Raw genomic sequence first — 81,046 nt, 5'->3', positions numbered from 1 at the left:
TCGTCGAGGCTGTTGACGACAAAATTAAGCAGGTGTTCCTCTTCTATCTCGTTGTCTGCTTCGGAAGGTTGCACATCCTCCCAAAGCAGACACTTCCTCTAACCCGATGTGATCGACTGAGACTAATTCGGATACTGCTTCACTGATTGACGCGTAATCAGACGTGACAAAATAGATACTATCTTTGTATTCATACGACCAAATGTCGATCTCGACACCTATTGTCCGCCCGTCTTGCGAGCCAGTCACACCAGTCGACTCAGTCACATCAAGTCTCTTACGCAGTGCCCGCAACTCTTCTCTCGCTGACTCTATACTTCCGCTGTCAATTTTAGACTCTATATTCTTCAGTTCCCCTACTATGTCCTGTCTATTCTCATTCATTCCTATTTGCCAGGTCGGATGCACATTTATTTAAATTTGTTATAATAGCCAATATGTTTACGACTTGGTATCAAAGGCTAAGATGAAATAAATGAACGAACGTCAGTGCCCTGACTGTGATGTCGAGATGAAGATGACAAGCGTAAGTGCAGAGGGTGTTGGGGATCTCTATGTCGAAACCGACAGAGATGGTGGTGTACTTGACCGCCTTGGTATCGATCATCAAACCCCCATTCATGCGTTCCTCTGCCCGGAGTGTGGATTAACCCAGTTCTATGCTGATCTCTCTGAATAGGCTCATCGAAATCGCTGATGGCCTGATATAAAAACTTTCTCCGCGTTTTGCATACTATTTAGAAATTGTATTAAAGTTTCAAGATTACTAAAGAACAGTACGCGCGCCTACCCAACAGCCTGTTCGTCCCCGCTGTGTTTGCCGACTATGCACGCCTATTGGCCAGTCGTTTCATTCACTCACACGAGCAACAAACCGTTTTCGCAACGACAGATACCGGTACATCTAATCGTTTTTGAGTGCTACCATCCCTGAAACCAACGCCCTTGGATAAGAACTGATGAGTGAAACTGTATTAACGACATATGAGGCGTAATCGCCCACCTGGCTCGTTAGGAGCTGTCTATGATATGCTGTATGAGAACATCAAGCCCGGGGACAGCATCGAGGTTGATGCCGCCGTGACCAAAGTGCGTGAGACAGAGCGCTCAGTCGGTACCGCAGAGCACGTAGTTGAACGACTGGTCGACCGTGGCTACCTGTACAAGGTTGACGGACAGCTGTATATTACCGAATACCGGGATGGCTCCCAAGACCCGGAAAGCGAGCAGTAACCTTACGAATCGAGGTCAGTCGTATCGAAGTCGCCGATGTCGCCGCCCGACTGTGACGTGTTGTCCTCATCTGTTGAGGCCTCTGTGGTACTACCGGATGCGTCCTCTGCTGTAGATGGTGTCGCGTCACCAGTTTGGTCCTGCGAGCTTGGGGCAGTTTCGGCGTTGTCGGTGAGTTCCTCAAGCGCTTGGATAACGGTTTGTCGGTACTGGTCAGGATCGGTGTCATACTCTTCGCGAGCCATGGCAGCGTACTCGTTGCTATCGTCGTCGAAGCGTTCGAGCCGCTCAAGAGTTCGCTTCGCTGTTTCTGTCACCCACCGATTGCGGGTGTCTGCATCAACAACGGTCAGGTGCTCTGGTCGGAGCGAGACGTTGGTGTCGCCGTCGTCGGTTTCATAGGTTCGGGGCTTGCCAACAAGCGCGACGAAGACGGGCGGGTCAACCTCTCGTAGCATGGCGGCTGCTTCGGGTTGGTACTGCCCAGCATACGTAAAGAACGTTCCTGTGGGCCCGACAATTCGGCCTTGCCAGTACTCATCATCGCTGCCGACATCGTCGGTTTCGGTCAGGGTACCGACGACGAACACGCGGTTTGCTTTTGCGCCTGTCGGCAGCAGGGCATAGACGGGTGCGCGGTCATCGTCTGACTCCCGGAAGGTATAGCCTGCATCGTTGAATTCCCCAGCGAAGGCTCGCTGTGCGAGTTCGCGCATCGGGGCTTGTCCTTGGCTCATTTAGATCGACCTCGCAGTGATGAGGAGTTGTTCTGGATCATGCATCTCGGCGAGTTGCTCAAACTCATTGACGAGCAAATACCGGCCTAGTTCAGGGCCTTGGACACGATAGTAGCGCCCAAGCGTCGCCTCACGTATCTCGTCGGCGACAACGCTTGTATCTAAAGCGTCCATGGCCATCTCTTGTGCTTGAGACAGCGTAATATCGGCGACTTGTTCGGTCGCTTCTTTGTCGAAGATGACCTCCTGGACTGTATCGCCGTTGTCAATCACGCCTTTGATGCGGAGGTCGAACTCGCCTTCACCCTCGCCGTGTTCACTGCATCGCCCGTTTTGGAGGACACGTGTGCAGTCGTCTTCGGGACAGCGTTTGATCAGCCCACTGCCTGACTGGATATCGACGAGCGCCCCTTCAGCGTCGGTGGTGTCGTCGCCGACTTCGATATCCCGGTCGAGTGCTTCGATGGTGGTGGTGCGATTGAGTTTGACCGAGTACTGCCCCTGATACTCATCAGTGACGACGTTTCCAAGGCGGTAGACCTGACCTTCGGTGAGTGTTTCGAGATCTGACTTGGCCCACTTGGTGAACTTGATCGTCCCAGTTTCATCACCGAGGAGGCCGACTTGTGCTATCGAATCACTGCGAGGCTCCCAGAGATCAGCGACTTTCGCGGTAATGTCGACCCACTGTTCGGCTTCAGTAATTTCCTCGAGATCGACCTGTTGGTTGCCGTCCTCGCTGCTGACTTCGTCGCGGTCAACATCGCTGTCAGAAAGATAGGTACTCACGACACTGCGTCGAGCTTCGTCGAGTGGGACTCTGTAGTCATCGACAAGTGTGGTGAGCCGTTCCTCGATGTCGTCGAGGGAGGCATCGACTGACTCGGGTAACTGGTCGTGTATGTCTTGAGCTTCTTGCTGTATATCAGAGTTGCTCATAGTGTTCTCCGTCTCGTTTGCGATGGGAGACAACCGGCGGTACGCTTGGCGTTGTCTAAAACCCATGCAAATCGTGGCGAAAGTGAAGCTGTGTCGCTCCGCCCGAAGCGCTTCAATCACTGGACGACGGTGGGCTGGCTCACAGTGTGGACAGTCTGGTCTCCGATCCGTTTGAAAAATTTTTGTGTTCCTCTGGCGGGTGAGAGGATGACTGACTTGACACTCGGTACGTTTGGAGACGGAGACAGCGCGGACAACGACCTCGATCCCGATGCTGCAAGCATCGCCCGATGTGCGACGACGTGTCGCGCTCCTGACCGCGACGATACCAGTTGGGCAGCCCCGGACGAGGACTGGGGGCTGACAACGCAGCGGCCGGCGTCGTCAATCAACACGTCGGCTGGTCGAGCAACCAAACAGCAAACCCGGTGGGTCGTCGGCGGGGACATCGGAGACTACGTTGAACAGTACGCAACTGGTCTCCTGCAAATCCCAAACACGTACGGTGAGTTCAGTTCAGTCGACACTCGAGTCACATTCGTCGACGGACTCGCTGACAGCTATGGGTACGGGATTGACGCACAGGCTCTTGAAAAGGCATTGCGAGTCCTCACTGGCGGTGGCCGATACACTGCGTCGAGATACACGGCGATTCCGTGTGGGAAACAGCCGTGGATTCTGACGGGACCAGAAGGGACGCTCCTGTGCAGTTGTATGCCCGTTGAGCGGCCGGAGAATCCATACACGAGGAAGCTTCGGACGCCAGAGACGACCCTGCAGATCGAGGAGCAGAACCAAACGGTCCGCACGGGGGCTGCTGAGTTTGCCCACCTGCTATCCGACGCTCTCGGTGTCGATATCGAGAGCGTAGAGTACGCAACAGTACGCGGGAGAACCCAGCATTCATTCATCGGCGAGGAGGACAAGTTCAAAATCGCGGCGAGAGACTTAGCACAACTGCATGGGTTGACAAGCGATCCATCCGTCATCCAGGGGACAGTCAGTCGTGGAGTCCAACCCCCAAACGGTGGCGATCCAATCTCGGTTGAGTGGGACGGGCCGGACCATCCGGTCGGATATCTCGACGAGGGAGACGTGATCGCCGGCTACGAGTTTACGTGGGAACAACCCGAGGAGTCGCTGGAAGACGTTGCAGTCGTTCGCGAGTATCGGATCACACGGAACTACTCGCGATGGACGGTCGACTACAATACTCATCGCCTCGCGTCGGTCATCCCCTGACCGGCCGTTGTGAATACGGCGAACATATTCATGACGGCAGCAGTCCGTAGAAGTCGGACAAGCAGGATTCGGTATAAGACATTAGCTTCGCAAGGCTGATATTGAATCCATATCCGGCATACGTATGACGGATGAAGACACGCTCCGTATATACCTCCGTTCAATCCGCACAGCACTCGTCGCTATGGCGGTATCAATCCTCACAGCCGGACTCATCATCGCTGACGAAGATGGATTAGGATTTCCTCTATTCATTATCACACTACTCATCTGCGCCTATGCGTTTGTGTCCCCGTTCCTTCGCGGTCAATAAGCACGCTTCCAGAGCAGTTGTTTCACCCCCTCTGATGGATACAGAATCGTATTCACACCAAACGTGCCATCGACGCCGCCAACGGCTCATTTTGTGTACCCTCCGGCAAGTGGAGGGAAATCGAAATGTCACAGTCCACAGCGGCCAGTAGCACCGAAGCAGAAACCACCGACGCCGAAACGAGCGTGTCAGAGACGCCAGCGGACGGTGAAGCAGAACTCGACACTGCGGACCTCCTGTCGCTCGATGCCCCGCAGCATCTCCGGATCAGCGGCGAGGTCCAGTTGTTTGAGCGGATCTTTGCGGCGGCTGGCACGGTCACAGACAAGACACGGATAGGAATTACAGAGTCGGGAATCGCCATCCGGGCGGCTGACCTGCAGGGACACGCGATGGTCGACTTGCGTGTTTCTGGGAGTTCGTTCACCTCTTTCGATGCAGGGAGGGGGACACTAGGAGTGGACGTCCGTCGGGTCCGGGATGCACTCTCGGTCGGCGATGCAGGCGACCTTGCACAGTTCGCACTCGATGCAGCGAATAGCACACTGGAAATCAACATCGACGGGATAACGCGCACTATCGACCTTGATGCGGTTGAATCGCTCCGCTACCCTGTCGAGATGCCGGATATCGACATCCCGGCGACTGTCCACCTGAATCCAGATGACATCTCGCTCGGTCTCGACGCAGCCGATATGCTTGCCGACCGGTTTGACCTCTCTGTTGACTCAGAAACCAGAGAAGTGCGGTTTGCCGCAGACGGCGACACTGACAGCATGACCTACCGATGGGACGACACCGATCTCATCGCCTTCGAGCCTGCGGATGTCGCAGTGAAACTTGACTCGTCGCTGGTCAAATCGGCAAATGCTGGCCTGCCAGACGGCACGAATCGGGTTCTACATATCGGAAACGGGGTGCCGCTCGTGCTGAAATCGGAGTTCCCCGACGCCGATGGAGCGATGCAGTTCGTGATAGCACCGAAGCTCCCGAACTGACTCAGATCCCCGTGGTTTTGTGGAAACGGTGGTGTGTCTTAACCAACGATGACCGTCATACGTTTGGACTGTTGGTTAGCTCATGACCGGAGCAGCAACCTCCTCTCTCTATCACTACAGCGACATTCCAGTTGCTGACAACGGTGGCGATAGTCTGAAGTTCATGGACTACGAACTAACTAGTATGCCCTCTGATCACAATCACGTTCGTCCGGATGGCGGGATTGACGCGTTGGATCCGCCACCGATGGATGTGATGGACGAAGAGACGCTCAAACCAGAGACACTAGCCCAGAACGCTGCTCGGCTCGAAACCATTGTCCAACTACTCAACCACCCGGCATTGGCTCGCGTCTACGTCTACGTGTGTTACTGGGGACCGGTTGCTCCACCGGAGATCATGGACGCACTCGATCTCTCGAAATCAACCACCTATGAGTACGTCGATCAGTTGGTTGATCTCGACTTGGTTGACCGCGATGATTCGACGCGCCCTCAGCAACTGACTGCTGATCCAGTCATCATCGTTGAGCAGTACGTCCCGATTGTTATCACACCGACCGTTCTCCACGCTCTCGCGCTTCAGGAAGTCGACGAAGACGTTGAGTATTTCATGGATCGCTACGGTATCGGAAAGCTCATTGCCGCATTACGGGGTGCTGGACTCCACTTCGCGGGCAAGACAACCCAACGGATGGTTGCCACTGATATCGATGTTCGCGAGACAGAAGCGATGATGATCATCTACGCGCTCAAACCGGCACTGGCTGTCGGTCAGGAGCATGACCCGTTCTTCGAGTATCTCTTCCCAGACGTACATGACACAATGGACCTCCCTGACCTTGACGAAATATCTGGTGCCCCGGCCCGCACGTCGGACCCCGATAGGTGAGTTTCTCGGATGGGAACCGACATACCATTCGCTGCTGACCAGGACGTCCTCGTCGACGCAAACATATTCTATGCGATTGGCCGTCCCTCGAACCCTCAGTATCGACGATTTCGGAGTGCAATTCAGAATGCCGGCGTTATATGTAAACTCCCACAGCGCGTGATCGGTGAACTCGGTGGACCAAAGACGGACCGCGTCCAAACAGCGCTCAATGAAGGCTGGGCAACGATCATAGAGGCACCATCACCGACGGATGGAGTCGCTGTCGCTGCGAGTGATATCGCCAGACGAACCATTGCCAACGAAACCGAGCAAGTCGAACACGAGGTGGAAAAAACCGATACGATTCTTGCCGGGTTAGCCATCCAGTACGTCAGAGACCGGGAAACGAGGGGTGTTGTTGTACTCTCCGACGATAAGCCGGCCAAGAAGGGGATCGAGAAGGCAGTCCGAGCGCAGGGGTATACGGACTCAATCGCTGTCTACGGATTGGCGGACATCATCGGCGACGATCCCGGCGATTCCATGCGCCTGATCTAGTGGTTTTGCGGAAACGGTGGTGTGTCCTAACCAACATCCCCGGTGCTTCCTCATCGTTGGTTAGCGCTGATTTTGTGTCTCCCCGGTCGAGTGAGGGGATTTCCTCTATGGACCCGACCGAAACAGTTCCAGACTACGAGCGCAGTCTCTGAGAGACGTTCAAGCTGCTCTGTTGAATAGCTGTGACTCAACATCTATTCAACAGGTAGGCCGATTTGATAGTGTTCGTCGCTTCAACCACCAGTACCACCACCGGGAGACGGGGGGTATGAGAGTGTAACTACTGACGGCTTGGAACCCATTTAGGTCTAAGTCAACTGACCTCCACGGGGGGTGAAAGAGTGTAACTACTGACGGCTTGGAACCCATTTAGGTCTAAGTCAACTGACCTCCACGGGGGGTGAAAGAGTGTAAAATCGGCAAATTCAGCAATCAGAGAGTACCTTACACTCAAGATTTGAACCTAGAGTTCTCCTGGACTTGCTGGGAGTGATTTTATATTAATATAAACTTTTCGCTAGATGATAGTATAGTTATATATAGAAGGAATACCTAAAGAGTGGGTAATCGATACAAGAACCTCTCTAACACTTAATCGGGTGTATTGACTAAACCACTAGATTTCTTTATTCTTTGGCGTTTTATATCCGAAAGATCATCTCGACTGTTACAGTCCTCTCCTCCACACATTCCTGTGGCTGTTTACACTCTCATACCCCCCGTCCCCGTGGATGTACACTCTCGGCCACCCCATGTCACTCTCATCACTCTACCGGGGGGTTTTATGAAATATGGGCTTTATACCTCAAACAAGATGACACAGGGATTCGGGGATAGGGACACGATATACGAAGATATTGACGTCCTTGAGGCTGATGTCGGGAAATACAAACCGACCGATCTCCCCGAACGGGAGGAAGAACTTGACAAGATCCACATGGCGCTCCGGCCTGTAACTCTGGATGGCTCTCCCCGCGATATTCTCGTTTATGGTCCGACTGGCCAGGGAAAAACTGCGGGTGTCAAACTAAAATCTGAGCAACTTCAAGAGTGGGCTAATCAAGAAGGGGTGCAACTGGAAGTCATCCATCTCCCCTGCAAGGGAGCTGACCGTTCATACCACGTCCTAACCAGACTTGTCAAAGAACTTCGCGAAGTACGCAAGGGTCAGGGGGTTGACGAACCCAGTGGATACCAACGGAAACGGCTGTTTGAAATGGTTCTTGACGAACTTGAGACTATTGGCGGGACTGTCATCATCATTCTTGATGAGATTGATGCCATTGGGGAAGATGACTACATTCTCTACGAACTCTCTCGAGCTAACCCCGATGACGTCAAAATCGGAATCATCGGTATTACAAACGACCTACAGTTCCGAAATAATCTCGACGCTGATGTCCGTTCATCGCTTGGACAGCGTGAAATCACGTTCAACCCCTACAACGCTGATCATCTTCAAAATATTCTTGCTCGTCGTACTGCTCAGGCGCTCCGGGACACACACTTTGAAGACGGACATGAGGATTTTGCCCATCTGAAAAGCGATGTACTTGAGGAAGGTACGATACCTCTGACTGCATCACTCGCCGCACAGGAAACAGGCGACGCTAGACAGGCCATTGAATTGCTGTCCTACGCCTGTGATCTCGCTGATGACGAAGGTGTCGGAATGGTTGGCGAACGCCATGTTCGTGCCGCGAAAGAGGAGATCGAGAGAGAAGCTCTCATCGATACGATTGGTGCTGAAACTACGCAGCGGAAAATCGCACTCCTCACCGTTGTTTCTGCTGAACTGAATGATGCGACGGGTGAAACCACGGCACTCCATCAACTGTACTCCAATCTCTGTGAGTACATTGATGCCAATGAACTCAAACAGCATACATTTAGAGAAAAGCTGAATGACCTCGTCCATTCAAATGTCTTGTCGAAAGACCGTCATGGTCGCGGACGGGGACAAGGAATGTCGAATATGTACACACTCGCTGGAGATGTTAACCCCGATTCGGTCTTAGATGCCTTGGAAGATGATTCGCGTGTTGGGCATATTGTGGAAGTCATTGGCTCCTGATTTCAGGACCCCAAACCAGTTTGATTAATTCCCCTTGGTTTGCTTCTGACACAGACTTTGTGCGCTCCTTCGTGGTGCGGAGCAATCATGGACGATACACGACCAGACTATGGACGGTTTGAGCGCCGTCAACTCGCACAAGACCGAGACAATCAACGAGTACAGACAGTCGACGTCGACGAGTCCAAAGCACGGCGGATTGTGCAGGACCTCAGGGCCGCTGGGACGGTCAAAGCAGTGCCCGAGGACCAATGCCTCTTACACCGGCCTTCCAGTGAAAGATTCGATTCTGATACCGCTCTGGTCCATTTCCACCGGGGCTGGGAAGCGGCCACCGACGAAGCATAGCCAACAGTGGATTAGTCGTCAGGACTAGCGGGGCCGATGTACTTCGACTTGATTTTGTCTCCATTACGCCACTGCCAGTATCGGTAACGATTGTCGTTGATTTCCTTGACTGTGACTGACGCCCCAGACGGGACCCCATCGGGTCTATCATCAGATTCCTCACCCGACGACTCGTCTTCGGCTTCGAGTCGCGATTCCCGCTCGCGATACTCGGCCAGTGACTCGGCGTACTTCGCGAGGTCTCGAAGCTGGTCCGCTGACAGAGATGTACATTCACTACCGATGCCCGACGGGAGCGTTGTCGGTGGCGTGGGTTCCGCAGGCATCACGTTAACCAACACTCGGAGCCAGAATCTTCACCCTGTTGGTTAACAGCAATTTTCTGACCCCCAGTGGAGGTGCGGGGGCGTGCCCGAGAGCGCGTCCCGAAGATAGACCGATGTCAACGATACAGTCAGAGACTCCAGAGCAGTCCAGCCAACAGACCACTTGCACCTTCGACGATTCGGACTCCCGGGACGAGGAGATGCGCGACCAACTCGATGCGTGGGTCGAAGACCTCGCCGACCTCACCGACGAAGCGCAGGGCAGCGAGCAGTTCCAGCAGTGGCTCGATGTGCAGAGCAAGTTCCACGATTACTCGGCCCGGAACACGCTGTTGATCAAGCTCCAGTGTCCCGAAGCAACCCGAGTTGCGGGGTACAATACGTGGCAAGACGAGTTCGACCGGTACGTCCAGCAAGGCGAGGACGCGATCTGGATCTGGGCTCCCATTATCACGAAGAAGTGCCCCGAATGCGACAATTCGCCGTCGTATCACGAGAACACGGACTGTGAGTACGATGAAACGGACCCCGAACAATGGCGTCGAGGGCTAGTCGGGTTCCGGCCAACATCGGTGTTCGATATCTCTCAGACCGAGGGCGAACCGCTTCCCGAACTGGAGACAGAAGCTCACGGCGACCCGGATGGACTTGTCGAGAACCTCTTGGACGCGACCGACGAGATCGGCGTCGACGCAAGAATCGTCACTCCGGAAGAGTGGGAGCATGGGTCTGCACGGGGTGTCTGCCAGCGTCGGAGCGTGATGACCACGAATCCGATGATCGAAGCGGTTGACCGGGAGAATCGGGCCGCCCTCGCGAGTACACTGATTCACGAGTTCGCCCATGCAGACCTTCACTTCAATGTCGAGGATGAGGCGGAGCGGTCGAAGCGTGAGGTCGAGGCTGAGGCAGTCGCCTACGTGGTCAGTCGTCACTTCGGGCTGGACCCCGACAACTCGGCGTTCTACTTGGCGGCGTGGGACGGCGACGCACCGGAGACGCTGCGGGACCGGCTGGACCGAATCTCGAAGACGGCTGCGAGGCTGATCGACGCCGTCGAAGGTGCCAGCTGAGACGGAGCGGTGTCTTTCCAGACGTGCTTGAGAGCCGTATTTTGTGACTCCCCTGATGGGCGAGGGAGTCGAATATGCGTTCCACAGCAGCGTCAGGTGGCAGTCCTGTCGGACAGTTTCTGAGTGTCTTAGCAGAGTTGCGTGACCAGATTGGAGGGCCGTACTACCTCGGGGATGTCAACGGTCAGTTGGACTGGCCCGACCGAGGAGTGTACTTTTTCTTCTCGCCAGCAAGCGACCTCAGACAGATGCCCTCCACAAAGTGGCGACTCTCACGGATCGGCACCGTCGGCGTCAGTACCGATTCGTCGAACACGCTCTGGAACCGACTCAGGCAACATCGTGGGAGCGTTCGCGGGAAGTACGCCAGCGGTGGCAACCATCGTGGTTCGATTTTTCGCTTGCACGTTGGACGGGCACTGATTGAGAAGCACGGCTGGCACGACGAGTATCCCCACTGGGGCGAACCGAATCCCGACGCTGAGACGACCGCTGTTCGCGAGCAGGAACATGAACTCGAACAGCGTGTGTCAGAGTACATCCGGGATCTGCCGTTTCTGTGGGTTGACGTTCCGGGCAAGCCCGGACCCGAGTGCGACAGAGCCGAGATTGAGTCAAACGCTATCGCGATGGTGTCGAGGTATCGTCGATCTGCAGGACCGTCAGACCTCGATTGGCTTGGATACCACTCGCCGAAATCTGAGGTGTATCAGTCTGGGTTGTGGAACGTGCGACACGTTTCTGACTCGTTCGACCCTTCGGTCGTGGACCAGTTATCAGAGTATATTTCGTCAACGGAAGCGCTGGACCACCAGTCGCGGATCTGAGGGTGATGGAGGCTATTATTGATTTGATTTGTTGCGACACAGAGATGTGGATGATCAATGACGCTCCAAATAATCAAAACAGGTGCGAGCTAATCTGAAATCAGTCTTTTTTAGTGAACGCGTGGCTATCGTCTTTGTATGGGTTTTGGAAGCTACGATGAATCTGAGCAGCAGGACCAGAACGTTGAGACTGATGAAGATGATGGAGTCGCAGTTCACGAAAACGACCATGATGGCGAAGTTTCGTTTGAGACTGAGGCATCAACTGACGAACTAGTTAACAAGCTAGACGAAATCAAAGACACCAACTGAACTCAGCAATCGGTTCCACTAACAGACCTGTTGCAAGAATAGTAACATTGAACCTGTTGGGGAATAGAACTCTCATGACAGAGTAGTTTCCAGTGGTCGTCGCGTTGCTGCTACCGATTTGGAGCCCGATGATGCCAGACTGGCTGAGGGCGCTGGTCCCGCGATATCCTCTCCGAATCGCGGTACCTCATGCTATCTCAGCATGTGCAGGACCGAGCGCTCTCTCGAAGCCTCGGCCTGCTCTCTTGCCTCCAAAGAACAGATTGCTATCTTTGAAAATCCTGCGCCTGCTCAGAGATTATTCAATAGTTGTTTCAAAAGCGGTTCGAACCGATTCAAGAGTTTGCTCCGTGTCATAGTCCCCATCTGTGAGCGAGACAAGTCCACCGTGGTCTTGGCTGTTGGGAAGCCACACCTGAATAAACCCTTCAGACCCAGTCACCACTGTTGATTTTGAAATAGGTTTCTGCCAGAGCTCAGCCGCTTCCCCGGTGTACAATGGGTGAATCCCGTCGGGAAGTGGTTTTGTGGTCTGTTGGTGGAAGTTCGGGTCAGATGCAAGATTCTCCGCAACATCACCCTCAATAACGTGGTGCTCCGCAGTGGTTATAAGTTCGTCATAGAAGCGTTCGATAACGTTCCTAGCAAACGTTTCGAGATCCTTGGCTGGAATGACTCGGTCAACATCGGAAAAAATCTCTTCGTTGCGGTCAAGCGGGGTCGCGTTGATCCCGATATCTATTTCAGCAGTACTAGGGCGGTGATAGAACACAACGTTTGCACTTGGTTTACTACCGGGAAGGTACGGGTCCGGAATTTCGAGGAATGCAGCTTGTGAGAGCGACTCGATAATGTTGAATTCCTTTGCAAAATAGGCCTTGAGAAGGCGCATCTCGTCCTTGTTCGGTGACCAGGAGACTAATCGCCGAAGTGTGTCTTGATCGGGGTCTCTGTCGTAGTAAAAGATCTCGTGTCGTGTATAGTCATCCAATGCAACCCATGCCAGATAATCAATTGGTCCTTCATCAACGAAGATCACTTCTTCAACCGAACGACGAATCGCATCCGGATATTGTTCGATAGTTATCTCAGCTAGCCTATCGATATCTGTTCCTGGATCTATTTCATACTCGTCTGGAATATTATTTAGCATACAGTTGGCTGGGCGGCTGTCCTCAATAAAAATCAATTGATACGCGGAAATATTCGTGAATGAGATTTAATCAACCAGCTGAATCGTGTTCCCGTTTCTGGTCACGTGGAGGTCCCGACCGAGTTTATAGCCCTTGGTGGCAGCGGTATCGACGTACCCGGAGAACCCGTTGAGATCTTGGTGAGCTGGAATAACGTGTTGCGGTTCGAGTGCGTCAAGCATCTGGTAGTGACCTTCTTTCCGAAGGTGGCCCGAGACGTGCACGTCGTCGTAGATACGTGCCCCCTGCATGCCCAGTAATGTCTCAGATTGGTATCGCTGCCCGACGTTTGTCGGCTCTGGGATCACTCGTGCAGAGAAGATGACCTTGTCACCCATCTCCAGATCATACGGTGTCTCGCCACGCCCCATCCGAGTGAGCATTGCCCGAGGTTCTCCTTGATGGCCTGTGACGACTGGCAGGTAGTCTTCTTTGCCCTCGTTCATGATACGCTTGAATGCCCGGTCTACAGACTTGCGATGGCCATACATTTCCAGATCGTCCGGGAAATCGACGGCTCCGAGCCGGTTGGCAGTCCCTGAATACTGCTCCATGGAACGCCCCAGTAACACCGGTTGCCGCCCGATTTGCTCGGCAAATTCCACGATTGACGAGACGCGAGCGATGTGGCTGGAAAACGTGGTAGCGACGATACCACCATCGAAATCCTCCAGGCTTACCATGACATCTTCCAATTGGCTGCGCGCAACGGCTTCACTTGGCGTCCGTCCTTTCTTGTTTGCGTTTGTGCAGTCTTCGATATAACAAAGGACACCGTTGTCTTCGCGGCCGATCTCTCGGAACCGTTTCATATCGATGGGGTCACCGATGACGGGCGTGTGGTCCATTCGCTTGTCGAGCCCATAGACGATTGCGCCTTCCGGGGTATGGAGCACGGGATTGATCGCGTCGATAATCGAATGGGCGACGTTGACGAATTCGAGTTCGCACCGCTCGCCGATTGACATCGTACCGCCGGCATTCATTTTCACGATGTCATTATCGACATGGAACTTGCCCTCGTCATGGATCTCTTCCTCGACAAGCGCCGCAGTGAACGGTGTCGCCACGATTGGGGCGTCGTATCGGTGTGCGAGTTTTGATATCGCACCGATGTGGTCGAGGTGTCCGTGTGTTGGGACAATCGCTTTGACATCTCCCTCGAACTCGGAAAGGACCCTGTCATCTGGAATGGCATCCATATCGATAAGGTCCAGCGAATGCATGCTCTCGGTCTGGATGTTGTCGTGAATCAGTACTTTGGAGAGGTTCAGGCCCATGTCGAAGATGACGACATCACTACCTGCTCGCACGGCTGTCATCTGTCGGCCGACCTCTTCATAGCCGCCAATAGTTGCAATTTCAATTTCCATCGCTAGGTCCGATCAGAGCGGTCCCAGAACTCTCGCTGAGTGCGCCGATATAATGGAGGGCAGCCCGGAGTCACAGTACCCAAGCCATCGTGACTTGTTGTAAACAAACTACGCCGCTTCACCGGTCTACCCGGGGACAGCACATCTTTCGGTTATCCAACTAATTGTGACGAGGACATAAGTAGTCACTGGAAGCCCCATGTCGGTCACTCACTCCAGAATGTAGCCCACAAACCTACAGCAGGCCTATCCACGATATCTGTGATGACAACGCCGTAATTTCAGCAAGGCAATCGACTCGATTCGAATCCGTCGAAATCGTGATAACACAATATGCAAAACTCCTTTATTTCAGACACGCTAATTGATTCGTACGAAGGAGTTCGTCCGCCCGCTCTTCGTCCACCCATCGGGTCGCAGTCATTCAATGTACTCTCCGATGGCACTGCTCTGAGATGTGCCGTGCCCGCTTGCCATTCATGCCGACCCTGGGTCACCCCGACGTATCTGGGCGGACCCACCGACCGACCTATGACTGACACAACTAATACTAGCAACGATGTCGATTTGCTTCCGGATACCCTGAGCGGTTCAATTGTGCTCGTCGCTTACGCTGGCGATCCCTCTCAATCCGCTCTCAGCCTCCGTATTCTTGGTACTCGTGGAGAGGGAACCGATGCAGCCTTTGTGGTCACGACGACTGCAGGCGTCGATCAAACGATGGCGACATATGAGAACATCGGGACACAAGCAACACGTCCATCGCTTAGAATCATAGATACTGTATCTGAGCAGCAGTCTATTTCGGCGTTGTACGACGAGACACCCGTGATTTTCTCACCATCACCGGGTGATCTCGAACGGCTGGTCATAGCACTCTCAGAGTTATCCGAAAACATGGACACTGACGAAGGAGAGCGCCACCTCGTCGTTCGATCACTCTCGCCAATACTTGCAGCCGCCCCAATTGACCACGTTAAGACTGTCCTCGAGAGAATTACCGGACTGCAATCAGCGTCCGGCCTTTGTCTGCTTGGGTTCGATTACACCGCACACGATGAAAATACGATGGAAGCGGTAACCGACCACGTTGATGGGATCCTCTGGATTAATCAGACATCACCAGAGGAAATCGATTTCGAATATCAAAATATACAGAATCGGTATAATCGAACTTCGGTACAGAACCAAAAACACAAATAATCCATTTTTATTGAGTTTAATGCGTTTTTCCGAGTAATCTCTCTATTACCATCCGTTTTGAAGTTGTAATATTGGATATGAGTACAGATATACAAACAGCCATCCAGCTATACAGCGTTCGGTCCTCGCCTACTTCTCTTCCAGAAATCATTCGGCGTGTGGCCGATGCTGGGTACGATGGTGTGGAGTTTGCGAACCGGTTTCAAGAAGAGCCTCCGGAATCGGTTGCTGCTGTACTTGAGGAAACTGAGATTGAACCAGTTGCAGTTCATGCCGATTTATCCACCATTGAGACGGCTCTCGATGGTGATGCAGACCTCCTTGAACGGTGTCAGATAATCGGTTGCGATACGCTTATTGTGCCACATCTTCCGATAGACGAATTCCGGACTCGGCAAGCAGTACGCTCGCTATCATACCGTCTCCAGGACGTTGCTACAGAGTTAGCTGACTATGAGATGCGCCTCGGATTGCATAACGATCGCAGACTTCTTGCCCCATTACTTCCAGACGGCGTACGCACTCTCGTTGAAGAAACACCAGTCCCTCCGAGAGTTGGTGATACAATCCAGACGATAGCACGCCGATCGGGGCCGAGGGATCCAGAACAGATACCCAGTGAGACCCCGCTCTGGAACCTTATCGCAAGAACTCGACCAAGCGAGCTCTGCTTCGAAGTGGAAGTTGCTGAAATACAGGCCGCTGGGTATGATCCGGCTGCCGCACTTGAACTGTTTGATGGGCGTGCCGAGATGATCCACCTTCGAGATGTTGCACCTGCTGGTTTCCTCAAAGGGTACGAAAACGTCCCACATGGTGATGGAAGCGTTGATATGGACCGTATTATTGGGGCAGCCACCCGTGCTGATGTTGGGTGGGTGATTTACGAGAACGAACTCGATAGCGATCCGAATCAGAAAATCAAGGATGGAGCCAGTCTGCTGGATCAGCTAACCAGTGAGTCCAAAACAGCAGTGTAAACCATACTCTCTTGCTGACAGAGAGTTCAAGATTCTGCTCAGAAAGATTGTCACACTTAATGGCGTTGTAGCCATTCGGGAAGTGATGACTGGCGATGAGAATGTCCATATTGAGGTCGTTGGCATCGACGGGAACGATCTCAGCCGTATTGGTCGCGATCTCAATGAGATCGGTCTCAAGGTTGTCGATGAGGACATCATCCGCAATGAATACACGCGACCGTTCCACCAGTTCAGCACCGACGCGGTTGTCGATGATAGTTAACAATATATTTCCGATAAGACACTATATATGGAATAATATTTCTGAATCGGAAATGAAACCTATAACCTTATCCGTTATCGGCATATAAGAATGAGCGATGACTGAGCGATCCGGGCGACATCTTGTTAGCCCGATACCGCTCTCTCCCATAATGACAATTCGAACTCACTTAGAAGACACAATCGACCGCTCGTCCGCAGACACGTCGTTGCTCGTCGTCAGCGATAGCTACGTCGGATCGCTGCTCGCGTCAAATATTGATGCCGAAGGAACCCACCTTGTCACTGATACCGACCGGGTCGCCGCACAGACCCGGGATAGCGTTCGGACGACAGTCGGCGACGTGACCGCGGCCGAGACGCTTGATGCTGTCACCGACGCAACCGTCGCGGTGGTTGCGCTCCAGCGTGACCAGCAGACACTATTAGTGGCACAACTCCTTCGCACACAGTTCGAAGTCGACGCAATTGTCATCCTGCTCAACGATCCAGAGCGACGCGAGGCCTTCGACCACGTAGCGACCAGTGTCGTCTGCGTGTCGACTTGCCTCTCGACGGAATTGAATAACACCTTCGAACAGATACTTCCGGAACTACCGGCTCACTCATGACAAAAGACCTTGAACGAGACCTCGGACTTTCCTCCGTTTTGGCGATTAGTATCGGTGCAATGATTGGTAGCGGTATCTTCATTCTTCCGGCGTTAGCGCTGGGTATCGCCGGTCCCGCAGTTATTTTGGCATACGCGTTGGCCGGCCTACTCGTCGTTCCAGCCGCTCTCTCGAAGTCAGAGATGGCGACTGCGATGCCCGAAGCCGGTGGGACCTATATCTACATAGAGCGTGGGATGGGTCCCCTGCTTGGGACTATCGCGGGCGTCGGAACATGGTTCTCGTTGTCGTTCAAAGGTGCACTCGCTCTAGTCGGGGGCGTCCCCTATCTTCTCCTGCTTTTCGATCTTCCCCTGAAACCGGTCGCGCTGGCGCTTGCGGCCGTCCTTATCCTTATCAACATTGTCGGTGCCAAACAGACAGGGCGGCTACAGGTCGTCATCGTGGTTGTGATGCTGGCAGCGCTTGGCTGGTTCGCCGCTGGCAGTGCTCCCAGCGTCCAGTCGGCCAACTACGCGAACTTCTTCGCCGACGGCATCGGCGGCCTGCTTGCGGCCACTGGACTCGTGTTCGTCTCCTACGCTGGCGTCACCAAAGTTGCCAGTGTCGCAGAAGAGATTGAGGACCCTGGTCGGAATATCCCCCTTGGAATACTCGGATCGCTCGTCTTTACGACGATTCTGTACGTCGCCATCGTTGCGGTACTGGTCGGTGTGACTGATCCCGGAAGCGTCGCCGGCTCGCTAACCCCAGTCGCCGTCGCGGCCGAGGTCACGATGGGAGAGGCCGGTGTCATAGCGGTTATCCTCGCAGCTATCCTCGCACTAATTTCGACGGCCAACGCGGGTATCCTCTCGTCATCGCGCTACCCATTTGCGATGAGCCGCGACCAGCTTGCCCCACCGTCGTTTTCGGAAGTCAGTGAGCGGTTCGGAACACCGTTGAATTCCATCACGCTCACCGGTGCGGTGTTGCTTGTACTCATCGCGTTCGTCCCAATCCTCGACATTGCAAAACTCGCGAGTGCGTTTCAGATTATGGTGTTTGCTCTCATCAACGTCGCTGTCATCGCCTTCCGCGAGGGGAACGTCGAGTATGAACCGGAGTTTACCTCGCCGCTGTATCCGTGGATGCAGGTATTCGGCGCGGTGACTGGCCTCCTACTGTTGACCCAAATGGGGATGACTGCTCTCCTCGGTGCTGTCGTCATCACTGTCGGCAGTATCGCTTGGTACTTCTTCTACGTCCGCCCGCGGGTCAACCGAGAGGGTGCGGCGACTGATGCTATCCGTCGGCAGGTCGGTCGGGAGTCACTCACTGAGGTTGAATCCACGATTGACGAAAACCACAATGAAGTGCTCGTCGCTCTAACAAAAAACGACGGTAGCGCTCGCGAGCGGGCCATCATTGAACTGGCGGCTGACCTTGTCAGGCCCGACGACGGCCGTGTCGTTGCTGTCCGGTTTCAGGAGGTACCCGACCAAGCCCCGCTGACAGACGATGTGACAGCCCAGTCCTCATCGGACCTCTCCTTCGAGACGCGGACTGAAGCGCTAGCGGATGACCTCGGTGTCGATATAGAGGCCGATGAAATCGTCAGCCACGACACGAAACACGCTATCGTCAACTTCGCCGAACGCCGTGGTGTCGGCACTATTGTGGCCGAACACGAACCGCTCCGGCTCCGGTCCCGGATGGTCGGGGACCCAATCGACTGGGTCGTCAGACACGCATCTTGTGACGTGTTGCTCGTCGATAACCTCGGCTATGACGAACCGGAACACATCGTCCTCTCGGGTGAGCGTGGCCCGTACCCACCCCTCGCCGTGAACGTTGCCGAGTCCGTCGCAGCGGCCAACGACGGTACGGTTTCGCTGTGGTACCCCGTTAACGAAGAAAAGGCCGATACACAACGCGAGACTGTCTCTGAGTACCAGTCGGAATTGTCGGAGATGCTCTCGGTGCCGGTCCGCTCGGAATCGCTCAGAACCGATGGCGGGCAACCTTCTCAGCCTGACCTACTGGTTCGTCGTGGGGTTGACGACAGCCTCCGGGGGGCGCTGTTCGACGTGCGACCAACGTTCCCGAACCCTGGCTGTACAACCGTTACGATCTACCCGCATGACTCGCGTCAGCCGGGGTTCGTCCGGCGGTTGTTTGAACGCCTGACTTTCTAACCGCTATTTTTCGACGCCCGACCCACTGTACCGTATAAACAACTACGAGAATTCAGCCACTTCGTACTGAAACAGACACGATTACTGTGCTGACTACCACTCTAAATCTTGCACTGCCAGACTCACCAAGTGGTATTAGATACTGCCGTTTCGGTGTGTTCGATAAGAGCGTCTACTATTTTATTCAGACTTGAAGAGTGGCAATTCCTCCGTCTCATAGATATTGATGAGTTCGGTGATGATCTCGTCGTAACTTTGGTCCTCAATACGCATTGCGTCGAGTCGCTCAACTGTTTTTTCCGTTGACTGAGATTTCGGATAACCTTTGTAGCTCCTTCAGGAAATAATAACCCCTTTCCACCTAAGAACGAGCAGCAGATCTTAACGATACGTGTTGTGATTAGTGCGTTGCTGGATTGGGTTCCGGATCGAGAAGTGCTATCCCCTCATGAACTGCCTTGCGTTCACCCATTATCGTTAGATGCTGGCCTTCGTCGACACTTTCATCGAGATCTGGGAAATGGGCCTCTCCTTCTGCACCGACAGCGATGATGAGGCACTGTTCGGGCAACTCCGAGTCGATCTCAGTAAGGGGTTTTCCGACAAATGTGTCGTTTGTCACAGGGACTTCCTGAAGATCCCCCTTTCGGCCAAGATCCTCTGTCCAGCGTGTTAAGGCAGGTGATTCGATATATCCATCCATGAGTCGCGCTGTTGCAATAGAACGAGAAATCGTTTGTATCCCAAGCTCCTCAAAAGGCTCTTCGTTCGATGGTTGGTTAACTCTCGCAAGTATCGTGTCGACATCGAACTTCGTCTTCACGAGTTGCGTTGCGAGTAAGTTCGTGTCGTCATCGCCAGTCGCAGCAATGACAATATCGGCGCGATCTGCCTCACCAGTACGGAGGGTACTGAGATCCGTCCCGTCGCCGTGTATGACCTGATAGCCTTCGGAATTGAGTTGGGCGACCTGCCCCTGGTCCTCTTCGATGATGAGGACAGAATCACCACGAAACTGGAGCCGGTTAGCAATCTGACGGCCCACTTGTCCACCGCCGATAATACGAACTACGTAACTCATATGGTATTTTGCAAAGTATGAAGGCTTATTTGCATATAGTCGAGTGTATTTGCAGTTTTTAGTCCCAGACAAAAACAGCTTCCGTTTCGAGTGTGAGTCCACCAAATATCTCTGCCTCTGAATCGGCGAAAGGGTGAATTGAAAACTGATACCCTTGCTGAGTAATGAGCGAAATGTATGGAGTTCTCTATTGTCTTTGACGATATAGCGGAACAGGAAGCTGACGCACTCGTGAATGCTGCCGAAACCAGCCTGGAAATGGAGGGAGCTGTTGCTGATGCCCTTCAATCGGCTGCAAACGGACCGATTACTGAGACTGCGCAATCTGAAGCACCCTTGCCACTCGGCTCTGTTGCTGTGACAGAGGCCTATGACCTCGACGCAACTTATCTCATTCACGCGGCTGCAACACCGAGCTATGGAAGTAGTCAAGCATCGGCTGCGAGCATTCGGGCTGCAACCAATGCGGTCCTCTCTGAAGCTGAACAACTTGGCTGTCAATCGCTGGTGATGCCAGTTATCGGGACTGGGACTGCCGGGTTCGAATTCAAAGAAGGTGCGCATATCGTCTGTAAAGCGATTGCTGCACACGAGTCGTTTTCACTGGACGACGTCCAAGTCATTACGAACATCGAACAAGAGCACGACTACCTCAAACGGATTGCTGCAAATATCTGATCTGCCGGGTAACCAATCGTCATTTCTTTATCCATAGCTTGAACAGGTATCTAGGTATTCCTATGGAAATAACCAATGTCGAAACATTCGTTGTTGATGCAGACTGGCGCAACTGGTTCTTTGTCCAGGTCGAGACTGATGAAGGGATTACTGGCGTCGGTGAGGCCTTGAGCGGTGAGGGACTCACAGCTGCCCTCGAAGAGACAGCAAAGGCACACCAGCATTATCTCATCGGCGAAGATCCGCTGAATCGCAAGAAGATTAACCGACGGTTGACCCGGTACCCGTTCGCATGGCGGGCGGGAAAGCTCATTAACGCCGTCGCAGCAGCGTTCGACATCGCGCTGTGGGACATCGCTGGCAAGTACTACGACGAACCAGTCTGGAAGCTGCTGGGCGGGAAGGTCCACGACGAAATCCCAGTCTATGCGAACGGCTGGCACATCGGTGAACGGACACCTGAGAACTACGCTCACCACGCGAAACGAGCCGTCGAAGAGCAGGGATATCCCGCGCTGAAATGTGACCCCTTTGCACACTACGAGCATTCTCTGACCGACGATCAGATCGAAGAAGTTGCCGACCTCCTCGAGGCCGTTCGAGAGGCCGTCGGCTACGATATCGGGATTGCATTGGACTGTCATGGCCGGTTCACTCGGCGTGGTGCGATCGAGGTCGCAGACGCTCTCGAGGAGTACGACATCATGTTCCTCGAAGAGCCGGTCGAACTCGAAGACCGTGAAGTGATGGCCGATGTTACTCAGCACGTCGATATGCCCGTCGCGACAGGCGAGCGCATCTATAACAATGAGACGATGGAAGACCTCGTCCGCAAGCAAGCCTGTGATATCATTCAGCCAGACGTGACCAACTACGGGAGCCTTCAGGAGGTCCAGCATGCCGCCGCGATAGCCAAATCACGGTACATGACGATCGCCCCGCACAACCCGAACGCTGGTGTCAGTACTGCCGCTTCGCTGCATCTCTGTGCGGGCCTCGAAAACCTCGAAGTGCTGGAACATATGAGCCGAGACGTTGACTGGGGTGAGGAAATCGTCGACTATGACTGGGAAGTCGAAGACGGTGCAATCGAAGTGCCTGACAAACCCGGTCTCGGTGTCGAATTCGATCCGGAAGCGGCACGGGACCACCCCGGTGAGCCAAAAGATAGTCATAGTCTCTTCGACGCTGAAGGCGCACTCAAGCGGCCCTGACACCGACCAACGTTCTGTGTCACCGGAGTCCTGTCTGTACTTGTCATCATTTATTTTTCGTATAAATTTTGGATGATACGTGAACAGGGCTGAAGCGATAACTAGTCATAGTAGAGGGTGAATTTGAATCCCCGATCTCCGGGTCATGTGCCCGGCGGAATCTTCAGGCTATCCTACTCCGCTGTCTTATCGATGTGTGTTAATGCCGATAGATATCTCGTTTCACCACGAGCGATGCGCTTCATTTGGTGGTCACATGAGATGAATACAAACGTTGCGCCTGAATATGATTTTGATATATATGCCAACCGATAACTGGGTTTGTTCACGTCACGTTACTATTATTATTTTCAAATGTTTTGATACACTTAGGAACTTCCGGTCTGATGAACCGGCCCGATACTAGTGGTCCGCTCTCCGAGCATCCGATCGGAGAATCGTCTCCCAGCCTTAATTTTGTCCTCGGGAGGTAAGTCAAGTTCATTCTCATAAACGACCCAATCAATACCGGCGTCGTCCGCAGCTTCGAGAATGTATTTCATATCCACGACGCCCTCTCCGTGTGGAACGCTTTCGTAATCGCTGAACCCGGTGCCCGGAGCCACGTCACGAAGATGGAGCATCTTAGTTCGCCCGTCAAGCAATGAGAGCGCCTCAGTCGGCATAACACCGCCGGCGTGAAGTTCGGCGGCCTCCAGTTCGAACCAGATGGTATCAGGATCTGTCTCCATGATAAGATGCCAGAACGGCGTCTTTCGAGAGACGTCCCCCGCGTGTCGGGACTGAAGTCTCCGCCCTGCTTCCTGAATATAGTCGGCGACTCTGTCGGGTGCCGGTGTCACGTCGATGAGCGTCTCAACAGTGTTCGGCAGCAACGGGGACAACCACCGACGATCGTTATGGAGGCCCAGCTCGAGTCCACGCTGGTCTAATGCCTTCGCCACATCATTCAGTCGGTCCACGAGCGCGCGAACGGACTCGCGGGTGTGAAAGTGTGTCGAATTGGGGTGGGCGACGATGAGCCGCTTACAACCGATGGTCGCGCACCGTTCCAACAGATCGGCCTCACCAGCGAGAGCGTTTTCGATAGTGGTGAGGTCTGCGTGTACTGCGACTGGTTTGATCCCGGTCTCGTTGAGTACAACGGCGATGTCCTCTGAGGATTCCTGCTGAAATCGATGGGCGAACTCAACGCCGTCGTATCCGGTCGCTGCGACACGACGAATGATTTCAGAAAGTGAATCCGGGTGTGACCGAACGCTATACAGCTGAAAAGCGATGCCGGAAAATGTCATCATAGATATTGTTTGGAAATAGATGCCAATTAGTATATAGCTCCTACTGGCCCGATCGTTATCTGATCAAACTCTGAGCTCAGTTGCGGGGATTCGTTTCTATGATGACGATACTGAGCGGTCAAAACACACCTTTCAGCAGTCGCAGCTATCTATAGGAACGTATCGCAGTTGCAGTCGTACACTCTCAAGTAGGATCTATCTATAATTTAGTATGACGCATATATCTATATTTACTGTCTGATGCTGTACCCGTATGGAACCGGAGTGGAATAACATCGTTTGGAATGGAGGCGTTTTCAGATGGCGATGAAGGACCGACTCCGAGAACTTTTCCAGACACTGGTTCCCAGGGGCTCCGTCTTCCAGCAGGCCGCGAAAGGGGGGATTTGGATGACAGTAATCCGAGCCTTCAGTCAAGGCTCGAATCTCTTGATGCTCCTCATCCTCGCGCGGTTGCTCTCCCCACGCTACTTCGGCATACTTGGTATTGCGATGTTGACACTCAGCGCAAGCAAGAGATTCACAAATATTGGAATAAACACTGCGCTCGTCCAGCAGAAAGCAGAGGATGTCGACGAGTATCTGAACACAGCGTGGGTGTTGAAAATTAGTCGGGGAGTCCTGATCGGGGTTGTCCTGTTCCTCACAGCGCCGTTCATTGCGCGTTTTTTCGGCGAAGCGAACTCTGGGCTGACGACTGTTATCCGAGTTATAGGCCTCTCGCCTCTGATATATGGGCTACAGAACCCTGCTGTCGTCTATTTTCAGAAGGACCTCGACTTTCATAAAGAATTTATTTACCAAACGACCAGTAGTTTTGTCCAGTTTTGTGTTGGCATCGGGTATGCACTGGTCAGTCCGACAGTGTGGGCGCTTGTCGCCGGGTTCATAAGCGTGAACGTATCGAAAGTAGTGCTGTCGTACGCTCTTCACGACTACCGTCCATGGCCATCGGTTGACCGGGGGGCACTGTCAGAACTCATCGATTATGGGAAATGGATCACAGGATCGTCCATCACACAGTTCATTCACAGCGAAGGTGACGATGTGTTCGTTGGGTGGTTCCTGTCTGCGACCGCTGTAGGTTTCTACCAATACGCACACAAGATCGCCGATATGCCCGCCACTCAATTTACAGAAGTAATCTCGACAGTCACCTTCCCAGCGTATTCGAAGTTGCAGGATGACCCTGCGGCGCTCAGAGATGCAGTGTTTGGCACGACTCGACTTGTTGCCGTTGTCGCCTTTCCGATTTCGGTGGGGATGGCACTCATCGCACCGTCGTTTGTCCCTGTCGTGCTCGGTGAAGAGTGGAAACCAATGATTCTCCCTCTCCAATTGCTGTCAGTCTTCGGGCTTCTCCACGCTATAACGCGTCATTTTGGTGGCGTGTTCAACGCACTCAATCGTCCCGATTACAATATGAAACTCGATACGATTCGTATCGTTTGTCTTGCAATTGTTATTTGGCCGGCGACAGCGCGGTGGGGTCTCGCAGGGACAGCAGGTGCTGTCATCGGCGTCTACCTCTTTCCGATGTTTCCCCTTGATGTCTACGCTGTTTCGACGCTTCTCAAGACTCACCCCCGGAATATATTATTCGAGTACGCTTATCCGGCAGTTGGGGCGGCGGTAATGTTCGGAGGTATTTGGTTCATGCATACCCTTATTACGGTCTCCCCGCTGGTGGAGCTGATCCTGACTGTACCGGCAGGGGCCGTCGTGTACACCCTTTCAGTACTGTTGCTTGACACTTTATTCAGTTGGGGAATCAAACAGGATCTTCGGCACGTCGTCGCCGAAGTACAAAGCTAGTAACAGCGCCATGCACCACTGTATGTATTTTTTGTTTGTATGTTTTTGTCAGTGCCGTCGAGTGAGACGGAATTAGTTGATTCCCACACTTGGACGACCTCGCTAGCGAACGGATGTTCGTTATTGGCAGCATGGATTCCTGCTGATCGGCAGCGTATGGCAGTCGGAGCCAATGATCTAATAATAAGCGGATACCCGCGTCCCCCCCTGATCCGGGCGGGTTTCGACCTGTTATCTCAACGAAAGTCGGTACTGGTGCCCTCCCTCGATAGGGTCCCCGAGTAGGGCTTCAATAGTCGTTTTGTACGGGGCGACCGTCTGCCGAGGCATCAAGATCACGTGTTCGGCAGAAAAAACACCCCTGGAGTTCGCAAGATACACCGTCAGGACTCGCGCCACTTGTGGCCGCACTCGACGCAGGTAAACAGCCGAACCTCGTAGGAGCCGCCCGGCTTCGGTAGCATCTCGTAGGAGGCCCGGTCGCTGTTACAGTCGTCCGCCGGACAGGGCTCCTGCATCGTCTCGGTGGAGCCCTGGGTCGCGTCGGCCACGGCGGGGGCCCCGTCGTCCCGCTGTCCATCCTGTGTCGCCATCGCCGCTTCTGCTTGCGAGTCCCGTGACTCCTCGTTCTCACAGGAGCGACACACCCACGTGTCGCCCTCCGTGTGCATCATCGAACCACACTCGTCACAGAATTTCATATACGGTACGGATACTCGGTTGTCAGATATATGTGTTAATTTCCGTTTCGTCGTGGATTTCAGGCAACCGTGCATACTGACTGTACAGAGCTATCGAAGAGGCAATAGGAAATGTTTGATTTTGCTCGACATTTATCAACGGGCCACGGTGTGCAATAAATATGGCTCAGGTTCTCGGGAGGGCAGTGGACGTCAGAGTTATCGGAATTATAGAATTTCAAGGCGAATACACCCGCCTTCCCGTGAGGAGGGAGTGTTCCGACGACTGTCGGAACCAAGCGACGAACAGGCGGGTGATGCAGCCGACACTGTAACAAACACTCCACTTGCTACACCACTTCTGGATATTCCACAGTATCAAACAGTGGCAACTCATAACAATCTGTGACGGATGCCGACAACACGCCGTACCTAGGTCTGCCGCATCCAGAACCACTCGCAAGTGGCAGGTGCGCTGGACAGACACGGCTGGTCGGCATCCAAACTCTGGAACGTCGCCAACTACTACGCCCGGCAGCAGTGGGACGAAACCGGCAAAATCCCCGATGAAGGCGAACTCAAAAACGAACTGAAAACCCACCCAAAATACACGGGACTGCACAGCTAGTCCAGCCAGAAAGTTCTCGAAGAGTTTTCTGAAGCGTTCAGTTCGTGGTTCGGCTCCGACGACGACCGGGACAACCCACCGGGCTACCGCAAACTTGACCTCCTCCCACGCCTTCAGGCGTGGGATTCCCGCGGCACCGCACCGCTAGGTTGGGAGTTTCAGGTTTGTAGCCAGGTCGGCATGACCGGACTCCTGGCGGGGCCAAGCCGCCGTTACTCCTATCCCCGGTATGGGGATTCAGAGTTACCGTGTGTCGGAATCCACAGCTAGCGGCCCGAAAGGGATTCTTTTGGACGTAGCGTGGCCCGAATCCCGATATTATCCGTTTATCTGGGCGGCTGATCCGCCTCGGTGTGGTCATGCATACGGTGTCACCGGTTATAAAACTCCGGCTGAGTGAGGCTACAGGCGAAGCTGCCGGGTTGTCGGCTTCATCCACACCCCTGAAGGGGTGGGCTTTCGCCTTGCTCCCGCTGTAACTACTACGATGACATCCTCCGCGCCGTGAACGGCGCGGTTTCCCCAACCGCACGTTTGGGGTCGGGCGGGGTGTACTCCGGTTCGCGCTCAGTGCGTAAGCCCCGTGAAGGGTGTGGCGTGTTTGGTGTCCCTGAAGGGACACGGTATCTCCTTGCACAGCGTCCGATACTGCATCGGACTCGTCCCCGCCGTTCGCGGTCGGGGACGCACTGGCCGTGCCATCGGCCTGCCTGTCCGTTCTGCCACAGTGGACAGCCTCGCACGCCGGAGGGGTTAGATTGTGTTGTGCCGTCGCCCCATTCCGTGTTGCAGGCGTAGGGGTAGTGTAAGCACCGTCTGGTACGTGTCGGCGGGGAGGACCCCAACTGGTTCCCGGATTAGTTTCGACGATTGAGTTACTCTACTGTACGACCCCGGCGGGAATAAATACGGGGAAAGCGGAGTGAAAGTGGACGCGATTCACGCCCACCGTGAACGGCGGGATTCTCTCGCTGTCAAAGATAGCCATCGCCATCCAGCACGCTCGTCGGTGTCGTCTTGGACGGACTGCTCGTCGCTGTCCTCGGTCGTCGTTTGGTTGAATATCTGAGTCCTCTCCGACTGTGTCTGGATGTGGCTAGACTCCGAACGAGAGGCATTGCGAGACTGCCCGTTGGCCTCCGTTTCGCCCTCGACTTCTTCGGTGATCGGGACCTCGCTCTGCAATGCAAGCACTCTGTGGGAGTCCGTTTCGGGACTGCTTGCTGGCTCTTGGTTCGCTGACTCTGGCAGGTTCAGGCGTCCCGTCTGCTTGATATCGATTTCGCAGAACGAGCACACTGTCAGGAGGTTCGTGGTCTTGTTTGTCCCGCCGTTCTCGGCGGGGATTCGTCGCACGACCTCCAAATCCTCCGCAGGGAACCGCGTCCCGCAGTTGGTGCAAGTGTTGTTGTCCAACTGCTTCCGGAAGACGATCCGGTACGCCCAGTCTGGCGGGTAGTCGCCCCGGTAGCTGTCAGGGTCGTCGTACTGCGATTCGATGCCTTCCTTCATTCTTCTCGACACTTCCGCCCGTCTCCGTATTTAAGCCGCGGGGTCGTTTTGTGCCGCGCCTGCCAGCTGGGCGCGCCGGTCGGTGCGCTCGGTGTTTTCCATGTCTTCTGAGGCTCGACACTCTTGGTCAGCGGCGGCTGTCGGCGATGCACAGCAGGCTGAGTATATCGGGTTCCTCCATCGCGAGCCCTTCGTAATCGATGCTTACCGGCTTGGGTTCGCCGTCGGCGTTCGCGAGGACTACACCTACCAGTCCAAACTGCGGAACGTCGACGTCCCGATTGAGATTCTAGACAACGACTTTCGGAATCCTGACCTTGACCAGTATATCGAGCGCTTCGAGCAGTACGAGCCATCGGTCGGGATGCTTGGCGACGCATACGACCGGCAGGAAGCGCGACGGTATAACCAAGCCGCACGGGAGCTGAAACGGAAGTTTCCGGGGACAGAGGTTATCATCGTCCCGAAGTGCCGCGACGCAATCGACGTGATCGACGAAGACATCATCTTGGGATACCCGATGGGCTACTCCGACCAGACCGCCGACGAGTACACGAATATTGTGGACTGGCGGGGACAGCGAGTGCATCTGCTGGGAGCGAGTCCGACGAAGCAGTATCCAGTGATTGAGGAGCTAACACAGCCGCGTGTGACCGGTGAAGAACCAGCCGATATCGTTGGCGTCGACTGGAATGGGGTTCACCTTGCAGCACTTCACGGCGAGTACTTCTCACCACACGGCTACGGGAGTGCGGACCACCTTTCGATACGGGAGACGGTTCAACAGAGCTTGCGGCACATCAGGTCCTACTGGAAATCGCGGGGGGTGTGGCCGACCGTGGAGACAGACCGGACCCCGCTAACAGCGGAACCGATGGACTCTGTTTGGGCTGCTGACGGTTCGAGAGCGACTGTGAGTGGCCTTGAGGATGCGATTGTCGTTGAGTACGAGAACGGACAGACGCTCGCGTACCGGAGCCAACACGAGCGAGACAGGGTGGAATACCGGGCAGGACTCACTCCTACCGGGGTCTACGGATAGAACAGGTACCACTACTGGGGTTCTTACCGACCACAGTGAAGCAGTATTGTCTGAGTTGTGTCATAACCACTGGTGATGAATACAGGGCGCTTATTTGTCGCATCATTACACTCAAAACTGCTGACGAGCAATCGCAAAGTACAGGATTGGTCGTATTCATGATGGTTTCTTACGGGTGACCCATTTGAATTCAGGAAGTAATTACAGCGTCAATTATTTTGCACCCGGATTCTATAGCTCGAATAAGACAGATGTCTGAGTCGCTACCGGCGGATGATGACATCGGTGACTTGGGGCCGCCGGAGTATCTTCTGTATCGGGTGGCTGCGGAACGTCACGAGCAGGATGGCCGTGAAACGGGGCGAACCCGTATCCACAAACTTTGCTGTTTAGCTGATCGGCTGTTAGCGCAGGAATACGACCGGGAAGTCGGCCTGCCAAAGTACTGGTACAAGTACGGCCGTACCATCTCCGAAGCTCATCTGAATTCAGCGGTCACGTACAGGCCAAACGCGAACCACTTCGGTGGACAGGCGTACTATCCGGCCGACCAAGTCAGCGAATCCGACTTCGATCACCTGTCGGAAGACCTCAAAGACGACATCTACAACGCGGTTCAGTCCGTAGTCACTGAACACGGCGACAAAACAGCTGAGGAACTGGAAGAGTACCAGTACCAGAACTTTGCCCCAGACGATTTCGTTATCGCATATGCTGATTTGCGGTGGTACTTAAACACGGTTTCGCAAGATGAAGATCAGCACAGGCTGAGCCAATTCGTCGCCCCCCATGAGAAGACCCGCATGGAAGAACTCCTTGATGAGATGCTGGCGAACTTCGACGAGGAGCGTTACTCGGAAATCCACGACATCTACCTTGATTGGGACGATACGATGCGCCTGTTGGTCGATATCGGACGAAGCCCGAGAGAACTCCATGACTTCACAGAGGCCTTCATCGAGGGGGCCGCACGAATCATTCTCCGCTTCGAGCAGCACTCGAATATTGATTCGGAAGCGCTTGAGGACTGGCGTGAAGAGAAGAAAAAAGTGCGCAGAGATCTCCAGAGCCGGGTAACACAGAAGCGGAAGGAAGCCCTCTCAGAAAGACAGTCCACCTCGGCTTTAGACAGCGTAGCTGATTCGTACAATACGGCTATCTCTGAGGAGCTAGACAACCTATAGAATGGCGGACAACGCCTTCCTCGACAAGGGAGTCATCCTCGGTTTCTGTTTCTTTACTGACCCCCACCATAGAGAATGTAGGAGGTACTTGTTCAGTGGCGAAACAGAGTATTACGCTACGGAACAGGTTGAGAATATATTCCGAAATGCGAAGGATTCAATTATCGAGGAGCACCGGAGAGAGGTTCTCCGGAACATCCAACAGGTAAAGGTCAATTACCAGGGGGAGTTAACTGAGGGTGATATCGAGGAGATTCAGTCGGAAATTGACCGGGATGAAAATTCGGCATGGAGGTATTTAGCGGATTTCTACGATAATAAAGCCGGAAGAGATGTCTATGAAGTTACTAATGAATTGCGGGAGGTGATTCGTGAGATAGAACAGCGAGCCGAGGCGCGAAAGGAGACACTCTACTCAACGTTCCAAGGCTGGCTGAGGATTAGTTCGCATGAATCGGTACAGGACGAATTGACTCAACTCCGAGCTCAAGATGAGGAAGATTTTTGGATTGTAATCGACGCTCACGATGTCGCCACAAATATGCCGGGAGAAACAGAGTTAGCGACAACGAATCCAGCAGAGTTCGCTGATGACCAGATCAGAGAGGAAGTTTTGGGAGCAACAGCCATCGATAATATCCAATTAGTGTTTGTTTCAAGAGACTACTCGCCATCAGCACTCAGGAATAATTCAAGTGACGGCAGCGTCTCGACGGACGTATCTGGCGACGATACCTGACCAGTTCAAGCACCAAGTCCGTAACGCGTTCCCCGCTGAATTTCGGTGAGAGGGGCGAGCTAAGTGCGCACACCTGTTATCGGCTATTCCACAATTCATTACATGGAACGAACAATAGCCTCCTGCGGAGTGCATCCTCTCCGTACCAATATCAGATACTCTATGATTATTTCACCAGATTAGGCAAGAGCCACACCTGAGCAGCCGTGTATCCCGTATAGCCGCAATTTTGTGACTCCCTGTAGGGCGAGGGAGTTCCAGTCATGAGCGCGAAACTGACACAGGAGTCTGCACCACAGTACAGTTGCCCGAATTGCGGTTGCACGAAGGCGCGAGACTACGGAAACGACAGTACGAGAGAATGCTCCGGATGCGGACGGGATGCCACGCCAGTCCGGAAGAACTACCGTGCGATTCTGGATCCAAGCAAGATTATATCTGAGTCAGTTGACGCACCTTCGGACCACCCAGAAGCACATCTGCCCGAAGCGTTGCCAGACGGCCACAACTACTGATTCTGGCTCCTAATTTTCTGACTCCCGGTGGGACGAGGGAGACATAGATGACGACCACACAGACTGAGCGGATCCGTGGCCGCTTCGCACTCATCGGATGCGGCGACGCGAAAACCGACGATCCAGCTGAGGCTCGTGACCTCTACACTTCGTCGTACTTCGCGGTCAAGCGATCATATGCTGAGGCGGCTGTCCAGTGGGCTCGAACCGCTGACCGGCGAGCGAACACCTGGGCGGTTCTCTCTGCAGAACACGGGATCTTGATGCCTCGGCAGACGGTCGTCCCGTACGATACAACCATCGAGGACCTGCGCGACGACCCCATCGAGGGAGAAGCCAATTATCGGCTGTCGTCAGGGGAACAGGTCGAAACCCGCCTTGACCGCTGGGCGCTCTGTATCCACTCGTCTCTCGGTGATTGGCTCCGGCGGCCATACGCTGCTGATCAACAGGAGTCACCCTGTCGGGAGTTAGTCGTTCTGGCCGGCAGCGACTACGTCGACGCGCTGCGTGAGCGCGACATCTTCGACAGCCGACCAACTGCGATTCGGACTGGGCGAGAGACCTACACTGCTCTTCCCCCGAAAGCGACAGTTCGCTTCCCCTTCCAAGAGCGTGACTTCGACGGGATGTTCGACCAGATGGACTGGCTCTCAGACCGCGTCGAAGAACTCTCGTCGGCAGCGGCTCCAGCCCGACGATCAGAACTCTCGGCCTTTGACGGGGGCTTCGAGCGCGACTCTGCTACGTGGCAAACAGACCATAGTGGCGTCGACGTCGAGGGGACTGAGCAGGCAGGGCTGGATGCATTCGAGAACGTCCCTGAGCGGTTCCTTGCCACGAGACAAACGAGTCTTGCGACCGACGGCGGGGAGAGGGAACAGGATGGATAACACGCAAACCCACGATATTGAGCGAGCCCGGCGGTCACCGGATTATAATACTGTCAGCTGTAATTTCTTAAGCAATATTGCTACTCCGGGGTAGCGAATATTTTCGTGAAGGTCCAGCCAACAGTATGAGTGATTGTTGGCAACAAGCTATGTAGACAGTAACAGTTATATACTTTTAGGTTAGCCTAAAAGCATGGCACCAGATGTAACCACATACGAGATTCCAACACGCAGAGACATTGTCAAGGGGAGCGGTACAATCGTCGGTGGCAGTCTCCTCGCTGGATGTTCGGGAGATAATGATCCGGCATCCACTTCGACCGACGCAGACGAAACCATCGAAGCCCAGACACCGACCGAAGACGAGTCGTATTCGGTGACGATATCACCTGTCGGGTCGGTCGAATTTGAGGACCCACCACAGAGCATCTTCACCGTCCTCGTCCATCACGCTGATATGGCACTCGCACTCGGGTACGGTGACTCCATTAACGCCATGTTCACCGACGAAGATTTCGATAGTCTCTATTCGTTATTTCTTGAACGTCTTGATGGCGTTTCTGTCGACTGGTCGGATCTTGCCAACTCCTGGAATGCGGGCAAGGAGATGCTCTATGACCTCGATAGCGACATTCATCTCACAGATCCAGCGTACGTCGTGGCGCAGATGGATGGCTGGGACGCAACGGATATCAAGGAAGTCCGCAAGAACATTGGTCCGTGGTTCGGAAACACACTGAGCGGGCAGCACAGCGAAGCCCCACAACCGTGGGCCAACGAGTACCAGTACTATACGCTCTGGGAAATCTTTGAGAAGGTATCGAAGGTGTTCCGGGAAGAACGACGGTATCAGGAACTTGCAGAGATCCACTCTAATCTCGTCTCAACAATCCAGTCAAATCTCCCGCCACAGGATAAGCGTCCACGGACAGCACACGTACACATCGCACGGACCGGCCTAAGCGATGGTATTTGGGCATACAGCCTGAATGCACCGGGATTCTATCGCTCAAGTACTCGACCGCTCAAAGCAAACGATGCTTTCCCGGACCTGCAACGGTTCCAACGGATCGATCGCGAAACTCTCGTTGCGGCCGATCCAGACGTCATTCTCCGTACCGGTTCGATGGGAGAGCGTGGAAACTGGGTCGAAATCGAGAACGAACTCAAAAGCGATCCGGTAACGCAAGAGATTCCAGCGGTTGAGAACGATCGAATACATCCGCAGGCGATCCAGTACGAAGGCCCGATTCTGAATCTCTTCCAGTTGGAAATGGCCGCAAAGGAACTGTATCCCGAGCAGTTCGGTGAATGGCCTTCGTACGATGGAGGCCAGTATCCCGACTTTTCGCCCGATGAACAACTGTTCGACCATCAGCGCGTTGCGAGCATCATCACCGGCGATTTCTGACGGAGTGGCTGTCAATTGCCAACGTTTTCTTGTGCAGGTCTGCAAGCGGAATGACTACCGCTCGCTACGGCATACTCATACTGTTGGCTGTAGCTATCGTAACTTCGCTTTGCACATTGAATTAGGAGCGTGACGTAGGTGGTGACAAAGACGGATGATGCCGATCACGGACTTCCTGTCGTGTACGCGCGATTTTAGTACGACTCGTTGTCACCGGCACAATGCCGCCGCGCGAAAACCTATGCTGCAGGTCCTGTTGCGGCCAACAACAAGACCGTTACGGGCGTTGCACCGAGGTTCTTCTAGCCAGCGGAAAACAATCCTCAACCAACACTCATCGCTTCTGTTGGTTAACGCACTGAGTCAGGCGATTTTTCTGTTCCTCTGTCGGGTGAGAGGATGACGGAAACTGATCCGACTCAGACGCAGGACGGACAGCCAGACCAGCAAGCCGGCTTCGACTTCAGCAAGCCCAGTCAAGAGCACGAGATCGAGGTGTCGTATTCGTGGGGGTATGTCGACACCATCTACATGGACGACGACGGCGAACTCGTCCGCTCACAGGATACCGACGGTTACTATCGCAATGATGAATCGTTCGAGTGTACCTGCGGGGAGACATTCGGTTGCGAGAGCAAAGCAAAATCCCACATCCGAAGCGAGGGCTTCCAAGGCCCGCCGGTGCCGGTCGCCGGCCATCCAGAAGCATTGCGTTGGGACAACGAGCCGATGACCGACTTCGGGGGGAATGTGGAATTCATTCCAGACGTCGCTAACACCGCCGCCAAAGTTGTCGACGGGGCTGACTACCTGATCGCAACGGCCCGGACAACACTGACGCCACCAGCGGACTACGAGTTCGATAGCTGGGAGCCACTGCAATCTGGCCGCCTGTCGAACCACCACGGCGACCCACTGTTCTCGGCACGGCTCTTGTCGAAGGCTATCGCGACGCTTTCACCCGGCCACCAGTACGTTCCAGACCGCTACACCATCTACTTTCGTGGACACACAGCACTGTACTTGGAGGGGCCGAGCGACGGCATCATCATTGCTGAACGACTCCCCGACCTCGACTGAGACGGCGGTTTTCTGTTCCTCTGGTGGCTGAGAGGATGACAGAACCAACCTCCAAAGCCCGTGATGGATCAGCCACGAACAGTAACGAATCGACCGTCGACGAGCAACCAATTCCAGTCGTCAAGCCACCATCGGCGTTTGTCTGGCAAGATGAAGTGGTCCCCGCGCTTGATGGGGCTATCACCGTTCGCCCGGAATCTGCCCGGTATCCGATAGCCGCACAGGTTGTCGACGGCGCTGAGTATCTTGTCGCAACGGCCCGAGAAACGTTCACTCCCCCAGCTGGCTACCAGTTCCAGTCGTGGGACATACTCCAGTCTGGTCGCCTTGCCTTCCGGTCAGGCGACCCACAGTTCCCACCAGCCGACGTGAGCCGTGCAATCGCAACGCTTGCCAAGCATCCTGCGTATCAGCCTGAGCGGTTCACGATCTTCTACCGAGGGTGCGAACCAGTGTATATCGAAGGTCCCGACGCCGGCATTGTCATAGTTCCCTGGTAACTCGATAGCGATTTTCTGTTCCTCTGGCGGGTGCGAGGATGTCCACACACTCAGCATCGACGCGAACACAGTCGTTTCAGCATCGCCCGCCAGCAGACACAGGGGAGTGTTCCTGTCCGATTCACGCCAACGGTGACCCGTTCACCGCACCCCTCGGGATTCGATTTGCCGATCACGTCACCGTGGAGCCAATCGACAGAGAGACCGCGGCCGCCGTCTACGAGGCCCACCACTCCTACATGGGGTCGCTGCCGTCGGTCAACCTCGCTCATCATGGGCTGTACTTTCAGGACTCGCTAGTCGGGGCTATCACGTACCGCTACCCGCTCATATCGAAGAAGCGAATCCGGTACGGCGTCGACGGTCAGCTCTGTCCCGAGCCCGTCGAGATCGACAGTCTTCCAGCGGAGATTCGAGCGACCGCCCGGCGGGTGCTTCCATCGACGGACACACCAGTCGTTGACAGCGAAGTGGTATCCGGCGACTCGCTCGTCGAGGCCGCGCGTATCTGCATGGGCGTTCGGATGCCAAACCTCGCGTCGGCGGCGCTAGCCCGCTCACAGGAGCGATTCTTGCAGAGTGACGACCGTGACACTCGCTTCTTGTTGACGTGGGTTCGCTCGGACTACGACGGGGCGATGGTTCGAGCGCTGCAAGACAAGGGCTGGACGTGTACGGGCTACCGAGAACCGGGGCAAGCAAGCAACCGCGAGAACAAGCCGATTCGTGAACAGTATAAATGGCGCTTTCTCTGTCCCGTGGATACTGCTCGCGAGCAGTCAACACTTGCACGGTGGTCCCAGTGACCGACGTCCAGCCCGAGGCAACGGCTGAGTGCTGTCGGTTCTGCGGAGAGAGGGCTGATATCTCCGGCGAGGCGTACACCTACGTCCGGTGGCCCGACGAGGTCGACCGAGAAGACGGCGTGTTTCGGTTCACGATTTGCCGGGCGTGTGCGCTTCAGGACCGCGATAACGTTGAGCAGGCCGCTTCGCTCTTCCACGAGGCAGATCGAGACCATCTCGTCACCTGCGATGTCTGTGGAGCTGTAGGGTGCCGGACCGCCAGCACTCGCCGGCCAGCGGCGGAGACGTATCGGCTCGCAAGTATCATCTCCTGGTCGGTGAGTATCAACGGCTTCGGCGGGGCAACGCACTCTTGTAGTGAATGTAGCCCTATCCTGCCGGTCGACTGTGTGAAACGTCCTGACCGGACATACGACGACGGAGCGCCGTGTCTCGTCGAGCCCCCGTTTGACTCTGGTGGGAGGACAGCAGGCGATGCTCCAGCAGACAGTACACAGGTCGAGATCGGCGGGTGGACTGGGTAGCCGGCGGTAGTTCCACGAAACCGGTGGGCCTAATCAGTTAATGAGCAGTACAGATTATAGCCGTAGCAGTGAATTCTCATATGATAGAGAGAGTTAAATACACCTCTCAGTTATAAGACTCAGTGACCGTGTGGTGGTAAGATCGCCACCCCTACGTGTTACGCAGTCCGATTATGACCTCTCGATCAAATGCTAATCCCACAGATGCGCCAACAGATAATTTCGAATCAGCCCTCAAAACACTCATTTTGGAGTCGTTCGCAGAGGGGGTCGCTATCGAGGGCATATGGGAGGTAACTCCTCCATCATCGGTCGTCCCCAACTGGCGAATTACCATCGAGAAGACCGACAACGCAGACACCCCCAAAGACGAGTCTACGTTCCTTGACGAATAGGCAGATCCCCGTAGCACTCTGTCTCAGTAGATTCTGATACGTATCTGTAGAGGAATCAGCTCCACCGACTATCTCCCCAGTATGTAAATAGAGCTACTAATACCGAGTATTTATATACTGACCGACTGAGTTTTAAAAATACACCGCTGAAGTAGGCCAATACCGACAGGAAGCGGGTGATGGGTAGGCGAGGTATGGAGATAACGATGACAAAGACACAACACACTGCCAACGAAGGAAGTACTGACTCCAATCTATCTGTGACGACTATCTTCGAATTACTCACGAGCGAGCGCCGTCAACGTGCGTTGCAGTATCTGACACAGGCAGTTGGTGCTGTCCCGATTAGCGACCTCGCCGACCAACTTACACTCTGGGAGGGCGAACACACCCGCGAGCAGTACGAGCGGGTCTGTACCAGCCTCTTCCACGTTCATCTCCCGAAGATGGCCGACGCTGGAGTCGTACAGTACGACCCAGCATGCGAGACAGTCTACCCACAAGAGGCCATTGAGCAGATCACGCCCTACCTCGAACTGGCCGGACTCTCGGACAGTTAGTAGAGATATACTGTCTTCGCTCATGCGAAGTAGATTGTTGATAGCGAGAGCTGCGGCTGAAAGTCGAAGAGGGCAAGGGCACCGCGCCAGCGGTGCCCGATATGTTCCCAATAAGTCGATTCGTGTCGGAATCGGCTGCAGCGGACCTGCTACAACAGGTTCGCTGGCGTGATGGTGTCGAGTGCCCCCGCTGCCGTTCTGACCTGACGGTCAGAAACGGCAGCTATCGAGAGTATCAACGGTATCTGTGTAAGAATTGCGGTCGGACGTTCAACGACAAGACCGACACGATCTTCGCTCACTCGAAGCTTTCGCTGAAAGAGTGGTACTTCACAATATACGTGTTCTTACGATTCAACACGAGCATTCGCCAGATCGAGGCGGAACTCGATCTCTCGTACAGAACGGTGAGACGGCGCGTCGATCGCTTCGCCAGCGCGCTCGACGCGCCCTCGATCACACTGTCTGGACCGGTCGAAATCGACGAAGTGTACGTCTCTGCCGGTCTCAAAGGCCGCGAGCGCGACCAGGAGTCGCGCTCGCGTGGCCTGTCCACGCGTGGGCGAGGATCGTACGATGGCGACAAACCGCCGGTGTTCACGCTGGTCGATCGTGGCTCGGACGATCGGTACGTCGTGCCAGCGAAATCCGTCGACAAATCGACCGTTCGACTCCTGCTTGCTGACCATAGTGAGGAGTCGCTGACCGTCTATACGGACGGATTTCGAGCGTACGAACCGCTCGAAGAAGACGACGCATTCACCCGCAAATACGTCGTCCACGGCGACGGAGAATACGCTGACGGCGATATCCACGTCAACACCTGCGAGAGCCACGCGTCGCTGACGTGACGGTGGCTCTCGCCTCACCGAGGAGTGTCAAAAGACAAGCTAACGCCGTATCTCAGAGCCTTTCAGCTCTGCTGTGAACTCTACAGAAAACCAGGTGACGAAGCGCTCAAACATGCTCTCGACGCCGCCCTCTGAAAATCAACAACGTGCTTCACAAGAGCGTACTGTCTTTGTTCGGTACGTAGTTTTATTGAGCAGGTATTTCAGCCAACGCAGTAAGTAGAAAACTTCACCCACAGCAACAGCGTGCCCCAATTTTGTGTTCCTCTGGCGGGTGAGAGGATGTCTCGAAATATGTCCTGCCGTCGTTCGGAAGACCTGTCACAGCCAACCACCCCGAAGTTCGTCGAGTCCATCGCGACGACTGTTCGGGGGCAGTCCGGCAGCGCCGATATTCAAGCAGTTGTCCTCCGTGCGGTGGCCCGGCGCTCAGACAGCATCGACCTCCCGGACGTACTCGAACTTCGCTCGCTTCTGGACGTCGACGGTGAGCAGGCAGACACGCTAGAGGAACAGGTCACAACCATCATCAGCGCCATCGAAGCCGAACTCGCTGGCTGGGACCGCTGGGAGGTCGCTGCATGAACGCAGCAGGAACGGCCACGTTGGGCGACTTCGGTGCTGGTGGCCCACGCTCGGATGCGCTGATTGACACACAGAGCGCAGCACAGAAGGCCGCTGCGGGCGAGTGGGAATTTCTCGCCGCTGGCAACGACACGATCGGCTGGCACATTCCCGACACCGGAGCGACCGTCCTGCTCAAACACAGTGACGCTGGCTGGACGCTCGAACGGGCGACCAAACTGGTCGGGACGAGAAGCACACTCGACGCCGGGCTGGAGCTTGCCCGCTCGTACATGGCGGATCGACCAGAGGGAGCGTCGGCATGGCGATGATCGAGCGCGAGCAGTGGCGTCGCGAGGAACGCCAGCGAGTTGGGGCAGCACTGGCACGCGCCCGGTTCTGGCAGTCGGTTGCACCACACAAAATCAGCTTCTGGGACGCCGTCGACGAGACGCTTCTGGCTCACTACCCGGGCTGTCGGTACAAACGCAGGACGACACTCGATGACTTCCGAGAGGAGGATTCATGAGCGACACTCTTGACCCAATTCTTGATAAACTCCCGCCAGAGCGGTTGCTGGACGCCGACCATCTCCAACCAATCGTCGCCGGCATCAACTGTATGCACTCAATGGAGACGGTCCAGCAGTATCTCGCATACGAGAACAAGCACCAGAACCGGACGCCAGTGCAGTCTCGCCTTCGAGAGCGGGCACGCGAGATCCGTCGCGATGAATCGGATTCCGAGAAGCAAGCCGTCGCATAATTTCTGTGCCCCAGCGGGGAGAGGGGCGTCCCACGGAGGGCGTGCCGCCGACCGATTATGAGTAAGAACAAGACAGACAAGACGGCTGTACAGCAGTGCGACGACCTCGATATCGACCCTGATGCCGTGGATATCGGTGATGGACTGAAAACGACCGAGGGCACGTCTGCACTCGCCGTCGTCGGTGTTGACGCTGAAAAGGAGCGGGTGAAGGTGTACTCCCCGTCCGGCGAGCTGACGGTCAATCGCTGGGTGAGCATGGACCTGTTCAGCGTCCACTCCCCAAACGAGAACATCCAGACCGACGCCGACCGCGAGGCGTGGCTGAACGAGACGCTGCCGAAGAAGGCCACGCATATCGATAGGAACGTGTACCCACTCAGGTACGCTATCGACGAGGACGGGAACGTAATCGCGGAATAATCGAGGAGCCGTACCACCTTCTCTTTCGCTTTCTCTCACGCCCACGGTTCCCGAGCGCAAGCGCTCGGGGGACACGCTCCACCTTGGACCGGCAGGCCGGTCCGGCGGTCCCGCTTCAGGAGGCAGGCAAGGTTCATAGCGATGAATCGGATGCCGAGGAGCAAGCCGCCGTGTAATTTCTGTGCCCCAGCGGGGAGGGGGGCGTCCCACGGAGGGCGTGCCGCCGACCGATTATGAGTAAGAACAAGACGGACAAGACGGCTGCACAGCAGTACGACAACTACCCCGATCCCGACGCTATCGTTCACTTTGGCGATGTCTCGGAGGAACTGGTCAAGCTGATTGCGGAGACGTTGGAGACGTCTGAGTTCCTGTCGACCTCTCGCGACGAACTGCCCGAAACGACGCTGCTTGTCGAGGAGGTCGCAGATGAGTGACGACCACCTGTTCATCGTTGTTGAGGGCGTCGGTCCAGCAGATTTCCCCGAAAACGAGGCGAGTTCCAACAAGCAAGACGAGGTCGTTGCTCTCGCAAACGATATCCACGGCCTGATTCGTGAGGAGTACGGCAAAGAGGAGATCGAGGGCGTCATCCCGGTGGTCAATCCCAACGCCCACGAGCAGATGCAGGCGACCGAACTCTGACCGGGCAGTGAGAAGCAATTTCTTTAGCCACGGTGCTGGATGCAACGTCTGCTCAGTAAGCGTGCTTACTGATCGCTGAAGTTCATAACAATGATTGAATATTTGGGAGAAACGGTCCAGAAGAGGACACGCCAGTAATTTAGTAGGATTTGAAACAAAACATTCTGGCTACTGGCAATTCAGGAGTTCTGTTTTTCTTTCGCCCACTCAAGTGCGGGCTCAAACTCTTTGAATCCCTTCGTAAGGACATTATCAGCTTCATTTTTTTGGCTGATCGAGAGTCGTGCAATCCCATCAGCAACATAAGCTGTGAAGTCGACATCCGACTGTTCGGCTACATCGGTCCAATTGTCTCCGACATGGTCCAACACCTTGGAATCCATCTCTTCTACGCCACCGATGGTGACGACAACGCTCTCCATTTCTGGGTCACTGGCTGTCTCAACGTAGTGCTGTTCTGCCTTCTCCATATCGCCTGCTTTGATAGCTGCGGGCAGATCTTCGATCTTCCAGATTCCAACGCCGTCGTCTTCTTCGTAATCAACGTATTCGGATACTGAAGTTACCATCAAATTAATAATATTTGGCATCGCATAAGAATCAATCCCACAGATTCTCAACAACGATACTGGGAGTGACAGTACCTCCTGTGCCCGTTTTAATATCGCGGTCAGCATAGTGCGAACCCCCTGTACTGTGTATCATTTTTTGGAGAGTACAATGGACGGTTGGCATCTTCGACCATTCTACAGCCTGTGTTTTCCGCTTTAAGCCGAGAATAGCCGTCCGTTTCAACAACTCTAGTCACCGAATTTTCTGCGCCCCAGCGGGGTGAGGGGCGTCCCACAGAGGGCGTGCCGCCTGTTATTCATGGCTACCACAGAATCCCGTAGCGACGCCAGCAGCATCGACGAGAGTGAACTGGAGGAGGCTGACCCGAACAACCGGACCGTTCGGGCGCTGACCGAAGTCATGACCGTGTTAGACTCGATTGGTCAGGCACGAAACGCCGACGACCTCTTCCTGGTCAACTCCGGGTCTGGCTCAGAGTACCTTGTCGACACTCGAACAGAGAGTTGTGAGTGCAAGTGGAAGCAGTTCAACCCCGGCGAGGAGTGCAAGCACCAGAAGCGAGTCGCCTTCGCCACCGGCGAGCGACCTATCCCGCAGTTGGTGGACGACGACGCTCTCGACGACCAGTTTGGACTACACGTCGACAGCGAACCCCGCAAAGCAGTCGCTGACGGTGGAGTCATGCAGGTCCGGTTCGACGACGGCGGCGTCACGAACCCAACTGAGGACCCCTTGGCTGTCACCTCCGAGGACGAGCCACGCACGAAACGAGCGAAGCAGGAAGATATCGATGTTTCCTTCCTCGCAAAGCCCGGTCGCTACGAGGTCCATTCGGCGTCAGATAGCCGGTACGAGGTGGATGTGCTTGAGGAGACGTGCAGTTGTCCCGATGTCGCCGAGCGATGCAAGCACCGTCGCCGGGTCGAGATCGAGATCAACGCCCAGCGAGTCCCCCGCCCGGATGGAAAACTGCCAGACGCCTAACCGGGGGCCGCAGTGTGTTTTCTGCCCCTCTGGTCAGGTGAGAGGATGTCTCGAAATATGTCTTCGAAAACTGTCCAGACAGCGTTGTCTGCAGCTACGCCGGGTTGTCCCGAGTGTGGTGGCGAACTCGACAGTAGTGGCCGAGAGACGCACTGTGAGGACTGTGGCCTGGTGACCGACCAAGACCAGATCGACCGCAGGCCGGAGTGGCGGACGTACGACAAGGAGGAACAGAAACGAACGGGCGCACCTCGGACGGCCACTCGGCATGACCAAGGCCTGTCGACGAACATCGGAAGCGTCGATAGTGCAGACATCTCTCCGAGACGGCGTCGACGGCTTGCTCGCCAGCGACAACTCCACGGTCGGTCGAAGTTCACCAGCAAGCGCGACCGGAATCTCGCTCACGGGCTCGGTGAAATCCGACGCATCGCGAGTGCGCTGTCTGAGAGCAAGGCGGTGAAAGAGCAGGCAGCCACGTTCTTCAGGGAAGCCCAAGACAAGGACCTCCTGATCGGACGGTCGATTGAGGGCGGTGCAGCGGCCGCTGTATACGCTGCCTGCCGATGCAATGGCCTCGTGACGATGGAGACGGTAGCCGATGTTGCCCGGTGTTCTGCATCGCATATCTGGAACTGCTACCGGACGTTCTTGGTGGAACTTGACCTCCCGATTCCAGTGTCGCTTCCGGTGGACTGGGTGGCACGGATTTGTTCAGACCTTCCATTCAACGTTTCCCCGGAGATTCGCCAGCGGGCTCTCGAACTTGCAGAGCAGGCGACCGAGTCCACTGAGGTCAACGGGCGACCAGACGGTATCGCAGCCGGCGCTCTGTATCTCGCTGGTCAGGAGTCAGACATCCGGCTCACACAAGCGACGATCTGCGAGCCACTGGATGTGCATATTACGACGGCCCGGCAGTGGTTCCAAGAGATCGAGGAGCATATCGTTGAATGAATTCTCGCGACCGTTGTTTTGCGTGCCCCGGTGGGGTGCAGGGCGAGCCAGCAAGCACGTCCTGAGAGAGACATATGTCAGTTACTGATACTCCAGAATCGGCGGCACAGCACGACTCTTCGAGTGTTTTTGCGTCGGTCCCAGCGCCACGGTCGCCGACGAAGGTCGCATCGTTTGTCGAACGAGTCCTTGTCGAACTTCGCCACGAAGCGGTGGCTGCTCGGTACGTGACTGATCTAGACCAAGCCGGAGCGACGACAATCTGGTGTCGGGTCGAGCACACGCCGTTGGACGTCGACGCAGAGTACGTCCAGATTCGAGACGATCCGCGGTTAGGCGTTGGCGTCGAGCCGTGTTCGCAAGCGACGGTTCGAGAACGACTGTGCCAGTGTCTTGACCACGACCGGACTGGGCGCGTCGACGTTCGGCCGTTGGCCGGCGTCTCGATGAGTGGCGACTGATGAGGCGATACCACTACTCGACAGAGCAGCTGTACGTCTCAGAATAGGTGAAGAATTATACTACACCAGCGTATAGCATTTGTATATGTCTGATGCAGACAGCGATACCGGAAACGGTGGTCCAGAGATGGTACAAATAAACCTCCGATTGAGCAAATCGTTTCTCGAAGACATCGATGCAACGTGGCAGGAAGAGGGATTCAATTCACGGAGTGAGTTCCTTCGGCACGTCGCTCGGGATGCAGTGAAACATCCCGCATTTAGTCGGAGTGGGTGGAAACAGATCGCCGCCAGCGAGCATGATCTCCGGGCGGGTAATGCTGAACTGGTTTCGCGTGAAGAAGTCCGTGCGATGATGGATCAAGACGGTAATGACGAGTGACGCTGAGTGGACGTGGAAGTTCACTGAGCGTGCGACTGAGCAGTTTGGTGATCTCGATACGCACGTTCAGGATCGAATCGTTTCGAAACTAGACGAAGTTGTCGACTCAACATGGCGCGAGCCCAAGGACTTCCTAGAACCACTGACTGGCGGGCCGTTCTGGAAACTCCGAGTTGGAACGTACCGCCTTGCATGTGTGCTTGCACATGATGCCTCAGTGCTTGAAATCCACAGAATCGAACACCGGAGCGGTGCTTACACGGCTGACGACGACTGACCGTCGCTTGTTCGCTTTGGAAGGTCGAGATCGCCGAGGGTAGCGTGCTGGCGGAGACCACAGAGATGTGGGCAGACGGTCGTCGCCTGGAAGACTTCGCAGCTGCACCAGCCGGCGTGGATCCCGTTGGGATGCTCGGCGAGCGAGCAATTAACCGGACAGCCGCCGTCGACGGAGACAAGAAACAGGTCCGGGCGGCCGCCCTCCGTTACGTCGACACTGGCATCGAGGGCGGCGTTCCACGTTGCTGACCGACGCTGTCGGATCTGCTGGAAGTCAAGATCACGGGTGACACTGGGCTGGCGGGATATCCACTGGTCTGGGGACGAATACTCGCTAGTCGTGGTGGGGGACTCAGCTGTTTTCATGATGAGTCCTCGTACTAATACATATATTCTCAAACGGCTCTGTTGAAATCCTATTGTCTCGATATTTATCCTCTCGGACTATCCGTTAGTCAAGTACGCAAACTGATTGTTAGGGAAACTACTAGTGCTGATAGAAAATTATGCGAACGTGCTGCCTACACAGCGTAATTCAACCCCTCTGATCAGGTGTGAAGCGAATCTTTAATACTAAGTTAGGCCACCCTAAAACCGATGTCAAATCACGTCACGGTACGTACGGCGTTTACACGGAGAGAAAGTGAAATTTACGCGTTAAACGCCAATATTTAAATGTTGGTACCCATCCATGACGTCGTTATCGTTGGTGGGGGTCCTGCAGGATGCGCTACGGCGGTGTGTACCGCCCGGTACGGACTCGACGTCGTGATCTTCGACCGGGGCAACTCGTCGCTGCGCCGGTGTGCCTTCTTGGAGAACTACCTGGGATTCCCCGCGGGCATCGACATCAAGACGTTCTACGAGCTCATGCATGCCCACGTGGCCGAGGCAGGTTGTGAAATAGTTTCAGACATGGTCGAGTCCATCATACGGACGGATGATGGTAGCTTCCGTGTCCGAACCCAGGACGGACGGGCTGTGCAGGCTCCACGGATCGTAGCGGCGACTACCTACGACGGCGAGTACCTCCGGGGCCTCGACAGCGACAACGCGATGTTCGACACCCACGAGCATCACGGTGAGGCCCACGAAGAGTTCGACCGCGAGTACGCTGACGTCAATGGCCAGACGCCTGTCGAGGGACTGTACGTCGCCGGGGCCCTCGCCGGACGTGGCGAACAGGTACAGATCGCCGCCGGGCACGGGATGACCGTCGGTCGCGAAGTCCTCGCAAATGTCCGCGCTGCGAACGGCCGTTGGCCAGAGGCGGCCACCCACTACGACTGGTTGCGCCGGCGCGAAGCGCTCGATTACGATTGGGACGACGAGGAGACATGGCATCAGCGATTCGCCGACCACAGGCTCCCCGACGACCACGATATCGAGCAGGACCGGCTCGAACGCGTCCGGGAGCAAGAGATCGAGTACGTGAAAAACGCCCACCTCAACTCGACGGAGATTGAGCGCCGGCGAGAACGCGCCCACCGACAGCTCGCGACCCATCTTGACGACGAGTTACTCCTCGAAGTCGTCGACGACGATCGAGTACTCCAGTACGCTGAGGAACAGGTAGAGCCAGGAGGTGGAGACAGTGAATAGCATCCGAGGCAGACGATGGGTGGGACTGAGTTGGTGTCCCGGCGGGGACTACTGACAACACTCGGTCAGTCCGGGTGAACCAGTATCTCTCGTCGGTCGTCTTGTGGCTGTTCTATGAACAGAGGGAAAAAGTTATATATTTTTAGGTAGGCCTAAATCCATGGGCACCCAGACCGACGTTCACGAGATTCCGACCCGGAGAGAGACAATCAAGGGCGGCGGTGCCGTCCTCGGTGGAGGCCTGCTCGCCGGTTGTGCCAGCGAGAGTCCCAATGCGGAGCCGACAGAGACAAACGACACGACGACTTCGCAAACAAAGGAAGATCTGACACCGTACGAGGTGACGATCGAACCTGCCGGAAGCCACACGTTCGAGGAAGTGCCCGAGACGTACGCAAGTATTCCCGGGGCATGGATGGACATCGCAATGGGATTCGGCATCCAACCGACGGCCGTCGCCGCCTTCGATCGCCTCCCGCTGAAGTACTACGATGCGCTCCCGGGTGTCGAGTTCGACGCTGACGCCGTCCAGACGCTCGGTGAGTCGGCCGAATCTCAGTACGACAAGGAGGTCTTCTACGACGTGGACGCCGACGTCCACCTCATGGATCCGCGGATGCTGAAGAAGTACTCGGGATGGGAAGACAAGGATCTAGAGGAGATCGAATCGAGAGTTGGCCCGATCCTCGGCTCGCTGATCCGGTTCCCGTTCAGCGGGCGCGAACCCTACTACACGCTCTACGAGGCGTTCGAGAAAGCCGCACAGCTGTTCCAGCGCCAGGCTCAGTACGAGGCGTGGATAGATCTCAAGAAGTCGTTCTACGCCGATATCGAATCCCGAGTGCCTGTCTCGGGGAAGGACGCACCGACCGTCGCCGCGTTCAACTTTGGCTTCAAGCCAGAGTCGGGGAATTTCTTCGCGGCGAACATCGATGCGGCCCGGAACGACACGCGGAGTTTCCGGATGCTCGGCGTCGGTAACGCCTTCGAGGGCGAGGAGTACGTCCCGTTCAAGCCGATCGGGTACGAGAAGCTCCTCGAAGTCGACCCTGATTACATTGGGATGATTGGCTACCTCTCGTACATCGACGACACGCAGTTTCAGAAGACGATCAAGGCAGCCCAGAGCCACGAGACGCTGAGCGAACTGAGTGCCGTACAGAATGAAAATTTCGTCAGGACCGGTGGACAGTACATGGGGCCGATTATCGACCTATTCTCGACGGAGGCACTCGCAAAGCAGCTGTATCCCGAGGAGTACGGCGAGTGGCCGGGCTCGATCCACGATGTTCCCGATGAGGAGCAGCTGTTCGATCGCCAGCGGGTCGCGGACATAATCAATGATAACCTGTGACCCTGTGACGGCCTGAAGCGTTCTAAACGTACGACCCTAGGCAAGACCGAAATCTTGTCGGAGGATACGTGCTGCATCAAACCTCCAACCTCTGTATCGGTCATGGCGCTTCTGACGAGAATCCAGAACGTTTCGACCTGGATCACTCTATCATTCATTTATACACACTATTCACAGTGTCTTATCGATATTGTGAGTGAGACAGCCGACAACGAGTTCACGGAACTGCTTCCACCAATGTCGTGAACGCACGAATACCCCATATTTTCGCTTGAGACGGGAGTTTACCGTCTCGTTCTGACTCCGTTGGCCGTAGATGTCGGCATCCAGCCGAGCATTCCACGCCTTGTGAAGTGCCGAGAACTCTCGGTGTTTGATAAGCGGACGAAGGTTCTCCTCACGGGCTAACGCCCGAACCTTCTGGTCGTCATATCCTTTGTCGCCGAGGAGAATCGTCACCTCACCGGTGTTCCGCTTGATGAGTGACGGCGCGATCTGCGAGTCGTGTTTTTTGGTCGTCGTTACGTGGAGATCAATGATTACATTCGCTCTCGTATCTACGAGAAGTGTAACTTTCAACTGCTGAACGTCAGCTCCGTTCGCTTCGTGTAGTGTTTTGAAGCGTGACTGCGGTCGAACCCGGAGACGTCGATCCCGACGACACCGTTGGTTGGGAGAAATGTGACCGAGAGGTTGAGCAGGACACGCCAAACCGCCATATCGAGCCGGCTGAACGCTTTACACAACGTCGAAGGAGACGGTAGTTCTTCAAGATCGATGGCATTCCGAATGCGGTGCATCTCGATGAGTTCGTCAAGGAGAGTCCGATAAGTCGTGTCCTTCCGCATCTTGAGACAGAGCAGGACGATGTGCTGGTGAAGTGTGTACCGGTGTTTCGAAAACTTCGATGAGTAGCGAGCGACAGCTCGTCGGGCCAAGTGATACGCCCGCTCGACGAACCGGAGTAGCCGCGACTTCGGGAGTGTCTGCATTCACTCACACTACCGGACGTACCTGTAACTCCTGAGGATTTCAACAGAGCCTCTCAAACAGCAGAAAAGTTGCTATAGAGGCGATATAGGGCGGGTTTTGTGTTTCTCTAGTGGCTGAGAGAATCCAACGATGAGTAGTAAATACCAACGTGGGAACACCGGGCCGAAAAAGTTGAAGTGGCGCTGGAAAGATGAGACGGAGAATCGGTCGTTGCCCCAGTCGTGGGCCGACAACGGTCGCACAGAATCTCCCGAGGAGAACGAAGTGCAACTGTACGCAATTGAGTGTCGGGCTGGGCTCTTACTTGAGTGGCTGGTCAATACACGAACTGGAAAGCTACTCAGGGGCCCGCTGAGCGAGAAACCGGGGATTCGTGTCCTGTACGTCACCGCTGACGGTGAGCACGCACTCGTCAAAGAGTCCGAAGCCCGCGAAACTGACGGCAGTTGGAAGCCACCCAAGCAGTTCGCCAGCATCATCGCGAAGCACCCAGAGGAGGCTGATCCCGTTCCAGACTCCAGCCAGGACTACTACCGACGCTCGGTCGAAGACCTGTACGACCCGTCGTAGCCGCTGTAGAACGGTTTCTTTGCTCATGACAGCGATTGAAACGACCGTTCAGTGAGTATGCGAATCTACCGACAAGATTATGACAGATTCCTGTGAATGAGGGGCATGAACTTATCACGCCGTCTTCGTTTCATTATCTACGAATTTCTCCTGATTATACTCGGATTCGCTATTGCTGCTCAGGTATCGCCACCAGATCCGGTCACTCAGATTCTGGGGACGTTGGTGGTCTTGGCAGTCACACTCCCTCTCTCGTATTGGCTGGTCTACAGACGGTAGTAGCGGTAGGCGTTTCACCTGTACTGATCAGCTCATTCCACAAGTAGAATTCCCAGAGTGGCACTCTCCGGCAGGCCAGATTTTGTGCCTCTCTGGTGGCTGAGAGAGCATGGCTTCGCCACAGATCGACGTCGACGAGATTGTTGCAACGCTTGAGCAAATTCGCCAGCGGGGACACAGCGCACACACGGTCTTCAGAGACTGGGTCAACCTCATGCTGTTCGCACTGCAGGACCGAGACGATCCGTATCTAGAGATTGTCGACGACTATCGCGAGCGTGGCGATATGGATCATCCAGACGGACAGCGCTCGGTCGACCTCTTCGCCAAGGCGTTCGGCCAGCTTCAAGAACGGATGGCAGCCACCGACGCTGACGTTCTGGGTGCTGTCTACGAGGAATACGGGATGTCCAGCGATGCGTTCGGCCAGCACTTCACACCACACACCGTCTGCGAGACAATGGCTAAGATCGCCGGCGTCGGAGACGAGAGTGATACCGATGATAGACAGACGATCCTTGACCCGGCCTGTGGGAGCGGTCGAACACTGGTGGTCGCCGGTCGAAAGCAGCCAGACGCGCTGTTTGTCGAGCAAGACAAGGACCCACTGTGTGCCCGAATGACGGCGCTGAACTGCTGTTTCCTGAATCTGGATGCCTACGTTATCCAGGGCGACTCACTGACTGTCGAGTTCCAGCGAGCGTGGCAGACGTCGTACTCTTCGCTGGGTGGGAGTGTTCGCGAACTCGACGACGAGGAGGTCGAGGAGCTTCGCGAGTGGGTGACCGACGCCTTCGAGAACACGGTCGAGGAGGAGAGCCAATCTAGTCCAGCACAGGAGATAGATACGGATTCGGGTGACCGGACGCCGCCGGTCGCGACGTCTGTCTCGAGTGAGCAGGCCAGTCTGGGTGCGTTCGAGGGCAGCGATTGACGGCTGTTTTGTGTGCCCAGTCGGGTGCGGGGCGGTCCAGTGAGAGCGTCCCGAGAAGACCCATGTCAGAAGAATCAGACACAGAGCCAGACACGGCTCCAGACTCGGTTGAAAAGGTCGAACGAACGGACTTTAGGTGCAGTATGGAAGCACGGTTGGATCGAGGCACTGACACCCGCGATCAAGACAGAGTGACGATCAAATCGAAGGGTGAGACTGCCGAGGAGACGATTGTGGAGTTCTACAAGCTCTTGGAAGAGTACGACCAGGAGATCAGTGGTCGGCTTCGGGATGTTCAGCCCGAGGCAGACGAGGCAGGCGAGGAAGACGAGGATTAACAGCTAGTTTACCATCAGATTTCAGCCACTTTCGAGACCGGTTCTATCCCTCAAAGTAGCCATTAATGCGTCTGGATTTTGGTCAATTTCAGTAAACTTAATGGCGCAAAGTTGTTAGCCAGCCTGAAATGTTTGACCTCACCGGTTTTCAACGTGATTTACTGTACGTGGTGTGCGGTCTAGACGGCCCACATGGCCTCGCGATCAAAGAGGAGATGGAGGAATACTACGAGGGAGAAATCCATCATGGGAGGCTGTACCCGAGCCTTGACACACTTGCCGACAAAGGGCTCATTGAGAAGGCACAAAAAGACAGACGGACCAACATCTACTCAGTCACGCGACGTGGCGAACGAGAGATAGCTGCTCGAAACGAGTGGGAACAACAGTACGGAACGAGTGAGCTTTCTGGATGACTGTCAACGCGCCTGATTTTGATCCGGCTCTGAATGGCCACGCCGCAGTCGAGATCGAGAACGTGGTTCACGCGGCCGTCTCAAAATCGTGAGGTAAGAGGATAGGTAAAGCAGCCACAGCGTGTGTATCAAAGCGATAACTCCGCGCTGTCACTAACTCAGGACAGGCATCATCGCTGGAGAGTCCATATCGTATTCTAAGTCTGCAGGATTCCACCACTTCGAACCCTCGCTAAGGACACTGTCACTCGCGGGCTTCGTCACTGCTTACAGCAGCTTCGCTTCGATGTACTGGTCGATATTCTCATTGTCGTCGAGTTCGTTCAGCGTGTCCAGCGCTCCTTCCATCGAGTTGAGGTCCTCGGTCGTGAAGTCGTCCTGTTGGGCCACACGACTTAGACTCACGAGGAGCTTGATTTTGTTCACGTCCGTCTCAAGACGCATCACTTTCGTGACGACGTTCTCGTTGTCGGGGTCGTCCAGTCGGACGAACGCCGGCGGGATTACGTCCCGAAGCAACGCCGAGACGTAGAGGTCGTCGTCGGACGTGGCCGGGACGTCCGAGAGCATTCGCTTGACGATAGCGGCCTTGTCTCCCGTGGTATTGGTAACGACGTTTCGCACAAACGCGTTGGTATCGAGATGTCGCAGGTTCCGGTGTTCGTCGACGCGGACGGGAATGAGCTGTAAGTCCTCGTTGGCGAACTCCGGGGCGATATCGTCTTGGTGGACACAGATGTCTGTGCCGATCGCACCGGGGTCGAAACTAGCGAAGGGGTCAGACAGTGTCACGTCACTTGGCGGTGACACGGCGTCCGCTCGGTCCATCCTATCCAACAGGTACCGGTCCGCCGGGTGTTTATGCCCGTAGTCTTCCCAAGGTATGCGGGTCGTGACGATGAGGATACTCCCGTTCTCAAGCTCCTCCACCATCCACGCCGGCGTGTCTAGAACCCGCTGGCGGCCGCCGAACCGTTCGATTAGCGGCTCCGAGTAGATCCCCAGCCACGGGAGGCGCTCCAATGTTATCGGTGTCTCGAATGGTAGTACCGCTTTAGGTGTTGGAGCAATCTCACCGTTCATTATCGCCCTGTTGGATGTCGAAACGTAGTACGGGTTGAGCTCGACCGCGAGTTGACGAATAAGTTCGACGAATACCCGAGCAGGGCCGGTGTACTTCTCGGCCGATTCGGGGTCTATTTCGACCAGTCGGGTGGCATCTACGGACACACTTAGGATTGCGTCGGTCAGTCCGTCCCAGTCATCGAGACGAAACCTGAGACGGATTGCTTTGCTATCGGAATGGACCGTAATGTAGCCTTTCTCCGAGATGGATGCATTGTCCGGAGTCAGCGGGTCTGAGTCATTGACGTGTTCGGTTAACCCTATGTCCGCACAGACCGACAGCGTTTTTTCGATCACTTCCGCCCCAGTTTCCCGCTCATCGCTATAAAAACGGGCGAATACCGACCCTTCCTGCTTGATTCGATTGCTCATATCACTCGTTCAGGTCCCTGTAGCTTTTGAATTCGACGCTAACGCCATCAAAGTCGTCCTCAACGAGTTGGCCAATATCCGAGGGTTTTTCTACATCATCCACAGCGTCCGGGAATTCATCGGTGACTTCGTCATTGTACTCGGCATCGAGTTGATCTTGTCGCATTACGACAACAATTTCGTCTTGACCACCTGCAGCCTGCGTAATCAGCTTCTTGCGGAGGCTGTCGAGTCTCCCGCCGAGCTGCTCATATTCGGCCTCATCGGGGTAAAGCGGCGTGTATTCCTTGGTGTTCTTCGATTCGTAGGCGGCCCCGTTCCGATTGTTGACGTCGATATCAGTCGGACCGTCTTTCAGGTCGTCTCCGGTGACACCGTCGGGTAGGTCCTCGTCAGCGATATTGTCAGGGTCGACTGTCGCGTCCATCTCGACATCGGCGTTATCGTTGTTCTCGATGACACGCCTTGCGGTACGGGTTTCTCCTGCGAGACCGGTGTAGCCGGACTGGTCACCGGAAATTCTGGTCACAGCGTCGTCCAGCCGGTCGATTTCTTGATCGTCGAGATATTCGAGGTCTTCCATGACTCTACCAGGTTCTTCGCCCGGGACACCGTCGGGAACGTCGTCTGAATCCTCAAACGCTCTGACGAGCTTCTCTGACGCGTCCTGGTCCAGCCCGTTGCGGCTGTCAACGAAGTCCTCGACGGATTTCAGGACCCCATCGCAGGGGCTGTTACAGACATCGGCACGCATGAGCCGAATTGCATCTGTATCAGACCGCGCCATGGACCGCTGCACTATCGCTTTCTCATCCGCATCCAACCCATCGTACCGCTTGACCGCCGTCGCGAATTCATCGCTGTCGACCTCGCCGCTCTCGTAGGCCTCAGTAAAGCGCCGCTGGGTCGCAGCGCTGTCCATCTGCAGGAGCGCGTCGGCGGCGTCCTGATCGCTTTCCGCCAGATCGTTGAGTGCGCGACGCCCACTGGGCCCGGTGTTCTCGAAGAGGTCGGTGGCCTTCAGCGTCGGGTCGTTGATGTCGGTGTTGCCCAGGTAATCGCTCCCGTCAGTGTCGAGTTGGTCGAACTGCTCGGTGGTCCGTTGGCGCTTCGGCCCGGGCATGTCGTTGAGCTTCGCGCTCATGCGCCCGGTCGGCACGTCCGCGTCGGGGACCGAGTCGTCGACTTTCCCAGCCCGCCGTAGTGCCGTCGGCTTGACGCCGTTTGGCACCCGAGAGGGCACCGCCGAGTCGGCGGCGTCGACCAGCCGTCTGAGCTTCGATGAGCTACTCAGTCCTTTCTGGAGGACGCTCGACCCGCCAGATGCAAACGCGGGCGCCACTGTCCCAGTCGAGTAGCCCAGCGACCAGCTGCCGCCAAACTCTTGGTAGTACTGCTCGCGGGAGTCGAAGGGATTGCGGGTCTCGTGTTGCTGGCGGAGCTGGCTCGCCATCATCTGGGGCAGTTTCGTGATTATCGCGGGGTTGTTGGCGATGGTCGTCGCCAGCTGGGCCATCTGGCTCGCGTAACCGCCAGGGTCGGAGACCATCTGGGCGACGCCAGCGACGCTCTCACCGACCACCGTCGACGCGCCCGAGGAGAGCCCCATCCAGGCGACGAAGCCGCCTTTGCCAGGACTGGCCGGGAAGCTGGCGTATTTGTCGGCCGCCTGTCCGAACGTGTCCGGCCCGCTGAGCTCCTTGCGTTTGCGGTTGTCATGGATATCCGTGGCGCTGGCGTCGACGGTCACTGGCGTGAAGAAGCCGGTTGCGCCGGTGTATATGGCATCTAGCGCGTCACGCTCGACCTCGATGCTGGCGTCGAAGTTTCGAGCGGTCGCGCCATCGCCCAGGCTCGACCACTGCTTGCTCCCGGCCTTGTGGAACTCGATTCGGGAGATGCCGCTCTGGTCCGAGACGCTGACGCGAGCTGTGTAGCTGGTTCGGGCAGTGTTGTCGGCGCTGACCTCGAGCGGTTCGACCAGTGGCGCTTTGTGGTCGTGGATGGTCGGGTCGTAGTCGTTCGAAACCTCGTAGTAGTCGTCACTGCCGTCGTTGTCGGAGTCGGCGACAGTCGGGCTGGTCCCGAGGCGACGCTCCTCGTGGTCGTCCAGCAGGTCGCCGTCGGTGTCGGTCGACAGTGGGTCGGAGCTGACGTTTTGCTTCCAGAGCACGCCGAGGGCGTCCCCACCGTTCTGGCGGGCGCGAACGAACTGTTCAGCCGTCGAGGGCGAGCGCGCGAGGTAGGTGTTCCACCCGCGGTTTTCCTCGAGGTCGGTGAGTTCGTCCCCGTCGCTGTTGACCTCGGTCGGATCGGAGTTGGCGACCGCGATGGTCGTCGTGAGCGTGCCGTTTTCAGCGTTGGTCTTGTAGATGACCTCCTCCCCGTCGGGGATGCCGTCTCCGTCAGTATCAGCGTCGTACGGGTCCGTCGAGAACGTGCTTGCGGCGGCGGTCGGCAGCGTCCAGTTCTGGTTCTCTACAGAGTCACGGATGCCATCGCCGTCGCTGTCGAAGGTCTCGCGTGGGACGACCTCCGCTCGCATATTGACGCCGTCGGCCGAGAGGCTGATGTTCGCGGGGCCGTGAGCGAGCGTGGAGACGTTGACCGTCGTCTGAACGGTGCCGACGGTCCCGATAGCGAGGTCTTTCGAAACTGTGGTTCCGCTCGCACCGGTCACCTCGATGCTCGCTGCCGGATTGGTGTTGGTCTGCTCGGTCTGATACACCACCGTGAGGTCGTCAGTGCCAGACGAGAGATTGTGCGTGATGTTGGCACTACCCGTGTCGCCACTGACGTTACTGGAGGCGTTCTCGTCGGGGTCGCCCGGGACGCTGATGGTGATGTTCTGGTCTATTGCCAGTGACTCGTTGGTTGGGTCGGTCGCGCGTCCGGACAGAATCTCCCAGTCATTGAGTTGGCCGGGGGTGATCGGGTCTCTCACCGCCTCCTCGTTGAACCTCGGTTTGATGGTAAACGTCGCGTTGGTCAGCTCGCCTCGGAACGCCCCTCCGTCGGTGTTGTCGTCGTTCCAGCTCCAGTCAGGCGTCGTGCCGTAGTTGTCTCCGGGGTCGTCCCGAACAACCCAACTCCCGTCACTGATCGGGAACTCGTAGAGTTCGAACGAGACGGCGGCACCGGACCCATCTCTCGGTTTATCTTGCAGTAAAACCAGACTGAGGCCGTTCGGACCGGACCAGAAGAACAGCCGACTGGTGTCGCTTTTCGCGACCGGCAGCGGAGAGTTGATCTCAGCGTTCGCGTAGTCGTAGAATTTCTCGATGGTCTGCCCGTTGCTCAGTGGTACCACCTCGTAGCTGTCCCCGCCCTGTTCGATGGTTATCTTCCGCGTCGTGGGTTCCCCGCCAAGCACGACGGTCGAGTTGCCGGTCAGGTTACAGGCGTTCCGACAGCGGAACGAGTCGCTGGCGTTGAAATCGACCGGCTCGCCGATACTGACCTGCGTCGCGCTGACCCACTCGTCGGTGTCCAGCACGGTGAAATACGAGAAGTGCTCGACGGTGGCTTTCGCCGTCCCGTTCTCGATAGTCGTCTCGACCTTGCTCCAGGTGTCTTTCGAGGAGCCGTTCCATGTATAGATAGAGAGGTTCTCGTACTCAGACTCGGGGACCGAGGCGTCGACCGGGAGTTCGACTGTCGCGTTCTCGAAGGCCGTGCGGTTCTCAAGCTGTATCGTCGGGCCGGCACTGGCCGACGTGTTCTCGAAGAAGTCGGGCTTGGCCACCATGGTGACGTCGGCCCCCGACCCGTTCGTCCGGAGCGTGACAGTGGCGCCGGTCGATTCGCTGTCCATCGCCGTCTCGAAGGTCTCGTTCCCGTCGAGAACGCCGTCGCCGTCCGAATCGTTGTTCAGCGGGTCGGTTCCGATGGCGAGTTCCTCGTCGTCGTCCAGTCCATCGGCGTCCGTGTCCGGCAGCGTCGGGTCCGTCCCCAGCTCGATTTCGCGACTGTCGTTCAGCGAGTCGCCGTCGGTGTCGGGTCGGTCGACGAGCGTCCCGCGCTGGGCCTCCTCACCGTTGGTCAGTCCATCACCGTCGAGGTCGCCCGAAGCGTCGCTTGTGCCGTCACCGTCCGTATCGGCATCGAGCGGGTTGAACTGGTCGTTCCGGTATTCGAAGCCGTCTGAGAGGCCGTCATCGTCCGTGTCGCTCACGAACGGGTCCGTGCCGATGGCGTACTCGACGTATGTCCCCAGCGTGTCCTGGTCGAAGTCCTCCATCCCGTCGATGACGTCGTTGTCCGCTTCGGTGTAGTTCGTCAGAGGGGACTCGCTATCGTTGTCGGTGGGGTCGGTCTTTGTGACGTTGCGCTCGTAGCTATCGGGGAGCCCGTCGTTGTCACGATCGTTGTCCAGATAGTCCGGCATCCCGTCGCCGTCGCTGTCGGCGGTGCCCTCCGTCCCGTCGGGGGCCCCGTCGCCGTCGGCGTCGGTGTCGAGCCAGTTGACCGTCTCGTCGAAGTCGACGTCGTGGCTGTAGTTCTGGCCGTCAAGCGCTTCCGTCCGTGTGGTGATGCCGTCGCCGTCGTCATCGGTGTCGCGGTAGTTGGGCGTCCCGTCACCGTCAGTGTCTTTGGTCCCTTCGCGGATGTCGGGGATACGGTCGCCGTCGCTGTCGGCGTCACGGGCATCAATGATGCCGTCGCTGTCCGTGTCGATGGGCTTACCGCCGTTGGTTTCGGTCCAATCGCCGATTCCGTCGCTGTCGGTATCGGTGTCGAATGCGTTGGTGCCGAGCGCGATCTCGACGGTATTGTTGAGTCCGTCGCCGTCAGCGTCGGTCTCGGTCGGATTGACAGCCTGAACGTAGAGCCACTGGCCGTCGCTGACCGTGACTCGTCCGTCACCAGTGAAGTCGAAACTCGAACTGTAGTTCTGGACGGAGGCGTTCGTGAGATGAGCAAGCAACGCCTGGCTGTCGACGACGTCGAAGCTGCCATCACCGTTGACGTCCTCGAAGCGTCCATCACCGTTCGGGTCGGTCGGGCTCGCCGAGCCGACGACCGGGTCAGGTGTCACAGCCGTGTTTCCGGCGCCAGTGCCGATGCCGGTGTTACCCGCGCCCGTACCGGTGTTGCCTGCATTGCCGGCCTGTGTGAGTGCGCCGGCCGGAACCGCTGCGACGACTGGGCTGGTGACGAGCAATACGGTCAGGATGACCGCCAACAGCGGCCGTGCCTGCTCACTTACGAGTTCGATACCCTCACGAGTACGACTGTGACCTCTAGACATGAAGTATTCCAGTATTAATTCAAAGATTACTTCCGGTTTATTTAATACTGTAGATGTCGGGTTCGATAATATCGATGCAACTCGCTCATCTCATGAGGGTAGTATTGGTTAGCGCTGCGCTGATTGGGAGTACTGCTGTCGTTTCTGGTGCCGGCGGGACAGAGGTTCGACTTTCGCCGGCTGCAGAGAGCGTTGATTCGGGCGCAACCGTCGAGTACGAGCTGGTGGTGGCCGAGGCCAGCGGTGGTGTCGGTACGTTCAACGCGACAGTGTCGCTCAACGACAGCAGCGTCGCGACCATCGAGAGCGTCAGGTATGCCGACAGCCCAGCGTACGCCAAGCAGCCCGACGGCGGGGCGTCAGTGCAGTTGGCGGCGACGGGAATGAACACGCTCCAGAGCGGCCCAGTGGAACTCGCGACTGTCACTGTCCAAGCCGAGAATCCCGGAACTGTCGGGCTCTCCGTGAGTGTCGCGGCGCTGGGTGACGAGAACGGCAGTGCCTACTCGGTCACCGGAACAGAAGGGCGCGTCCTCACCGTCGAAGGCCAAACCGACGATGCGAATGGGTCGACACCAACGCCGACGGAAACAGCCACACCAACACCAACGGACACGTCAACGCCTACGCCGACTGCAACAGAAACTCCTACTGAGGAGGACTCTTCGAGTTCCGGCGGTAGTAACAGTGATGATGGGGATGACGATGACGATGATACCGATTCCGGCAGCGGTGACTCCAGTGACACAGTAACAGCGACGGACACACCGACAGGAACGGAAACAACGCCGAGTGACACCCCAACAACGGCCACGGAAACTGAACACTCGACCGAGACAGACACCAAGCAATCAACCTCAACCCAGACCAGCAGTGGTGGGCCAGCAATCACACCGTCTCAGACCGCGGCCACAGACACTGTCGAGCCGTCTGGCGGCTCACCCACGAATCTGCTTATTGCCGGGAGCATGATCGTCGCTGTTCTCGGTGGGATCATCATCTATCGTCGGTTGTAGAAGCGATTCCAAGACACACGACACGTTCTCACCTCGCTGACCGGCTCAATTGGCTGGCGTCTATAGTCTCCATGTGAAGAGGTACTGGCAACTTCCCCACCGTCGATGATCTCATTCGGTTACCATCGGCTCGTCGATTCCGTCCTTCGACGCCACACTCGTCAGGGCGATGGAACCGAACGCCCCGCCACCGATGACTCGCTGGCAGGCGTTAGACGAACTCCAACAGGCCGGTGTGTCGGTATTCGTCTCGATGTCGCTCACATACCCGACGATGGGCGAAGACGACTTTCACGAGCTACTCGGCTACTTTAGAGCACTCGGGGCAGGTCGTCGGTTCTGGCAGCTCCCCATCCTCGGTTGCCTCGAACCAATCGCCGATACAGTGCCAGCGCTGTTCGCAACCGGGACAGTACGGCGAGCCCGTGCCCCAGCGTTGTGTCGGGAGGTTGAGACCCTGGCTAACACTTATTTCCGAAGACAGGCAATTTTTGCGTGGAAGGAACACCGTCACACGCTCCTTCCATCCCCTTTCCATGCCTGATGACACGCGAAGTCTCGGTCGCTGCCCAAACTGCGACGAGCGTATCACAACTCCGTGGCTGCTGGTTGAATACGAGAAAGACGATGGTACGGAGGGTATCTGGGCCGAGTGTCCAATGTGTGAAGATGTCGTTGCACCAGAGTAGTCCCGAACTCCCAGACTCGCGTTCTTCAGTCTGAGAGGCTTCGAGAAGTGACTAACCAACATTCAGAGTGGATTGTACGCTGGTGTTGGTTAGCCCCAGCGTAGCAGGTTTTGAGAAGATCCAGAGGCCGAAACAACAATTGTAGCCGTTGATAGTAGCGTACTGGCGTCCATACCAACGGTTGACTGAGTATTACAATAGGGGCCCGTCACGGTACCTGCGTGCGGTGTCAACGCAGGCCCGGAGTGTCACCCTCACCGCTGCGATATTAGAAACATTCAGTATACTCGCCACAGTGGGTACACTCGGCACGGGTACGCCACTCGTCCCCGTGCTTGTGATCAACCGGTGCAACCTTGACTACCCGGATGTCGATGGAGCCACACTGTGGACATTGCCCCGGAATTTCCGCGTTGGCCACGCTGAACTATTGCCCCCATGAATGGTCCAGTCGTGGCTAAGTAATGATAGTTATGCTGCAGAAACATTGGTTGAGTGATGGATAAGTCAGCAAGTATATGAGTTCATCACAGCCACTATCGATTACTGTGGGTATGGGGCTTTTTCAGAGAGTGTGAAATGGCTACGCTGTGGCCTGTGTATCCCTCACCCGAAGCGACGAGCGAGTTCATAAGCGACGGTAGTAGGAACAGTGATTGTAAGAATCACGAATGCGATCTCATCGACAGTCGGACCGGACTGCGTGAGCGAACTGTAGAATATCAAAGCGCCAGTAGCAAGCACCCCGACAACAGTTGATACGTATTCTGGGTCTGTCCACTGACTCGGAGGGTCTCTGGAGGGCATATGAAGAAGCTGTGTTTGTGTGGCGGGTAACGTTTTTGCAGTCTCCCTGTCCGTACGAATCTCGGCGTACATGGACCACCTGTACTGGCTGTTGCAGCCATAAATAGAGTTGCTGTATCTATAACAGCCGTTCTGTGTCTGAGATGATATCGTTCGCTTCGTCACGCGTGCGTTTTGCGGCCTCCTGTGCGTAGCCTTCGTGGGTCGTCTCGATGGACTTGTGGCGTAGCACATCCTGCGCCAGCTGTGGGTTCTCGCGATAGATTTCTCGTCCGAGCCCACGGCGGGCACCGTGTGGCTTCAGTGGCTCCTCGAACTCGTAGTCGGACCACTCACAGAGTTTGGCGAGGATATCCCGAGCCGACTGGGTTGTGATCGACGGCGTCGGGTCAAGTGCTTTTGCCGCGTTGTCGAGTCTGGGGAAGACAGCTTCATTCTCGTCGGGCTCTCGGAGTTGCTTCCAGCGCCGGAGCGGGCGAAGCGCGTCGTCAAGGATCGGCGCAGATTCTCGGGTGCGGTTCTTGCCGAACACCTGCATTGTGCCTCCCTCTAAATCGACGTCCCGCCACCGCAGGCCGTTCCGCTCTTCGTCATCAGAAACAGCGACCAGTTCTGCACTCCGGGCTCCTGAGTAGGCGAGTAGGAAGACGAGTGCCTGGTCGCGGTAGGCCGCCGTGCGGTCGACGTCGTCGCTTTCGCCGGCGTCGTCGACGCGGGCGGTCGCAGTGGCACAGATGGCGTCGCGGTCCCGTGCAGACCAGTACTGTTGGTCTGTTTCAGTTTCGTCGGTGGGAAGTGGTCCTTCGGCGTGGTTGGTCTTGGCTGGGTTCGTCGGGATCAGGCCCTCGTAGACGGCCCATGTGAGAAACGAGCGGACGTAGGCGAAGTAGCGACGGGCAGTCTCTGGTGAGATTTCGTCCCGTTCGTCGGCCCGGGCAAGGTCACGAGCATACTGTCGGCAGAGGTTGTCGTCGATGTCCTCGGGACTGGAGATACCGTGCTGGTCCCGGGACCAAGCTGCGAACTTCCGCAGCACGCTCGCGACGTTTGTTCGGTAGCGTCCGGAGTCGATATCGACCAGTCGTTTCTCGATGGCTGTTTCGAGGGCGTCACCCCTGGGAGTAGCGTCGTATGCAGGCGGAAGACGATCCATGCTTCCCGTACAGCGGCGGTCCGGGTAAAACTGGTGGTGCTTATGGAAATAATACAAACCTATCTACAAAACCAGAATATCGACGTTTCAGGCACTCTGTGTGAGAATATTCGGGCTTTCTGTGTCTTATAAAGTCTATGTAGCTATATCAATCTCGCTCAATTTTGAAGTTGAGACTGCACCGGGCTTAGCGGGGCTATAATGCGTGGATTCAGCCGATTCAGTGAACGGGAATTGACTTAGATTGCTCTCCAAACGCCCGATCTTGTTGCACTGCCACTCATGTTCGCGAATTTAGACGACTTCCGACAGCGTTGCCACTCAGACACCGCGCTATTACGGGTGGAGAACCTCACTATCCGATTCCGGTTTCTTTCTTCAACAGCGTCAGCGTGTTGTCGGCTGTCACAATTGGCGAGTGTTCGTATTCACCGGTCAATTCGACCTGTACGAGTAGATCCACCGCACGCCAAATCGAGTACAACAGACACGCGAATGCGAAGTAGAAGAATCGGAGTCCGAAGTCCTTCGAGGTCGTGGCGGCCATGAATCGCTTAATCGACCTGTAGCCACTCTCGATCTCCCAGCGATACCCATACTCAGTGAGGAAGCTACTACTGCGATTGGACATGAACACTGAGTACTGCCGGTGATCATCGTGTTCAGCGTCCTCTTCCGTCGATAGATCAGCGTTGTCTCTTGCCAATCGTTCTTCCCGAGATACAACTTCCGGTCAGTTTCGTAGCAGTCCTGGCCGCGCTGAAGTAACCGCTTAGCCTAGGCTTTTTCACTTGTCTGCATCCGCTTCGGGACAACGTAGGAGAGCCCACGTCGGCTAAGCATCTCTAAAATATGCTGACTATCGAACTCCCGTTCCATCAACACGCTATCGACGTGGATCATCTCCTCAGCCGAATCCAAGAGGTCCTCAACGATTGCTAAGCGGGTCTCACCCTTCTGAACTGGCGTGCGTCCAGCACTATCGGAACTGCATTGCCGACTAATTGGACGGTGGCCCACTGATAGGCGTATTCATCGGTTTTCTCTTTCGTACCGATGCTCTCGTCCTCATGGCCCGTTCTATCGCCCGTGAAGCGATCCGCTTCGGTGATATCTACGCCGACGATTCCAGCTCAGAATAATTCCTCGGTCTCAGAACCCTCGTTCAGAAGTCTTTGGATAGTATGAGGACATATCTCTCGAAGTTGTTCAATCGAGAGTCCCATTCGGCGGTTTCCTCTTCCGAGATGCCTACGAATCTTTTGAGAAAATCTTCCACTATCTCACGGCGAATACGCTGTTTCTGGGTCCTTCCGTCGGGAGCCGACGGTTCGTCGGCTTCCGACACGTCCTCGGTTGTTCCACCGTCAGGTAACATCTTATCGCCTCTCACATTTGCTCGTGGAACCCAGAAACGCTTTCGCGGCGGCCGTTGGCCGGCCGCCGCTTCGGATTCAATGAGGATCGTGGTATCTTCACGGGCTACCTGCTTTGCTGTGAGGTTTTCCACACGGTACATTTCGACGCGTTCAGGTAGTAAACGCCGTGCTTTTCGCAAACGTTCTGACGAACTCAAGATAGTTGCCCGAGACAACGTGATAATTTCACGGATTCACACTGTGTCAGTTGTTGAAAATCCGGGTAAACACGCACCAAAACCATAATCGAAAATACTATAATTAGTAGACATGAATGGCCACATGCATGTCAATTAATCGACGAGAGGTGGTGAAGACTCTCGGAATAGCAGCCGCAAGTGCAGGATTCACTGGCATCGGGAGTGCGACCCAGAACAGTAGTGTTCAGGTCAATTCCGTCTACGGTTCAGAGGAGAGTCCGCTTTCCGAAGGCGATATTATAGACACTCAACAGCAGGCCAAGGCAAATTCAGGGGCCTCCTCCTCGGTAACAGTGAAACCAGACGATTCGCATGGTCGCATTGTTGGATTTGTGTACGGTATCGACGAGTCGGGACGAGCAACTTTTTATGTAGCCAAGGAACCGGAGGAGGAAGCAGTTGAACCACAGGACCAGACTGAAAGCGCTGTCTCAAAGGCTAAGGAATTTGAATCGGAACTGAAGAAGGCAAATCGATTATTCACTGAGACGAATGCCGTAAGTCCCAGCGGCATCGACCCGGAGTGGGATCATGTTACTAACGGATACACGCCGTACGAACACCGTCCATATGGGAAGCTAGTGGAGTCCGTTGACGTCTACGAACTCGACGAAGACACCTCAACTAATCGCTTCGCGATGAGACAAAACGCCAATATTTATCCAGGACAAGCCGAATGGGATAACGGTTATCACTGGTGGTATGCCGAGCCTGAACACAAGTGGGATCAAGGAGTACTCGATTACAATCTCGTAGATAGAGCGCCAAGAGATGACAAAACTGGAGGGGTTGATAAAAAGAGTGTGGCTATCAGCGCTGGAGGCCCTGAGATTAGTTGGCAGTTCTCTCAGCCCGACGTGGCACGATACGACGAATCGAACTCACAGGTAGCAAAGTGGCACTGGAACGCGATGACTGACCCACTTAGTTATGGGGATAATCAACACGCGCTGTTCAAAACCGGCAGCACTGCGGAGACTAGGGACAATCCGTCCGACGGCGACACGCTACTGGGATGGGGAACTATGGCGAAATTTACGTCACGGGACCGGGTGGACGCTGACATCGACGAGTTCGGTGCTGGCGGCCGACTTGAGTACGACGACTGAAAGCGGAATGAAACCGCAATAACTATTAGGTTGGTACAGATCATGTGAGTATTAATGGAATATCGTACACGACGCGCAGTTCTTGGAGCGGTGACCCTTTTCCTCGCCGGGTGTACGAGTGCGACTAAGAAGTTTGATGGCGAAAAAACTCAATCTGACTTAGTTTCATTAGACGAGTCGTGGCCACAGTCCCGCGGAAATGCGAAGAAGACTGCGTACAGCCAGAACTCAATTGCTTCCGAGGCCCATCAGAGGCGATGGCAAGCAGATGTTGGCACGCATCCAAACGGCGCATCGATGATTGGAGACGGACAGATCGTCGCCTCAACTATCGGTGACGGAATATCACTAGTCAATGGGCACGGGGAAGTCATGGACACGGAATACGTTGGGTTAACTGCGACAACAACACCTGCTATCGTCGGACAAGATTTCGTTGTATCTGCATACGATGAGGCGGTTTATCGCATCAGCTCTGAGGAGAGTTCGGTTCAATGGAAGTCACAAATAGATGGACGGCCTAGTCCCGTTACTGTTACTGAAGACCTGAATAGTGCGATTGTGGGGACATCAAAAGGTGAACTGACAGGAATCCGCGCCGAAGACGGCTATCATCAGTGGAATATCAACATTGACGATCCAATCAAAGCCTCACCAGCCGTTTTCGATGGGCGCGCGTACGTTGGTGGATATAACAGTGGAATCACAGCTGTTTCTATCGAGAACGGAGAAGAGCTGTGGTCCGTTGATACGGCCGGTTGTATTGGGCCTGTGGCAGTTGATAATAACAATGAGACGACTATCATCGCTGCTGGCCGAGACAAGATTCTCCGAGGGATTTGCGCCATCAACGGCGATGTTCAGTGGGAGAGGCCGGTGGGGAAACATTTGACACCTCCAGCTATTGTTGACGGGACAGTGTTCATCGGTGCTGAGACGAGAGTTGAAAGCTTTGACGTTTCTTCTGGCAACCGTGAATGGAGAGTTGATTTGGAAGATGTGGTGACGCCACCCGTAGTTACCTCCGAATCGGCAGTTGTCGCCGCCGGTAATGAAGTCGTAGCCATTAATCATAAGGGAGAAGTTGATCTTACTATTGGTCGGACTAAGAGTCCGCCGATTACCCATCCTGTGGTACTTCCAGAAGGGATTCTCATAGGGACCGAAGACGGCTACTTAGTGGCGTATATCTCTTCGTAAGCTAACCTCAAAGGAATTTTCAACGATAGAAGCGACTCGGACAGTTTGTACATTTACTCTGAAGCCACCGCTAAGTCTAAGAGGGGCTGAATTCCGATAGAGGTAACGAACACTCAGCCCTCTCTTGTTTACTCAGCTTTGGACGTTAGCCTCGGGGAAGTCCGTAATCGGCATCATCTGTTCCTGCTACTACCTACGTCACGCTTCTGCTTCGCCGCGGACCGCCAATAAAATAGTATCAGCCGGTTCTTGTAGGATGGATAGGGCTGGCGGTCAGTAACCGCGGAGTTCACTCTTGACAACCCTTTCCTATCTGTTATGTGAACTGTACCTGAAGGAGTAGGGTGAAAAATATCGGCTTTAGATAACAAGCGTACAAGCATTATTTTGAGTGGGTTGGTAACAAGTCTTAAAGTGTCATTCTGAGTGTGTCAACTGGAAACTCCACCAGAGCACGAGATTTCAGGATATCAAATTCGACCACACTATAACGCTAATAATCACTTTGAGAGTTGATATTGATATTTTAATTATCGGCAGACTCAATATATATCTGAAAAAGTTGATTTAGAGGCTAGATTAACTCCTAAGACCTATTCATTCCGCATTTACAACTAAGACAAGTATTTAGATACTGTCGAAGGCTGATCTCGCCTCGAACTAGTTAGAGGGCAACGCATAGAGCGTACTCTCTCATCTCTCAGATCCGGACCAATGCAAATCGATGTTCGTTCGTAGCGCTTCGATATTCCGAAAATGGAGTAAAGATAAGACTACAGCGGGTTTAGAATGGAAGTAATACAGATATTCAGACGGAACAACGAGCCTGAACTGCTTCGAATCACGTCTCACGCACCACTTCCTGTTGGTCTCGAAACCCAGATCAACACACAGTTCCGGACGACACTCTATATACGCGAGGAGTATGGTTTCCTAATCTCATCGCGACATGCCTTCAGAACAATTGCCCGAAAGAGCGTCTGTATCTCGTAGCAGATCGACCCTTTATAGCAGTTCTGACCTTCAAATCTGAAATGGGCCAACACGAGCGCACAGAGAAACAGGGGTCACTGTGTTATGAGCGTCATGTTTGAACTACGTTTCCAAGACAGTCCGGATATCTGATTACAACCCGTCGAGTGAGAACGGTCGTACCAGGGCGTCGAATCGTACACTGGCCAGTCTTGATGAGGAGTCTATGGGACAGTTCGAAAGACCGCTTGTTTAGGGGTCGCTGTTGGCGGCATTCGTCAGTGCTGGAGAGACAGCTACTGCGCTTGGAGTGTTTTGTAAAAGGTCCGGTGATCGACGATACTGATACGAATTACCGGACTCACAAAACCCAACCACAAGTCAGGTTGGTGCGTCTGTCTGGGTCGGGGCACGTAAGCCGCCCAACCTCATCCCGCTCGCTTGCCGAACAGGGAGTGCTAGCGCACGGCTGAGGGAACCAACAAAAGCCTCGGGCTACCGAGTCCGAGCTCAGGTGTTTTGAACTCCGAACAAGCCCGTCATCGATACTCCGAGATCGTTCGATACGGGACGTAGTAGCCGATCTCATCGATCCACTTCGACAGCCACTCGTCAGCAGTAGCTTCGCCGATCCTCCCAGCATCGATTGCAGCCAGCAGAACGCCAACCGAACCACAACGGTCACGCCCTGGTCTTTCGCAAACGACCGGGCATCTCCGTCGTCTGTCAGCAGTTGACCGTCGTGTGCGTCGGCGAGGGCGAACGCCTGTGCTTCCCCAGGATCAAGATGCCCCCCAACAACAGCTTCTCTGTTTGCGACAGTATCCGAAATCGCCGCAACTGGGATTTCGTCATCAAGCGTATCCAGTGCTTCCTGAAGATATGGGTGGTTAGCAACGCCGTGTTCGAGCTCCTCACGAACGACTGGTACCGTACAGATTCCAGAAAGGTCAGCAACTATCCACAGTTGATCGATGTACGCAAAATTCGAGAGGACAGTCGTATTCAAGACGCTTGGGTTCGCTGGGGTATCGTTACCTGTCATTTAGCACGGGGCTCCTCATCAGACGAGTCCTCATCATCAAATTCGAGTTCGCGTGCTGCCTCTACCTCGTAGGCTGCGTCGTCTTCATCAACGAGCCCGAGGCGAAGTTCCACACCGTGTTCACGGAGGATGTCACGCATCGTCCAGCGGTCGACATCAGCGAGTCTCGCAGCATCACCGAGTGTGATCCGCTCGCGTTCGTAGAGGGCGACCGCAGCTGCAATCCGTTCGTTCTCGTGGTCCTCGAAGTATTCACGCACGAACTCGCGCAACGCATCGCTCTTGCCCCCGAATACACCAGCCTCGACAGCACCCTCAATGAGGAGGTCGAGGTCATCTGGGTAGGAACCGGTAATTCGTGCCATCGTTCTCTCCAAGGCTACGACTTCATACTATTTATGAACTGTGCCAGAATGCCGTATGCATTGAGACGACAAGTCTCAACTACTGCGCTCAAATTCTGACCTTTGATATACAACACTATTATTGTCCGCATAGGTCCGTGATTCCCTTTATGTATTCTGTAGCTTCAGCCACTCCTGTACTGCAGACGGCAGACGAATCATCGCAGGGTCACGCATGAGATGCCACCGGCGCTCTTCATGACACGGAGACGATTGAACTCGTGCATTGAGAGCGGCGGTCTCAACTTCTGTGAGGATGCCGAAGACCGAATTGTGTCGCAGTTTGTCGAGCAGGCACTCTAATCGGGGCAATCGAAGGGTGATAGCTCCATATGCATTGAAACGACGGGTCTCAACCCGTGCCACGTAGCGATCGTCCGGTTCTGACTCACCAGGCTCGTTCCGGCGGTATCTGACTTTCGTGTCGGTTCACGCGGAATCCCAACACCCGCATTCTGGGCTTCGCTCTTGGGTAGGGGATTGTTAGTGGAGAGCCGCCTGGTGATTTTCTAAGAGTTGAACTACGCGATCAATCGATCCAGAACTGGGGGCGAAACCGGTTGAACGAGGAATCCCAGGGGTCTCACTCGAGGTGCGAGATCCTCACCAGCAGTCTACGCCACAAGAGCGTCCATGTGATTGATTTGTTCGCCATAATCTCGTTATCGTCGCCTCTACACACCCAATTCCGTCTTTTTCTTATTTCGCAAACTAACATTGGCATATAGATAATAATACCAATCTATAATGTAAGAAATATAGGCTTATTGATTAAAATGTTGTGGTGAATGCTCCAAAGTGGGAACCGTGGGGCTACTCATAAGCTATTGTGCCGTAGCGTAAGGTCAATGAGTCCAATCACACTACTGGGTGCCATCGACCCAGGATTAGTGACGTTCCTCTCACCAGAACTCGCGAGCCGTATGCAGTTCGGATGGACAATTTCCGTTCACATCATCTTCGCGTCTCTTTCGATCGGGCTCGCGCCGTTTATCATCTACTTCACTTGGAAAGACGTGCGGACGAACGAGCGGCGGTATGCGCGATTGCGCTCGTTCTGGGTGAAGGTTTTCGCCGCCGGCTTCGTGATGGGTACAGTCACCGGTATTCCGATGAGCTTCCAGTTCGGCACAAACTTCCCACAGTTCGCCGAGGTGGCTGGAGAACTGATCGGCGGCCCGCTGGCCTTCGAAGCGAAGATGGCGTTCTTCTTAGAGGCCGTCTTCCTTGGCGTGTTGCTGTACGGCCGCGACCGAGTCAAGGATCGGACATACGTCATCTCGTCAGTACTCGTCGGCTTCGGTGCTTGGCTGTCGGGGTTCTGGATCTTGATCGTCAACGCCTGGATGCAGACCCCACGGGGCTACGAGATGGTCACCCGCAACGGGATGGAAATCGCCAAACTAACCGACCCGTTCGCCGCGTTCTTCACCCCGCGAATGCCCTGGATGTACGTTCACATGATGAACGCGTCGGTGATCTCGGTCGCACTGCTGGTCGCAGGCGTCTCGGCGTACATCGTCTGGAAAAAGCCCGATGCTGAAGCCTGGAACACCGCACTCAAGTTGGCTGTCGTACTCCTGATCGTCTCCGCACCGTTTCAGGCGGTCCACGGCGACGCCTACGGCCGCCACGTCGCGGACACTCAGCCACAGAAGTTCGCCGCAATGGAGGCTCACTACGAGACGGGGCAGGCCGACCTACACCTGCTCGCGGTTCCGAAGTCACCTGAGGCACTCACCGATCCGCGCGCCGAGAATCTCGTCACCGTAAGCCTCCCCGCGGTCGGGTCGTTCCTCGCCAGTGGCGGGGACTTCGACGCCGAGGTCATCGGACTGAACGAGTATGATGAGAACCCTCCGGTAGCACTCGTGTTCTGGTCGTTCCGTTTCATGGTGGGGCTCGGGTTCCTATTCATCGGGCTCGCGCTCTGGGGCGGGTTCCTCATGTACCGAGGCCGGTTGGCCGACAGCACACGCTACCTGAAGGCGATGATCGCTGCATCACCGTTCGGCTACGCTGCGTTGCTCACCGGCTGGTACGTCACCGAGATCGGCCGGCAGCCGTGGGTCATCCAGGGCGAACTCAAGACGAGCGAGGCGGTGTCATCGACGCTCACCGGGGCCGAGGCGACACTGACTCTGGTTGCGTTTGTCGTGCTTTACGTCGGGCTGATGCTGACTGCGCTGTACATCCTGAAGTGGCTGGTCCGGGAGGAGCTCCGGTCACTCGGCGTTCGAGAGTCGAGTGGCGGCCGCTGGCACGGCCCGATTCCGTGGGTGAGTAGCGATGACTGACACGCTGTTGCCCGTCGACGCGTACCTCGTCGAGTCCCTGCCCGAGATCTGGTTCGGCGCCGTGCTGTTCGCGTTGGGGATGTACGTCGTCCTCGACGGGTTCGACTTCGGTATCGGCATGCTGTATGCGACCCGGACGGACGAACGCGAGCGGGAGACGTTCCTGGCGGCGTTTGGACCGGTCTGGGACGCGAACGAGGTGTGGGTCGTCGCCTTCGGGACGATGCTGCTAGCGGCGTTCCCGCGCGTGTACTCGCGCCTGCTGGCGGACAACTATCTGCTCGCGCTCGGGTTCGTCGTCGCGTTGGTGTTCCGCGGCCTCGGTCCGGAGCTCCGCGAGCAGCGCGACGACGAGCGCTGGAAGCGCTACACCGACTACGCGTTCATCAGCGGGAGCGTGTTCGCGCCGCTCCTGTTGGGGATGCTCGCGGGTCGCTGGCTGTTCGGCGAGGCGACGCTACCAGTGGCGTTGACTGGCGTCGGCCTAGTCGCCGTCTCGATAGTCACGGGGGCGGCGTTCCTCGCAGCCAAGACCGAGCCCGGTCTGGCATCGGAACTGCGAGCGTACGGTATCGGTGCGACAGTGGCGTACCTTGGCGGTGTGGTCGTGCTGCTGGGAACCGTCGTCCTGACCGATGGGGGCGGCGCTGCCGACGCGGTGCTCTCGCTGCCCGTCGCTGCAGTCGTCGCTCTCTCGGTCACCGTCGGGCTGAGCGGGAGCGTACTAGCCAGACGCGGCCGGTACCGAGCCTGGCTCGCGAGCGCACTGGCACTGCCCACACTGTTGACGGTCTTGGTCGCAATTCTGCTGTACCCGACGATTTACCCGCCGACCGGGTTGTTGGTTAGAGAAGCGGTCGTGTCGCCACTAGCGCTGAACCTCGTGACCGTCCTCGGGTTTCCGGTCCTGGTGCTGGTACTGTGGTACTTCAAATTCCTCTACGGCGTGTTTAGCGGCCCAATCGAGGGTGAGGGCTACGAGGGGTAACCCCACCAACCTCTCGCCGTTCCATTCTCCGCTCAATACTGGTGACTCTCCGATCGGGGATATGTACGATATGATGGAATCACATCCTCGCGATAGTGTATCACTCTCGGTGTCACACATCACCAGTACCGGCAACTGGAACGCGACAGAGCGTATCGGCTTCGAACTGCCGAGGACCGCATTGTGTCGCAGTTTGTAGAGCAGACACTATAGCTGGAGCCATCGAAGGTAGGTAGTTCCATATGCATTGAGAACACCGGTCTCAACTTCTGCGTAAAGTTGGGAGTTGAGACTACAGCGGGTTTAGCGGGACTGTAATGCGTGTTTTCGGATGTTTAAGCGATCGGGAACTGGCTCAGATTCCTCTCCAAACGGCTATTCCTATTGAATTGTCATAAACACCGAGTACTGGCGATGATAATCATGCTCAGCGGTTTTTAACAGCCTCAGGGTCCGCCAAGTTGACACACGAATTCGGCCAGCAGTGAGGGTGCCCCATCAGAATAATTCAGACACCCGATCGGATTGTGAGTTGAGGTTTGGCTGTTTCTTCAGCAAGCGTTTTTTGAACAGACCCAAAAACTCGCTCTCGCACTGACGGTTCGGACTCGCCGAGGACAATAAAATCGAAGTCAGAAACACGCGAGATGACTACATCAAGCCGTTCACCTTTCGTCGATTGTTCCCACTTGATTCGGTCGGGATCGATACCGAGTTCCGCAAGTCGATCTGCGAGGCCGCGGAGCATATACTCTGTTGCATCATACAGACGTTCATTGTCGTTCGTTGCGGCGTGAAAGAGCAGAAGTTCCACGTCACTATCGGCAAACAGGGCCCCAAGGGTGGTGACAATCCGATTGAGATCGGCATTCGGTTTCACCAGAACAAGTCCACGTCTCGTTTCTGACGGGGGCGATGTTGTCCCCGGAAGGAGAATTGATTCACACTCGTACTTGTTCGCGGCCCTATCGATTGATTGGTCCTTATTATTTGTAAATACCAATCGAGTCTGCACTGTAACGCCCTCATCGGTAAAACGGCTTGCCACTGTCTCAAGTCGTTGTTGAGCTTCCTCTTCGAACTGATTACGGACTTGGCTGGGGGCCGATTGATCCGGAATTGGCCAGTATCCGAGCAGAATAACCTCTGATGATTGAACTATCTGAGTGTCTATCTCAGACCGAGATGTTGAATCGGACATATTAATTGGAATCAAGACCCTGTTGAGCGATTCCGGCATAACGTACGAAGATACGCTCCCCAGCGCTTATTTGTGTTTTCCCTGTCACCTCAGTGAGTCCAGTGGCTACATCACGTGGGTAGTTGTGCAACAGGACAGGCCCGACCACGGTTCACAGGCAGTCGAGGCGGATGCCACGGGGCTTGACCCGAGGTAATTGACTAGCCGCGCATCAAATTCATGACCTCATCGACCACGTCAGGTTCGACAGCGACGACGTAGCTGCTCCCTGGTGACAAGGTCGTGTCGGCACGAGCGATTCGCTCACCGTTCGCGTCGGACACGACGAGGGTTCCCTCGGGAAAGCGTACGTCCGAGAGTGCTTTCCCAGCGGCCGGAGCGCCGTCAGCAACGCGAATAAGCATGATATCGAGGGAGCCCGTGACGTCGGCAAGTGTTTGGACATCGCTACCCAGGATTTCGTTGGCCGCCACTCTCGAGCCGGCCCGTTCGGGAAAGACCACCGCGTCGACGAATCGGGTGTAGGCCTCACCGGCTGTGCGGTCAATACGCGCGACCGTCCGGATGTCGGGTGTCAACTCTGCGGCAGCTAAACAGACCGCGAGATTTAATCCTGTTTCACCCGTGAGCGCGGCAATTGCGTCTGCTCGGTCAAGGCCTGCCTGTTCGATGATATCCGGATTTGTCGCGTCACCCTGGATAACAGTCGCTATCCATTGATCGGCGATATCCGAGACAATCCGGTCATCGCGTTCGATAATCGTCACGTCGTGACCGCGGTCAGCGAGTATCTCGGCTGTCTGGAAACCGACGCGTCCACCGCCAGCGATGATAATATCGAGGTCACTAGTCATGGGTAGTCTTCAGCCTCAGGTGTTATTTCAGTGGCGGCAGCCGCCTGGTTGCTGTCCGATTGCCCTTTGACCCGTTTAAGTGCGAAATACACAAGCGCTCCAAGCAGAATCCACGCCACGCTGAGTGCCAGCGCCAATGGATCTGTTCGGAGTAGGTACTCCACGAGCACCCCCGTCAAGAGCAGATTGAGCGCGATACCAATCAGTGGCGGCACTGGGTAGAACGGCATCTCGTACGGCCGGTTCATGTTCGGGCGCTCCCTGCGGAGTCTGATGACGGCAACGTTGACGATAATGAACGACAACAGGAAAAACAGGCTCGACATGTTGCCAGCACTTTGTGTCGGCAGTGCCACTGACCCGAGCATCACGACTGCGCTGGTGAGGATTGCAACGAACGGCGTCCCGTAGCGGTGGTGAATCTGACCGATTGACGGGAGCAACTGCCCTTCACGGCCCATCGAGAACGCTACGCGTGACGACGCGATGACGACCGCGTTGAGGGCGGTAAGTGTCGAAAACACGGCCCCAAAGACGATGAGTGCGCCACCGTTCTGGATAATCGGTAATCCGGTCGGCATGAACGATGTCGCTGCTGTGGCGATGCCTGCCTCGCCGGCGTCGGCCAGTCCTTGGGCCCCGAGCGTGCCGACGGCGACGGTCACGACCGCCAGATAGACGACAACCGTCACGGCGAGACTGAGGAATATTGCCTTGGGGATGTTTTCACGCGGGTTCTGGACCTCCTCGGTGACGGTGGTGATGAGGTCGTATCCCTCGAAGGCGATGAAGGTGAGCCCCATCGCCGGTAGAACCGCGGCCGCCCCGCTACCCTGCGGGAACAGCGGCTGGAACTCGGCCCCGGAGAACATCGGTGACGAGAGCCCGAACGCGACGAACACCCCCAGGATGGACACCTTGATGATGGTGAAAATCGTCTCAACACTGCCGCTGGCGGCCGTCGAAACAGCGTTGAGCGCTACGAGCGCGAGTACGGCCACGAACGCCAGCACGAAGGCCAGCGGGAGCGCCGCGTCAATGACTGGAACCGCGACAGCACCCACTTGATCCGGTGGCGGGACCACACCGTAAACGTGCAGCAGTTCGAGAAAGTTCGGTGCAAAGCCCAGTGCATACAGCGCCCCCGCAATCATGTAGGCAAACCAGAGCATCCAGCCCATGATGAACGAGGCAAAGTCGTCGAATATCTCCCGTACGAAGGCGTATCCACCGCCGCTTTTCGGAATCGAGGCGGCGAGTTCCGCATACGAGAGTCCTGTGAACGCTGTTACGACGCCATTCAGCGCAAAGACGAGAATCGCTGCCGGACCCGCGATTTCGGCAGCCAGCCCTGTCAACACGAAGATACCGGCCCCGATCATCGCTCCCATCCCGATCATCGTCGCGTCAAGTAATCCGAGTTCAGCCTCGGGTGACCGAGTTTGGCTCTTACTCATTGCGTCCTGTTTGTATTCAGCGTGCCATCCATCGTACGCTGTATGCACTCTGTTCGGACCATTTGAGTACCGAGGTAAGTTCTTCTATTGTAAGAACGGTGAGTGGATTTCTTAAAAGCTTATCATAGCCTGTCCCAGGCACAATAGGTGGTATTCTCGACCCATTAGAACTGCCGGGGCATTGAAGATGACGCGTTTTAAACAATACTGCAATGACCCGAACAAAGCGATTCGTCATCGCCGGCGGTGGGCGCGTCGGGAAACAGACCGCCGAGAACCTCGCGGATCAGGGTCACGACGTACTGCTAATCGAGGCCGACGAGGAGCGCGTCGAGGCGTTGTCCGACGCGTACATCGGCCCCGTCATCCACGGCGACGCCACTCGCCCGTCGATTCTCGAGCAGGCCGACCTGGCCGATGCCGACGCCATCGCCGCGCTCACCGACGAACCGGGCACGAACCTCGCAATCTGTATGGAGGCCCAGCAGTACGCCCCGTCGATTCAGACCATTGCGAGGGCAGAGACGGGGACGGAGCAGGAGTACGACGAGGTGGTGGATGCGACGCTGCTACCCGAGTACCTCGGTGGCGACTATGCGGCAGATATACTGACCGGCGAGGATATCCGGACGCTTGTCTATCCGACTGCCGAGCTCGATATCATCGAGGTGAGCGTCGCCCCGTCGGCCCCCGTTGCGGGGCGTCGGCTCGACGAGATCTCGCTCCCGTCCGGAAGCCTGCTGATCTCGACGGCGGACCGGACGGAACTCGCAGGAGCTGATACGGTGCTGGAACCTGATGAGCGCTATATTCTCGCCGTCGAAACCGACGTGGTCGATGAAGTGCTGAATCTCATGCGTGGCTAGCATTATAGAGATTAAGACAGAGTACAACCACGAGTGATTGGAATTCTATATATAACCGATAGGCGACTTCTGTGCGGTTCAGCCATCGCACAGCTTTCGACCAGGCTATCGGAATATTTCTTCAGAGAACAGGTCGTATCGTAACCCAGCAAATATTCCACCTGCGGTACAAAAAGTACCGGCATGAACCCAGGGGTGGACGTCACAAGTCGGTTTCAGGGTCGAGGTACCTGAGATCCTCACGAGCCTATTTAACGATTGTTTGGGAGTGGCCAGTGGCCCTGCCACGAGGGCTCACATCCGCCATTGAGTATACCCAAGACTATATAAGTTGAAATAGTATCAGGTACTCTTTTCAAATCATAACAACTATACTGGTAGCACCCACCGATGGTTGACCCTCTGAAACGACTGACTAATATCCAGCTTTCTCGGCGAGACCGCCTCGTCACCTATTATCTCACCGGGCTCGCTGCATTGATTGTTGTCTATACGGTCACGTATAATTTCGCGCTGGCACAATTAGAGGGGGTCAACCAATCGATATTCGCGTCGTTCGAATTTATCGTCCAGACAATGACGACGACTGGATACGGCCAAGATTCGGGTATCTGGAGCCATCCATTGATGTTCTTGTTCGTTGCAGCGACACAGATCTCCGGCATCGCGCTCGGGTTCTTTACACTCCGGCTCATCATCATCCCGCTGTTTACTGGTGCAGAGGTCAATCTTGACAATCGTCTCACCTCCAAGCAGGACCACGTCATTATTTGTGAATACCGTCGGGATTCGGCCGTACTACTCGACGAGCTAAGAGAGCTCGGCATCGAGTATGTCCTGATCTCCTCGTCCGAAGAGCACGCCAAGGAACTCGCTGACGACGGGTACTCCGTCATTGACGGCTCACCGCAGGATACGTCGGCGTTCGAACGAGCCAGCATCGATTCCGCACGGGCCGTCATTACAGATGCCGGTGATGCGAACGTCAACACTATTCTGACAGTGCGCTCGATCGACCCGGACCTCGAAATCATCACCCTTACCGACGACAGCGATATGCGTGATATCCTGCTGGATACGGGCGCCGATACCGTGCTGTCACCACACGGCGTTCTCGGTCGCCGACTCGCCGAAAAGGCTATCTCCTCGTTCAGTTCGGACTTGACGGATACAATTGATATCGGCGGTGAGATAGAGGTCACAGAAGTCCCAGTCCAGCAGGGGAACCGACTCATCGGGACGCGAATCCGAGACTCGAAAATCAGGGAAGAGACCGGCGCAAATATCATCGGTGCGTGGATCGACGGGGAGCTACAACTCCCACCTCACCCGGATGCGATTATCCGCTCGAATACGGTATTGCTCGTCACGGGCGCCCACGATGCCCTGGAGGCGTTCAGTGACTTTACCCAGCCGGCCCGAACGCTCCGGAAACACGAGCGTATCATCGTTGCCGGACAGGGAGAAGTCGGCCAGGCTGCACGTGACGTTGTGTCAGAGAGAGGGCTTGATACCGTGACGATTGATATCGAAGACCGAGATGGCGTGGATGTCGTGGGTGATTCCGGATCTGACGAAATCTTGGCTGAAGCGGGTATCGAGAGTGCCGGTGCTATTATTATTGGTCTGCCGGATGACTCTGCGGCACTACTGACAACCGTGTTAGCTCGGTCGTTGAATCAGGATATCGAAATCCTCGTTCGGGTAAGTGACACCGATGCGACCCGGAAAGCACTCAGCGCTGGAGCGGACTACGTTCTGTCGGTTCCACGGGTGAGTGCTCGAATGGTCGCCAGGGAACTCCGCGGCGAGGACGTCCTTGCACCAGCGAGTCAGATTCGGCTACTCCGTGTTCCCGCCACACCACTGGCTGGGTCGACACTCGCCAAGTCAGGCATCTACGAAAAAACGGGTTGTCGCGTCATCGCTATCGAGGACGAGTCTGGGTTCACCAGCGCGGTTGATCCACAACGGAAGTTCACTGGAACCGAGCACATTGTCCTCGTCGGCTCCGATGAGGCAGTCCAGCAGTTCAGAAAGCAGTTCGACGTCTCACCAATAGAGTCTTAGAACTCACCACCTGAAGGTTATCTACTCCTACTGTTCGATGGGTGTGAGTCTCTCTGAGGCCGATGATTGCGCCACAGACCGACCCAATCCCGCCGACCCAATCTCGGGTCGATACCTGAATTTGCTGTCAATCCGTAACCGACCGCTCTTATTACAGTAGACCAGTGAATGTAGGATACGAATTCTCATGACAGACCCGGATCCGTTACGAGTCGAATACACCACAGTGAGGGAGTTGATTGATTTTCTCATGTATACGGTCGAGAGCATCAGCCTTGGCTTCGATCGGTGGGAGGAAGAGCACATCCGCGGCCCTGGATTGTATTTCGTTATCGTGACTGGGGTCCACTCCGGGGCATATGCTGACTCATTAGGCGAGAATATGTGGCCGACCGAAACCTGTCAGGTCGTGTCGGAAGATCTTGATAGACTCGTCGAGGCGGCACGCACAGTTGGGTTCACACGTGATGGTGCTGTTATCATCAGCACGGACGGCACCATCCAAGAGCAGATGGTCCGAATCAAAAGCCAAAGTGACGTCGACGAAGACACACCGCTTGATTATGCCGACTGGATGGGAACAAAGCATCTGAGCGCCATTGAAGTCTCGATTCGTTCAGAGGTCGTTGCAGCTATCACACTCAGCGAAGAAGACGGACGGATGTCGCTTTTCCAAGATGGAAGTTATGAGGATTACAAGCGCCACGAATTAGGTGGTGTGTGGCGCCCAACGGATTGATCTAATCGTCTTTATCCCCGATCACGGCGGTAACAGCGCGGAAGCCCACCGTTTACGGGTGGGAGGAAGCGCGTGCGCTCCATGCAACAACCCACCAGTATCGGCATTACTGGCTCCCCAATATCATCCCAAGAACTATAATGAAAGTGAACAACTGATATATAATCATTTCTTCCGAATGTGGTTGAAATAATGGGGGCTTCCGATTAGTTCTCAGCGGAAGAGTCGGAGAGGGCTGCTGAAAGTCTGGGGACAATAGCCCCCTCAATCGGAGTCGAATACTGCATCAACATCGTTCCGATGATACTCATAACTAGGACATAGCCGACGGCAAATGCATAGATTGTCTGGGCAACTGTATCAGTCAGTGTGGTTCCCGCACCAGAAAGTGCCAGCGTAGCGATGATAAGTGAAAATTCGCCCCGAGTAGTCATTCCGAGTCCGACCCGGAGTGACTGGCGGATAGTCAGATCGTATATCTGACCGCCGAGATACCCACTCACCAACTTCGTCGGGACCGTCAGTACGACAGCGACAAGGATGAGTGCGAGCACACCCGCGAACACCAGCGGATCGGTCACGAGGCCAATCCAAACGAAAAAGACAGCCGCAAAGAGGTCCCGAATCGGTTCGAGTAGCCGCTCCAGTTGTTCAACGTGTTCGGTCGAGGAGAAGGCCATGCCAATAAAGAAGGCAGCGACTGCTTCACTGACGCCAAGCATAAGGGCCGCACCGGCAGTGAGAACAATGATTCCCACGGCTCGAAGGACGACGAATTCGTGCGAATCAGCGTCAAGCACACGCTGGAAGAACGGCGTGCCGAACCATACGACTACCAGCAAGAGGAGGATGACACCCAGTGCAACTCCGATCGACTGGACAGCCGCCCCGATATCACCGCCCCCGAGCAGCAGTGCCGAGGCAATTACGAGGTACACCGCGATAACGAGGTCCTCGTAGACGAGCGTCCCCAGCATCGGTTCGGCCTCATCGTTGGCGATCCACCCGATGTCGATGAGGGATTTCGTAATGATAGCCGACGAGGAGATGTAGACGATTCCCGCCACCAGAAACGCCGGCAGGAACGCCCGAAAGAGGACGAACCCGAGCACCAGCCCGCCCCCGAAGTTGACGACGAGGTCGACCGTCCCGGCTTTGCCGATGCGGCTCCGGTTGGCGAGCAGGCGATTGAGGTTGAACTCGAGTCCGAGGAAGAACAGCAGGAACACGATGCCGAGTTCGGCTCCCAGTTCGACGAACTCGGTCGCGTCAAGCGCGTAAGGACCGAGTCGCCCGGCAACATTTGGACCGAGAAGGATGCCAGCGCCGATATAGAACGGGATGACCGACTGCCGGAACTGGCTGGCGATACCACCGACGAGTGCAACCGCGGCAAATAACACTCCGAGTTCGAAAAGCGCCACTTCACTGACCACACCACATCACCTCCAGTTCGTTCGCCATGGAGTCACTCTGAGTTAGCGGCGTCGTTGGAGACGAACGAATCGAACTTCTGCAGGTCCTCCTGGGAGCCGATGACCACGAGCGTGTCACCAGCCTTGATGACCGTATCCGCCTGTGGTGATGGCATGACGGAGCCATCCCGCTCGATGGCAGCAACCGACACTCCCGTCCGCTCCCGGACACGCGCGTCCGCCAGCGTTTGGCCGGCGATTTCCGACCCGTCGTCGACGTTGTACCACTCCATGAACGTACCCTCTGCGAGCATGGTCTCGACCTGTTCGGATTGGACCGGTTGGAAATGAGCACCCTCTAGAATAGTCCCAACAGTACGAGCCAGGCGGTCAGGAAGTTCGAACAGTTTCTCGGAATCAGCACCCTCTGTGGCCTTGAGGAATACCTCCCGCTTGCCGGTGTTGTGCGTGACGATGACGAGTCGTTGTTCGTCCCCGATCTCAACCTCGAATTTCTTCCCAACACCGGGAAGATCACTCTCGTAAACAGTCATACCAGACTTGTGTTTGGGGAGCCTAATAAAAACGACCGCGTATACAGTGAAAAACAGACTATTCGCTCCATCGGTGTCGTCAAATGGACCCTGGTGACGGCATCAAAACTGGGGGAACGGTAGTGGGAAATCATTATTTTTGACTTACGCTCTTGTGAAGCACGTTGTTGATTTTTAGAGGGCGGCGTTGAGAGCATGTTTGAGCGCTTCGTCACCTGGTTTTCTGTAGAGTTCACAGCGGAGCTGAAAGGCTCGGAGATACGG

The 81,046-nt window shown here is 55.6% G+C and carries 78 protein-coding genes, 1 tRNA gene and 8 pseudogenes; 60 read left to right on the top strand and 27 right to left on the bottom strand.

All coding sequences use genetic code 11. From position 1 onward, the window contains the following. Positions 1–475: 475 nt before the first annotated feature. Together VI234_RS17515 and VI234_RS17510 are read left to right on the top strand one after the other, a co-directional pair. Complete coding sequence (locus VI234_RS17515) at positions 476–679, top strand: hypothetical protein (RefSeq protein WP_080504348.1); 204 nt, start codon at positions 476–478, stop codon at positions 677–679. A gap of 350 nt (positions 680–1,029) precedes the next feature. Continuing rightward, a complete protein-coding gene (locus tag VI234_RS17510) occupies positions 1,030–1,233 on the top strand; it encodes a hypothetical protein (protein WP_008313509.1) in 204 nt (67 codons plus the stop codon). A 2-nt stretch (positions 1,234–1,235) separates the two neighbouring features. Here the strand turns inward: VI234_RS17510 and VI234_RS17505 are convergent, their stop codons facing one another. Together VI234_RS17505 and VI234_RS17500 are read right to left on the bottom strand one after the other, a co-directional pair. Beyond that, a complete protein-coding gene (locus tag VI234_RS17505; protein WP_442905032.1) occupies positions 1,236–1,970 on the bottom strand; it encodes an RPA family protein in 735 nt (244 codons plus the stop codon). Further along, positions 1,971–2,909 carry a replication factor A gene (locus tag VI234_RS17500; RefSeq protein WP_336330742.1) on the bottom strand — a complete coding sequence of 313 codons (939 nt, stop codon included), beginning with the start codon at positions 2,907–2,909 and terminating at the stop codon, positions 1,971–1,973. Positions 2,910–3,116: 207 nt separating this feature from the next. Here VI234_RS17500 and VI234_RS17495 point away from each other — a divergent pair, with 207 nt between their 5' ends. From VI234_RS17495 to VI234_RS17470, 6 genes are all read left to right on the top strand, one after another. Continuing rightward, positions 3,117–4,151 carry a hypothetical protein gene (locus VI234_RS17495; RefSeq protein WP_336330741.1) on the top strand — a complete coding sequence of 345 codons (1,035 nt, stop codon included), beginning with the start codon at positions 3,117–3,119 and terminating at the stop codon, positions 4,149–4,151. Between the two features lie 124 nt (positions 4,152–4,275). After that, positions 4,276–4,464: a hypothetical protein gene (locus VI234_RS17490; RefSeq protein ID WP_336330740.1), complete on the top strand. Its 189-nt coding sequence runs from the start codon at positions 4,276–4,278 to the stop codon at positions 4,462–4,464. A 125-nt stretch (positions 4,465–4,589) separates the two neighbouring features. Beyond that, entirely contained in the window at positions 4,590–5,462 is an 873-nt protein-coding gene (locus VI234_RS17485; protein ID WP_336330739.1) for a hypothetical protein, read from the top strand. Between the two features lie 184 nt (positions 5,463–5,646). Further along, on the top strand, positions 5,647–6,354 hold the full coding sequence (locus VI234_RS17480; protein WP_336330738.1) for a DUF7437 domain-containing protein: 708 nt from the start codon (positions 5,647–5,649) through the stop codon (positions 6,352–6,354). A 9-nt stretch (positions 6,355–6,363) separates the two neighbouring features. Continuing rightward, positions 6,364–6,894 carry a hypothetical protein gene (locus VI234_RS17475; RefSeq protein WP_336330737.1) on the top strand — a complete coding sequence of 177 codons (531 nt, stop codon included), beginning with the start codon at positions 6,364–6,366 and terminating at the stop codon, positions 6,892–6,894. Positions 6,895–7,708: 814 nt separating this feature from the next. Next, on the top strand, positions 7,709–8,968 hold the full coding sequence (locus VI234_RS17470; protein WP_336330736.1) for a Cdc6/Cdc18 family protein: 1,260 nt from the start codon (positions 7,709–7,711) through the stop codon (positions 8,966–8,968). A 359-nt stretch (positions 8,969–9,327) separates the two neighbouring features. On the opposite strand, the gene VI234_RS17465 is transcribed toward VI234_RS17470, so the two are convergent. After that, on the bottom strand, positions 9,328–9,642 hold the full coding sequence (locus VI234_RS17465; protein WP_336330735.1) for a hypothetical protein: 315 nt from the start codon (positions 9,640–9,642) through the stop codon (positions 9,328–9,330). A gap of 113 nt (positions 9,643–9,755) precedes the next feature. Here VI234_RS17465 and VI234_RS17460 point away from each other — a divergent pair, with 113 nt between their 5' ends. From VI234_RS17460 to VI234_RS17450, 3 genes are all read left to right on the top strand, one after another. Further along, positions 9,756–10,715 carry an ArdC-like ssDNA-binding domain-containing protein gene (locus VI234_RS17460; protein WP_336330734.1) on the top strand — a complete coding sequence of 320 codons (960 nt, stop codon included), beginning with the start codon at positions 9,756–9,758 and terminating at the stop codon, positions 10,713–10,715. A 74-nt stretch (positions 10,716–10,789) separates the two neighbouring features. Beyond that, on the top strand, positions 10,790–11,542 hold the full coding sequence (locus VI234_RS17455) for a hypothetical protein (RefSeq protein ID WP_336330733.1): 753 nt from the start codon (positions 10,790–10,792) through the stop codon (positions 11,540–11,542). Positions 11,543–11,680: 138 nt separating this feature from the next. Continuing rightward, positions 11,681–11,854, top strand: a complete 174-nt coding sequence (locus VI234_RS17450; protein ID WP_336330732.1) for a DUF5786 family protein — start codon at positions 11,681–11,683, stop codon at positions 11,852–11,854. Between the two features lie 298 nt (positions 11,855–12,152). Here the strand turns inward: VI234_RS17450 and VI234_RS17445 are convergent, their stop codons facing one another. Both VI234_RS17445 and VI234_RS17440 read right to left on the bottom strand, forming a co-directional pair. Next, positions 12,153–13,007, bottom strand: a complete 855-nt coding sequence (locus VI234_RS17445; RefSeq protein ID WP_336330731.1) for a hypothetical protein — start codon at positions 13,005–13,007, stop codon at positions 12,153–12,155. 66 nt (positions 13,008–13,073) lie between these two features. Next, positions 13,074–14,420, bottom strand: a complete 1,347-nt coding sequence (locus VI234_RS17440) for an RNase J family beta-CASP ribonuclease (protein ID WP_336330730.1) — start codon at positions 14,418–14,420, stop codon at positions 13,074–13,076. A 531-nt stretch (positions 14,421–14,951) separates the two neighbouring features. Between VI234_RS17440 and VI234_RS17435 the strand changes: the two genes are divergently transcribed. From VI234_RS17435 to VI234_RS17415, 5 genes and pseudogenes are all read left to right on the top strand, one after another. Then, positions 14,952–15,623: a DUF7504 family protein gene (locus tag VI234_RS17435; protein WP_336330729.1), complete on the top strand. Its 672-nt coding sequence runs from the start codon at positions 14,952–14,954 to the stop codon at positions 15,621–15,623. Positions 15,624–15,700: 77 nt separating this feature from the next. After that, entirely contained in the window at positions 15,701–16,603 is a 903-nt protein-coding gene (locus tag VI234_RS17430) for a sugar phosphate isomerase/epimerase family protein (RefSeq protein ID WP_336330728.1), read from the top strand. 58 nt (positions 16,604–16,661) lie between these two features. Then, positions 16,662–16,868: pseudogene (locus tag VI234_RS17425) on the top strand (ArsR family transcriptional regulator); the annotation flags it as partial. A gap of 151 nt (positions 16,869–17,019) precedes the next feature. Next, positions 17,020–17,478, top strand: coding sequence for an NAD-binding protein (locus VI234_RS17420; protein WP_336330727.1), 459 nt, complete (start codon positions 17,020–17,022; stop codon positions 17,476–17,478). Next, the gene (locus VI234_RS17415; RefSeq protein ID WP_336330726.1) at positions 17,475–19,655 is read left to right on the top strand and encodes a universal stress protein; all 2,181 of its coding nucleotides are present in this window, start codon (positions 17,475–17,477) and stop codon (positions 19,653–19,655) included. Before VI234_RS17420 ends, VI234_RS17415 begins: the two co-directional genes overlap by 4 nt. Positions 19,656–19,835: 180 nt before the next feature. Here the strand turns inward: VI234_RS17415 and VI234_RS21355 are convergent. Both VI234_RS21355 and VI234_RS17410 read right to left on the bottom strand, forming a co-directional pair. After that, a pseudogene (locus tag VI234_RS21355) lies at positions 19,836–19,955 on the bottom strand (DUF7557 family protein); the annotation flags it as partial. Positions 19,956–20,055: 100 nt separating this feature from the next. Next, complete coding sequence (locus VI234_RS17410; protein ID WP_336330725.1) at positions 20,056–20,736, bottom strand: potassium channel family protein; 681 nt, start codon at positions 20,734–20,736, stop codon at positions 20,056–20,058. Between the two features lie 177 nt (positions 20,737–20,913). Between VI234_RS17410 and VI234_RS17405 the strand changes: the two genes are divergently transcribed. Beyond that, positions 20,914–21,414, top strand: a complete 501-nt coding sequence (locus VI234_RS17405; RefSeq protein WP_336330724.1) for a macro domain-containing protein — start codon at positions 20,914–20,916, stop codon at positions 21,412–21,414. 62 nt (positions 21,415–21,476) lie between these two features. Then, the gene (locus tag VI234_RS17400) at positions 21,477–22,628 is read left to right on the top strand and encodes a mandelate racemase/muconate lactonizing enzyme family protein (protein WP_336330723.1); all 1,152 of its coding nucleotides are present in this window, start codon (positions 21,477–21,479) and stop codon (positions 22,626–22,628) included. A 108-nt stretch (positions 22,629–22,736) separates the two neighbouring features. Here VI234_RS17400 and VI234_RS17395 read toward each other — a convergent pair. Both VI234_RS17395 and VI234_RS17390 read right to left on the bottom strand, forming a co-directional pair. After that, positions 22,737–22,811, bottom strand: a tRNA-Met gene (locus VI234_RS17395). A gap of 185 nt (positions 22,812–22,996) precedes the next feature. After that, on the bottom strand, positions 22,997–23,926 hold the full coding sequence (locus tag VI234_RS17390) for a sugar phosphate isomerase/epimerase family protein (RefSeq protein WP_336330722.1): 930 nt from the start codon (positions 23,924–23,926) through the stop codon (positions 22,997–22,999). Positions 23,927–24,226: 300 nt separating this feature from the next. Here VI234_RS17390 and VI234_RS17385 point away from each other — a divergent pair, with 300 nt between their 5' ends. Next, entirely contained in the window at positions 24,227–25,741 is a 1,515-nt protein-coding gene (locus VI234_RS17385; protein WP_336330721.1) for a lipopolysaccharide biosynthesis protein, read from the top strand. Positions 25,742–26,124: 383 nt separating this feature from the next. On the opposite strand, the gene VI234_RS17380 is transcribed toward VI234_RS17385, so the two are convergent. Beyond that, positions 26,125–26,442, bottom strand: coding sequence for an RPA12/RPB9/RPC11 RNA polymerase family protein (locus tag VI234_RS17380; protein ID WP_336330720.1), 318 nt, complete (start codon positions 26,440–26,442; stop codon positions 26,125–26,127). A gap of 442 nt (positions 26,443–26,884) precedes the next feature. Here VI234_RS17380 and VI234_RS17375 point away from each other — a divergent pair. Beyond that, positions 26,885–27,142, top strand: a pseudogene (locus tag VI234_RS17375) (RNA-guided endonuclease InsQ/TnpB family protein); the annotation flags it as partial. Between the two features lie 846 nt (positions 27,143–27,988). On the opposite strand, the gene VI234_RS17370 reads toward VI234_RS17375, so the two are convergent. Further along, positions 27,989–28,561 (bottom strand): hypothetical protein, encoded by a 573-nt coding sequence (locus VI234_RS17370; protein ID WP_336330719.1) that lies wholly within the window; start codon positions 28,559–28,561, stop codon positions 27,989–27,991. A 100-nt stretch (positions 28,562–28,661) separates the two neighbouring features. On the opposite strand from VI234_RS17370, the gene VI234_RS17365 reads away from it, so the two are divergent. The 19 genes and pseudogenes from VI234_RS17365 to VI234_RS17275 all read left to right on the top strand — a co-directional run bounded on the left by VI234_RS17365 (position 28,662) and on the right by VI234_RS17275 (position 41,458). Beyond that, on the top strand, positions 28,662–29,603 hold the full coding sequence (locus tag VI234_RS17365; RefSeq protein WP_336330718.1) for a DUF6610 family protein: 942 nt from the start codon (positions 28,662–28,664) through the stop codon (positions 29,601–29,603). 251 nt (positions 29,604–29,854) lie between these two features. Beyond that, positions 29,855–30,787, top strand: a complete 933-nt coding sequence (locus VI234_RS17360; RefSeq protein ID WP_336330717.1) for a hypothetical protein — start codon at positions 29,855–29,857, stop codon at positions 30,785–30,787. Between the two features lies 1 nt (position 30,788). Continuing rightward, positions 30,789–31,526 carry a hypothetical protein gene (locus tag VI234_RS17355; protein WP_336330716.1) on the top strand — a complete coding sequence of 246 codons (738 nt, stop codon included), beginning with the start codon at positions 30,789–30,791 and terminating at the stop codon, positions 31,524–31,526. 562 nt (positions 31,527–32,088) lie between these two features. Further along, a complete protein-coding gene (locus tag VI234_RS17350) occupies positions 32,089–32,934 on the top strand; it encodes a DUF6884 domain-containing protein (RefSeq protein WP_336330715.1) in 846 nt (281 codons plus the stop codon). 193 nt (positions 32,935–33,127) lie between these two features. Further along, complete coding sequence (locus tag VI234_RS17345) at positions 33,128–34,345, top strand: ABC transporter substrate-binding protein (protein WP_336330714.1); 1,218 nt, start codon at positions 33,128–33,130, stop codon at positions 34,343–34,345. Positions 34,346–34,499: 154 nt separating this feature from the next. Continuing rightward, positions 34,500–34,636, top strand: a pseudogene (locus VI234_RS17340) (IS701 family transposase); the annotation flags it as partial. A gap of 108 nt (positions 34,637–34,744) precedes the next feature. Then, positions 34,745–35,425 (top strand): hypothetical protein, encoded by a 681-nt coding sequence (locus VI234_RS17335; RefSeq protein WP_336330713.1) that lies wholly within the window; start codon positions 34,745–34,747, stop codon positions 35,423–35,425. 35 nt (positions 35,426–35,460) lie between these two features. Then, entirely contained in the window at positions 35,461–35,925 is a 465-nt protein-coding gene (locus VI234_RS17330) for a hypothetical protein (RefSeq protein WP_336330712.1), read from the top strand. Positions 35,926–35,963: 38 nt separating this feature from the next. After that, the gene (locus tag VI234_RS17325; protein WP_336330711.1) at positions 35,964–36,731 is read left to right on the top strand and encodes a hypothetical protein; all 768 of its coding nucleotides are present in this window, start codon (positions 35,964–35,966) and stop codon (positions 36,729–36,731) included. Continuing rightward, positions 36,728–37,255 (top strand): hypothetical protein, encoded by a 528-nt coding sequence (locus VI234_RS17320; RefSeq protein WP_336330710.1) that lies wholly within the window; start codon positions 36,728–36,730, stop codon positions 37,253–37,255. Before VI234_RS17325 ends, VI234_RS17320 begins: the two co-directional genes overlap by 4 nt. Before the next feature lie 601 nt (positions 37,256–37,856). Next, on the top strand, positions 37,857–38,210 hold the full coding sequence (locus tag VI234_RS17315; RefSeq protein WP_336330709.1) for a DUF7344 domain-containing protein: 354 nt from the start codon (positions 37,857–37,859) through the stop codon (positions 38,208–38,210). 101 nt (positions 38,211–38,311) lie between these two features. Further along, positions 38,312–39,196 (top strand): annotated as a pseudogene (locus VI234_RS17310) (IS1595 family transposase). Positions 39,197–39,355: 159 nt separating this feature from the next. Further along, a complete protein-coding gene (locus VI234_RS17305; protein WP_336330708.1) occupies positions 39,356–39,646 on the top strand; it encodes a hypothetical protein in 291 nt (96 codons plus the stop codon). After that, positions 39,643–39,957 (top strand): hypothetical protein, encoded by a 315-nt coding sequence (locus VI234_RS17300; protein ID WP_336330707.1) that lies wholly within the window; start codon positions 39,643–39,645, stop codon positions 39,955–39,957. The genes VI234_RS17305 and VI234_RS17300 overlap by 4 nt, the downstream gene beginning before the upstream one ends. Continuing rightward, positions 39,948–40,154 (top strand): hypothetical protein, encoded by a 207-nt coding sequence (locus VI234_RS17295; protein ID WP_023842910.1) that lies wholly within the window; start codon positions 39,948–39,950, stop codon positions 40,152–40,154. Before VI234_RS17300 ends, VI234_RS17295 begins: the two co-directional genes overlap by 10 nt. Further along, positions 40,151–40,390 (top strand): hypothetical protein, encoded by a 240-nt coding sequence (locus VI234_RS17290; RefSeq protein ID WP_336330706.1) that lies wholly within the window; start codon positions 40,151–40,153, stop codon positions 40,388–40,390. The genes VI234_RS17295 and VI234_RS17290 overlap by 4 nt, the downstream gene beginning before the upstream one ends. A gap of 57 nt (positions 40,391–40,447) precedes the next feature. After that, positions 40,448–40,813 (top strand): hypothetical protein, encoded by a 366-nt coding sequence (locus VI234_RS17285; RefSeq protein WP_336330705.1) that lies wholly within the window; start codon positions 40,448–40,450, stop codon positions 40,811–40,813. A 233-nt stretch (positions 40,814–41,046) separates the two neighbouring features. Next, positions 41,047–41,250 carry a hypothetical protein gene (locus VI234_RS17280; RefSeq protein WP_336330704.1) on the top strand — a complete coding sequence of 68 codons (204 nt, stop codon included), beginning with the start codon at positions 41,047–41,049 and terminating at the stop codon, positions 41,248–41,250. Next, positions 41,243–41,458, top strand: coding sequence for a hypothetical protein (locus VI234_RS17275; RefSeq protein WP_336330703.1), 216 nt, complete (start codon positions 41,243–41,245; stop codon positions 41,456–41,458). The genes VI234_RS17280 and VI234_RS17275 overlap by 8 nt, the downstream gene beginning before the upstream one ends. Before the next feature lie 179 nt (positions 41,459–41,637). Here the strand turns inward: VI234_RS17275 and VI234_RS17270 are convergent, their stop codons facing one another. After that, positions 41,638–42,135, bottom strand: coding sequence for a hypothetical protein (locus VI234_RS17270; protein ID WP_336330702.1), 498 nt, complete (start codon positions 42,133–42,135; stop codon positions 41,638–41,640). Positions 42,136–42,328: 193 nt separating this feature from the next. Here VI234_RS17270 and VI234_RS17265 point away from each other — a divergent pair, with 193 nt between their 5' ends. The 5 genes from VI234_RS17265 (at position 42,329) to VI234_RS17245 (ending at position 45,092) form a co-directional block, all read left to right on the top strand. Further along, positions 42,329–43,015 carry a hypothetical protein gene (locus tag VI234_RS17265; protein WP_336330701.1) on the top strand — a complete coding sequence of 229 codons (687 nt, stop codon included), beginning with the start codon at positions 42,329–42,331 and terminating at the stop codon, positions 43,013–43,015. A 57-nt stretch (positions 43,016–43,072) separates the two neighbouring features. Beyond that, a complete protein-coding gene (locus tag VI234_RS17260) occupies positions 43,073–43,972 on the top strand; it encodes a transcription initiation factor IIB (RefSeq protein WP_336330700.1) in 900 nt (299 codons plus the stop codon). A 74-nt stretch (positions 43,973–44,046) separates the two neighbouring features. Then, entirely contained in the window at positions 44,047–44,433 is a 387-nt protein-coding gene (locus VI234_RS17255) for a hypothetical protein (protein WP_336330699.1), read from the top strand. 85 nt (positions 44,434–44,518) lie between these two features. Continuing rightward, the gene (locus VI234_RS17250; protein WP_050007919.1) at positions 44,519–44,815 is read left to right on the top strand and encodes a ribbon-helix-helix domain-containing protein; all 297 of its coding nucleotides are present in this window, start codon (positions 44,519–44,521) and stop codon (positions 44,813–44,815) included. Continuing rightward, the gene (locus VI234_RS17245; protein WP_004966184.1) at positions 44,805–45,092 is read left to right on the top strand and encodes a type II toxin-antitoxin system RelE family toxin; all 288 of its coding nucleotides are present in this window, start codon (positions 44,805–44,807) and stop codon (positions 45,090–45,092) included. Before VI234_RS17250 ends, VI234_RS17245 begins: the two co-directional genes overlap by 11 nt. Here the strand turns inward: VI234_RS17245 and VI234_RS17240 are convergent. Next, positions 45,071–45,460 (bottom strand): hypothetical protein, encoded by a 390-nt coding sequence (locus tag VI234_RS17240; protein WP_336330698.1) that lies wholly within the window; start codon positions 45,458–45,460, stop codon positions 45,071–45,073. The genes VI234_RS17245 and VI234_RS17240 overlap by 22 nt on opposite strands. A gap of 309 nt (positions 45,461–45,769) precedes the next feature. On the opposite strand from VI234_RS17240, the gene VI234_RS17235 reads away from it, so the two are divergent. Then, the gene (locus tag VI234_RS17235) at positions 45,770–46,696 is read left to right on the top strand and encodes an NAD(P)/FAD-dependent oxidoreductase (protein WP_336330697.1); all 927 of its coding nucleotides are present in this window, start codon (positions 45,770–45,772) and stop codon (positions 46,694–46,696) included. A 160-nt stretch (positions 46,697–46,856) separates the two neighbouring features. Then, positions 46,857–48,050, top strand: coding sequence for an ABC transporter substrate-binding protein (locus VI234_RS17230; protein WP_336330696.1), 1,194 nt, complete (start codon positions 46,857–46,859; stop codon positions 48,048–48,050). Between the two features lie 171 nt (positions 48,051–48,221). Here the strand turns inward: VI234_RS17230 and VI234_RS17225 are convergent. Next, positions 48,222–49,042, bottom strand: a pseudogene (locus tag VI234_RS17225) (IS5 family transposase). Positions 49,043–49,172: 130 nt separating this feature from the next. On the opposite strand from VI234_RS17225, the gene VI234_RS17220 reads away from it, so the two are divergent. The 5 genes from VI234_RS17220 (at position 49,173) to VI234_RS17205 (ending at position 51,580) form a co-directional block, all read left to right on the top strand. After that, positions 49,173–49,613: a hypothetical protein gene (locus VI234_RS17220; RefSeq protein ID WP_336330695.1), complete on the top strand. Its 441-nt coding sequence runs from the start codon at positions 49,173–49,175 to the stop codon at positions 49,611–49,613. A gap of 96 nt (positions 49,614–49,709) precedes the next feature. Beyond that, the gene (locus VI234_RS21350; RefSeq protein ID WP_442905031.1) at positions 49,710–49,892 is read left to right on the top strand and encodes a DUF7534 family protein; all 183 of its coding nucleotides are present in this window, start codon (positions 49,710–49,712) and stop codon (positions 49,890–49,892) included. Positions 49,893–50,001: 109 nt separating this feature from the next. Further along, a complete protein-coding gene (locus tag VI234_RS17215) occupies positions 50,002–50,826 on the top strand; it encodes an N-6 DNA methylase (RefSeq protein WP_336330694.1) in 825 nt (274 codons plus the stop codon). 62 nt (positions 50,827–50,888) lie between these two features. After that, on the top strand, positions 50,889–51,164 hold the full coding sequence (locus VI234_RS17210; RefSeq protein WP_336330693.1) for a DUF7389 domain-containing protein: 276 nt from the start codon (positions 50,889–50,891) through the stop codon (positions 51,162–51,164). Positions 51,165–51,292: 128 nt separating this feature from the next. Continuing rightward, the gene (locus VI234_RS17205; RefSeq protein ID WP_336330692.1) at positions 51,293–51,580 is read left to right on the top strand and encodes a PadR family transcriptional regulator; all 288 of its coding nucleotides are present in this window, start codon (positions 51,293–51,295) and stop codon (positions 51,578–51,580) included. Between the two features lie 267 nt (positions 51,581–51,847). On the opposite strand, the gene VI234_RS17200 is transcribed toward VI234_RS17205, so the two are convergent. Both VI234_RS17200 and VI234_RS17195 read right to left on the bottom strand, forming a co-directional pair. Continuing rightward, positions 51,848–53,077, bottom strand: a complete 1,230-nt coding sequence (locus VI234_RS17200) for a hypothetical protein (RefSeq protein ID WP_336330691.1) — start codon at positions 53,075–53,077, stop codon at positions 51,848–51,850. A 1-nt stretch (position 53,078) separates the two neighbouring features. Beyond that, positions 53,079–58,328: a hypothetical protein gene (locus VI234_RS17195; RefSeq protein WP_336330690.1), complete on the bottom strand. Its 5,250-nt coding sequence runs from the start codon at positions 58,326–58,328 to the stop codon at positions 53,079–53,081. Between the two features lie 104 nt (positions 58,329–58,432). On the opposite strand from VI234_RS17195, the gene VI234_RS17190 reads away from it, so the two are divergent. Then, positions 58,433–59,344 (top strand): hypothetical protein, encoded by a 912-nt coding sequence (locus tag VI234_RS17190; protein WP_336330689.1) that lies wholly within the window; start codon positions 58,433–58,435, stop codon positions 59,342–59,344. A 111-nt stretch (positions 59,345–59,455) separates the two neighbouring features. Here VI234_RS17190 and VI234_RS21345 read toward each other — a convergent pair whose 3' ends face one another. Next, entirely contained in the window at positions 59,456–59,608 is a 153-nt protein-coding gene (locus VI234_RS21345; RefSeq protein WP_191906081.1) for a hypothetical protein, read from the bottom strand. A gap of 272 nt (positions 59,609–59,880) precedes the next feature. Between VI234_RS21345 and VI234_RS21340 the strand changes: the two genes are divergently transcribed. Continuing rightward, the gene (locus tag VI234_RS21340) at positions 59,881–60,033 is read left to right on the top strand and encodes a DUF7837 family putative zinc-binding protein (protein ID WP_008308637.1); all 153 of its coding nucleotides are present in this window, start codon (positions 59,881–59,883) and stop codon (positions 60,031–60,033) included. 925 nt (positions 60,034–60,958) lie between these two features. On the opposite strand, the gene VI234_RS17180 is transcribed toward VI234_RS21340, so the two are convergent. The 3 genes and pseudogenes from VI234_RS17180 to VI234_RS17170 all read right to left on the bottom strand — a co-directional run bounded on the left by VI234_RS17180 (position 60,959) and on the right by VI234_RS17170 (position 63,503). Further along, positions 60,959–61,993: a tyrosine-type recombinase/integrase gene (locus VI234_RS17180; RefSeq protein ID WP_336330688.1), complete on the bottom strand. Its 1,035-nt coding sequence runs from the start codon at positions 61,991–61,993 to the stop codon at positions 60,959–60,961. Positions 61,994–62,348: 355 nt separating this feature from the next. Beyond that, a pseudogene (locus tag VI234_RS17175) lies at positions 62,349–63,216 on the bottom strand (transposase); the annotation flags it as partial. Then, the gene (locus tag VI234_RS17170) at positions 63,159–63,503 is read right to left on the bottom strand and encodes a hypothetical protein (protein WP_152418444.1); all 345 of its coding nucleotides are present in this window, start codon (positions 63,501–63,503) and stop codon (positions 63,159–63,161) included. The pseudogene VI234_RS17175 and the gene VI234_RS17170, both read right to left, overlap by 58 nt. 194 nt (positions 63,504–63,697) lie before the next feature. Between VI234_RS17170 and VI234_RS17165 the strand changes: the two genes are divergently transcribed. Together VI234_RS17165 and VI234_RS17160 are read left to right on the top strand one after the other, a co-directional pair. Beyond that, entirely contained in the window at positions 63,698–64,720 is a 1,023-nt protein-coding gene (locus VI234_RS17165; protein WP_152418445.1) for a hypothetical protein, read from the top strand. Between the two features lie 54 nt (positions 64,721–64,774). Further along, positions 64,775–65,920, top strand: coding sequence for an outer membrane protein assembly factor BamB family protein (locus VI234_RS17160; protein ID WP_080504292.1), 1,146 nt, complete (start codon positions 64,775–64,777; stop codon positions 65,918–65,920). A gap of 1,511 nt (positions 65,921–67,431) precedes the next feature. On the opposite strand, the pseudogene VI234_RS21335 reads toward VI234_RS17160, so the two are convergent. Further along, positions 67,432–67,937 (bottom strand): annotated as a pseudogene (locus VI234_RS21335) (twitching motility protein PilT). Beyond that, the gene (locus VI234_RS17155) at positions 67,934–68,302 is read right to left on the bottom strand and encodes a UPF0175 family protein (RefSeq protein ID WP_336330687.1); all 369 of its coding nucleotides are present in this window, start codon (positions 68,300–68,302) and stop codon (positions 67,934–67,936) included. The pseudogene VI234_RS21335 and the gene VI234_RS17155 overlap by 4 nt, the downstream one beginning before the upstream one ends. An 887-nt stretch (positions 68,303–69,189) precedes the next feature. On the opposite strand from VI234_RS17155, the gene VI234_RS17150 reads away from it, so the two are divergent. After that, on the top strand, positions 69,190–70,638 hold the full coding sequence (locus VI234_RS17150; RefSeq protein WP_008308665.1) for a cytochrome ubiquinol oxidase subunit I: 1,449 nt from the start codon (positions 69,190–69,192) through the stop codon (positions 70,636–70,638). Further along, positions 70,631–71,626: a cytochrome d ubiquinol oxidase subunit II gene (locus tag VI234_RS17145; RefSeq protein ID WP_008308667.1), complete on the top strand. Its 996-nt coding sequence runs from the start codon at positions 70,631–70,633 to the stop codon at positions 71,624–71,626. Before VI234_RS17150 ends, VI234_RS17145 begins: the two co-directional genes overlap by 8 nt. Positions 71,627–72,134: 508 nt before the next feature. On the opposite strand, the gene VI234_RS17140 is transcribed toward VI234_RS17145, so the two are convergent. From VI234_RS17140 to VI234_RS17130, 3 genes are all read right to left on the bottom strand, one after another. Beyond that, positions 72,135–72,866, bottom strand: coding sequence for a universal stress protein (locus tag VI234_RS17140; protein ID WP_336330686.1), 732 nt, complete (start codon positions 72,864–72,866; stop codon positions 72,135–72,137). Between the two features lie 161 nt (positions 72,867–73,027). Then, on the bottom strand, positions 73,028–73,681 hold the full coding sequence (locus tag VI234_RS17135; RefSeq protein WP_336330685.1) for a TrkA family potassium uptake protein: 654 nt from the start codon (positions 73,679–73,681) through the stop codon (positions 73,028–73,030). Beyond that, on the bottom strand, positions 73,678–75,138 hold the full coding sequence (locus VI234_RS17130; RefSeq protein WP_336330684.1) for an APC family permease: 1,461 nt from the start codon (positions 75,136–75,138) through the stop codon (positions 73,678–73,680). Before VI234_RS17130 ends, VI234_RS17135 begins: the two co-directional genes overlap by 4 nt. A 212-nt stretch (positions 75,139–75,350) precedes the next feature. On the opposite strand from VI234_RS17130, the gene VI234_RS17125 reads away from it, so the two are divergent. The 3 genes from VI234_RS17125 to VI234_RS17115 all read left to right on the top strand — a co-directional run bounded on the left by VI234_RS17125 (position 75,351) and on the right by VI234_RS17115 (position 78,813). After that, positions 75,351–76,004 (top strand): potassium channel family protein, encoded by a 654-nt coding sequence (locus VI234_RS17125; protein WP_336330683.1) that lies wholly within the window; start codon positions 75,351–75,353, stop codon positions 76,002–76,004. A gap of 390 nt (positions 76,005–76,394) precedes the next feature. After that, positions 76,395–78,074, top strand: coding sequence for a potassium channel family protein (locus tag VI234_RS17120; protein WP_336330682.1), 1,680 nt, complete (start codon positions 76,395–76,397; stop codon positions 78,072–78,074). Positions 78,075–78,261: 187 nt separating this feature from the next. After that, complete coding sequence (locus tag VI234_RS17115) at positions 78,262–78,813, top strand: DNA integrity scanning protein DisA nucleotide-binding domain protein (RefSeq protein WP_336330681.1); 552 nt, start codon at positions 78,262–78,264, stop codon at positions 78,811–78,813. A gap of 206 nt (positions 78,814–79,019) precedes the next feature. On the opposite strand, the gene VI234_RS17110 is transcribed toward VI234_RS17115, so the two are convergent. Further along, positions 79,020–80,249, bottom strand: a complete 1,230-nt coding sequence (locus VI234_RS17110) for a cation:proton antiporter (RefSeq protein WP_336330680.1) — start codon at positions 80,247–80,249, stop codon at positions 79,020–79,022. A 32-nt stretch (positions 80,250–80,281) separates the two neighbouring features. Then, positions 80,282–80,782: a cation:proton antiporter regulatory subunit gene (locus VI234_RS17105; protein ID WP_336330679.1), complete on the bottom strand. Its 501-nt coding sequence runs from the start codon at positions 80,780–80,782 to the stop codon at positions 80,282–80,284. Between the last annotated feature and the right edge of the window lie 264 nt (positions 80,783–81,046).

This window comes from Haloarcula sp. CGMCC 1.2071, from assembly GCF_037078445.1.
Classification (GTDB): domain Archaea; phylum Halobacteriota; class Halobacteria; order Halobacteriales; family Haloarculaceae; genus Haloarcula; species Haloarcula amylolytica.
This window is presented reverse-complemented; position numbering and strand designations above follow the sequence as displayed.

Excerpts from the sequence above, each read along its gene's own strand:
- VI234_RS17115 (WP_336330681.1), top strand. The coding sequence starts at position 78,262 with ATGACAGACCCGGATCCGTTACGAGTCGAATACACCACAGTGAGGGAG.
- VI234_RS17475 (WP_336330737.1), top strand. The coding sequence starts at position 6,364 with ATGGGAACCGACATACCATTCGCTGCTGACCAGGACGTCCTCGTCGAC.
- VI234_RS21350 (WP_442905031.1), top strand. The coding sequence starts at position 49,710 with ATGAGGGGCATGAACTTATCACGCCGTCTTCGTTTCATTATCTACGAA.
- VI234_RS17415 (WP_336330726.1), top strand. The coding sequence starts at position 17,475 with ATGACAAAAGACCTTGAACGAGACCTCGGACTTTCCTCCGTTTTGGCG.
- VI234_RS17250 (WP_050007919.1), top strand. The coding sequence starts at position 44,519 with ATGTCTGATGCAGACAGCGATACCGGAAACGGTGGTCCAGAGATGGTA.
- VI234_RS17145 (WP_008308667.1), top strand. The coding sequence starts at position 70,631 with ATGACTGACACGCTGTTGCCCGTCGACGCGTACCTCGTCGAGTCCCTG.
- VI234_RS17350 (WP_336330715.1), top strand. The coding sequence starts at position 32,089 with ATGACGACCACACAGACTGAGCGGATCCGTGGCCGCTTCGCACTCATC.
- VI234_RS17160 (WP_080504292.1), top strand. The coding sequence starts at position 64,775 with ATGGAATATCGTACACGACGCGCAGTTCTTGGAGCGGTGACCCTTTTC.
- VI234_RS17400 (WP_336330723.1), top strand. The coding sequence starts at position 21,477 with ATGGAAATAACCAATGTCGAAACATTCGTTGTTGATGCAGACTGGCGC.
- VI234_RS17465 (WP_336330735.1), bottom strand. The coding sequence starts at position 9,642 with ATGCCTGCGGAACCCACGCCACCGACAACGCTCCCGTCGGGCATCGGT.
- VI234_RS17370 (WP_336330719.1), bottom strand. The coding sequence starts at position 28,561 with ATGAAGGAAGGCATCGAATCGCAGTACGACGACCCTGACAGCTACCGG.
- VI234_RS17420 (WP_336330727.1), top strand. The coding sequence starts at position 17,020 with ATGACAATTCGAACTCACTTAGAAGACACAATCGACCGCTCGTCCGCA.
- VI234_RS17245 (WP_004966184.1), top strand. The coding sequence starts at position 44,805 with ATGACGAGTGACGCTGAGTGGACGTGGAAGTTCACTGAGCGTGCGACT.
- VI234_RS17135 (WP_336330685.1), bottom strand. The coding sequence starts at position 73,681 with ATGACTAGTGACCTCGATATTATCATCGCTGGCGGTGGACGCGTCGGT.
- VI234_RS17490 (WP_336330740.1), top strand. The coding sequence starts at position 4,276 with ATGACGGATGAAGACACGCTCCGTATATACCTCCGTTCAATCCGCACA.
- VI234_RS17330 (WP_336330712.1), top strand. The coding sequence starts at position 35,461 with ATGACAGAACCAACCTCCAAAGCCCGTGATGGATCAGCCACGAACAGT.
- VI234_RS17180 (WP_336330688.1), bottom strand. The coding sequence starts at position 61,993 with ATGGATCGTCTTCCGCCTGCATACGACGCTACTCCCAGGGGTGACGCC.
- VI234_RS17140 (WP_336330686.1), bottom strand. The coding sequence starts at position 72,866 with ATGCCGGAATCGCTCAACAGGGTCTTGATTCCAATTAATATGTCCGAT.
- VI234_RS17515 (WP_080504348.1), top strand. The coding sequence starts at position 476 with ATGAACGAACGTCAGTGCCCTGACTGTGATGTCGAGATGAAGATGACA.
- VI234_RS17130 (WP_336330684.1), bottom strand. The coding sequence starts at position 75,138 with ATGAGTAAGAGCCAAACTCGGTCACCCGAGGCTGAACTCGGATTACTT.
- VI234_RS17380 (WP_336330720.1), bottom strand. The coding sequence starts at position 26,442 with ATGAAATTCTGTGACGAGTGTGGTTCGATGATGCACACGGAGGGCGAC.
- VI234_RS17390 (WP_336330722.1), bottom strand. The coding sequence starts at position 23,926 with ATGATGACATTTTCCGGCATCGCTTTTCAGCTGTATAGCGTTCGGTCA.
- VI234_RS17205 (WP_336330692.1), top strand. The coding sequence starts at position 51,293 with ATGTTTGACCTCACCGGTTTTCAACGTGATTTACTGTACGTGGTGTGC.
- VI234_RS17240 (WP_336330698.1), bottom strand. The coding sequence starts at position 45,460 with ATGAAAACAGCTGAGTCCCCCACCACGACTAGCGAGTATTCGTCCCCA.
- VI234_RS17200 (WP_336330691.1), bottom strand. The coding sequence starts at position 53,077 with ATGAGCAATCGAATCAAGCAGGAAGGGTCGGTATTCGCCCGTTTTTAT.
- VI234_RS17305 (WP_336330708.1), top strand. The coding sequence starts at position 39,356 with ATGTCCTGCCGTCGTTCGGAAGACCTGTCACAGCCAACCACCCCGAAG.
- VI234_RS17410 (WP_336330725.1), bottom strand. The coding sequence starts at position 20,736 with ATGAGTTACGTAGTTCGTATTATCGGCGGTGGACAAGTGGGCCGTCAG.
- VI234_RS17155 (WP_336330687.1), bottom strand. The coding sequence starts at position 68,302 with ATGGCACGAATTACCGGTTCCTACCCAGATGACCTCGACCTCCTCATT.
- VI234_RS17125 (WP_336330683.1), top strand. The coding sequence starts at position 75,351 with ATGACCCGAACAAAGCGATTCGTCATCGCCGGCGGTGGGCGCGTCGGG.
- VI234_RS17360 (WP_336330717.1), top strand. The coding sequence starts at position 29,855 with ATGTCTGAGTCGCTACCGGCGGATGATGACATCGGTGACTTGGGGCCG.
- VI234_RS17210 (WP_336330693.1), top strand. The coding sequence starts at position 50,889 with ATGTCAGAAGAATCAGACACAGAGCCAGACACGGCTCCAGACTCGGTT.
- VI234_RS17120 (WP_336330682.1), top strand. The coding sequence starts at position 76,395 with ATGGTTGACCCTCTGAAACGACTGACTAATATCCAGCTTTCTCGGCGA.
- VI234_RS17460 (WP_336330734.1), top strand. The coding sequence starts at position 9,756 with ATGTCAACGATACAGTCAGAGACTCCAGAGCAGTCCAGCCAACAGACC.
- VI234_RS17315 (WP_336330709.1), top strand. The coding sequence starts at position 37,857 with ATGACAAAGACACAACACACTGCCAACGAAGGAAGTACTGACTCCAAT.
- VI234_RS17260 (WP_336330700.1), top strand. The coding sequence starts at position 43,073 with ATGTCTTCGAAAACTGTCCAGACAGCGTTGTCTGCAGCTACGCCGGGT.
- VI234_RS17290 (WP_336330706.1), top strand. The coding sequence starts at position 40,151 with ATGAGCGACACTCTTGACCCAATTCTTGATAAACTCCCGCCAGAGCGG.
- VI234_RS17105 (WP_336330679.1), bottom strand. The coding sequence starts at position 80,782 with ATGACTGTTTACGAGAGTGATCTTCCCGGTGTTGGGAAGAAATTCGAG.
- VI234_RS17285 (WP_336330705.1), top strand. The coding sequence starts at position 40,448 with ATGAGTAAGAACAAGACAGACAAGACGGCTGTACAGCAGTGCGACGAC.
- VI234_RS17255 (WP_336330699.1), top strand. The coding sequence starts at position 44,047 with ATGTCAGTTACTGATACTCCAGAATCGGCGGCACAGCACGACTCTTCG.
- VI234_RS17235 (WP_336330697.1), top strand. The coding sequence starts at position 45,770 with ATGTTGGTACCCATCCATGACGTCGTTATCGTTGGTGGGGGTCCTGCA.
- VI234_RS17405 (WP_336330724.1), top strand. The coding sequence starts at position 20,914 with ATGGAGTTCTCTATTGTCTTTGACGATATAGCGGAACAGGAAGCTGAC.
- VI234_RS17450 (WP_336330732.1), top strand. The coding sequence starts at position 11,681 with ATGGGTTTTGGAAGCTACGATGAATCTGAGCAGCAGGACCAGAACGTT.
- VI234_RS17195 (WP_336330690.1), bottom strand. The coding sequence starts at position 58,328 with ATGTCTAGAGGTCACAGTCGTACTCGTGAGGGTATCGAACTCGTAAGT.
- VI234_RS17215 (WP_336330694.1), top strand. The coding sequence starts at position 50,002 with ATGGCTTCGCCACAGATCGACGTCGACGAGATTGTTGCAACGCTTGAG.
- VI234_RS17345 (WP_336330714.1), top strand. The coding sequence starts at position 33,128 with ATGGCACCAGATGTAACCACATACGAGATTCCAACACGCAGAGACATT.
- VI234_RS17480 (WP_336330738.1), top strand. The coding sequence starts at position 5,647 with ATGCCCTCTGATCACAATCACGTTCGTCCGGATGGCGGGATTGACGCG.
- VI234_RS17440 (WP_336330730.1), bottom strand. The coding sequence starts at position 14,420 with ATGGAAATTGAAATTGCAACTATTGGCGGCTATGAAGAGGTCGGCCGA.
- VI234_RS21340 (WP_008308637.1), top strand. The coding sequence starts at position 59,881 with ATGCCTGATGACACGCGAAGTCTCGGTCGCTGCCCAAACTGCGACGAG.
- VI234_RS17265 (WP_336330701.1), top strand. The coding sequence starts at position 42,329 with ATGGCTACCACAGAATCCCGTAGCGACGCCAGCAGCATCGACGAGAGT.
- VI234_RS17270 (WP_336330702.1), bottom strand. The coding sequence starts at position 42,135 with ATGCTGACCGCGATATTAAAACGGGCACAGGAGGTACTGTCACTCCCA.
- VI234_RS17230 (WP_336330696.1), top strand. The coding sequence starts at position 46,857 with ATGGGCACCCAGACCGACGTTCACGAGATTCCGACCCGGAGAGAGACA.
- VI234_RS17495 (WP_336330741.1), top strand. The coding sequence starts at position 3,117 with ATGACTGACTTGACACTCGGTACGTTTGGAGACGGAGACAGCGCGGAC.
- VI234_RS17500 (WP_336330742.1), bottom strand. The coding sequence starts at position 2,909 with ATGAGCAACTCTGATATACAGCAAGAAGCTCAAGACATACACGACCAG.
- VI234_RS17220 (WP_336330695.1), top strand. The coding sequence starts at position 49,173 with ATGAGTAGTAAATACCAACGTGGGAACACCGGGCCGAAAAAGTTGAAG.
- VI234_RS17430 (WP_336330728.1), top strand. The coding sequence starts at position 15,701 with ATGAGTACAGATATACAAACAGCCATCCAGCTATACAGCGTTCGGTCC.
- VI234_RS17470 (WP_336330736.1), top strand. The coding sequence starts at position 7,709 with ATGACACAGGGATTCGGGGATAGGGACACGATATACGAAGATATTGAC.
- VI234_RS17510 (WP_008313509.1), top strand. The coding sequence starts at position 1,030 with ATGCTGTATGAGAACATCAAGCCCGGGGACAGCATCGAGGTTGATGCC.
- VI234_RS17325 (WP_336330711.1), top strand. The coding sequence starts at position 35,964 with ATGTCCACACACTCAGCATCGACGCGAACACAGTCGTTTCAGCATCGC.
- VI234_RS17295 (WP_023842910.1), top strand. The coding sequence starts at position 39,948 with ATGGCGATGATCGAGCGCGAGCAGTGGCGTCGCGAGGAACGCCAGCGA.
- VI234_RS17455 (WP_336330733.1), top strand. The coding sequence starts at position 10,790 with ATGCGTTCCACAGCAGCGTCAGGTGGCAGTCCTGTCGGACAGTTTCTG.
- VI234_RS17280 (WP_336330704.1), top strand. The coding sequence starts at position 41,047 with ATGAGTAAGAACAAGACGGACAAGACGGCTGCACAGCAGTACGACAAC.
- VI234_RS17505 (WP_442905032.1), bottom strand. The coding sequence starts at position 1,970 with ATGAGCCAAGGACAAGCCCCGATGCGCGAACTCGCACAGCGAGCCTTC.
- VI234_RS17150 (WP_008308665.1), top strand. The coding sequence starts at position 69,190 with ATGAGTCCAATCACACTACTGGGTGCCATCGACCCAGGATTAGTGACG.
- VI234_RS17435 (WP_336330729.1), top strand. The coding sequence starts at position 14,952 with ATGACTGACACAACTAATACTAGCAACGATGTCGATTTGCTTCCGGAT.
- VI234_RS17165 (WP_152418445.1), top strand. The coding sequence starts at position 63,698 with ATGTCAATTAATCGACGAGAGGTGGTGAAGACTCTCGGAATAGCAGCC.
- VI234_RS17485 (WP_336330739.1), top strand. The coding sequence starts at position 4,590 with ATGTCACAGTCCACAGCGGCCAGTAGCACCGAAGCAGAAACCACCGAC.
- VI234_RS17335 (WP_336330713.1), top strand. The coding sequence starts at position 34,745 with ATGACGGAAACTGATCCGACTCAGACGCAGGACGGACAGCCAGACCAG.
- VI234_RS17385 (WP_336330721.1), top strand. The coding sequence starts at position 24,227 with ATGGCGATGAAGGACCGACTCCGAGAACTTTTCCAGACACTGGTTCCC.
- VI234_RS17445 (WP_336330731.1), bottom strand. The coding sequence starts at position 13,007 with ATGCTAAATAATATTCCAGACGAGTATGAAATAGATCCAGGAACAGAT.
- VI234_RS17300 (WP_336330707.1), top strand. The coding sequence starts at position 39,643 with ATGAACGCAGCAGGAACGGCCACGTTGGGCGACTTCGGTGCTGGTGGC.
- VI234_RS17275 (WP_336330703.1), top strand. The coding sequence starts at position 41,243 with ATGAGTGACGACCACCTGTTCATCGTTGTTGAGGGCGTCGGTCCAGCA.
- VI234_RS17365 (WP_336330718.1), top strand. The coding sequence starts at position 28,662 with ATGTCTTCTGAGGCTCGACACTCTTGGTCAGCGGCGGCTGTCGGCGAT.
- VI234_RS17355 (WP_336330716.1), top strand. The coding sequence starts at position 30,789 with ATGGCGGACAACGCCTTCCTCGACAAGGGAGTCATCCTCGGTTTCTGT.